The organism is Rhizobium hidalgonense (genome assembly GCF_005862185.2).
Lineage (GTDB): Bacteria > Pseudomonadota > Alphaproteobacteria > Rhizobiales > Rhizobiaceae > Rhizobium > Rhizobium hidalgonense.
The window spans coordinates 1,686,712-1,800,558 of the sequence record NZ_CP054027.1 but is presented as its reverse complement, the minus strand read 5'-3'; the positions used below and the strand labels follow the sequence as shown (position 1 = coordinate 1,800,558).

Annotated in this window: 101 protein-coding genes, 8 pseudogenes, 1 riboswitch and 1 other annotated feature (2 of these 111 cut by a window edge); of the genes and pseudogenes, 46 read left to right on the top strand and 63 right to left on the bottom strand. The window is 61.9% G+C overall.

All coding sequences use genetic code 11. From position 1 onward, the window contains the following. Window positions 1–305: the end of a class I SAM-dependent methyltransferase gene (locus FFM81_RS08510; protein WP_003564361.1), read on the top strand. Its footprint begins 493 nt before the window's first position; the window shows 305 of its 798 coding nt (coding positions 494–798); its start codon lies beyond the left edge, outside the window; it ends in the stop codon at window positions 303–305. Window positions 306–353: 48 nt separating this feature from the next. On the opposite strand, the gene FFM81_RS08505 is transcribed toward FFM81_RS08510, so the two are convergent. From FFM81_RS08505 to FFM81_RS08495, 3 genes are all read right to left on the bottom strand, one after another. Then, complete coding sequence (locus FFM81_RS08505; protein WP_003564362.1) at window positions 354–701, bottom strand: CAP-Gly domain-containing protein; 348 nt, start codon at window positions 699–701, stop codon at window positions 354–356. A 135-nt stretch (window positions 702–836) separates the two neighbouring features. Next, complete coding sequence (locus FFM81_RS08500; protein WP_025416442.1) at window positions 837–2,165, bottom strand: extensin-like domain-containing protein; 1,329 nt, start codon at window positions 2,163–2,165, stop codon at window positions 837–839. Window positions 2,166–2,327: 162 nt separating this feature from the next. Next, window positions 2,328–4,148, bottom strand: coding sequence for a methyl-accepting chemotaxis protein (locus FFM81_RS08495; protein WP_138384150.1), 1,821 nt, complete (start codon window positions 4,146–4,148; stop codon window positions 2,328–2,330). Window positions 4,149–4,419: 271 nt separating this feature from the next. Here FFM81_RS08495 and FFM81_RS08490 point away from each other — a divergent pair, with 271 nt between their 5' ends. Together FFM81_RS08490 and FFM81_RS08485 are read left to right on the top strand one after the other, a co-directional pair. Continuing rightward, entirely contained in the window at window positions 4,420–4,806 is a 387-nt protein-coding gene (locus FFM81_RS08490; protein ID WP_025416444.1) for an acyl-CoA thioesterase, read from the top strand. Between the two features lie 17 nt (window positions 4,807–4,823). Continuing rightward, window positions 4,824–5,411, top strand: coding sequence for a hypothetical protein (locus tag FFM81_RS08485; RefSeq protein WP_128398291.1), 588 nt, complete (start codon window positions 4,824–4,826; stop codon window positions 5,409–5,411). Window positions 5,412–5,697: 286 nt separating this feature from the next. Here FFM81_RS08485 and FFM81_RS08480 read toward each other — a convergent pair whose 3' ends face one another. Together FFM81_RS08480 and FFM81_RS08475 are read right to left on the bottom strand one after the other, a co-directional pair. Continuing rightward, entirely contained in the window at window positions 5,698–6,882 is a 1,185-nt protein-coding gene (locus FFM81_RS08480; protein ID WP_138384149.1) for a DUF1501 domain-containing protein, read from the bottom strand. A 12-nt stretch (window positions 6,883–6,894) separates the two neighbouring features. Further along, window positions 6,895–8,406, bottom strand: coding sequence for a DUF1800 domain-containing protein (locus FFM81_RS08475; protein WP_138384148.1), 1,512 nt, complete (start codon window positions 8,404–8,406; stop codon window positions 6,895–6,897). On the opposite strand from FFM81_RS08475, the gene FFM81_RS08470 reads away from it, so the two are divergent. Continuing rightward, a complete protein-coding gene (locus FFM81_RS08470) occupies window positions 8,405–8,584 on the top strand; it encodes a hypothetical protein (protein ID WP_164895926.1) in 180 nt (59 codons plus the stop codon). The genes FFM81_RS08475 and FFM81_RS08470 overlap by 2 nt on opposite strands. Window positions 8,585–8,621: 37 nt before the next feature. On the opposite strand, the gene FFM81_RS08465 is transcribed toward FFM81_RS08470, so the two are convergent. The 3 genes from FFM81_RS08465 to FFM81_RS08455 form a co-directional block, all read right to left on the bottom strand. Next, entirely contained in the window at window positions 8,622–8,969 is a 348-nt protein-coding gene (locus FFM81_RS08465; protein WP_003564375.1) for a DMT family protein, read from the bottom strand. Between the two features lie 398 nt (window positions 8,970–9,367). Then, window positions 9,368–10,177 carry a class I SAM-dependent methyltransferase gene (locus FFM81_RS08460; protein WP_003564377.1) on the bottom strand — a complete coding sequence of 270 codons (810 nt, stop codon included), beginning with the start codon at window positions 10,175–10,177 and terminating at the stop codon, window positions 9,368–9,370. Window positions 10,178–10,436: 259 nt separating this feature from the next. Then, entirely contained in the window at window positions 10,437–11,318 is an 882-nt protein-coding gene (locus FFM81_RS08455; RefSeq protein WP_003564379.1) for an NmrA/HSCARG family protein, read from the bottom strand. A gap of 100 nt (window positions 11,319–11,418) precedes the next feature. Between FFM81_RS08455 and FFM81_RS08450 the strand changes: the two genes are divergently transcribed. After that, the gene (locus FFM81_RS08450) at window positions 11,419–12,336 is read left to right on the top strand and encodes a LysR family transcriptional regulator (RefSeq protein ID WP_025416449.1); all 918 of its coding nucleotides are present in this window, start codon (window positions 11,419–11,421) and stop codon (window positions 12,334–12,336) included. Between the two features lie 24 nt (window positions 12,337–12,360). Here the strand turns inward: FFM81_RS08450 and FFM81_RS08445 are convergent, their stop codons facing one another. The 5 genes and pseudogenes from FFM81_RS08445 to FFM81_RS08425 form a co-directional block, all read right to left on the bottom strand. After that, window positions 12,361–12,615, bottom strand: coding sequence for a hypothetical protein (locus FFM81_RS08445; RefSeq protein WP_003564382.1), 255 nt, complete (start codon window positions 12,613–12,615; stop codon window positions 12,361–12,363). 82 nt (window positions 12,616–12,697) lie between these two features. Beyond that, a complete protein-coding gene (locus tag FFM81_RS08440; protein ID WP_025416450.1) occupies window positions 12,698–14,164 on the bottom strand; it encodes a SulP family inorganic anion transporter in 1,467 nt (488 codons plus the stop codon). Window positions 14,165–14,234: 70 nt separating this feature from the next. Continuing rightward, window positions 14,235–14,290: a sequence feature (sul1 is cis-regulatory element that is thought to sense ions involved in sulfur or methionine metabolism; They are found in Alphaproteobacteria), on the bottom strand. A gap of 147 nt (window positions 14,291–14,437) precedes the next feature. Then, window positions 14,438–14,812, bottom strand: coding sequence for a response regulator (locus FFM81_RS08435; protein ID WP_003564386.1), 375 nt, complete (start codon window positions 14,810–14,812; stop codon window positions 14,438–14,440). 227 nt (window positions 14,813–15,039) lie between these two features. Further along, window positions 15,040–15,403 (bottom strand): annotated as a pseudogene (locus FFM81_RS08430) (DUF4087 domain-containing protein). Between the two features lie 94 nt (window positions 15,404–15,497). After that, window positions 15,498–16,286 (bottom strand): DUF899 domain-containing protein, encoded by a 789-nt coding sequence (locus FFM81_RS08425; RefSeq protein ID WP_003564390.1) that lies wholly within the window; start codon window positions 16,284–16,286, stop codon window positions 15,498–15,500. Between the two features lie 125 nt (window positions 16,287–16,411). Between FFM81_RS08425 and FFM81_RS08420 the strand changes: the two genes are divergently transcribed. The 3 genes from FFM81_RS08420 (at window position 16,412) to FFM81_RS08410 (ending at window position 18,128) form a co-directional block, all read left to right on the top strand. Beyond that, window positions 16,412–16,615 (top strand): hypothetical protein, encoded by a 204-nt coding sequence (locus tag FFM81_RS08420; protein WP_003564392.1) that lies wholly within the window; start codon window positions 16,412–16,414, stop codon window positions 16,613–16,615. A gap of 165 nt (window positions 16,616–16,780) precedes the next feature. Next, window positions 16,781–17,548 (top strand): adenylate/guanylate cyclase domain-containing protein, encoded by a 768-nt coding sequence (locus tag FFM81_RS08415; RefSeq protein ID WP_138384147.1) that lies wholly within the window; start codon window positions 16,781–16,783, stop codon window positions 17,546–17,548. Window positions 17,549–17,639: 91 nt separating this feature from the next. Further along, window positions 17,640–18,128, top strand: a complete 489-nt coding sequence (locus FFM81_RS08410; RefSeq protein ID WP_138384146.1) for a DUF805 domain-containing protein — start codon at window positions 17,640–17,642, stop codon at window positions 18,126–18,128. A gap of 97 nt (window positions 18,129–18,225) precedes the next feature. Here FFM81_RS08410 and FFM81_RS08405 read toward each other — a convergent pair whose 3' ends face one another. The 4 genes from FFM81_RS08405 to FFM81_RS08390 form a co-directional block, all read right to left on the bottom strand. Beyond that, window positions 18,226–18,603: a hypothetical protein gene (locus FFM81_RS08405; RefSeq protein ID WP_173883766.1), complete on the bottom strand. Its 378-nt coding sequence runs from the start codon at window positions 18,601–18,603 to the stop codon at window positions 18,226–18,228. Between the two features lie 196 nt (window positions 18,604–18,799). After that, the gene (locus tag FFM81_RS08400) at window positions 18,800–19,189 is read right to left on the bottom strand and encodes a hypothetical protein (protein WP_003564399.1); all 390 of its coding nucleotides are present in this window, start codon (window positions 19,187–19,189) and stop codon (window positions 18,800–18,802) included. A 137-nt stretch (window positions 19,190–19,326) separates the two neighbouring features. Further along, a complete protein-coding gene (locus tag FFM81_RS08395) occupies window positions 19,327–19,722 on the bottom strand; it encodes a DUF982 domain-containing protein (protein WP_138384145.1) in 396 nt (131 codons plus the stop codon). Between the two features lie 422 nt (window positions 19,723–20,144). Then, window positions 20,145–20,486: a lipoprotein gene (locus tag FFM81_RS08390; protein WP_025416454.1), complete on the bottom strand. Its 342-nt coding sequence runs from the start codon at window positions 20,484–20,486 to the stop codon at window positions 20,145–20,147. Window positions 20,487–20,688: 202 nt separating this feature from the next. Here FFM81_RS08390 and uvrB point away from each other — a divergent pair, with 202 nt between their 5' ends. Next, complete coding sequence (gene uvrB / locus FFM81_RS08385; RefSeq protein ID WP_138384144.1) at window positions 20,689–23,739, top strand: excinuclease ABC subunit UvrB; 3,051 nt, start codon at window positions 20,689–20,691, stop codon at window positions 23,737–23,739. A gap of 236 nt (window positions 23,740–23,975) precedes the next feature. On the opposite strand, the pseudogene FFM81_RS08380 reads toward uvrB, so the two are convergent. Then, window positions 23,976–24,221, bottom strand: a pseudogene (locus FFM81_RS08380) (SOS response-associated peptidase family protein); the annotation flags it as partial. A 221-nt stretch (window positions 24,222–24,442) separates the two neighbouring features. On the opposite strand from FFM81_RS08380, the gene FFM81_RS08375 reads away from it, so the two are divergent. The 6 genes from FFM81_RS08375 to dusA all read left to right on the top strand — a co-directional run bounded on the left by FFM81_RS08375 (window position 24,443) and on the right by dusA (window position 35,296). Beyond that, window positions 24,443–24,829 (top strand): GNAT family N-acetyltransferase, encoded by a 387-nt coding sequence (locus FFM81_RS08375; RefSeq protein ID WP_003564407.1) that lies wholly within the window; start codon window positions 24,443–24,445, stop codon window positions 24,827–24,829. Between the two features lie 380 nt (window positions 24,830–25,209). Next, window positions 25,210–29,142: a metal-binding protein gene (locus FFM81_RS08370; RefSeq protein ID WP_138384143.1), complete on the top strand. Its 3,933-nt coding sequence runs from the start codon at window positions 25,210–25,212 to the stop codon at window positions 29,140–29,142. Between the two features lie 237 nt (window positions 29,143–29,379). Then, the gene (locus tag FFM81_RS08365; protein WP_138384142.1) at window positions 29,380–32,682 is read left to right on the top strand and encodes a metal-binding protein; all 3,303 of its coding nucleotides are present in this window, start codon (window positions 29,380–29,382) and stop codon (window positions 32,680–32,682) included. Between the two features lie 230 nt (window positions 32,683–32,912). Then, window positions 32,913–33,380 carry a DUF3828 domain-containing protein gene (locus tag FFM81_RS08360; protein WP_138384141.1) on the top strand — a complete coding sequence of 156 codons (468 nt, stop codon included), beginning with the start codon at window positions 32,913–32,915 and terminating at the stop codon, window positions 33,378–33,380. A 517-nt stretch (window positions 33,381–33,897) separates the two neighbouring features. Beyond that, complete coding sequence (locus FFM81_RS08355) at window positions 33,898–34,110, top strand: cold-shock protein (protein ID WP_003540801.1); 213 nt, start codon at window positions 33,898–33,900, stop codon at window positions 34,108–34,110. A gap of 184 nt (window positions 34,111–34,294) precedes the next feature. After that, window positions 34,295–35,296, top strand: coding sequence for a tRNA dihydrouridine(20/20a) synthase DusA (gene dusA, locus FFM81_RS08350; protein WP_138384140.1), 1,002 nt, complete (start codon window positions 34,295–34,297; stop codon window positions 35,294–35,296). Window positions 35,297–35,314: 18 nt separating this feature from the next. Here the strand turns inward: dusA and FFM81_RS08345 are convergent, their stop codons facing one another. After that, window positions 35,315–36,274 (bottom strand): S1C family serine protease, encoded by a 960-nt coding sequence (locus FFM81_RS08345; RefSeq protein WP_138384139.1) that lies wholly within the window; start codon window positions 36,272–36,274, stop codon window positions 35,315–35,317. Between the two features lie 365 nt (window positions 36,275–36,639). Between FFM81_RS08345 and FFM81_RS08340 the strand changes: the two genes are divergently transcribed. The 5 genes and pseudogenes from FFM81_RS08340 (at window position 36,640) to FFM81_RS08320 (ending at window position 39,732) form a co-directional block, all read left to right on the top strand. Next, window positions 36,640–37,476: an alpha/beta fold hydrolase gene (locus FFM81_RS08340; protein WP_138384138.1), complete on the top strand. Its 837-nt coding sequence runs from the start codon at window positions 36,640–36,642 to the stop codon at window positions 37,474–37,476. Window positions 37,477–37,589: 113 nt separating this feature from the next. Beyond that, a complete protein-coding gene (locus tag FFM81_RS08335) occupies window positions 37,590–37,823 on the top strand; it encodes a hypothetical protein (protein WP_003564423.1) in 234 nt (77 codons plus the stop codon). A 198-nt stretch (window positions 37,824–38,021) separates the two neighbouring features. After that, complete coding sequence (locus tag FFM81_RS08330; RefSeq protein ID WP_003564425.1) at window positions 38,022–38,231, top strand: hypothetical protein; 210 nt, start codon at window positions 38,022–38,024, stop codon at window positions 38,229–38,231. Window positions 38,232–38,446: 215 nt separating this feature from the next. After that, window positions 38,447–38,947: a BA14K family protein gene (locus FFM81_RS08325; RefSeq protein ID WP_003564427.1), complete on the top strand. Its 501-nt coding sequence runs from the start codon at window positions 38,447–38,449 to the stop codon at window positions 38,945–38,947. 202 nt (window positions 38,948–39,149) lie between these two features. Beyond that, window positions 39,150–39,732: pseudogene (locus tag FFM81_RS08320) on the top strand (GNAT family N-acetyltransferase). Between the two features lie 2 nt (window positions 39,733–39,734). On the opposite strand, the pseudogene FFM81_RS08315 reads toward FFM81_RS08320, so the two are convergent. Together FFM81_RS08315 and FFM81_RS08310 are read right to left on the bottom strand one after the other, a co-directional pair. Then, window positions 39,735–40,058: pseudogene (locus tag FFM81_RS08315) on the bottom strand (DUF3313 domain-containing protein); the annotation flags it as partial. Between the two features lie 132 nt (window positions 40,059–40,190). Beyond that, complete coding sequence (locus FFM81_RS08310; protein ID WP_138384382.1) at window positions 40,191–40,748, bottom strand: NADPH-dependent FMN reductase; 558 nt, start codon at window positions 40,746–40,748, stop codon at window positions 40,191–40,193. A gap of 205 nt (window positions 40,749–40,953) precedes the next feature. On the opposite strand from FFM81_RS08310, the gene FFM81_RS08305 reads away from it, so the two are divergent. Genes FFM81_RS08305 through FFM81_RS08295 form a run of 3 tightly spaced genes read left to right on the top strand, consistent with a single transcriptional unit; the run spans window position 40,954 to window position 43,559 of the window. Beyond that, window positions 40,954–41,955, top strand: a complete 1,002-nt coding sequence (locus FFM81_RS08305) for an ABC transporter ATP-binding protein (RefSeq protein ID WP_138384137.1) — start codon at window positions 40,954–40,956, stop codon at window positions 41,953–41,955. After that, entirely contained in the window at window positions 41,952–42,752 is an 801-nt protein-coding gene (locus FFM81_RS08300; protein WP_138384136.1) for an ABC transporter permease, read from the top strand. The genes FFM81_RS08305 and FFM81_RS08300 overlap by 4 nt, the downstream gene beginning before the upstream one ends. A 3-nt stretch (window positions 42,753–42,755) precedes the next feature. Next, the gene (locus FFM81_RS08295) at window positions 42,756–43,559 is read left to right on the top strand and encodes an ABC transporter permease (RefSeq protein ID WP_138384135.1); all 804 of its coding nucleotides are present in this window, start codon (window positions 42,756–42,758) and stop codon (window positions 43,557–43,559) included. Window positions 43,560–43,584: 25 nt separating this feature from the next. On the opposite strand, the gene FFM81_RS08290 is transcribed toward FFM81_RS08295, so the two are convergent. Beyond that, the gene (locus FFM81_RS08290; RefSeq protein ID WP_138384134.1) at window positions 43,585–44,106 is read right to left on the bottom strand and encodes a winged helix-turn-helix transcriptional regulator; all 522 of its coding nucleotides are present in this window, start codon (window positions 44,104–44,106) and stop codon (window positions 43,585–43,587) included. A gap of 90 nt (window positions 44,107–44,196) precedes the next feature. Between FFM81_RS08290 and FFM81_RS08285 the strand changes: the two are divergent. The 6 genes and pseudogenes from FFM81_RS08285 to FFM81_RS08260 all read left to right on the top strand — a co-directional run bounded on the left by FFM81_RS08285 (window position 44,197) and on the right by FFM81_RS08260 (window position 48,950). After that, a pseudogene (locus FFM81_RS08285) lies at window positions 44,197–44,786 on the top strand (dihydrofolate reductase family protein). A gap of 229 nt (window positions 44,787–45,015) precedes the next feature. Next, window positions 45,016–45,219, top strand: a complete 204-nt coding sequence (locus FFM81_RS08280) for a hypothetical protein (protein ID WP_138384133.1) — start codon at window positions 45,016–45,018, stop codon at window positions 45,217–45,219. A gap of 113 nt (window positions 45,220–45,332) precedes the next feature. After that, entirely contained in the window at window positions 45,333–46,145 is an 813-nt protein-coding gene (locus tag FFM81_RS08275; RefSeq protein WP_138384132.1) for a hypothetical protein, read from the top strand. Between the two features lie 120 nt (window positions 46,146–46,265). After that, window positions 46,266–46,574 (top strand): hypothetical protein, encoded by a 309-nt coding sequence (locus FFM81_RS08270; RefSeq protein WP_165779349.1) that lies wholly within the window; start codon window positions 46,266–46,268, stop codon window positions 46,572–46,574. A gap of 665 nt (window positions 46,575–47,239) precedes the next feature. Beyond that, complete coding sequence (gene ubiA, locus FFM81_RS08265; protein ID WP_138384131.1) at window positions 47,240–48,154, top strand: 4-hydroxybenzoate octaprenyltransferase; 915 nt, start codon at window positions 47,240–47,242, stop codon at window positions 48,152–48,154. Window positions 48,155–48,176: 22 nt separating this feature from the next. Then, a complete protein-coding gene (locus FFM81_RS08260) occupies window positions 48,177–48,950 on the top strand; it encodes a phosphodiester glycosidase family protein (RefSeq protein ID WP_025416473.1) in 774 nt (257 codons plus the stop codon). A gap of 8 nt (window positions 48,951–48,958) precedes the next feature. Here FFM81_RS08260 and FFM81_RS32655 read toward each other — a convergent pair whose 3' ends face one another. Then, a complete protein-coding gene (locus FFM81_RS32655; RefSeq protein WP_246401182.1) occupies window positions 48,959–49,126 on the bottom strand; it encodes a hypothetical protein in 168 nt (55 codons plus the stop codon). Between the two features lie 101 nt (window positions 49,127–49,227). Beyond that, window positions 49,228–50,286: pseudogene (locus tag FFM81_RS08250) on the bottom strand (ABC transporter ATP-binding protein); the annotation flags it as partial. Window positions 50,287–50,524: 238 nt separating this feature from the next. On the opposite strand from FFM81_RS08250, the gene FFM81_RS08245 reads away from it, so the two are divergent. Further along, window positions 50,525–50,926 (top strand): GFA family protein, encoded by a 402-nt coding sequence (locus FFM81_RS08245; protein WP_003564454.1) that lies wholly within the window; start codon window positions 50,525–50,527, stop codon window positions 50,924–50,926. A 33-nt stretch (window positions 50,927–50,959) separates the two neighbouring features. Here the strand turns inward: FFM81_RS08245 and FFM81_RS08240 are convergent, their stop codons facing one another. Continuing rightward, window positions 50,960–51,433, bottom strand: a complete 474-nt coding sequence (locus tag FFM81_RS08240; protein ID WP_003564456.1) for a VOC family protein — start codon at window positions 51,431–51,433, stop codon at window positions 50,960–50,962. Window positions 51,434–51,694: 261 nt separating this feature from the next. On the opposite strand from FFM81_RS08240, the gene FFM81_RS08235 reads away from it, so the two are divergent. Next, entirely contained in the window at window positions 51,695–52,297 is a 603-nt protein-coding gene (locus FFM81_RS08235; protein WP_003564458.1) for a histidine phosphatase family protein, read from the top strand. A 121-nt stretch (window positions 52,298–52,418) separates the two neighbouring features. On the opposite strand, the gene FFM81_RS08230 is transcribed toward FFM81_RS08235, so the two are convergent. Both FFM81_RS08230 and FFM81_RS08225 read right to left on the bottom strand, forming a co-directional pair. Continuing rightward, complete coding sequence (locus FFM81_RS08230; protein WP_138384130.1) at window positions 52,419–53,423, bottom strand: carbon-nitrogen hydrolase family protein; 1,005 nt, start codon at window positions 53,421–53,423, stop codon at window positions 52,419–52,421. Window positions 53,424–53,644: 221 nt separating this feature from the next. Further along, a complete protein-coding gene (locus tag FFM81_RS08225) occupies window positions 53,645–54,034 on the bottom strand; it encodes a VOC family protein (RefSeq protein WP_003564462.1) in 390 nt (129 codons plus the stop codon). 194 nt (window positions 54,035–54,228) lie between these two features. Here FFM81_RS08225 and FFM81_RS08220 point away from each other — a divergent pair, with 194 nt between their 5' ends. Both FFM81_RS08220 and dapB read left to right on the top strand, forming a co-directional pair. Next, entirely contained in the window at window positions 54,229–54,444 is a 216-nt protein-coding gene (locus FFM81_RS08220) for a hypothetical protein (protein ID WP_003564464.1), read from the top strand. A gap of 125 nt (window positions 54,445–54,569) precedes the next feature. After that, the gene (gene dapB / locus FFM81_RS08215; RefSeq protein ID WP_003564466.1) at window positions 54,570–55,340 is read left to right on the top strand and encodes a 4-hydroxy-tetrahydrodipicolinate reductase; all 771 of its coding nucleotides are present in this window, start codon (window positions 54,570–54,572) and stop codon (window positions 55,338–55,340) included. A 47-nt stretch (window positions 55,341–55,387) separates the two neighbouring features. On the opposite strand, the gene FFM81_RS08210 is transcribed toward dapB, so the two are convergent. Continuing rightward, window positions 55,388–56,314 carry an ornithine cyclodeaminase family protein gene (locus tag FFM81_RS08210; protein WP_138384129.1) on the bottom strand — a complete coding sequence of 309 codons (927 nt, stop codon included), beginning with the start codon at window positions 56,312–56,314 and terminating at the stop codon, window positions 55,388–55,390. Window positions 56,315–56,414: 100 nt separating this feature from the next. Further along, entirely contained in the window at window positions 56,415–56,921 is a 507-nt protein-coding gene (locus FFM81_RS08205) for a GNAT family N-acetyltransferase (RefSeq protein WP_003564469.1), read from the bottom strand. Window positions 56,922–57,811: 890 nt separating this feature from the next. On the opposite strand from FFM81_RS08205, the gene FFM81_RS08200 reads away from it, so the two are divergent. Next, window positions 57,812–59,272 carry a pyridoxal phosphate-dependent decarboxylase family protein gene (locus tag FFM81_RS08200; RefSeq protein ID WP_025416477.1) on the top strand — a complete coding sequence of 487 codons (1,461 nt, stop codon included), beginning with the start codon at window positions 57,812–57,814 and terminating at the stop codon, window positions 59,270–59,272. 123 nt (window positions 59,273–59,395) lie between these two features. Next, window positions 59,396–60,181, top strand: coding sequence for a class I SAM-dependent methyltransferase (locus FFM81_RS08195; protein ID WP_003564475.1), 786 nt, complete (start codon window positions 59,396–59,398; stop codon window positions 60,179–60,181). Window positions 60,182–60,256: 75 nt separating this feature from the next. Here the strand turns inward: FFM81_RS08195 and FFM81_RS08190 are convergent, their stop codons facing one another. Continuing rightward, a complete protein-coding gene (locus FFM81_RS08190; protein WP_003564477.1) occupies window positions 60,257–60,679 on the bottom strand; it encodes a TIGR02594 family protein in 423 nt (140 codons plus the stop codon). A 498-nt stretch (window positions 60,680–61,177) separates the two neighbouring features. Beyond that, entirely contained in the window at window positions 61,178–62,350 is a 1,173-nt protein-coding gene (locus FFM81_RS08185; RefSeq protein ID WP_138384128.1) for an MFS transporter, read from the bottom strand. A gap of 344 nt (window positions 62,351–62,694) precedes the next feature. Between FFM81_RS08185 and FFM81_RS08180 the strand changes: the two genes are divergently transcribed. Further along, entirely contained in the window at window positions 62,695–64,596 is a 1,902-nt protein-coding gene (locus FFM81_RS08180) for a potassium transporter Kup (protein WP_138384127.1), read from the top strand. A gap of 28 nt (window positions 64,597–64,624) precedes the next feature. Here FFM81_RS08180 and FFM81_RS08175 read toward each other — a convergent pair whose 3' ends face one another. Next, a complete protein-coding gene (locus FFM81_RS08175; RefSeq protein ID WP_138384126.1) occupies window positions 64,625–66,205 on the bottom strand; it encodes a Na+/H+ antiporter in 1,581 nt (526 codons plus the stop codon). 206 nt (window positions 66,206–66,411) lie between these two features. Here FFM81_RS08175 and FFM81_RS08170 point away from each other — a divergent pair, with 206 nt between their 5' ends. Both FFM81_RS08170 and FFM81_RS08165 read left to right on the top strand, forming a co-directional pair. Further along, window positions 66,412–67,188: a dioxygenase family protein gene (locus tag FFM81_RS08170; protein WP_138384125.1), complete on the top strand. Its 777-nt coding sequence runs from the start codon at window positions 66,412–66,414 to the stop codon at window positions 67,186–67,188. A 139-nt stretch (window positions 67,189–67,327) separates the two neighbouring features. Then, window positions 67,328–67,609 (top strand): hypothetical protein, encoded by a 282-nt coding sequence (locus tag FFM81_RS08165; RefSeq protein WP_003564489.1) that lies wholly within the window; start codon window positions 67,328–67,330, stop codon window positions 67,607–67,609. Window positions 67,610–67,627: 18 nt separating this feature from the next. Here the strand turns inward: FFM81_RS08165 and FFM81_RS08160 are convergent, their stop codons facing one another. From FFM81_RS08160 to FFM81_RS08090, 15 genes are all read right to left on the bottom strand, one after another. Beyond that, window positions 67,628–69,115, bottom strand: a complete 1,488-nt coding sequence (locus FFM81_RS08160; RefSeq protein ID WP_138384124.1) for a right-handed parallel beta-helix repeat-containing protein — start codon at window positions 69,113–69,115, stop codon at window positions 67,628–67,630. Window positions 69,116–69,510: 395 nt separating this feature from the next. Continuing rightward, on the bottom strand, window positions 69,511–71,007 hold the full coding sequence (locus tag FFM81_RS08155; protein WP_138384123.1) for a right-handed parallel beta-helix repeat-containing protein: 1,497 nt from the start codon (window positions 71,005–71,007) through the stop codon (window positions 69,511–69,513). A gap of 375 nt (window positions 71,008–71,382) precedes the next feature. Continuing rightward, entirely contained in the window at window positions 71,383–72,591 is a 1,209-nt protein-coding gene (locus FFM81_RS08150; RefSeq protein ID WP_138384122.1) for an ABC transporter permease, read from the bottom strand. A 4-nt stretch (window positions 72,592–72,595) separates the two neighbouring features. Next, window positions 72,596–73,735 (bottom strand): ABC transporter permease, encoded by a 1,140-nt coding sequence (locus tag FFM81_RS08145; RefSeq protein ID WP_128398315.1) that lies wholly within the window; start codon window positions 73,733–73,735, stop codon window positions 72,596–72,598. Then, a complete protein-coding gene (locus tag FFM81_RS08140) occupies window positions 73,732–74,430 on the bottom strand; it encodes an ABC transporter ATP-binding protein (RefSeq protein ID WP_138384121.1) in 699 nt (232 codons plus the stop codon). The genes FFM81_RS08145 and FFM81_RS08140 overlap by 4 nt, the downstream gene beginning before the upstream one ends. Window positions 74,431–74,521: 91 nt before the next feature. Further along, window positions 74,522–75,748 carry an efflux RND transporter periplasmic adaptor subunit gene (locus FFM81_RS08135; protein WP_025416487.1) on the bottom strand — a complete coding sequence of 409 codons (1,227 nt, stop codon included), beginning with the start codon at window positions 75,746–75,748 and terminating at the stop codon, window positions 74,522–74,524. Window positions 75,749–75,875: 127 nt separating this feature from the next. Further along, window positions 75,876–76,883 (bottom strand): helix-turn-helix domain-containing protein, encoded by a 1,008-nt coding sequence (locus FFM81_RS08130; protein ID WP_138384381.1) that lies wholly within the window; start codon window positions 76,881–76,883, stop codon window positions 75,876–75,878. A gap of 181 nt (window positions 76,884–77,064) precedes the next feature. Further along, window positions 77,065–77,646: a dienelactone hydrolase family protein gene (locus FFM81_RS08125; RefSeq protein WP_003564503.1), complete on the bottom strand. Its 582-nt coding sequence runs from the start codon at window positions 77,644–77,646 to the stop codon at window positions 77,065–77,067. A 27-nt stretch (window positions 77,647–77,673) separates the two neighbouring features. After that, window positions 77,674–78,039 (bottom strand): cytochrome C oxidase subunit IV family protein, encoded by a 366-nt coding sequence (locus FFM81_RS08120; RefSeq protein WP_138384120.1) that lies wholly within the window; start codon window positions 78,037–78,039, stop codon window positions 77,674–77,676. A 7-nt stretch (window positions 78,040–78,046) separates the two neighbouring features. After that, window positions 78,047–78,766 carry a heme-copper oxidase subunit III family protein gene (locus FFM81_RS08115; protein ID WP_003564507.1) on the bottom strand — a complete coding sequence of 240 codons (720 nt, stop codon included), beginning with the start codon at window positions 78,764–78,766 and terminating at the stop codon, window positions 78,047–78,049. 11 nt (window positions 78,767–78,777) lie between these two features. After that, window positions 78,778–79,491 carry a cytochrome c oxidase subunit 3 gene (locus tag FFM81_RS08110; RefSeq protein ID WP_138384119.1) on the bottom strand — a complete coding sequence of 238 codons (714 nt, stop codon included), beginning with the start codon at window positions 79,489–79,491 and terminating at the stop codon, window positions 78,778–78,780. After that, window positions 79,488–81,257: a cytochrome c oxidase subunit I gene (gene ctaD / locus FFM81_RS08105; RefSeq protein WP_003564511.1), complete on the bottom strand. Its 1,770-nt coding sequence runs from the start codon at window positions 81,255–81,257 to the stop codon at window positions 79,488–79,490. Before ctaD ends, FFM81_RS08110 begins: the two co-directional genes overlap by 4 nt. Before the next feature lie 64 nt (window positions 81,258–81,321). Then, on the bottom strand, window positions 81,322–82,140 hold the full coding sequence (locus tag FFM81_RS08100) for a cytochrome c oxidase subunit II (RefSeq protein ID WP_003564513.1): 819 nt from the start codon (window positions 82,138–82,140) through the stop codon (window positions 81,322–81,324). 145 nt (window positions 82,141–82,285) lie between these two features. Then, the gene (locus FFM81_RS08095) at window positions 82,286–82,675 is read right to left on the bottom strand and encodes a c-type cytochrome (protein WP_003564516.1); all 390 of its coding nucleotides are present in this window, start codon (window positions 82,673–82,675) and stop codon (window positions 82,286–82,288) included. Window positions 82,676–82,854: 179 nt separating this feature from the next. After that, the gene (locus FFM81_RS08090; RefSeq protein ID WP_138384118.1) at window positions 82,855–83,778 is read right to left on the bottom strand and encodes an MYG1 family protein; all 924 of its coding nucleotides are present in this window, start codon (window positions 83,776–83,778) and stop codon (window positions 82,855–82,857) included. Window positions 83,779–84,050: 272 nt separating this feature from the next. Here FFM81_RS08090 and FFM81_RS08085 point away from each other — a divergent pair, with 272 nt between their 5' ends. Beyond that, window positions 84,051–84,542 (top strand): HIT family protein, encoded by a 492-nt coding sequence (locus tag FFM81_RS08085; RefSeq protein WP_025416492.1) that lies wholly within the window; start codon window positions 84,051–84,053, stop codon window positions 84,540–84,542. 38 nt (window positions 84,543–84,580) lie between these two features. Here FFM81_RS08085 and FFM81_RS08080 read toward each other — a convergent pair whose 3' ends face one another. The 6 genes from FFM81_RS08080 to FFM81_RS08055 form a co-directional block, all read right to left on the bottom strand. After that, entirely contained in the window at window positions 84,581–85,144 is a 564-nt protein-coding gene (locus tag FFM81_RS08080) for a hypothetical protein (RefSeq protein WP_025416493.1), read from the bottom strand. A 111-nt stretch (window positions 85,145–85,255) separates the two neighbouring features. Then, a complete protein-coding gene (locus FFM81_RS08075) occupies window positions 85,256–86,020 on the bottom strand; it encodes an ABC transporter ATP-binding protein (RefSeq protein ID WP_025416494.1) in 765 nt (254 codons plus the stop codon). Then, window positions 86,017–87,057, bottom strand: coding sequence for a FecCD family ABC transporter permease (locus FFM81_RS08070; protein ID WP_138384117.1), 1,041 nt, complete (start codon window positions 87,055–87,057; stop codon window positions 86,017–86,019). The genes FFM81_RS08075 and FFM81_RS08070 overlap by 4 nt, the downstream gene beginning before the upstream one ends. Beyond that, window positions 87,054–88,070 carry an ABC transporter substrate-binding protein gene (locus FFM81_RS08065; RefSeq protein ID WP_138384116.1) on the bottom strand — a complete coding sequence of 339 codons (1,017 nt, stop codon included), beginning with the start codon at window positions 88,068–88,070 and terminating at the stop codon, window positions 87,054–87,056. The genes FFM81_RS08070 and FFM81_RS08065 overlap by 4 nt, the downstream gene beginning before the upstream one ends. A 156-nt stretch (window positions 88,071–88,226) precedes the next feature. Next, a riboswitch (cobalamin riboswitch) is annotated at window positions 88,227–88,481 on the bottom strand. 167 nt (window positions 88,482–88,648) lie between these two features. Beyond that, complete coding sequence (blh, locus tag FFM81_RS08060) at window positions 88,649–89,929, bottom strand: bifunctional sulfur transferase/dioxygenase Blh (protein ID WP_138384115.1); 1,281 nt, start codon at window positions 89,927–89,929, stop codon at window positions 88,649–88,651. Between the two features lie 113 nt (window positions 89,930–90,042). Continuing rightward, entirely contained in the window at window positions 90,043–90,636 is a 594-nt protein-coding gene (locus FFM81_RS08055; RefSeq protein ID WP_138384114.1) for a hypothetical protein, read from the bottom strand. Between the two features lie 117 nt (window positions 90,637–90,753). Between FFM81_RS08055 and FFM81_RS32650 the strand changes: the two are divergent. Beyond that, window positions 90,754–90,951, top strand: a pseudogene (locus FFM81_RS32650) (hypothetical protein); the annotation flags it as partial. A gap of 205 nt (window positions 90,952–91,156) precedes the next feature. After that, window positions 91,157–91,570, top strand: a complete 414-nt coding sequence (locus FFM81_RS08050; protein WP_003564533.1) for a hypothetical protein — start codon at window positions 91,157–91,159, stop codon at window positions 91,568–91,570. Between the two features lie 108 nt (window positions 91,571–91,678). Here FFM81_RS08050 and ilvB read toward each other — a convergent pair. Both ilvB and FFM81_RS08040 read right to left on the bottom strand, forming a co-directional pair. Then, a pseudogene (gene ilvB / locus FFM81_RS08045) lies at window positions 91,679–93,389 on the bottom strand (biosynthetic-type acetolactate synthase large subunit). 346 nt (window positions 93,390–93,735) lie between these two features. Next, complete coding sequence (locus tag FFM81_RS08040) at window positions 93,736–94,197, bottom strand: hypothetical protein (RefSeq protein WP_138384380.1); 462 nt, start codon at window positions 94,195–94,197, stop codon at window positions 93,736–93,738. A 248-nt stretch (window positions 94,198–94,445) separates the two neighbouring features. Between FFM81_RS08040 and ftsZ the strand changes: the two genes are divergently transcribed. Further along, window positions 94,446–95,468 (top strand): cell division protein FtsZ, encoded by a 1,023-nt coding sequence (gene ftsZ, locus FFM81_RS08035; RefSeq protein ID WP_003564537.1) that lies wholly within the window; start codon window positions 94,446–94,448, stop codon window positions 95,466–95,468. Between the two features lie 584 nt (window positions 95,469–96,052). On the opposite strand, the gene FFM81_RS32550 is transcribed toward ftsZ, so the two are convergent. Together FFM81_RS32550 and FFM81_RS08030 are read right to left on the bottom strand one after the other, a co-directional pair. After that, window positions 96,053–96,196 (bottom strand): hypothetical protein, encoded by a 144-nt coding sequence (locus FFM81_RS32550; protein WP_210271234.1) that lies wholly within the window; start codon window positions 96,194–96,196, stop codon window positions 96,053–96,055. 71 nt (window positions 96,197–96,267) lie between these two features. Beyond that, complete coding sequence (locus FFM81_RS08030) at window positions 96,268–97,092, bottom strand: helix-turn-helix transcriptional regulator (RefSeq protein ID WP_003564539.1); 825 nt, start codon at window positions 97,090–97,092, stop codon at window positions 96,268–96,270. Window positions 97,093–97,185: 93 nt separating this feature from the next. Here FFM81_RS08030 and FFM81_RS08025 point away from each other — a divergent pair, with 93 nt between their 5' ends. Further along, complete coding sequence (locus tag FFM81_RS08025) at window positions 97,186–98,076, top strand: SDR family oxidoreductase (RefSeq protein WP_138384113.1); 891 nt, start codon at window positions 97,186–97,188, stop codon at window positions 98,074–98,076. Between the two features lie 57 nt (window positions 98,077–98,133). Here the strand turns inward: FFM81_RS08025 and FFM81_RS08020 are convergent, their stop codons facing one another. Both FFM81_RS08020 and FFM81_RS08015 read right to left on the bottom strand, forming a co-directional pair. Further along, entirely contained in the window at window positions 98,134–98,343 is a 210-nt protein-coding gene (locus tag FFM81_RS08020; protein ID WP_003564542.1) for a hypothetical protein, read from the bottom strand. A 1-nt stretch (window position 98,344) separates the two neighbouring features. Further along, window positions 98,345–98,545, bottom strand: coding sequence for a hypothetical protein (locus tag FFM81_RS08015; protein ID WP_025416503.1), 201 nt, complete (start codon window positions 98,543–98,545; stop codon window positions 98,345–98,347). 126 nt (window positions 98,546–98,671) lie between these two features. On the opposite strand from FFM81_RS08015, the gene FFM81_RS08010 reads away from it, so the two are divergent. Next, a complete protein-coding gene (locus FFM81_RS08010) occupies window positions 98,672–98,845 on the top strand; it encodes a hypothetical protein (protein WP_097532814.1) in 174 nt (57 codons plus the stop codon). Window positions 98,846–99,362: 517 nt separating this feature from the next. Here FFM81_RS08010 and FFM81_RS08005 read toward each other — a convergent pair. The 4 genes from FFM81_RS08005 to FFM81_RS07990 form a co-directional block, all read right to left on the bottom strand. Then, window positions 99,363–109,928 carry a VCBS domain-containing protein gene (locus FFM81_RS08005; RefSeq protein ID WP_173883765.1) on the bottom strand — a complete coding sequence of 3,522 codons (10,566 nt, stop codon included), beginning with the start codon at window positions 109,926–109,928 and terminating at the stop codon, window positions 99,363–99,365. 751 nt (window positions 109,929–110,679) lie between these two features. Further along, complete coding sequence (locus FFM81_RS08000; protein WP_025416505.1) at window positions 110,680–111,123, bottom strand: SRPBCC family protein; 444 nt, start codon at window positions 111,121–111,123, stop codon at window positions 110,680–110,682. Between the two features lie 133 nt (window positions 111,124–111,256). After that, a complete protein-coding gene (locus FFM81_RS07995) occupies window positions 111,257–111,670 on the bottom strand; it encodes a GFA family protein (RefSeq protein ID WP_003564550.1) in 414 nt (137 codons plus the stop codon). Between the two features lie 96 nt (window positions 111,671–111,766). Then, window positions 111,767–112,459 carry a type 1 glutamine amidotransferase domain-containing protein gene (locus tag FFM81_RS07990; protein ID WP_003564551.1) on the bottom strand — a complete coding sequence of 231 codons (693 nt, stop codon included), beginning with the start codon at window positions 112,457–112,459 and terminating at the stop codon, window positions 111,767–111,769. A gap of 227 nt (window positions 112,460–112,686) precedes the next feature. Here FFM81_RS07990 and FFM81_RS07985 point away from each other — a divergent pair, with 227 nt between their 5' ends. Together FFM81_RS07985 and FFM81_RS07980 are read left to right on the top strand one after the other, a co-directional pair. Next, window positions 112,687–113,688: a LacI family DNA-binding transcriptional regulator gene (locus tag FFM81_RS07985; RefSeq protein ID WP_138385777.1), complete on the top strand. Its 1,002-nt coding sequence runs from the start codon at window positions 112,687–112,689 to the stop codon at window positions 113,686–113,688. A gap of 107 nt (window positions 113,689–113,795) precedes the next feature. Continuing rightward, window positions 113,796–113,847, top strand: partial view of a sterol desaturase family protein gene (locus tag FFM81_RS07980; protein WP_138385776.1) — the beginning only. The gene runs 983 nt beyond the window's last position; 52 of the gene's 1,035 nt are visible here — the first part of the coding sequence; its start codon is at window positions 113,796–113,798; its stop codon lies beyond the right edge, outside the window.

The window sequence follows — 113,847 nt, the reverse complement described above, 5'->3', positions numbered from 1 at the left end:
TGACGACCGTCTTCGGCAGCGCAGCGACCGATCCGGCCGGCGACGCCTTTGGATATGACGCCGCCGAGCAAGTGATGCGGTCGCAATTCGGAAACGTCGCCATGTCGCAGTATCCGGCAAGCATGCGGATCACCGAGCCGGAGGATGTCTTCCTGGCCCTCACCTCTTATCCGCCCGGCGAAGGCGCCGGCGAGCCTCAGCTCGCCCGCTTCCGCCAAGCGATCGCCGATGCCTTCAGGCAAGGCAGCGGCGCGCTCGATGTCAGCAAGGAGACCGGTCTGTTCCTTAGCAGGAAGGCAGGCTGATCGGATCACCGGCTTTTGGAATCGCGACCGGACGAGGCAGAGCGGCGCTCAGACCTTCTCTTTCTTCTTGACCTTTTGCTTCGGTTCGACGGGCGCATCGGGCGTCGGGGCAAGCAGTTTGCGCAGCGATGCAATCTTGTCCTTCACCAGCGGCCGGAAGCGCGTCGCGCGATAGGGCATGTCGGCCGCACCGTAACCTTCCGGTCCGTCGTCATTGCCGCGGTGGATTTCCGCGAGCTTCACCCCGATGAAGGTGCCGTCGACATAATGGGTATATTCGCCCACCCAGCGGATCGTATAGATCTCGCCTTTGCGAATGAGCTGGTCGATGCTGACATGTTTGAAGGTATCGTTGATGCAGACGACCTTCTGGCCGACATGAAAATCATAGCTCATGGATCCAACTCTCGAACGGCAATCCGCCCCGGCGATCTATAGCGCGCTGGGCGGCCAGGATGAACCATTTTCTGCCAGCAGGCCCGTTTACAGCGACAACAGCCGCCCCGCGCCGCACGGTTCAGTGAAAACGCATCAGTCGCAATAGACCTTGCCGCTCTTGCGGGAGCGAAGATCGAAATGGAAATGGTTCCAGTGCTCCGGGTTGCTGCCGGGGCCGAGGACCGTATTGAAATAGCGGCAGCTGTCGGTGCGCACCGCCTTCAGCAGCCGGCCCTCGCGCAGCGAGAACAGGCCCTTCTTGCGCACGTCGATCTCGTGGCCGTTCTTCAGCACGAACTTGCCGACGTCGATGGCGTTGCCATGGGCGTGTTCCGACATCGGATTATATCTCTGCCGGCTGTTGTTCATGCGCCGGCAGGAATAACCACCGAGCGGCTGGATCGTCCTGATGCCGCTCCAGTAGCGGTAGCGGGCAGACGGCGCCAGCTCGTTCTTCACCCATTTGGCGAAGGCGAGCGTCACCTGGCAGTTCAGCGTCACGGCGGGGCTGACGCCGATATTGCCGGAAAGCCCCTTCAGCGACACTGGATAGGGCACCTGGCAGGCCGGCCCGTTCGAGATCGGCGGCTTGTCGTCGAAGAGTACGCCCATGCGCTTCAGCTCGCGCCGGCAGGCGAGCTCGGAGGCCGGCATGACGCTCGGGTCGAGCGGCACCGCCGGTTCGCTCATCATCGGGTTGTTCGGCTTGAGCATCGCGACCTCTTCGCTTTCGTCCTCTTCGGGAACGCGGGAGGGCGCCACGACAGGGCTGCCGTCATTCCAGGCGGGCGCCCGGCTCATCTGCGTCTGCGCTGCCGGTTGCGGCATCGAAGCCTGCCTGGCCTGGCGCATGGGCTGATTGATCTGAGCCGGATTGTCGGTGCCGATGCCGTCGACAACAGGCTCGCTGGCATTGCCCTCGGCGATCTGCTGCTGTTGCTCCTGTGCCAGCCCGACAACTGGCTCGGCCCCGAGTTCGTCATCCATGTTGACGCCACCGGAAGGGATCGTAAGGTTTTGCGTACCACCCCAATTGCCGTTCGGCTGGCCTGCGGCCAGCGCCTCGTCGCTGTCGATCATCGGCAGTCGGCGGCCTTGGGTTGCCGGGGCACGCAACGTCTGCGGCGCCTGTGCCGTGTGACCGGCGCCGGCAAGATTCGGCGTATCGAGGTAATCGACGGACCCCTGGCTATTGCCGACGGGTGCGCTGGAAACGGGATAGGAGGCCTGGCTTTCCACCGGCGCCATGCGCACCGCAGGCGCCATACGCGCCGCTCCCCGTGCCGGCGAGATCGAACTGACCCTGGTGCCGCTGTCGACATTGGCCGGCGGCACCAGCCCATCACTGATCGAACAGGTCGTCAGCGCCGCCGAGAGCAATAGGGGCAAAAGGGATCGCCGAGGAAAGGAAACAAACGCCATACTCTTATCGCTTCCGCAGGCCGACTGGGCAGTGACAGAAAAAACTCACTCCAATTTTAATTAAAAACGGTGAATGAAAACTTACCGGCACAATCTGAACGCGACGCAGATGAAAAAGGCCGCTTTCGCGTCGCTTTCGCGGCCTTTGATCTGTCGTTTAACTCACGCTGCCCGTGTGTACCGGGCTCCAGGCGATTGCCCTGCCCCGCGCAGCCGGAAATTCGAAAGCAGCGTCTTCAGCTGGGTGCTTTCGTCGGCAAGCGTGCGGCTCGCCGCCGTGGTCTCCTCGACCATCGCGGCATTCTGCTGCGTCATCTGGTCCATGTGATTGACGGAACCGTTGATCTCGTTCAGCCCGGTCGATTGTTCGCGTGCCGCCGTCGCGATCGACGCGACGTGGTCGTTGACCTGGTTGACCAGCGCCTCGATCTCCAGCAGCGCCTCGCCGGTCGAGCGCACCAGCGCCACCCCGCCTTCGACCTCCGTCGCCGACCGGCTGATCAGTTCCTTGATCTCCTTGGCCGCATTGGCCGAGCGCTGGGCGAGTTCGCGCACTTCCTGGGCGACGACAGCAAAACCGCGGCCCGCCTCGCCTGCCCGCGCCGCCTCGACGCCGGCATTCAGCGCCAGAAGGTTCGTCTGGAAGGCGATCTCGTCGATCACCGAAATGATCTGGTTGATACGGCTCGACGATTCCTCGATGCGGCCCATCGCCGTCACCGCATTGCGAACGATATCGCCGGAGCGGCCGGCGCTCGCCTTGGTTTCGGCCACCATCTCGCGCGCCTCGTTCGCCCGCTCGGATGCGGTCTTCACAGTCGCGGTGATCTCGTCGAGGGCTGCTGCCGTCTCTTCGAGGGCGGCCGCCTGCTGTTCCGTCCGCTTCGACAGATTGCCCGTCGCTTCGCTGATGTCGGAAGCACTTTCGTTGACGACATGGCTCGATTCGGCGATCGCATGGATGACGCCGTTCAGCGCATCGACGGCGGCGTTGAAATCGCCCCTCAGCTTGGCGTAATCCTCGCCGATATCGCCGATCGCAACTGTCAGGTCGCCGCCTGCGAGCTTCTCCAGGCCGACGCCGAGCGCCTGCATCGCAAGCGTCTGCCGCTCGGAGGCCGAACGCAGGCTCGCCTCGTTACCGCGGCGCTCGTCCTCGATCTGCCGCTGCCTCTCGTCTTCCCGTCCGCGCAGCGCGCTGCGCTCATCGACGGAATCGCGCAGCACCAGCAGCGCCTTGGCCATCTGGCCGATCTCGTCGCGACAATCGCTGCCGGCGATCTCCACCGATGCCTCTTCGGCGGCAATCGCGTTCATGGCCGTCTTCAGCCGGGCGATTGGCACTGTTACGCTGCGCACGATGGCATAAGCGATGGCAATGGTGGCAGCCGCGCCGAGCAGGCAGAGCACCGCCGCCCAGAACGCGTTCTGGCGATAGAGTGCTGCAAGGTCATCGGCATAGACGCCGGTGCCGACGATCCAGCCCCAGGGCTCGAAACCGGCGACATAGGAATATTTCAGCACCGGTTCGTCGGCGCCCGGCTTCGGCCAGTAATAATCGACGAAGCCCTTGCCGTCCTTCTTCACCTTGTTGACGAATTCGACGAACAGGAACTTGCCTGTGGGATCCTTCATCTGCGAGATGTCGGTGCCATTCAACGCCGGCTTGATCGGGTGCATCACCATGTTGGGACGCATGTCGTTGATCCAGAAATAGCCGTCGGCGCCGTAGCGCATCGCGCCGATCACGTCCTTGGCGGCCGCCTGGGCCTGTTCGCGGGTCATCGTGCCCGCCTGCTCCATCTTGTAATATTTGTCGAAGATGCCGAGCGCCGTCGCCTCCATCTTCTCCAGCCCCGCCTTCCGCTCTGCCTGCAGCTCGGAATAGGAATAGTTCAGAAAGAACACCATCGTCGCCGCAAGCACTGCAAGGGTGAAGCCGACGAGGCAGTAAAGGCGGGTGGAAATCTTGACGTTGTGCATGAGGTTCCCAGCGATTCTAACATTTGCAATTCGTCACATACTGGAACAGCTGAATTACCGGACGGTAAAGTTGGATTAGTGGATTCTCACATAACGTAGGGTGAGGCCACAGTTGTAAAAATCAACCGGCTGAAATCCAACGGAATTTAAATCGTAGCGACCTGCCATACTTGTTCCTAACCGGTCCTCTCACCGAAAAGGATTGGTGCGGACACCTGAGTTCGCCTAACCTTGGCTGCAGAATCGTATCTGAATATCGAGGGAAATTTCCATGACCGATGCCGCCAAGCCGAGAGGCGAACTGACGCTGCGCACACTCGCCATGCCCGGTGATGCCAACCCGGCCGGCGATATTTTCGGCGGCTGGGTCATGGCGCAGATGGACCTTGCTTCCGGCATCCGCGCCGCAGAGCGCGCCAAGGGCCGCGTCGTTACCGCCGCCGTCAAGGAAATGGCTTTCGAGCTACCGGTCAAGATCGGCGACACGCTGTCGGTCTATACCGATGTCGACCGCGTCGGCCGCACGTCGATCACCCTGATCGTCGAAGCCTGGGCGCATCGTTCCCGCTACGCCAAGATGGAAAAAGTCACCGCCGCCACCTTCATCATGGTGGCGCTCGACGAAGAGGGCAAGCCTAAGCAAGTCCCCGAAGAGTGACAGGCCGGGCCGGAAACATGGAAACGGTCAGCTCGCCGGAGGTCTTCCTTCACATCAAGGTGGTGATGGGCATGGTCATCAGCCTTTCACTCGCGAGAGTGCTCACCGGCCTGGCCGGCATCGTCCAGCATCCGGCCAAGGCCAAGGTCTATCCCATCCATCTCGGCTGGGCGCTGTCGATGTTCCTCTTCATCATCCATATCTGGTGGTGGGAATATCGCCTGCAGGCGGTGCCGGCGATCGGCTTCGGCATCTATCTCTTCCTCATCTGCTTCTGCAGTCTGTTCTTCCTGCTGTGCGCCCTGCTTTTCCCGGCGAGCCTCGACGAATATGGCGGCTACGAGGAATATTTCATTTCCCGGCGCAAATGGTTCTTCGGCATCCTCGGCCTCACCTACGCCGTCGATATTCTCGATACGGCAATCAAGGGCCATGAGCGCATCCTCTCGCTCGGCTGGGAATATCCCGCCCGCAACATCATCTACATCCTGCTCTGCGCGCTGGCCGCCTGGACCCCCAACCGCCGCTTCCACACCATCTTCGTGGTCGTCAACCTCGTCTATCAGATGAGCTTTATCTTTAGGCTGTATGATGTGTTGGGGTGAGGAGCGGTTCGGTGCAGCCGAAGCAATCGATCCAGTGAATCGATTACAGCGACGAACGCCCTGAGCTTGAAGCGAAGGGCCGGGCAGCGGCTTGCTCCCCTTCTCCCCAGCGAGGCGAGATGCCCGGTTAAGGCAGATGAGGGGGGGGGGAGCGGCAAAGCCGCAAATGCGCTGAGGGCAAGCGAGGGGCAATGAAAGTCGTGCCGTTTGGCCCCCTCATTCGGCCCTGTGGGCCACCTTGTCCCTGCTGGGGAGAAGAACCGGCAAGCCGCTCAACCACCGCAACTCACCCCTTCAAAAACTGCGACCCCTTATCAAACTCCAATCCCGGAAAAATCTTCCCCGTCAAATCATCCACGCCGACATCGAACTGCCGATAGAGCATCGCCGCTGCAATCTCGCGCACATCCGCCGTCGGCATCAGGTCACGGTCGTCGAGCAGCTGGCCGTCGCCTATGCCGGGCCACTTGCCGAGGATGCGGCCGCCATTGATGGCGCCTCCAGCTAGCACCGCGCAGCCGCCGGTGCCGTGGTCGGTGCCGGCGGAGCCGTTCTGGCGGACGGTGCGGCCGAATTCGGTCATCGCAAGCACCACCGTCTTTGCCCAGATTTCGGGGCCGAGCGTCGTCTTCAGCGTGTTGATCGCTTGCGCGAGATCCTGTGTCGGCCGCTTGAACTGGCCGGCCTGGCCGATATGCGTGTCCCAGCCTGATATCGAGAAGCTGGCGATGCGGTAGTCGCCCTTCAGCATGTTGGCCGCGAGCGCCGCCACATCAGCAACCTTTTCACCGCGCTGGCCGTCCGCCTCGATCATCATCGAGGCGGCGTCGGCCCGCGTCGCCTCGGCAAGGGCTGCGGCAAACGGCGGATCGCCGGCATAGAGCCGCGCCAGGAACTGCATCTCGTCCCGCGCCGGCGCCAGATTGGAATCCGATGCCCAGACGTCGACATTGTTGGGACCGGAAAGGATCAGCTCCGTCGAGGTGTTGACGTCGATCGCCTTGCGCGCGTCCGAGCGCGGAATGACGGCGAGCGCCCGGTTCAGCCAGCCGGTCTTTTCCTCGGCGACATGGTCGCCGCCCGACTCCAGCATGTCCTGCCCGTCGAAATGGCTGCGCTGATCGCGATAGGGCGTCGACACCGCATGCACGAAGGCAAGCTCCCGGCTCTTCCAGAGCGGCATCAGTTCGGCGGCGGCGGGATTGAGGCCGAAGTGCCCGTCGAGATCGAGAAGCCCGGTATCGGGCGTCAGCGCCAAGGTCGGCCGGAGCGCCGCGAAACCGGCATCGCCGTAAGGCTGCACCAGATCCAGCCCGTCCATTGCGCCGCGCAGCACGATGGTGACGAAGCGGTTGTCGCCTGGCATCGCCGCGAAGGTGACCGGCGTGAAGACGGGAGCGGCGGCGAGACAGCAGGCTGATGTCAGAAAGCCGCGGCGGGAAAGGGAGATCCGGTTCATCGACAGCGTCATGGCGAAGGCCTCCTATCGGCGGTTGAATTCTGGCGATGCCAGCACCAATGTCAGTCCGCTGATCTTGTTCGGCGCCTGCGACACCACGCGGATCGTCTCGTCGCGCGCAGCATCTGCAAGCGTCGATTTCAGGAATTCACGCGGATCTTCGTCGCGGCCGAACTGGGTGGCGGCCCGCCGCGCCCAGGCCAATCGCTCGGCGAGCTGGCTGCCGGTGATCCAGGCGGAAAACCCTTCCTCGAAACCCGCAGGACTCGGCGGCAGCCAGGTCGGCTGTCCCATGCGCTTCAGTGCCCCCTGCCCCAGCGCCCGCGCCGTCCGGAAGGCCTTGAGCCGCTTGTCCCTCGCCTCGCCGGCGGGATCCGTTGTGACAGGCGATCCAGCCATGCCAGGCGTATTCGCCGCCATGTCGCCCTCTTCAGTGCCTTGCTGGTTGGCAGCCAGGAAACTGCCGACGACGCCGTTGACCGGCCCCGCATTCAGAGCCCTCAGGCCGGCGACGACGTAATCGAAGGGCTGGCGCGCCTTAGCACCCTCGTCGCGCCAGGCGGCGGGATGGTCGAACATGGCGGTGTAGACTGCTGTGAGATCACCATCCGTCTTCTTCCATGCCGCGGCCATGTCCGAGACCATGCCCTCGTCCGGCTGGTCGGAGATAAAATGCACCGCGAGCTTACGGCTGATATGCGCCGCCGTCTTCGGATGGACCGAAAGATCGTCGAGCATATCGAGATAGTCGTCGCCCGAGCGCTTGCGCCCGCCATAACTGACACCGAGCACCTGGTGTGTGCCGGGCTCGGAAATATTCGGCCGGAAGGCGATGTCCATCTCCTTGCGGTCGATGGTCAAGCCCGTCAGCACCATGGCCGCCGCCGTCACATCCGCCTGGGTATAGCCGCTGCCGGCCCCGAGCGTATGCAGTTCCAGGAGTTCGCGGCCGAGATTTTCGTTCAGCCCCTTGTTGCGTTTGATGCCGCCGGCCGAATCCGGCCCGAGCGAATCCGCCTGATCGAGATAGATCAGCATGGCGGGATGGGCCGTGGCGCTGCGCAGGAGATCGCCGAACCTGCCTGCCATGAATGGCCGGATCGCCTCGGATTCATAAAGTGGCACGATGAGCCGCATCGGCAGGCTCTTGTTGGCGCTGGTGGAGAAATGATCGGTCCAGAAGGTCGCCAGCCGTTCGTAAAAGCCATAGGGCGACAGTACCGCCTGCATCAGCCGCAGGTTCGCATCGTGCTGGAACTGTTGCTGCGCCTGGCGCTGCACCCCCTTGCGCATCTCGCGTCGGGTCGGATCGTCGGTCACCGTCTTGGCGTCCTCCCGGATCTGCTTCAGCTGCTCCTGCAGGCTGAGGATCGCCCGGTGGCGCATGTCGGGACCGCCGAGCGGAAAGTCGGGCGTTGCCGCCATCCCTTTGCTGAGCTGGCCGATCAGCTCATCCTTGCTTTGCGGCGGCGCCTCGCCTGGCCGAAAACCATACCCGAACCGGATCGCCGCCATCGTCGGGAAAGAGAGGCTCATGGCCGGTCAACTCCTGATCACTGCTGAAGCAATTCCAGCAAAAGTGTGCCGTGGTTTTGCGCCCGGAATTGCGCAAAAACAAAACCTTGGAAAGCATTTCCGTGACACGGAAATGCTGGAAGTGACAGGCTGCCAGCCGATTGCGACGCCAATCTGTAGAAAATGCGGCGTTATCTAGACATGGACGATTTGTAATTTACTGAAAAAACTACAATTTACGCCCGAAAGATGAAGGATGCTCCGATTGCGATCAGCGCAAAGCCGATCGCATGGTTCCAGGTAAGGTTCTCGCCGAGCCAGAAGATCGAGAAGCCAGCAAAGACGATCAGCGTGATCACCTCCTGCATCGTCTTCAGCTGCGCCGTCGTATAGACCGCCGAGCCGATGCGGTTGGCCGGCACTGCCAGGCAATATTCGAAGAAGGCGATGCCCCAGCTGACCACGATAGCAAGGAAGATCGCGCTGCCCTTGTGCTTGAGATGGCCATACCAGGCAAAGGTCATGAAGATGTTGGAGGCAAACAGCATGACGACGGGCCAGATGGCTGCGGGAGAAAACGGCATGGAAAAACTCGGGAGCTATGGAGGGAATAGGTGATCCGGCGAGATACCGGCAGGCCCTACCTAGCACGCCGTCGTTCGGCGGCAAGCCCCCAAGGCTCGGACCGATCGTCTCACGTCACGATGCGGATCGTCGGCAGGGCGCAGCGGCTCTCCTTCAAGTCTGTTGTGGCCGACCCGCCTAGCCGCATAGAGCCCGATGTCGGCGCCGCCGATCTGTTCACGCAGCGAACGGTCGCCCAACGGCCGCTTTGCAGAGTGCGGCCTCCTCCGACATCCCCTCATCCTGAGGCGCGCAGACCGCAGGCCGGAGGCTCGAAGCACACGCCGCAACAATGCTTCTTGCGCCTATCAGCCACCGGTGGCCGACCTCGCCCTTATACGGGAGAACCAATCACGCCCTATCCGCCCGCAGGCACCCTACCGCGGCAAGCCCAGGCCACCGATGCGAACGATCGCGGCCCATCCGGCTCGCCGGCTTCGTATGCGGCTCGGAGGGCGGCATCGACGGCCTTTCGCTTCGCCGGATCCAGCCCCGCGACATACTTGCCGAGCGGCCCCTCGCCGGCGGCGATCGGTTGCCAATAATCATCAAAGGAAGCGTATTCCATCCGGATCAGCAGCGACGTCTCCTCGACGTCGGCCAGGCCCTGGGCGATGAAGCTCTGCTTCAATTCCCCCGGACGCATCATCGGCTGGAAACAATATCTGCGACGCAGCGGCAGCGCCTGCTCGTCGAGCATGACAACCGTGTCCCACATCATCCGCATGCCGGACATGCCGCCATAATGATCCCAGACGGCAGCGGCGACCACGCCGCCAGGGCGGACCACACGGCGCATCTCGGACACTGCCTTGGCCGCCTCCGGAACGAAATGCAGCACGAGCAGCGACATTGCCCTGTCGAAGCGGCCGTCCTCGAAGGGCAGCGCACAGGCATCGGCCTGGCGGATGGATATGCGCGGATCGGTATTGCGGCGGGTCGCCGCCTCGACGAAGACCGGCGAATAATCGATGGCGGCGATCTCGCGCAGGCCGGCCGTTTCGGCGAGCGTGAACGTCAGGCTGCCGGTGCCGCAGCCGACATCGAGCACGCGGTCCCCATCCGCGAGGCCGGCGAAATCGATCAGCATCGGCGCCAGCCTCTTGCTCCACCGCCCCATCAGCCGTTCATAACCATCCGCATTTTCGACATTGAAACTCGACGGCATTGACGTCTCCCCCTTCAAGGACGATGGCCTGCGTCGATCATATGGCTCAGCGGCGAGCGGCCGCAAGTATCGGGTCGACCACGGAAGCTCGAGAGTGTCGCCGGCGGCAGGAGCATAGCCGAGCGAGGCGGCTATTGCGACGAGTTCGGAAACCGGCCGCCAGCCCTCCTGCCCGTCGCCTCTCTCAGAATTCCCGGACAGCGTCCCCGACGTCACTGACTGACGACATCGGGGACACAACGATGTGGCGGAGAACGTGTTACCCCGCCGCCTTGTCGAGCACACTCCAATCAAACCCCTCGGCCCAGTCGGCGTAGCGGTGCCAGCCGACATCGGGGAAATCCCGGCGCAGGGCGGCGATATCCGCGTCGTAGCCGGTGCGGTCGAACCATTCGAACATCAGCGCCATATCCTCGCTCTGCTGGCGTATCGCGGCGATTGGCAGTTCGTGGTAGGCGATCGGGCGGCCGAGGACGTCTGACAGGATCTTCACTTGCTCCTCGCCGGACAATTCGTCGCCGGCAATATCGAAACGCCTGCCGAACACCTTTTCGCGCCGCTCGGTGAGTGCCGCGACGAAACCGCCGATATCGGCGATGGCGATGTGCTGCAGCAGGCGAGCCGGCGGCAGCGCAGCCGCATAGACGCCCTGGCGCAGCCCGTCGATTGCCCATGGCGCCACGGTATTCTCCATGAAGGCGACCGGCGCGCTGATCGTGTAGGGAATGCCGAGCCCGGCAATATGTTTCTCGACCAGATACTTGCTTTCGAAATGCGGAATGCCGGTCTTCTTGTCGGCATCGGCGACGGAGGAATAGATCAGGTGGCCGAGGCCGGCCGCCTTCGCCGCATCTGCGGCGTTCATGCCCTGGCGGGCTTCCGCATCCGTCCCGGCCTCGTAGCTGTTGCCCATCAGGAACATCGTGTCGACGCCCGTCGCAGCCTTCGTCACCGATGCCGCGTCGTCGAGATCGCCGGCGACCACCTCGACCCCTGCGGCGGCCAGCCGCTTTGCGCCGCCGCTCTCCGGCTGGCGTGATATTGCCCTGACGCGATGTCCCCGCGAAATCAATGCGCGCACCACAGCACCGCCCTGCTGGCCGGTCGCACCCGTTACCAGAACGCTTCTCGTATTGCTCATGTCGCTACTCCTTGTCGTTGGCGATATGGCAGAGGTTAGGCCTGTCGAATTGGACCATAATAGCCTATTATTGAGAAACATCGTGCCACTGGTGAATACAATGTTCGACCTCAATGATATCGTCGTCTTCGCCCGAGTCGTCGAGGCCGGCAGCTTCACCGCCGCCGCCCGTCTGCTCGCTATACCGAAGACGACCGTCAGCCGCCGCATCGCCATGCTCGAGCGCGAGATGGGCGTACGCCTGCTGCAGCGCACCACCCGCAGCCTCAAGCTGACGGATGCGGGACGCCTCTATTACGAGGAGAGCAGCCAGGCGCTACGCACGCTGGAACAGGCCAACCTCCGCCTGGCCGAAACGCGGGCCGAACCTGCCGGCACGATCCGCATCTCCGCGCCGGTGGGATTCGGCGGCCATTTCCTTGCCGCGGCGATTTTCGATTTCCTGGCGACCTACCCGAAAGCCAAGGTCGAACTGCGCCTGACCGACGACCGGCTGAACCTCATCGAAAACGGCATCGACCTCGCCTTCCGCACCGGCATTCTGGAAGATTCCACCCTGATTGCCCGCAAGCTCGGCTCGACCTACAGGGCGCTCTGCGCCAGCCCGGATTATCTCGCACGCTGCGGCGCGCCCGATCAGCCGGCGGATCTTGTCCGCCACGATTGCGTCATCGCCGGCCAATCCACCCAGGCGCAATGGCTGCTCGAAGGGCCGCACGGCCAGGAAACAGTCGCGGTATCGGGCCGTTTCGCCGCTAATGAAATGCAGGCGGTCATGGCCGCCGCCATCGCCGGCCACGGCATCGCCCAGCTGCCGCACGTACATGCCGAGACCTGCATCAAGGATGGCCGGCTGCGCCGCGTTCTTCCCGACTATACCACGCCGGCCGGCGGCCTGCATGTCGTCTATCCCAGCAGCCAGCACCTATCGCCGCTGGTCAAGGCGTTCATCCAGGTGGCGGCCGAGCGCCTGAATGCGGTAAACGAGAGCAGCGATCTCGCCGTCGTCTTGCGGTAGTCCTGGTGAGGCCGCGGGGCTCGTTCACCGCCAAAGGAAGTCTGGTCCCGTGCTCTGCGACGTGAGCTTCAGCGTTCCGTCAGCCTGGACGACATAGCTCTCGAAAACGCGGTCGCCGAACTGGCCGAGAAAGGTGTGCTTGACCACCGTTCCCGTGCGATAGGGCGAATGAACGACCTTGCCGCCATAGGTGAGGCTGCCTGGAAGAGGCTGCGGACCGCTGCCGACGCTGGCGCAGGCAGTGAGCGCGAAAAGAATGGCAATGAGCGTGTGCTTCATCTGGAATATCTTTCCTGGGAAAGCATCCCCGGCATGATGCCACAATCAATCCGGACGCCAAGAGAGAAGTGGCGTCTGCCCGTCACACTTCCTTCAGCACCACCGTGCTGTCGAGGCTTCCGATCAATGTCGCGCTCGCCAGGTTGAGGCCGGCGACCTCGGCGGAAATGCCGTGCGCCCGGAAGCGCTGCACCACCTTGTCGAGTGCCGCAACAGCGGTGATGTCCCAGAAATGCGCCTCGGACACATCGATCAGCACGGATTTGCCGATCGCATCCTGGACGTCGAAAGCATCGATGAAGACATCGGCGGAGGCAAAGAACACCTGACCGGACACGCGGTAGGCGATCCGCCCGCCAGCCTGATCGGAGGCCACGTCCACCCGCAGCAGACGGGCGACCTTGAAGGTGAAGAACACGCCACTGAGCAGCACGCCGACCGTCACCCCGAGCGCCAGGTTGGCGGTAAAAACCGTGACGACAACGGTCGCAACCATGACCGCGCTCGACATCCTGGGATGAACCACCACGGCTCGAAGCGACGACCAGTCGAACGTGTCGATCGACACCATGACCATGATTGCCACCAGCGCGGCAACCGGAACCTCGGAGACCCAGGGCTTCAGAAGGACCATCAGAATCAGCAGAAAGGCGCCGGCAAACAGCGTGGAGAGCCGGCCGCGCCCGCCATATTTCACATTGCTCACCGTCTGGCCAATCATGCCGCAGCCGGCGATGCCGCCGAAGAGGCTGGCGGCCGCATTGGCGAGGCCGAGACCAGTGCATTCGCGGTTCTTCGAACTCGGCGTATCCGTGAGATCGTCGACGACGCTCGCCGTCATCATCGATTCCAGCAGCCCGACCATGGCGATGGCAAGCGCCGGTCCGGCGATGATCCGGAGGGTTTCCAGCGTCAGCGGCACCGCCGGCCAGGCGAAGACGGGCAACGAATCCGGCAGCTTGCCGAGGTCGGCGACAGTCAGCACCGGCAACCCGAGCGACATTGAGGCGACAGTCAGAATCAGAATGCAGATCAGCGGCGACGGGATCGCCGTCGTGATCCGCGGCGTCACATAGATAATCAGCAGCCCAGCGATCAAAACGGCATATTCCAGCGGCGCGGCACCGATGACATGCGGCATCTGCGCGGCAAAGATCAAAATAGCCAGCGCGTTGACGAAGCCGGTGCGCACCGATTTCGATACGAAGCGCATCAGCACGCCGAGCCGCAGCAGGCCGAACGCGATCTGCAGCAACCCCGCCAGCAGCCCGGCTGCAAACAGATAGGCCAGTCCATGGGAATGCACCAGCGGCGCCGCGACCAGTGCCACCGATCCGGCGGCGGCCGAAATCATCGCCGGTCGTCCGCCGGTAAACGCAATGACGATGCTAATGATGAAGGAGGCGAACAGGCCGACCTCGGGGTCGACCCCAGCCACGAAGGAAAAGGCGATGACCTCGGGGATCAGGGCGAAGGTCGCCACCGCTCCGGCAAGCACTTCGCGCATGGGATTGGCGGACCAATCGCGACGGATGGAGGAAAGCAGCATGGGATGGAGTCTCGCAAAGCATGGCCCGACACGCTCTGCCGAGCGGTCGCGTGATGGCATGCAGGTTTTGCGTTGTCTGGCGGATCGGCGGCCAGAAGAGCCACCCGGGGTCTCACCGGGTCCGTGGTGAATGCCTGTGGTATAGACGAGATATTTACCGCAGTGCAACATTCAAATGCACAGGATGAAAAGCGGAAGCCGCCCAATTGTTGCCGACCGAAGCACTCTGGCTCTTCCAGCCCCACCTTCTCGGCGACGTCAAACTCCCTTTCGTCAGACCGCCGCCTTGCCGCCGAAATCTTTGCGTCTGGCCTCTGCCTGCGAAAGCGCGCTGACAATTCTTTCGTCGGTGAAAGGCTTGGAGATCACATCGAGCGCCCCGTCGATGCCGTGGCCGACATTTTCCGGACTGCCGGTGACGAAGATGACGTCCACGCCGTGGCGGTCGATCAGCCGGCGCGCCAGCTGGGCGCCGCTCGCCCCATCCGAGAGATTAAGATCGACGAGCGCCACATCGCTTCTATGAGCGTGGGCGAGAGCCTGCTCCACCGTCGAAACCGGCCCGATGGTCTGGTGTCCGGCCTCTTGCGCAATGCGTTCGAGCTCCAGAGCGATGATATTCTCATCTTCAACGATCATGACCCTCATGATTGAGCCTCCCCTATCGGACCGCGGGCACAGCTACGGCAACGGGTATAACGCTGCCTGCCCCGGAATGTTTCCACTTTGCATTGAAATTTCTTTTCAGAAGCCGAACGTAGTCGCTCGGTGTTGCCGTGATCGGGGATTAGGCCGCCGGACCGAACACGCCGAAGGCGCAGAAGTTCCCACTGCCGCGGCCTCGCTAACGAACGCTCTTCTGTTCGGTGTGTACGTCACTCGCCTCTGTGCAGGAACCAGCCGATGGCGGCATCGCTCCGGCATCGGGAAAGCGGCAATTGCCGCACGGAATGAATGCGGCTGATCCCTCCCTCGCCGTCCATCTCCACGTCCATGCAAGCGCAGGCATAGCCGTGCGTGGCATGGGTGTAGACGTATTCGCCGGTCGTAAGGTCGGGGATCTTGTCCATTCCTTCGGCTTTGTAGCCGCTGCCATTCTCCATGATGATCCAGCCGCCGCCGGCATCATTGATGCGACCAGTTCGCCGTCGAGGGATTGTCCAGCCAGCCGCAGCGCCTTTCGGCATGCGCCGCCGCAGGTGCGAGAAGCATCATCACCACAAGCGCATGCAATCTCATCGCCGCCGCCCCCTCCGCATCGCCGGCCACTATGCATGGTCAGTGGCCGGCAAGGCAACCGAGGTCATTCAGATCTTCATCGTCGCGCCACCTCTCACGATTTCCCCTTGGCGCTTTCCTCTCGGAACGCCGCCTCGCCGGCGTCGGAGACCTCGACCCATTTCTTGTCGGGTTCGGCATCAGCAGCGTAACTGTCGTGCCAGTTCCACCACTTGTAGGTCGGTGTCTGCGGATAGCCCTCGGGCGAATCCTCCCAGACTTCCTGGCGTCCGAGCGGCGTGATGTCGAGATAGTTCCAAGTGCCGCCCATCTGCTCGTCGCCGCGGTTGTTGACGAAATAGGTGCGGAAGATGCGCTCGCCGTCGCGGTAGAACACGTTGGTGCCGTGCCACTCGTCGACGCCGAAATCCTTGTCGAAGCTGTCGGTGATCGTCACCCACGGTATCGTCGTCCAGCCCATCCGCGCCTTCAGCCGCGCGATATCGGCCTGCGGCCCGCGCGAGGCAAAGACCAGCGTCGTGTCGCGGGCGTTGAGATGAGCGACATGGGCGACCTGATCGGCCACCATCGAGCAGCCGCGGCAGGCATGCTCCGGCCAGCCGAAGACGCCGGGCTCGTAGAAGGCGCGGTAGAGGATTAGTTGGTGGCGCCCCTCGAACAGGTCGAGCAGGCTGACCCTGCCCTGCGGCCCTTCGAATGCATAATCCTTCTCCACGGCCATCCACGGCATGCGCCGGCGCTCGGCGGCAAGCGCGTCGCGGGCATGGCTCTGGGCCTTTTCCTTAACGAGCATCTGCTTCCAGGCAGCGTCCCAGGCTGTCTGCGACACGACCGCGGGTCTGTGCATGGCCTTCTGTCCGCCGTTCTGAGCTGTTGTGGTCATTTTGAAATCTCCTGGTTACGGCGAATACCGGCGCTTCGGGGATGCAAAGCACGCGTCCGTCCGCTGCTTGTCACTGTTGCGGGAGATAGTCTGGCAGCGGATCTCGGCCAGTGGGAGTAACAAGTGTGGCGCTATTCGAGCCCTGGGCGAAGTTCTCGTTCCGCCCGTTTCCAAGACCGCCGTCGGTCGACCTGGAGATCATCAATGACGAAGGACTCTGCAAAAGCCTTGTCGCCCTCGTCGGCTGCCTCGGCGCGGCCTATGTCGCCGACGGGTTGTTGGGCGTCGAAGCGCTGGGATGGACGGTCGGTAGCGCTATCCCGCGGTGACCTGCTTCCCCTTGTTCAAGACATTGATCGATCGCCCGCAACAGAATGATTTTAAGCTGGTGGGCCAAAAATCATGCTGTTCTAAATTAAACTGTTAGAGCATGATGTCATAAGGAAACCGCTCACACCTTTCGGCACCATGCTCTGGACGAGGAATTGTTCGATATGACGACAGCCTCCTCCGGTGAGCCGGCCAGGCACGGCAGCGCCAGGATCTGCCGCGGCTGCTGGGACCAGATGCATATGCCGATTCCGATCGGCGGCCCGTTCGCCTTGCCCTTCCGCGCCTTGGGCATCACCCGCAGCAAGATGAACCCGGATATCTGCACGATCTGCGAGCGCTCCTTCCAGTACGTCAAGAAGCAGCGCCAGATCACCGTCGACGCCACTATCCTGTTTGCCGATATCAGGGGATTCACGGACCTGTCGGAGCGCATCGAGGCGGTACAGCTGAGCGCGATCGTCAGCCTGTTCCAGGATCGCTGCGCCCAGGCGATCTGGGCGCATGACGGCATCGTCAACAAGCAGATGGGCGACGGCCTGATGGCGATCTTCAATTTCCCGATCGTCAGCAAGGATCACGCCGCCGCCGCGATCCTAGCCGCCCAGGAGATCCAGCGCAACTGCGCCGCGGCGCTGAACGAGCTGACGCTCGAGGCCCTGCCCGGTCGCACCCTCGGCGTCGGCGTCGGCATCCATTCCGGCGAGGTTCGGATCGGCGAATTCTCCAGCTTCCGCAGCGATTTCACCGCAATCGGCGGCGTCGTCAACCAGGCCGCCAGGCTGGAATCCCACGCGGCGGCGGGCGAGATCCTGGTCTCGGCGGATACGGCAGCGAAGGCTCCCGACCTGGCGGCGGGCGCCGAAACCCGCATGCTGGCCCTGAAGGGCATCGAGCAACCGGTGCAGGCACGTGTGCTGGTCAAGCACTGAGCGACGGCGATTGCGGCCTGCTCGAAGCATCATCCCGCCGCCAACATGACAGCCGCAATTTCTCAAGCTGTGATTGCGAGTACATCGGATCATGGGCAGTTTTTCTCTGTTTCACTGGTTGATCGTCTTGATCCCGATCGGCGTGGCATTGTTCTTCGTCTTACGAAAGCCGCTGGTTGGGCCGAACCGCTTCGGCGGCCGGCCGCAGGCCATGGGTTTCGGCCAGGCGATAGGAAGGTTTTTCAAGAATTATGTGAACTTCAGCGGCAGAGCGAGCCGATCGGAATTCTGGTATTCGGTACTCTTCGTCTTTCTCGTCGCCGTCGCTTTGTATATCGTGGATCGGAGCGAAACCTTGAGCCGGATCTGGTCGTTGGCCACGTTTCTTCCGTGGATCGCCGTGGCCGCCCGACGCCTTCACGACATCAACCGAAGCGGATGGTGGCAGCTTCTTGGACTAATACCTCTCATTGGATCGGTGATCGTGCTCGTATGGTACTGCAGGGCATCGATGGTGGATGATTCCAGGGAAGCCGTCTTTCTTGAGCAAAGTGTGAGGATGGTGGTCCTCGCGGGTTGAGCGGGTCCATCGTCATGACGCGGACTGCGGGGTGCGCAGTCCGCTTCTGACGGCATCCGGAAGGGACCGGCGAGGTTGGCAAGAGCTCGCCTCTGTCTCAGTACTTCATGTTCCGCAATTCAGGAAAATCATAGGAACGCAGCCGCTTGTCGTGGCAGCGATAGTCGTCCTTTTTCAAGTACAATATCATGTTGTGTTGCAAGCCAAGGCCGATATAGGACCAGTCTGGGTAAGCACGTTCCGTCGTACGCGTGCAATAAGCATAGATCTGCTTTTCCGGATTCAGTAGAACCACGCTGGAAATCTCTGCCTTCACGAAGTTCCCCGCTTTAATGGTTCCCCGCAGAGCATCGACGTATTCGCGTCGAACCGCATTGGAGGGCGGACGCTGGGAGTCTGCAACGGATTTCGGCGCCGGAGTTTGGCAACCGGCCAGTGCCAGCGCGGCAGCGCAAGCAAGGAATTTGATCTTCATTCAGTTGAATCTCCCGTATCGAGGTCGATCGATCGGCCGTTTCCAAAAGGCCATGGCTGCAAAAAGGAACGCACAGCCCGTACGTCGAGGCTCCGTCCTGCGGGCCGCGCATCTCCGCATGAGAAAGGTTGGAGGAAGCCGCGCCGCCGCTCAGCAAAATCTCGAACGGCGACCCGACCGGAGCCTTCGCGCTGCCTCAGGTCTTCATGCCGTTCATCTCAGGAAACGGGTAGTAGCGCAGCCGCTTGTCGTGGCAGCGATCGTCGTTCACCGTCGCGCCCAGTATTTTTCCATCCGTGAAGGAGACGCCGAGATAGGCCCAGTCGCCCCAGCCACGCTTAGGCACTATCCGCACGCAATAAGCATAGATCTTCTTCTCGGGCTCAAGCAGCACCACGCTCGAAATCCGAGCCCAAACGACTTCCCCCGCTTCGTGTCTGTAAACTCTCTTGAATACAACATTGATGAAGTTCTGCCGGACGTCGCTCGAGGGCGGACGCTGGGAATCTGCAACGGATTGCGACACGGGGGCGTTGCAGCCGGCCAGCATCAGCAGGGCAGCGCAGGCAAGAAGTTTTATTCTCATTCAGGTGAATCTCCAAAGAATCGGAGCGTGATAAACGCTGCGCATTCCTACAAACACAGCGGGAATAATATTACATGAACATAGTTGACGCGGCGCCGCTGGCCGCGCGACGGCCGAACACCTCTGCGTCACTGCCTTTATACCGGAGAGTTTGAAACCGGACTTTCGGCCCCGGTCTGATCATCATCGCTGATCGCCACGCCGGCTTCCAGCGCCGCAAGGACGAACGCCTGCCGCACCGTCTCGGCCGGCATGCGCCCGGCAAGCCAGGCACGGCAGAAATCCATCGCCCGCTGCTGATGGACGCCGCCATTCATCGGCCAGTCGGAGACGAGCGCAGAAAGCGCGTCCTGCGGCGACCGGAGAACCAGCCGTTCGCCGGTATCAAGGTTGATCGAGATCGCTTTCTTCCAGAAGGCGGAATGGTCACTAATGGCAGGAGCACCTGAGCTGGAGTGAAAGAAGCGAAATGCGGGGTACCAATTTCGGTTCCAGCACAGATTCGTGACACATCTTTGCCAGGCACAGGGCATGCAGGAAACAATGCCGCAGCATGTCCTTCGAGGCCTTGCCCCATGGGTTGCGCGCCTCTGGATGAGGTGCGTTGGGGATGCCGCGTGCGCCGTAAGAGACGTTGGAGGAGACCACCTCGCTTCCGGCTCCTGCTGCACACCGCCTCGCGCCGGAGACTCGGAGAGCCTCATCCTGAGACGCCCCCGCAGGGGCCTGGAGGGACGAGGCGGCTCTCTATTGGGAGGCAGCGATGCCTCGATTATCGCATCCGGGCACCGGTCCGATACCCATCTTGCAAATTCATTCCACGTAGACAATCTGCTCGCGAAGCAAGCATGTGGTGCGCGGAGTCGCGACATATGCACTGCGAACGCTGCCATGCGTCTCGCCCTCAGCTCCACACCATCAAATGTCGCACCAGTGCAGCCAGCAAGACCTGCCATTAACCTGGCAGCTTGCAGCCCTTGCTCATACCTGCAGACTGCATAGCGGAAACCTTGCCTTTTGAAACGGCAACGTCGCCTTCCTTATCCCCGCCGGCGACGCTGCCGATCGGGACGCCCACGAGGAACACGCCGAAAGCATCGCCGTTTGCCGCGCTGATTTGTTGCTTGGACAAGCCATCGAGTTTGACCTGTTCCTTCTTGAGTTCGACGGCGAGCGCCTGGCAACTCAGGTTGGTGTAGGCTGCCATCGGAATGTCGGCCTGTACAATGGCGTCAGGACGTTTGGCGCAGCCGGCCAGGGCTGCGGTTGCGGCGAATGCGATAATGATCTTGTTCATGAATGGTCCCCAATTCCCGCAATAGCTGTAACATCGGCTCGCGCAATGGGGGAGGAGCCAAGGCCTTCAACCACAGGCTTTTATTGTTTGGTCCTCAGCTGCGTCCGCGCGAGAACTATTCCATCTTTCGAACAAACAGTTCGTTTCCCTTTTGTACTCTTTGCCTCTTCCCTTTCGCGGTGACTCTCTCCATATTCGCGCCATGGCCAAATCTCCGAAGAAATCCCCCGCCTCGAATGGTTTCGAGGAAGCCCCTCAATCGTCCTTCGAGGGCGCTCCCCTGTCGGGCTCCGTTGCCGATTGGGTGAAGCAGCTGGAGGCCGATGCCGAGGCGGCTGGCGTCGAGTCGCAGCGTGAAATCGCGTCCAAGGCCGGCAAGCACCGCAAGAAGGTTGAAAACGAGGCGCGCAAGCACTCCGAAGCCGTCAGCGTCAACAACAAGGCGACGGCGAGCAAGACCGCGCGCGGCGTTTCCATCGGCGGCTCGACCGATCCGAAGACTCGTGCCGCCGCCGGCCTCAACCCGGTGGCGGGTCTCGACATCTCGCTCGAGGATGCCGACAAGATCTCGCCCGGCGGCGTCACCGCCACGGTCGAAGCGCTGTCGGCGCTGATCGAAAGCGGCAATCCGCTGCACAAGAACGGCAAGATCTGGACGCCGCACCGCCCTGCCCGCCCCGATAAATCCGAAGGCGGTATCCGTATCCTGATGAAATCGGATTACGAGCCGGCCGGCGACCAGCCGACGGCGATCCGCGATCTCGTCGAGGGGCTGGAGAATGGCGACCGCAGCCAGGTGCTGCTCGGCGTCACCGGCTCCGGCAAGACCTTCACCATGGCCAAGGTGATCGAAGCGACCCAGCGCCCGGCCGTCATCCTGGCGCCGAACAAGACGCTGGCCGCCCAGCTCTATTCCGAATTCAAGAATTTCTTCCCCGACAATGCGGTGGAATATTTCGTTTCCTACTATGATTATTACCAGCCGGAAGCCTATGTGCCGCGCTCCGACACCTATATCGAGAAGGAAAGCTCGATCAACGAGCAGATCGACCGCATGCGCCACTCGGCGACGCGCTCACTGCTCGAACGCGACGACTGCATCATCGTCGCCTCGGTCTCCTGCATCTACGGTATCGGCTCGGTCGAGACCTATACGGCGATGACCTTCCAGATGTCGGTCGGCGACCGGCTCGACCAGCGCCAACTGCTGGCCGATCTCGTCGCCCAGCAATACAAGCGCCGCGACATGGATTTCACCCGTGGTAGCTTCCGGGTGCGCGGCGACACGATCGAGCTCTTCCCCGCCCACTTGGAAGATGCCGCCTGGCGCATCTCGATGTTTGGCGACGAGATCGACGCCATCACCGAGTTCGATCCGCTCACCGGCCAGAAGGTCGGCGACCTGAAATCGGTGAAGATCTACGCCAATTCGCACTACGTCACGCCGCGCCCGACGCTGAACGGCGCCATCAAATCGATCAAGGAAGAGCTGAGACTCCGCCTCGCCGAACTGGAAAAAGCCGGCCGCCTGCTGGAGGCCCAGCGCCTGGAGCAGCGCACCCGCTACGATATCGAAATGCTCGAAGCCACCGGCTCCTGCCAGGGCATCGAGAACTATTCACGTTATCTCACCGGCCGCGACCCCGGCGATCCGCCGCCGACGCTGTTCGAATACATCCCCGACAACGCGCTTGTCTTCATCGACGAAAGCCATGTCACCGTGCCGCAGATCGGCGGCATGTACCGGGGCGACTTCAGACGCAAGGCGACGCTGGCCGAATACGGCTTCCGCCTGCCCTCCTGCATGGACAACCGACCGCTGCGCTTCGAGGAATGGGACGCCATGCGCCCCGACACCATCGCCGTCTCGGCCACCCCCGGCGGCTGGGAGATGGAACAATCCGGCGGCGTCTTCGCCGAACAGGTGATCCGCCCGACCGGCCTGATCGACCCGCCGGTCGAGGTCCGCTCGGCCCGCACCCAGGTCGACGACGTGCTCGGCGAGATCCGCGAGACCGCCGCCAAGGGCTACCGTACCCTCTGCACCGTGCTGACCAAGCGCATGGCCGAGGACCTGACGGAATATCTGCATGAACAGGGCGTGCGCGTCCGCTACATGCACTCGGATATCGACACGCTGGAGCGTATCGAGATCCTCCGCGATCTCCGCCTCGGCGCCTTCGACGTGCTCGTCGGCATCAACCTGCTGCGCGAAGGCCTCGACATTCCCGAATGCGGCTTCGTCGCCATCCTCGACGCCGACAAGGAAGGCTTCCTGCGCTCCGAGACCTCGCTGATCCAGACGATCGGCCGCGCCGCGCGCAACGTCGACGGCAAGGTCATCCTCTATGCCGACAACATCACCGGCTCCATGCAGCGCGCCATGGACGAAACCGCCCGCCGCCGCGAAAAGCAGATGATCTATAACCAGGAGCACGGCATCACCCCGGAATCGGTCAAGGCCAGGATCTCCGACATCCTCGATAGCGTCTACGAACGCGACCACGTCCGCGCCGATATCTCGGGCATCTCGGGCAAGGGCTTCGCCGATGGCGGCAACCTCGTCGGCAACAACCTGCAGACCCATCTCAACGCGCTCGAAAAGAGCATGCGCGACGCCGCGGCCGACCTGGACTTCGAAAAAGCCGCCCGCCTCCGCGACGAAATCAAACGCCTCAAGGCCGTGGAACTCGCCGCAATGGACGACCCGATGGCCCGCGAGGAAGCCAAGGCGATGGAAGGTTCAGGCAGAAAGAAGACTGGCGCCCCGACCGCAACCGACTCCCTCCCCCCTGTGGGGGTCCGAAGGACGGGTCGAGACGAGGGGCTCGATCCCGGTCAGGTTGGGGAGGGGAAAGCCACAGTCACCACCCCCTCCTACTTTTCAAGACCCACCCTAGACGACATGGGCCCCGGCACCGACACTACCACACCGCTCTTCCGCAAACCGGACCTCGACGAAATGGGCCGCCACGTCGCCACGCCCGCAGACAAGAGCCTCTTCCGCCGCAACACCCTCGACGAAATGACCGTCGGCCGCACGGAAAAACCGGTGACCGGCCACGTGCCGGAAAAACCGGATGCCGCCAAGAGCACGAAGCGGTACTCGCCGCTGCTGGAGGGCCAGCCGGAGCGGGATGATGGCATCCGGCCGGTCGTGCGCGGGAAGGTAGGAGCCGGGAGCTATGAGGAGCCGGGCGAGCAGAAGCGCAAGGGTCGTACGAAGGGGAAGACCGGGCGACCGGGGCGGTGAGGCAAGCGGCGACACCTTCCCTGTTCGCCGGTTCCCCGCGCAGCCTGACGCGGAGATAGGTGCATAGAAAATCTGCCGTATCCCGCGCAATCGGTTCGATGACATGGAGGTTTCGGCGCTTGCCGACTGCATAGCCGCCGAAATCTGGATACGACGCTGAGGCTGTTTGCGAAGCTCATTATTGAGGAACGACCTTAGGAGCGTTCCGATATCCGTCTTGCATGCGTTTCCTCTCCTCATGAGGATGTCTCCGCCGCATGGTTCATGAATGGCTCCGCCCGAGCCGGTGAATCCCGGCCGATCTTCCACATCGTCATCAATTCGGGTGGGAAAGGTTTCAGGAGTTCGTTCGGGTCCGGTTCGGCTGACAGCTATCTCTCGTAATCCGCGCGATGCAGGACGACCGGCATTCGGTCATGAATCACAGCCATCCTCTCATTCGGCTCGCAGGTGACGACGGCGAAGTTGCGGATGAATGCCCCTTCGTGGGGCTTGGTTTGGAAATGAAAACGTCGGCAAGGGTCATTCACGGTGCAGACGTGCGTTGGCTGGGCTCCTGTGACGAGGAAAGGGGGAGAAGTGGCGGTCTCACGCCCAGGTTGAGCGATAGCCCGCGCCAGCAATCGATCCCGTTGCAAAGCAAGCGGCATTGGCAGAAAAACACGTCCGGCAAGCGACGCGACAAACGAAATGGAAACCACCCATGCCCGAACTCCGCATCGACCCCTTCCCCTTACCCACCGAACTCAACGCCCTCTGGTCAGCAGCGTGGAACACGCCCGAGGCACCGGATTTCTCCTGCATCCTGTCCCGCAGCCTCACTCATATCGGCGCCTATCACGACGACAGACTCGTCGGCTTCGTCAACGTCGCCTGGGATGGCGGCATTCATGCCTTTATCCTCGACACGTCGGTTCATCCCGCCATGCGCCGCCAGGGAATTGCGACGCGGTTGGTCAGGGAAGCGACGAGAGTTGCGCGAGAGCGCGGCGCTGAGTGGCTGCATGTCGATTTCGAGCCGCACCTGACCGGCTTCTACCGCGCCTGCGGATTTACCCCGACCGCGGCTGGTCTCATCAAGCTCGCTTGACAGCCTCTCACCGGAAGCCGTCCTCATACGGCAGGCCCACGCCCGTCATCAGGCGGGTAGCAACGCCGATGGTCAGGCGCCGCCGCGCAACGCCAATTACAGTTTTCACGCCTATACCGCGAGCTTATGGCGACACAAGGCGGATATAAATTAAAAGACTAAAATACGACTTTTGGTTTGCAAATTCAAAGTTATTGCCGAGTATTTCAGCCTTACTTTTTCGTTAAAAAACCAAGAAAAAATCACAATTTTTCATTGAAAACTTCACTAATGGTTGGCATAGATCCCCGACAGGTTGTCGTCCGTTGAACCAATAAACGGTTCTTTCGGATATTTCTCATTTTTCAGAGTAAAACGCATCTTTTGGGGAAGATTAAAATATGGCCTTGAATATTCTGGATACAAACGGCGCTACAATTACCAACACCGGAACTGAATTCGAAGCCTACGACGTTATCCGCTACTCTGAAGCCAATCCTACCGCAACTGTGTCTCTCACCGTCTCTGATTCCTCCGCCGCAGATCTGGCCGACGAACTGCGCTCGGTATCCGCCAACGTGACCGGCTCGAGCGACGACAACACGATCACGACAGGCGCCGGCAACGACACTATCTCAGGCGGCGACGGCGCGGACACACTGAACGGCGGCGCTGGCGACGACACGATCTACGGTAATGCCGGCAACGACAAATTGATCGGCGGTGACGGCAACGATAGCATCACCGACGGTGGTTTTGGCTTTTTGACCGGACCTGATGGCAGCCTCCAGCCAGAAGTCGTCGACATTGACGGCGGCGACGGCGACGATTTGATAACCATTGAGAGATTCGCTCCGCTGATATCGGGAACGATCGATGGCGGCGCCGGGATCGATATGTTGCGTGCCTCAGCGCTCCGGGGATTGACGATCAAGAACGTCGAAGTGCTTGAATTGGCAGATTTTCAGGTTAGCGGTTCGAGTGCACAGTTCGAAAGCTTTGATAAGATCGCCGGATCGACCGATCCAGTCTTCAGTTTTGCCCCCTCACTGGTAGTGACGGATAGCGGCCACCTCGATCTTTCCGACGAACTGGGAGATCTCGGGACCCTTGTCCGCGGTTTCTCCGGTATTGACGTCAAAACCGGCGACGGCGACGATGAGTTTGCGGGCAGCAACGTCAACGACATTTTCGACGGCAGCGGCGGTAGCGACCTCATCAATGGCAACGACGGCGATGATAAACTGACCGGCGGCGCCGGCAACGACACCATTAATGGCGGCGCTGGCATCGACACGGCTGCATTCACCGGCAATTTCGTTGATTACTCCTTCGCGGTCGACGATGGCAGCCGCGTCGTGACGAGCGTGCTTGATGGTACGGATAGACTGACAGACGTCGAATTCGCGCGCTTTGCCGATGGCGTCTACAACTTCGCGACGGAAACCTTCACGGTCAACAGCCCCGAGCCGGGCACCCCGCTGAATATCCTGGACACCAACGGCGCCACGATTACCAAGACCGGCGCGGAGTTCGAAGCCTACGATGTCATCCGCGACTCCGAGATCAATCCTCTCGTTGCAGTTCACCTAGTCATCTCGGATTCCGGGACAGTAGACCTTTCGGACGAACTGGGCTCGGGCTCCGCAGATGTCACGGGCTCAGGCGGGGACAATGCGATCACGACAGGCACAGGCAACGACACCGTCGCAGGCGGCGACGGTGCAGACACGCTGAACGGCGGCGGCGGAAACGATTGGATCAATGGCGGAGCTGGCAATGACACGCTGAATGGCGGTGACGGCAATGACCACATCTCCGGCGACCTCGGAAACGATGTCATCAGGGGCGGCGCCGGCAACGATACGATCGACGATGGTGAGATTTTCGGCCTGAACCCTGAGGTCGTTGACATCGACGCGGGCGACGGCGACGATTCGATAAGCGTAGGAACTGTGGCTCCGTGGAATTCCGGAACGATTGATGGCGGCGATGGGATCGATACACTGCAAGCTGCTTCCCTTCGGGGCCTGACGATCAAAAACATCGAAGTCCTTGAGACGGAAGGATGGTCTGTCGCCGGATCGAGCGCACAGTTCGAAAGCTTCGACAAAATCGTCTGGTCGACCGATCCGTTTGGCGATTTTCGCGCCGCGGTGACACTGACGGACAGCGTCCACCTCGATCTCGCCAACGAGTTGGGAGATCTAGGAGCGTTCATCAACGGCGATGTCTTCGGCATTGACGTCAAGACCGGCGGCGGTGACGATGAGTTTACCGGCACCGACGGCAACGACATTTTTGACGGCAGCAGCGGCAACGACATCCTCAACGGTAATGCCGGCAACGACAACTTGATCGGCGGCGCTGGCAACGACACCATCAATGGCGGCGCGGGCATCGACACGGCGCTGTTCGCAGGCAATTTCGCCGATTATTCCTTTGCGTTGAATAATGGCGATTACATCCTGACAAGTGTTGCGGAGGGGACGGATACGCTGACAGGCGTCGAATTCGCCCGCTTTGCCAATGGCTCCTACGATTTCGCCACGGAAACCTTCACAAGCAGCGATACTCCACCGAATGGGCCTTTGAATATCCTCGATACATATGGCTTCATAACGACCATGACCGGCGCTGAGTTCGAAGCCTACGATATCATCCGCAACTCACCGACCGAACCTCTCTCCCCGGTCATTCTGTTCCTTTCAGATTCAGGGACGGTAGACCTTTCCGACGAACTGGGCTCAGCCTTTGCAGATGTGACCGACTTCGGCGGCGGTGATTCGACCATCACCACCGGCGCTGGCAGCGATAAAATCGCGGGCGGTTACGGCGCAGACACGCTGAGCGGCGGCGCCGGAAACGATTGGATCCACGGTGGAGATGGCAACGACACTCTGAATGGCGGTGATGGCAGTGATTTGCTCACGGGCGGAGATGGCGATGACAGTCTGAATGGCGGCGACGGCGATGACCAGCTCTCGGGCAACACCGGGAATGACGTCATCAGAGGCGGCGCGGGCAACGATTTTATCTCAGATGGTGAACTGTTCGACGTTACACCTGAGGTCTACGACATCGATGGGGGCGACGGCGACGATGCCATAACCATTCAAAGATATGATTCACTGGCTTCCGGAACAATCGATGGCGGTGCCGGGATTGATACCTTGCAAGCCTCCACGCTGGCAGGCCTGACGATCAAGAACATCGAAACCCTTCAAACGACTGGCCTGGTTGAGGGTTCGAGCGCGCAGTTCGAAAGCTTTGATAAGATCATCTGGTTGACCGATCCGTTCGACAGTTCTCGCCCTTCATTGGCAGTGACGGACAGCGCCCACCTCGATCTTTCCGATGAGTTGGGAGATCTTGGGTCGTTCATCACAGGCTATGCCTCCGGCATCGACGTCAAGACCGGCGGCGGCGCCGACGAGTTTGTCGGCACCGACGGCAACGACATTTTCGACGGCAGTGGCGGCAACGACCTTTTCAATGGCCGTAGCGGCGACGACAAATTGATCGGCGGCGCCGGCATCGACACCGCGATCTTTTCAGGCAATTTCGCGAATTATTCCCTTGCTTTGAACAATGGCGATCACATCCTGACCAGCGCCGAGGAAGGAACCGATACGCTGACAGGCATCGAATTCGCGCGTTTTGCCGATGGCGTCTACGATTTCGCCACGGAAACATTCAAACTCGACAATACCGCACCCACGGATATCAAGCTCTCGAAAACCGCCCTCTCGGAGGACACGCCGATCTGGACGACGGTCGGACTGCTCAGCGCAAAGGACGCCGATGGCGACGCCCTCACCTACACGCTGCTCGATGGCGCCGGCGACCACTTCCGTCTGAAGGGCAACCGCATCGTCACCTCGAAGGCGCTGGACTACGAGACCGACAAGTCGCACACGATCAAGGTCGCCGTCTCCGATGGCAAGGTCACGGTCGAAAAGGACATTACCATCAACGTGCTCGACGTCAACGAAGCCCCGGTCAACAAGGCGCCGATCAATCTCGCCTTCTCGCGCAGTTCTATCTCCGAGAATGTCGCGATCGGCACCTCGGTCGGCCTGCTTACGGCACGCGATCCGGAAGGCGGCATTGTGAAATGGCGGCTGACGGACGATGCGGACGGCATCTTCAAGCTCGTTGGCAACAAGATCCAGACCAAGGCTGCGATCGACTTTGAGAGCACCCATAGCCTGACCTTCACCGCCGAAGCCTATGACGCAGATGGAAACGCCACTAGCCACGATTTCACCGTGGCCGTGAAGGACGTCTTCGAGCCGTCGTCGTCCAGCCTGCTGCATGACGCGTTGATCTAAACTCGACACGGCCATTGCAGGGGACGCACACCTGGGTCCCCTCGAACGCGGAATGCATCCGAATGGCTCAATGAAATCAGCAGCGCCGGCAATTGCGTCGGCGCGCCCACTTAAACCAGCGCCATGCTCACGGTGCTGCGAGCTTCCAACCCGCGGCTGCCGAACCTCCGAATGAGCCCACCGTCCCGTCATCCGTTCTTGCAAAATTACAACGCATCTTTTAGGGAAAGTTAAAATATGGCCTTGAATATTCTGGATACGAACGGCGCCACAGTTACCAAGACCGGCGCTGAGTTCGAAGCCTACGACGTCATCCGCCACTCCGAAACCACTCCCCTCGCCGCCGTCACCCTCGCCGTCTCAGGTTCCGGCGTGGCAGACCTGGCCGACGAGCTAGGCTCGGTATCGGCGAACGTGACGGGCTCGAGCGGCGACAACACGATCACCACAGGCGCAGGCAACGACATCATATTGGGTGGCGACGGCGCAGACACGCTGAGCGGCAGCGCCGGAAACGACACCATCTATGGCGGCTTTGGCAATGACACACTGAATGGCGGCGACGGCAATGACAGGCTCTTCGGCGACGCCGGCAATGACGTCATCAAGGGTGGCATTGGTGACGATTGGATCGGAGATGAAAGTTCTACGACCGCCGTCTTCGATATCGATGCGGGTGAAGGCAAGGACACCGTTGTGTTATCACAGACATCTGGCAGTACGGCCTCCGGAAAAGTCGACGGCGGTCCTGGTGTCGACACGTTGCAAGCCACGAATTTGGTCGGCCTGACACTCAAAAGCCTGGAGATCCTGGACACGCAGGGTTTAGAGGTGACCGGATCGTCCGCCCAGTTCGAAAGCTTCGAGAAGATTATTCCCGGCACTGTCGGGCCCTCCCCAACCACCACCTTGCGGTTGACTGACGGCGTCCATGTCGACCTCTCGCAGGAGCTGGGGCCTGGCCAGATCTACATTTCTCCTGACAAGGATACCACCAGTATCGACGTCACCACCGGCGGCACCAGGGACCACCTCACCGGGTTCAGCGGGAATGACATCCTGGATGGAGGCGCCGGCGACGACGTCATCGACGGCAATGCAGGAAATGACCGGTTGACCGGCGGAGCTGGCAACGACACCATCGATGGCGGCTACGGAAACGACGTCATCAGGGGCGGCGCCGGCAACGACAAGATTATGGATGGCCAATTTTTCAGTGGCATTGGCTCCGAAGCCTTCGACATTGATGCCGGCGATGGCAATGACACCGTGATCCTGCAGAACTATGACAGCATCGCCGATTCCGGAACGGTCGATGGCGGTGCCGGCACTGACAAACTGCAGGCCGGTCTTCTGACGGGCCTGACGATCAAGAACTTCGAAATCCTTGATACGGGAACATGGGCGATTGGCTCGGCGGCGCAGTTCGAAAGCTTCGACAAGATCACAAACACGGACAATCCGGCCAATATCATCCTCATGCAAGTGACGGACGGCGCCCATCTCGATCTTTCCGACGAGTTGGGAAGCCGTAAGGTCCAAATCGTCGGCAGCGGCTCCAGCATGGACGTGACGACGGGTAGCGGCGACGACCTCTTGGGCGGTACCGCTGGCAATGACACTTTAGATGGCGGAGACGGGAATGACGGGCTCTCCGGCCGTCTCGGCAATGACGTCATCAGGGGCGGTGCGGGTAACGACTCGATCAGCGATGGCGATAGTTTTGCTAACGTCGCTGAGGTCTTCAATATCGATGCTGGCACTGGCGACGACGGCGTGACCCTGGTTAAGGGCCTCTTCGGTCATCAGATGTCCGGAACAGTCGACGGCGGCTCCGGCATCGACACGCTAAAAGCCAATGATATGACGAGCCTGACGATCAAGAACTTTGAAATCCTCAGCGCGTCGGCGATCGAGACTAAAGGATCGTCCGCTCAGTTCGAAAGCTTCGACAAGATCATCAGCTCGACCGGTTCGACCGAACAGTTTCCCATCTCCCTGAGAGTGACGGACGGCGGCCATCTCGATCTTTCCGACGAACTGGCAAACAACTCGGTCACCATCGGCGGCACCGACGCCGGTATCGACGTCAAGACCGGCGGCGGCAACGACCAGCTATACGGTGCCGCTGGCAATGACATTTTAGACGGCGGCACCGGCAACGACACGATCTATGGCAATGGCGGCAATGACACGCTGACCGGCGGCACGGGCAACGACGCGATCTTCGACGGCGACAATGTTTCCACCACCCCCGAGACCTTCGATATCGACGCCGGCGAAGGCAATGATGCCATCGCCTTGCGGACACACTCTTCCGCGATTTCCGGAGTGATCGACGGCGGCGCTGGCACAGACACGTTGCGGGTCATCGAGCCGACCTTGGACCCCGGACAAGAATTCATCGGGCTTGCCGGCCTGACGATCAAGAATGTCGAAATCCTCGAAACGGCAGGAGCCGAGGTTCTCGCTTCGGCCGCCCAGTTCGAAAGCTTCGACAAGATCGTCAAATACGACAAGCCGGGCTACGAAAGCGATGTCCTCGCACTGACATTGACGGACAGCGCCCATGCCGATCTCTCCGACGAGCTGGCAAACCGCCACGTCGACATCTTCGGCACCGCCTTCGGCATCGACGTCAAGACTGGCGGCGGCGACGACTATTTCTTCGGAACCGGCGGCAATGACAGGTTCGAAGGCGGCGCCGGCAACGACGTGCTTTTGGGCGGTGCGGGCATCGATACGGCGGTCTTCTCAGGCAATTTCGCCAACTACTCCTTCGCATTGAACAATGGCAGCCACATCCTGACGAGCGCCCTGGAGGGCAAGGATACGCTGACTGATGTTGAATTCGCCCGTTTTGCCGACGGCGTCTACGATTTCGCCAAGGAAAAATTCACGCCCGATGGCAACAATAGCGCGCCCACCAATATCCAGTTGTCGAAAACCTCCCTGCTGGAAAACACCCCGATCTGGACAACGCTCGGCCTGCTCAGCGCCAAGGACGCCGACGGCGACGTCCTTACCTATACGCTGGTCGACGGGGCCGACGATCACTTCCGGCTGAATGGCAATCGCATCGTCACCTCGAAGGCTTTGGACTACGAGACGGCCAAGTCGCACACGATCAAGGTCGCTGTCTCCGACGGCAAGGTCACGGTCGAAAAGGACATCACGATCAACGTCCTCGACGTCAACGAGGCCCCTGTCAACAAGGCGCCGATCAACCTCGCCTTCTCACGCAGCTCGATCTCCGAGAACGTCGCGATCGGCACCTCGGTCGGCCTTCTCTCGGCCGTCGACCCGGAAGGCGGGGCGGTGAAGTGGCGGCTGACGGATGATGCAGACGGCGCCTTCAAGCTGGTCGGCAACAAGATCCAGACGAAAGCTGGAATCGACTACGAAAGCACCCACAGCCTGACCTTTACCGCCGAAGCCTATGACACGGCCGGCAACACCACCAGCCACGACTTCACAGTCCTCGTGAAGGACGTCTTCGAGCCGTCGATTTCGGCACTGTCGCATGAAGCGCTGATCTAACGCGCGATGCGATCGCCGGTGGACGTAGAGATGCGTCACCGGCGATCTCCGCAAAAAGGTGGGAATTCCCGTCTGGCCAGTCCCACCAGCCGACCTTTGCTGGTGATCGCCTGCAGACACCAGCCGGAGAGAGCGAGACCGGCCGCTCCCCGGCAACTCTTTTCCAAAATGCAGCTCCACCTCGATGGCCGTTTCGGATATGATTCTCTGCTCATCGGAGGAGAGCCCGCATGCGCCTGCTAACATTCATCCTCGCCTTCGCCGTGTCGGCGCTCGCAGCCTTGCCGGCATCGGCCGAGAGCTACAAGACGCCGAAGGCGCTGCTCAAGGCGCTCTACAGTTACAACACCGACAACAGCGACGCCGAGGCGCCCTCGCCTTATTCGATCTTCTTCTCCGACCATCTGAACGAGCTCCTCCAGGCCGATCTCGACAACACCCCGGAGGGTGATGTCGGCGCCGTCGACTTCGATCCGGTCATATCAGGCCAGGATGGCACGGCGAGCGACGTCAGAATCGGTCAGCCGACCTTGCTTGACGACAAGGCCGAGGTGGAGGTGGAGTTCGAAAACGGTGAAGAGGTGACGCTCTTCTATACTCTCGTCAAGGAACATGGCGGCTGGAAGGTCGACGACATAGCCAACCAGAAGGGGGATAATCCGTGGAGCCTGAGCGCGTTGCTGGGGGATGGGCAGTAGCCGGGTAGCATTGGGGGCTCGCGCTAGCGGCAGAATTAATGCCGCGGGGCAAAAAGAGAGCCCTGATGGTGAGAAGGCCCAAGGGCCGTCTCGAACCACGAGGGCGGCGCGCAATCTCAATGCCCGACCACCGAATCCGCCCCTCATTCCGTTTCGGCACAGAATCCTGCTATGGCACAGCCGTGCAAGGAACCGCTAACTTTTCCTCAAGTATCTGAATCTTCGGCATTTCCCGGTATCGATGCCGGCATGCCAAAATAATCCCGCTTGCTTTTTGCCCGAAAAGCTGGCACCAATTCACCTACTCGGGCATTTGCATGCCGGTGACTGGACTGATGTGGTAATCCCTTCCGTTTGGAAGGCGGCGCGGGACTACCCGCCTACGTAGACGTTCTTTCCCCGTACGTGACTTCTCCGACTGACCCTTCGTCCCAATCGATCGGGGCGAAAGCTAAAGCCGTCCGCTTCCTCTCGGGGGCGCGGATACTACACAGACTAAGGGAAAAGGACGCTCCCAATGGCCACCAAGGGCACCGTAAAATTCTTCAACCAGGACAAGGGTTTTGGTTTCATCACGCCGGATGGCGGCGCAAAGGACGTTTTCGTTCATATCTCTGCGCTGCAGGCTTCTGGCATTCAGTCGCTGCGCGAAGGCCAGCAGGTTACCTTCGACACCGAGCCGGACCGCATGGGCAAGGGCCCAAAGGCCGTCAACATCTCGGCTTCGTAAGTCAGATTTCCGCTTCGGCGGCATGGACGGCGCTCCGCAAGGGGCGCCGTTTCTGTTTGCGGCGGGAGCTTTATTTGTAGATGACACCGCCAGATGTTATATGCGCGCTTGATGAATGATCCCGCACCGTGCGGCGGTGGGCACCGCATCGCGTCGCCCGGGAACAACGAATAATGGAACGTCGATGACGCAGAAGAGCCCGATTTTTGCGGTCGCACCGATGATCGAATGGACGGATCGGCATTGCCGCTATTTCCATCGCCAGATCAGCCGACAGGCGCTGCTCTATACCGAGATGGTGGTGGCCGACGCAATCATCCACGGCCCGCGCGACCGGCTGCTCGGCCACGACGCCGCCGAGCATCCGCTCGCGCTGCAGCTCGGAGGGTCGGACCCGGCAAAGCTCGCCGAGGCGGTGAAGATTGCCGAAGCCTACGGCTATGACGAAATCAACCTCAATGTCGGCTGCCCCTCCGACCGCGTGCAGTCGGGAACCTTCGGCGCCTGCCTGATGCTGACGCCGAAGACAGTGGCCGAATGCGTCGCAGCAATGAAGGCTGTCACCAGCGTCCCGGTCACGGTGAAATGCCGCATCGGCGTCGACGAGCAGGAGCCGGAACAGGCACTTCCGGAGCTAATCACCGACGTTCTCGATGCTGGCGCCGACGCGATCTGGATCCATGCGCGCAAGGCTTGGCTCAAGGGCCTGAGCCCGAAGGAAAACCGCGAGATCCCGCCGCTCGACTACGAGATCGTCTATCGAATGAAACAGCGCTGGCCCGATGTTTTCGTCGGCATCAACGGCGGCATCCGCACGCTCGACGAAGCCGCAGCCCATCTCAAACATGTCGACGGCGTCATGCTGGGCCGCGCCGCCTACCAGAATGCCGCGATCCTCTCCGAGGTCGACCAACGCTTCTTCGGCGCGCCGGCGGCCGAACCGGACTGGGAAGCGCTGCGTGACCGGATGATGGCCTATGCCGAACGCCACATCGCGGCGGGCGGCCGGCTGCAGCACGTCGCTCGCCACATGGTCGGCCTCTTCACCGGCCTGCCTGGCGCCAGGCGCTATCGTCAGATCCTCTCGACCGACGCGGCAAAGACCGGCGCCGGGCCGGAGGTGCTGGCAGCGGCCTTTGCGGCTGTGGATTTTTCGGGGACGGAGCAGGAGGCGGTCAGCGCCTGACGGAGCGTGATGCCTTTGTCATGATGTCCGCGCCATCGGCATCAGGCTCTTCTTCTCGATCCGGCCCGCCACCGAGAACACCAGGATCTCCGTCTCCCTGCCGATCTTGTTACCATCCATCAACCGGATGATATCATCGACGCCGCCGACCGGGCTGCCGTCGATGGCGAGGATATAATCGCCCTCCTGCAACCCTCCCTTTGCCGCCGGCCCTTCCGGCTCGACCCGGCGGACGCGAACGGAGGTCGTCTGCACCGTGCCCGCCGCCAGCGCCACCCGGCGCGGCAGCACGATGGTATCGCCAGCGATACCGATAAAGGCACGCCTCACCTGCCCGTAGCGGAGGATCTCCGAAACCACGAAATTGGCCGTATTCGACGCCACGGCGAAGGCGATGCTCTGCGCGCCCTGGATGACGGCGGTATTGACGCCGATGACCTCCCCGCCTGACGACACCAGCGGCCCGCCTGAATTGCCGGGATTGAGTGCCGCGTCGGTCTGGATGACATCCTCCATCAGCCGGCCGCTGGCTGCCCGCATGGACCGGCCGAGCGCCGAGACGATGCCGGCGGTGACAGTCCATTCGAAACCGAGCGGGTTTCCGATCGCGATGGCGATATGGCCTCTGCGCAGGCGCTGGGAATCTCCGAGCCTCGCCCAAGCGCCGGTGCTTGCATTGGCGCGAATGAGGGCAATATCGGTATCGACATCCCGGCCGAGCACACGGCCCTCGGTGACGAAGCCATCGGGCGTGGTGATGCGAACAATCTTGGCGTCGTCGACGACGTGGCTGTTAGTGATGATCAAGCCGTCAGGCGAGATGGCGAAGCCCGACCCGTGCCCCTGCCGGCCACCCACCCTCTCGATCCGGCTGACTGCCGGCCCGACGATGTCGACTGCTGCTGCAATCGATTGCGAATAGGCATCGATCAGCGCCCCGTCATTCTGAGGCACTATCTCCTTGTCCATATAACCCATGATCTGGTCCTCAGGCGGCAAACGGCCGTCCCGCCGTCAGCGAAGCGGCCGCGTTGCGACGGTTCGCCATGGTAATGATGTGTAGTGGGTTAGATGGTTGGGCGATGAACCGCGTTCAAGGGCGCGCCAGCGGCGCCGTCTGCCGCAGCGTCCTGCAACACATCGACCAGGAATGTCCGGCTGCGGTCTGGCCTCCTTATAAAAGTCTGTTATGTCAATTGAACATAAAGATTAGCTTGATGACGACATCTGCATATTCCAACCTGTCCGCGCGCAGCGGTACCTATTGCCTTGCCAATTTTGCCGGTAACCGCACAAACTTCTGACCGCATTCGCGCAACCCAACCCCATCGAGGAGCCCAGACATGAGCACAGTCACCACCAAGGACGGCGTCGAGATCTTCTACAAGGACTGGGGGCCGAAGACCGCCCAGCCGATCATGTTCCACCACGGCTGGCCGCTATGCTCCGACGACTGGGACGCTCAGATGCTGTTCTTCCTCGAAAAAGGCTACCGGGTCGTCGCTCATGACCGTCGCGGCCATGGCCGCTCCACCCAGGTGGGCGACGGTCACGATATGGATCATTACGCCGCCGATGCCGCAGCCGTCGTCGAGCATCTCGATCTCAGGAACACCGTCCATATCGGCCACTCCACCGGCGGCGGCGAAGCGACCCACTATGTCGCCCGCCATGGCCAGCCGCAGGGTCGCGTCGCCAAGCTCGTCATCATCGGCGCCGTGCCGCCCATCATGGTGAAAACGGAGGCTAATCCTGGCGGTCTGCCGATCGAAGTCTTCGACGGCCTGCGCGCGCAACTCGCCGCCAACCGCGCGCAGTTCTATTACGATCTGCCGGCCGGCCCGTTCTACAGCTTCAACCGGCCGGGCGCGAAGGTGATGCAGCCGGTCATCAACAATTGGTGGCGCCAGGGCATGATCGGCGGCGCCAAGGCGCATTACGACGGCATCAAGGCCTTTTCGGAAACTGACTTTACCGAGGACCTGAAGATCATCACCGTGCCGACCTTCGTCATGCACGGCGACGACGACCAGATCGTGCCGATCGCCGATTCAGCATTGCTCTCGTCCAAGCTGCTGCAGAACGCCACGCTGAAGGTCTATGAGAAATTCCCGCACGGCATGTGCACCACCCATGCCGAGATCATCAATCCCGACATCCTCGCCTTCATCAAGGGCTGATCTCGATCAATCCGCCGGGCGCCGATCAGCGCCCGGCGGCCAGTCACCGGCACGGCGAAATCATCGTCCGCCGGCTTCAACAACTGGCGCTCTCGGGCTAGGCCGATCGATTGATGGCCGGTTACGCATTTTCTCATGAAACCGTTTTCGCAGATTTGCGTTTAGCGGCCATGACAAGAGAACGTGAACCCTCATCAAAGGCTTACCGGCAGGATCGTTTCGAAAACACCGAGCGAGCCGCCAAGGAAACCATCGAGGCGGAGCAGCGCGCTCGCCGGGAGAAAACCAAACGGCTGAAAGAACTGCGCCTGTCGCAGCAAAGCGGCAAGGACCCCGCAACCAGCTAGATCTCCACGCACGCTCCCTGTAGGCCGATGCACCCACCGGTGTCTTCCTCGTGCCGAGCCGGCCGCGTCTGCATCCTTTCGGGGCGTGCCCCTGAATTGTTTTAATTTCGGACGTTCGTCCATCTTGCAGAGCAAAGATCGCGAAATTATCTCTTTTTCATCAGTGGCGATTCACGGCATCGGAAAGGGCAGATTGCGATGTCAGACAAGCTGTTCAGTACGCGTGACGAACCGCTCGCATCCGAAGACCTCGATGTGTGCAGGCGTGTCCACGAATCCCTCTGCAGCGACCTCCATATCGACAGATCGGGCGCGGAAGCCGACCGCCTTGGCGCTCTGATTATCGAGCTTTACCGCCAAGGTGTGCATGAGGAGAGCCAGCTTCGATTGCTGGCCGGCGGAAAGTGAGCCTGATAAAGCGTCATCCGCCTACTCTCGAGTTCAACAGTCGCTCCAGTCACCCAGCAGGGGCCGCCCACTAGGTCGCCCCCTGTGGCCAAGCTCCATGTGACTCCGATGCGTTAGTAGACACGCACATATATCGATCCTCCCATCCCAAAATGAACCGATTGCCTTTCCCTGCGTTATCCCTCCGATACATCCGTTTACCCAAGGGGAGTGAAATGAAAAGATTCGCAATCATTGCTCTGTCGATAGCGACGGCCTTCTCGGGAACGCCGGCGTCGGCAGGTCCGGCTTTCGCACCAAGTCCGGTGCAATCGGCGGCACAGCCGGCGCCCGGAGGCAGTGATGCCCGGATCATCACGGTCGGCTGCAATAACTTCACCAATTGCCCGGGCCAGTTCGGCAGGAATGATGACGACTGGTATCGCAAACGCCACCATTATCGTGATCGCAGCTACTACCGGGACCGCGACTACGGCCGCTATGACCGCTACGGCCGCTACGACCGCCGGTATCACCACCACAACAATAGCGGCGCCATCATCGGCGGGCTGGCGGCAGGCGCCCTCCTCGGCGGCATCATCGCCTCGCAGCCGCGGGCCTATCGTTCCACCGGCTACAGTTCGCACGAGGATTATTGCTATAGCCGCTACCGGTCCTACCGCGCCTACGACAATACCTATCAGCCGAGCTACGGCCCGCGCCGCCAGTGCCGTTGAACCGGTGAGCCTGTCAGCATAAGCCTCGCATCGAGATGCGGGGCTTTTTGATGCCGGGCGGGCGACGCCGGCGCCACTGGCAAGTCCATGCCTCGAAACAACTTGTTTTGCTTCCCCCGGGTCCGCAATCGTGCTTGTCTTCCGGCTCCAGCCGCGCGAATCCTGCTAAACTGCCGCGCCGCCTATATTGCGTGGGTGATCAATGACGTCTGCAGATGCCGCTAAGCCCCGCGGCCAAGTCGTCCTGCTCGCGCCGGATCTGCAAAACCTTTCGGACTTCGAAGCGGCGCTCGCCGCCGGCTGGTCTCCCGATCCGCGCCGCGCCGGCGACACAGCCTATGTGAGCGGCAAACTCCAGCGCCTGCGCCAGAACAGATCGAAGTATCTCGGCGAACTTATTGCCCACGGCAAGCCACACACCGGGTCCGGACCGCCGCCGCTGACCACCCGTTTGTTCTGGATCTGGGACGGTGAATTCTGCGGCAGCATCAGCCTGCGTTTTCACGCGGGTACAGAGGAGTTGCCGCCCGAGATCTCTGGCCATGTGGGCTACTCGGTCGTGCCATGGAAACAGCGCAATGGCCACGCGACGACAGCCCTGAAACTGCTGCTGGCCGTCGCGAAGAAGGAAGGTCTCGATCGCATCGTCATCCTCTGCGACGAGGACAACCATGCCTCGCGGCGCGTGATCGAGCGCAATGGCGGCGAATTGTTTATGCGCGGCCCCGGACAGGCCCGATCAGATCAAACTGTATTTCCAGCTGCGGCCTTGCGCCACCGGCTGACTTGAAACGCGCAATGCATTTCCAGAAGACGGAGCAAAAACCTTGCCCGCCTTGCCCGTCCGTCCCATCGGGAAACCGGTACCGACGGTGACGAAAGTGGAAACACCAGCCATCGTCTTATTGGCCGGCAGGACGGAGCGGATCGTCGGTCGGTCGGCTGGCCCTAAAAGACCAACTGATATTTGTCGCTGAGCGAAACGCAGCGCCCGGTCCAGCGCATTTGCCACCATCACTCGGTCGGCGTTCGATTTCACACGCGCAGCCGAAAAGCGAAGGGTCGTCGGCACGTTGCCCATCGTCTTTGCCGGGGAAAGGCGCGCCCCATCGTTCTGGAGATCGAGATGATCCGACCTATCCTTCGTCTCCTCACGAGACACCTCCTCTCCGTCTTCATCGTCGCAGCGCTTGCATCCCGCTCGCAATACCGCTTCACGGAAAAGTAGCGTTCGAGCGCAGCCTTATGATCGAGGTCCGATGACGGTCTGACCGGCTGCGTCGCAATAGGCCGAGAAGGCCTGAAGATAGGCCTGCACCCTAAAACGGTTCTCCGCCGTCTCGACGGCCCGAAATACCTCGGCCGGTTCCAGCTTCATCAGGGGAAGCCGCAGGAAGATATCGGCTGCGAACCGATCGGTGATGATCGCAAGGATAGTGCGCAGGCCCGCTAGCATGTCATCGCCCCGATGCGAAGCGTGCAGCAGCGCAACGGGCTTGTGAACGATCTCATCGCCAGACACGAGCCAGTCGATCGCATTCTTGAGGCCGCCGGGGATGGATCGCACATATTCCGGGCTGGCAATGATCACCCCGTCGCTTTGAGTGATCAGGTCGATGAAATCCCGCACCACCGCTGGCAGCGCTTCCCCCTCGAGATCAGGCGAGAACACCGGCAAACCTCCCACGCCGTCGAAGATCGCGATTTCGATCTCACTGGGTGCGACTGCGCTGACAGCCCGTAGCATTGCCGTATTGGTCGAGTTGCGCCGAGCGCTGCCGGATATTGCGAGAATCTTCATGAGCCCAACAGCGATCGATTGGTCGGGGCTGTCAACGCAAAAAGCTGCGGCGCCGCACGTCTCTTTCGGATAGGCAAGCGACGCTGGAGCACAGCGCATTGTGCGATTGAGTGATCGGCAAAAGCGACTTTTGCTTGCACTGGCCGAGCCCAGCGTTAGCTTGGGGTCCCAATCCTGACAGCTGCCGAATCGGCGGGAAATACAGATGACGGCTTTGATCGAGGCACGGGGCGTCAGCAAACGCTTCCGGCAGCACAAGAGATTTCCGGGCCTGCTCGGCGCCCTGAAAACATTGGTGACCAACGAATACACCGAAGTTCTGGCCGTTTCCGACATCGATTTCGACGTCGCGGCCGGTGAAGCGGTCGGTTATCTCGGCCCCAACGGCGCCGGCAAATCCACGATGATCAAGATGATGACCGGCATCCTGGTGCCGAGCGCCGGCACGCTCTCAGTGCTCGGCCGCACGCCGCACCTTAAGCGGATGGACAATGCGCGCGAGATCGGCGTTGTATTCGGCCACCGCAGCCAGCTCTGGTGGGACCTGCCGCTGGTCGACAGTTTCACCTTGCACCAGCGCATCTACGACATCCCCCTTGCCCGCTATGCCGATAATCTCCGGCGCTTCAGCGAACTGCTCGACCTCACGCCCTTTCTCGATCGCGCGGTGCGCCAGCTCAGCCTCGGCCAGCGCATGCGCGCCGAGATCGTCATGTCGCTGCTGCACGATCCGAAGATCCTGTTTCTCGACGAACCCACGATCGGGCTCGACGTGGTCGCCAAGGATGCCGTGCGGCGCTTCCTTGCCGAAATCAACCGCGAACGAGGTGTGACCATCATCCTCACCACCCACGACCTGCAGGACATCGAGACTATCTGCCCGCGACTGATCATGGTCGATCACTCGAGGCTGATCTTCGACGGCGAATTGCGGAGCCTGCGCGCCGCATTGGGCTCGGCCCGGCGGCTGACGCTGGAATTTGCCAGCGACCCCGGACCGCTGTCGCTCAGCACCGCTTCGCTCGTCAGTGACGAAGGCCTGCGCAAGAATTATCTGATCGAACGCGAAGACGTTTCGCTGGTCAGGATCCTGTCGGAGGTGGGAAGCGACCGCGATCTCAAGGATGTGGCGCTGCACGAGCCTGACATCGAGGAGGTCATCCGCACCTTCTATCAGGGCCGCAACGTGCGAGCGCGGGCGTCATGAGCGCTTACCTCGCCTTTGCCCGCAGTTCCTTCCAAGTGCAGCTCGCCTACCGCAACGAGGTCTGGGCCAACATTTTCGGCAAACTGGTGCAAGTCGTCGCACGGGTCGCCATCTGGCAGGCCGCCTATGCCGGCGTCGGCGCACCGGTTGTCGACGGCGTCTCGCTGCAGCAGATGGTGACCTATGCCATGCTTGGCGGTGCGGTGATGGGCGCCACCCGGCCTGAAAGGATCATCGGCGAGATCGGCCGGTCACTCAAGACGGGCGATATCGCTGTCTGGCTGCTGAAGCCGCTATCCTATCCGCTTTACATCTTCGCCAATGAATGCGGTAGTTTCGGCTATCGCCTGATAACGCAGGTCATCCCAACGATAGCCTTCACCGCGTTGTTTTACGGCATGCTGCCGCCGGCAAGTCTGTTCCATGCCCTGATGTTCATCGCATTCTGGGCACTTTCCTTTACGCTGCTGTCCCTGATGTCGATGCTCTTCGGCCTCATCGCCTTCTGGCTGATGACGAGCTTCTCGCTGGACTGGATCCTCGGCGCCCTGCTGCAATTATTCTCGGGCCTGCTGGTCCCCTTCTGGTTTTTTCCCGAGCCGCTGGCAGCGATCGCCCGCCATCTGCCCTTCGCCTGGATCGTCTATTATCCCAATTCCGTCTATCTCGGCAGGCTTTCGGCTACCGACACCTGGCTTCATCTCGGCCTCGGTCTCGGCTGGGCCGGATTGGTCCTCTTGGGTGTCCTTTGGCTATGGCGCTCCGCCTCCACCCGCATTACCGTGCAGGGAGGCTGAACCGTGCTCCTTCATCACTTCCGCGTCATTCCGCTGCTGGTACGCATGTATGTACGCTCGCAGATGGAATATCGCGGCGCCTTCTGGCTCGATCGTCTTGCGCAGATCCTCTCCTATGGCAGCGTCTTCGCCACCATTGGCATCCTGCTTGCGCGATTCAACACGCTCGGCGGCTGGAGCTGGCCGGAGCTCGCGCTGCTCTACAGCTTCCAGCTGCTCGCCTATTCCCTCGGCGCGGCGATGAGCTTCGTGCAGCTGCGCGACCTGGAAGAACTGGTGCGGCTCGGGACCTTTGATACGCTGTTGGTCAAGCCATTCAGCCCCTGGGTCTATCTGATCTTTTCCGGCCTCAACATCAGCTATACCGGCCACGTCATCCTCGCGGTGGCGCTGATGGGCTGGGCCATCCTATCCGTCGACTTCGCCTGGTCGGTCTGGTCCGTGTCATTCCTCCTTGCCACGCTCATCAGCGCGGCGTTGCTGACCGCCGCGCTGATCACGATGATCGGCGCCACGGCGCTGATCTGGGTTCGCTCCAATCACTTGTTCTCGATCTTCTTCGGTTTCTGGGAGCTGATGCGCTACCCGCTCAACATTTTCCCCGGCAGCATCCAGATCACCCTAATCACCGCCGTTCCGCTGGCGCTGACCAGCTCAGTCCCGGTTGCCGCGCTGCTCGGCAAACCCGTCCCCATCCTTGGGGACTGGGCCGGCCCAGTGGCTCTGGCGGCCGGTCCGGTCTGGGTGCTGATCGCGATAGCGCACTGGCGCTACGCCACCAGCAAATACCAGGGCGCCGGCGGTTGATCGAGCTGACTAACCTCTCTCGATATCAGGAAGCCGGCGACGGCGATTTTGCACGGACCTCCAGGAACGCCGCCGTCAGCTTCGCCAGCACAGGCGAGGTGCACGTGCCGTTGGCGCCGCCGATCGGATCGATGATGTGGATCTGCCTGAGATCCTCCATGAACTCCTCCCAAAGCGGCGCCCCACCCTCTTCGAGAAGCTCGGCACGGATGCTCAGCTCCTCGCTGACCGGCAGGTGCCGGCGCCCCCAGGCGCCGACCATCGCGAAGATCGGTACGAGCTGGATCGCAGGCTCCATCAGGCTGTAGATCGCTTTCTGGCTGTGGCTCGGATCATCCCGCTTGTTGATAAAGCCGAGCGATAGCAGCCGCTTCAGCCTGGCCGCCAGAATGTTGGAGGCGATCCCTTCCTCGGAATGCGTCAGAAGATCGCGGAAATGGCGGCGGTTGCCAAACATGATGTCCCGGATGATGATGAGGCTCCACCTGTCGCCCAGCACCTCCATCGTCAGGTTGATCGGGCAGCCCGATCGCAATTCGATATCCACGTTATCATCTCCTGAAAAAACTGATTGCATTATAGGATCAGTCATGCAACATTGCAACCAGTTTCATAACGCAATCAGATGGAGGAGAGCATGACCAAAGTTAGCGTCGCTGGGTTTCCCTTTCCGTGGACGGTTTCGGCGCCGGTCCGGAGCAAAGCATGCAGGATCCGCTCGGCAAGCGGGGACCGGAGATGTTTCAATGGTTTTTTCACACCCGCACTTTCCGCGCGATGCAGGGAAAGGACGACGGATCGCAGGGCATCGACGAAGATTATGCCGCCCGCGGCATGGCCAATTTCGGCGCCTTCATTCTCGGGCGCAACATGTTCGGCCCCATCCGCGGCGATTGGCCGGATGAGGCCTGGAAGGGCTGGTGGGGGCCGAATCCGCCCTATCACGCGCCAACCTTTATCCTGACGCATTATCCGCGTGAACCGATCGTCATGGAGGGCGGCACAACCTTTCACTTCATCACCGGCGGCATCGAGGATGCACTTGAAAAGGCGAGGGCTGCGGCCGGCGGCAAGGACGTGAAGATCGGCGGCGGGGTCGCCATCGCGCCGGTCGTGCTCGGCAAGGGAGAAGCGATGTTCACAGGCATCGACCTGCCCGCCCTCGGCTTCCGCGTCGCCGAGCATGCCACCACCGAACACGCCACCCATATCGTGCTGGCAAAATAACGGGCAGTCGATCAGGATCGACATCCCTTCCGTCAGAGCACGCCGCAGGCTTTCTGCGGCGGCAATGGCGATGATGGCTGGGAAGCCCGGCGCTGGGCCGCCACCGAACCGCAATAAAAAATAGCTGTTGCAGGGGAATGAGCGTAGAGTGAGCGCCATCGGCCCATCGGCATCGGCACGACCGCTTGTGAGACCATAGTGCTCTTGCCGCTTCACGGAGGGCACGACAATGCTTTTATCGCTCACCTCACTCAACGATGATGACATAACGATCGTCACCGATGCCGTCCGGCAATGGTGCTGCGAGCGGAAGCTCGACATCGACAGCATCCAAGGGCGCCACGCCATCACCATTGCCGTCGATCTCATCCAGATGAATACCGACCGCGACAGGCTTGTTGCCGAGCTGTCGAAGCAGTTGGACCACCAGTAGTACCGGCCTCAGCCGCGCGCTGCTTCGAGACGGGCCGGCGGCGGCTTGCAGCCACCTTGCGGATCATCATCCCCTCGCCTATGGCATGGCAACGTCCCGCAAGGCCTCTCCCCGTGTTCCGTTTTGCTCTCCACTTCCTGATCGTTCTCGTTCTGACGCTGCTCACGCAGATCGGCGGCGTCGCCTATCTCATCGCCCTCGCCGCATCCCGCGCCTTGGGCATCCGCCGCTTTCTAGCGAGGTTCGCGATCTTCCTGCTTTTTTATGCCGGTGCGTCGTTTGCCGCGGGCCTCGCAGCCCCGATGTTCGGGCGGGTTCCCCTCTCCTGCATATCGGGCGCCACAGACAAGCTCGTGGTCCGCTCTCCGGTCTATTGCCTGCTGAACCGCAATTACGTCACGCCTGGCCTGCGCGATCTGGCAAAGGCGCTTGCCGCCCATATGGACGCGGAATTTCCCGGCACCGTCACCGTCGCGCTGGATGCGAATTTCCCTTTTGTGAACGGCTTTCCGCTGCTTCCGCATCTATCGCATACTGACGGGAAAAAGCTCGACTTCGCCTATTATTACAAGAATGCCGACGGCGCCTTCCTGAATGGCGCCACCCGTTCCCCGATCGGTTATTTCGCCTTCGAAGAGCCGGCACCGGGTGACGAACTGCCATGCGAAGGGCGCAACGACTGGCTGACCACACGTTGGGATTTCGACGCGCTGCAGCCATTGTTTCCGGACTATAGAATCGAGGAGCAGCGCACATCGGCCGCCGTCGACTGGCTGACCCGCGAGGGCGTGGCACGCTTCGGCCTGCAGAAGATCTTCATCGAGCCGCATCTGAAGAACGCGCTTGGCATTACCGACAGCCATGTCCGCTTCCAAGGCTGCCGCGCCGCCCGCCACGACGACCATATCCATATCCAGGTCGAGTAGCCCCGGCCCATCAAATCGCACGGTCATGTGGGCAGACAGAGTCGCGTTGCCCTACGAGGATATATTTGCGACGTCCTAAAAGATTTACACCCTTCGAAAGAACGTCGAATGGAAGCAGGCATGATCTGGCTTACGCTTTTGCCCTTTGCAGCAGTCTTCATCGCCACTCTGATTATGGGGCAAGGCAGCAGGTTATGGATATCAATTGCGATCACCAGCTCAGCATTGGTCGTCGGAGCGCTGTGCCTATACGAAATTGGTGTAAAAGCCTCTTGTGAAATTGACGAGAGCGAATGTCTGGGTGCGACTGCCACTGCTTGGCTTATCGCCTTCGTGTGGGGTGCTCCAACCCTTGGATTTATTCTCAAGCTTGCAACCCAAATTCGTTCTCGTGGCAGAGACGACGACGGGCGTTCACCGTCTGCTTGAATGGCTGCGTTGCAGATCGAGTATCACCACCCAATTAAGCGATCGGGCTGCCAACCAATTTCAAACGATTTTAAAAATCCGTGCCAAAAACTAATCGATTTTAATTTTATGATTAAAATTTTCTTGTTGCAGCGCAGTAGAATTTAACCATTATTTCTTCAGACGCTCAGTCTGTCCGTTGGAGGAACTCGCATGACGATGACATTTCCGCTAACCGAGAAGCGTGACGCAGAGGCATTGCTGAAACACTTGACGTTGTACAAACTCAGCTGCCCAGGAAACTGCGTCGTGTCGCTTAAGACTTACGTCGCCTACGTCTCGTCCTCGCACACGACGGCACTCGGCACCGCCCGTACAGCCTGGTAGGGGATCGAATGTCTCGGGCTTTTTGCCGAATGTTTGTGCCTTTCGCTCATGTTCAAGGCGCCCACCGCTAAACACCCCTCACCGTCGTCTGCCTCGATAGGCATCTTCTCTACGCGGGGGGAGAAGATGAGAAGCTGCGTCACGGAACGTGGACGTGGCCTCGGCGGTTTCCGAGAAATCATCGAATGCCGGTCGCGGCAAACGGCCGTTGCCGTGCTTGCAAAAATTCCTATGCTGAGCGCCGTCGATGGCGATGAAAACCGAGTCATCGCGGTGCGATAGGAATTTTAGATCACATCATGACCAGTCTCAGCCGCCCTGATCTCAGCGACATCCACTATGGCGGCTGGGTGGATCGTCGATTGCCGGCCGCATGGCGGCCATACACGCGGCTGGCGCGGCTGGATCGCCCGGTCGGAATTTGGCTCACGCTCTTCCCGTGCTGGGCTGCCCTCATCCAGGCTTCGCACGGTCTGCCGGATCTCGGGCAGCTGACGATCTTCTCTCTCGGCGCCTTGCTGATGAGAAGCGCCGGTTCCACCGTCAACGACATCGCCGATCGGAGGTATGACGGCCATGTGGAACGGACTCGCTTCCGGCCACTTGCAAGCGGAGAACTGCGCACGCTGCAAGCCTTCGTCTTTCTGGCCGTGGAACTCTTGGCTGCGGCTTCCCTTCTACCCTTCCTGACACCCAATACACGCCTGGTGGCGATATCGGTTCTGCCACTCGTCTTCCTTTATCCGCTCTGCAAACGCTTCACCCATTGGCCACAGGCCGTCCTGGGCGCGGCGTTCAATTGGGGGATGCTGATGGCCTGGGCCGAGATTGCCGGCCATATCCCGGCCGGCGCCGTCCTGATGTGGGTCGGGGCGATCGCCTGGCAGATCGGTTATGACACGATCTATGCCTATGTCGATGTCAGGGATGACACCCGCCTCGGCCTGAAATCTACGGCGATCCTGTTTGGATCGCGCGGCAAGATGTGGATCGGCTTATTCTACGCCCTGGCCGTTGGGGCGTGGTCGCTCGGCGGCTGGCTATTGGAGATGTCGCCGCCTTATGCGGTCGGAATGCTGGTGATTGCAGCCCACCTTGCCTGGCAAACCCGGCGGATCGAGCTCGCCCGCGCGGACCTGAATTACCGCCTGTTCCGCGCCAATATCCTGACCGGCATGCTGCTCGCCGGCACGGCTCTGTCGGGCACATGGTGAGCAGATCGAGGACGTAACACCGATGCCCTATCTGAAACATGGCGTACTCGCCGCGGCAATGATGCTGGCAGCAACGATCATATCATTGCATCAAGCCCATGCCGAACAATGCGACCAGGAGACGTTCGAAGAGACGAAATACGTCGTCTGTACGCTGCAAACGGGGACCGACCTACGCCTGTTCTGGAAGGGCGCCGATGGCCAGCCGTACCGGACTTTTTCAAGCCTTGCCGAAGCCGTTCGCGCCGAGGGGAAGACGCTGGCGCTGGCCGTCAACGCCGGCATGTACCGTGCCGATTTTTCACCGATGGGGCTGTATGTCGAAAACAGCAGGGAATTGAAACCCGCCAATACCGCAAAGGCCGAAAGCTCCGCCGGCCAGGTGCCGAATTTCTATAAGAAGCCGAACGGCGTGTTCTTTCTGGGTGAAACCGGCGCGGGCATACTTCCGACCGATGAATTTCAAAAACGTGCGCCCAAGGTGCGGTTCGCCACACAGTCCGGCCCGATGCTTGTCATCGCCGGCAAGCTGAACCCGATCTTCATCCCCGGCTCGACGGACCGAACCCGCCGAAGTGGTGTCGGGGTCTGCGGGGCCGGCACGGTTCGCTTGGCGATCAGCGAAGACGGAGTGAATTTCCACGATTTCGCGCGGCTCTTCCGCGATGATCTGAAATGCCCCGACGCCTTGTTTCTCGATGGCGGACACGGTGTAGGGCTCTACCATCCGGCGATGGGCCGCAACGACCGCTCCTGGCACGGCGGCTATGGCCCGATGCTCGGGCTTGTTGAATAGCCACGCCTTCATGAGGAAGCCAAGCAGCCGGCCTTCACATTCGGTCGTACGTCGATATCGACCATGACGCCATAGTGATCGCTCGGCCAGATTGCATCCACCGGATTCACCTTCAGAATACGACGGATCGTGACATCGGGGTCGCGGATACCCGAGTTGCCCGACGGATTGATCATAACCACCCTGCCCCAATTGCCTTGGAAGCAATAGGCAGGTACGTCGCTGCTCTCGTCAAGGGGCGCTGGCCTTGCTCGATCTGCCGCGGCAAGATGGGCGATCACCCCCCAGGCAGGTCCGGCACGGGGTCGTCAATGTCTTCGGGAATGAAACCGCCGGTCTGGCGTTTCCACAGACGGGCAAACAGCCCGTCGCGTTCGACCAGTTCGTCCGGCCTGCCCTCCTCCACGATCCGCCCGTGATCGAGCACGACGATCCGGTCCATCCTGGCGATGGTCGAAAGGCGATGCGCGATGGCGATCACCGTCTTTCCCTCCATGACGAGGTTCAGCCTTTCCTGGATGGCGGCTTCGGATTCGCTGTCGAGGGCTGAGGTCGCCTCGTCGAGCACGAGGATCGGCGCGTCCTTCAGCAGAACACGGGCGATCGCCACACGCTGCCGCTGGCCTCCCGAAAGTTTGATGCCACGGTCGCCGACGAAGGCTTCATAGCCCTTGCGGCCCTCGCCGTCCGAAAGGTCGGCAATGAAGGCATCGGCGCTTGCCATCTTCGCCACCGCCTCGATCTCCTCCATCGTTGCCTCCGGCCGGCCGTAACGGATATTGTCCCCGACCGAACGATGCAGCAGCGCGACATCCTGTGCGATGACGCCGATGGCGCGGCGAAGGCTCGCCTGCGTCACCGCGCGGATGTCCTGCCCGTTGATCAGGATCGAGCCGTCGCCGATGTCGTAGAAGCGTAGGAGCAGGCTTACCAGCGTTGTCTTGCCTGCTCCGGAGAGGCCGACAAGGCCCACCTTTTCGCCGGGCCTAATCGCCAACGACAGGTCATCGATAACAGGCTTGCCGGACTTGTAGGCGAATCGGACGTTCACAAAACGGACCTCCCCACGGCTGACCGCCAGTTCGGCCGCATCCGGCCGGTCGATGATGGTGGGCGGCGTTGTCATCACCGGCATGGCATCCTTGATCGTGCCGAGCGCGCGGAAGATCTGCTGTCCCATCTGCAGGAAGGTGAAGGAGCCTGCCGAGAGGCGTTGGAGGATGTAAACCATCGCGGTGAAATCACCCACGGTCATGAAGCGGTCGAACAGCCCCCAAAAACCCATTCCGAGCATGACGAGCCAGAGCACCATGTTGAGGCTGATGACGACGAGACGTTTCGAAGGGACGATAGATCGCATCTGAAATCGACATGGGCCACTCGGATTAGATCGGGAGAAGGCGTGGACTCAGCTACGCAAGGTCGCAGAAAACCATCTCCACGCTGCAATCTCAATTAGAAATTTCAAAAATCTACCAAACGAAAGAGGCGGGCCTGGATCGCTCAATTGCGGTCATCGCGCCATTGAGGCACGATGCCTCAAGGAAACAGCGAGCAGAATCGGACCGACCCTTATGCTGACGGGCTCATGTCATTGCGGCAAGGCGAACTGGACGCTGGAAGGCGATCCCGGTTCGATCACCGCCTGCAACTGTACGCTCTGCCGGCGCTACGGCACGCTATGGGCCTATGATTACGAAGGAGAGCGTATCGCTGTCAGCGGAGAAACCGCTTCCTATACCCGCTCCGGCCGAGAGACGTCGTCCCTCGAAATTTTGTTCTGCCCGTCCTGCGCCTGCGTCCTGAGTTGGCGCGGCCTGCGGCTTCAAAAGGACGGCCGCCGGCGCATGGCCGTCAACCTGCGGCTTGCGCCGCCGGATCTCGTCGCCGATCTGCCCATCGATCATTTCGACGGGCTGGACACGTTCGAAGATCTTCCATCCAAAGGGCGCTGCGTGCGCGACCTCTGGTTCTGACAGCCGGGCATTTATTGGCTTCACGCGGGCATCTCAGCCGCGCCGGGCCGCCTCGATCGCTGCGATATCGATCTTCCTCATCGTCATCATCGCGTCGAAAGCACGCTTTGCCTGACCACCGCCTGCCGCCAGCGCTTCGGAAAGGACACGCGGCGTGATCTGCCAGGACACACCCCATTTATCCTTGCACCAGCCGCACTCACTTTCCTGGCCGCCATTGCCGACGATGGCGTTCCAGTAGCGGTCGGTTTCCTCCTGATCGTCGGTTGCGATCTGAAACGAGAAGGCTTCGTTGTGTTTGAACGTGGGGCCGCCGTTCAGGCCGATGCAGGCAACACCCGCAACGGTGAATTCAACAACCAGCACGTCTCCCTGCTTGCCATCCGGATAATCTCCCGGTGCCCGAATGACGGCGCCGACGGCGCTGTCGGGAAACGTCGCGGCATAAAAGCGGGCAGCCGCCTCGGCGTCTTTGTCGTACCATACGCAGATCGTGTTCTTGGCCATTGCGCGGATCCTCTCGCTTTCGTTTGAATTTCCCCCGTGAAATAAGAAGCAAACCGCGTTTCTCCAGCCCACCGAAACAATTTCCCGGCAGCGATCGCTGCACTGCCGAGTAACCAAACGCGCCGGTCGGAGAAGATGGGGGCTCGTGTAAATCGCGCCAATTGCGGTCATCATCGATCTGTAGGATGACTGAGGCTGCTGCAACCGCCCCTCTCGGTTCAGCGGACCGCTCATTGTTGCATTGGCCGGACTGGAACACTGATGATTTACCTGCTTCGCCACGGCGAGACCATTTGGAACAGCTTGGGCCGTTTCCAGGGCCAGAAAGATTCATCGCTGACGGAACGCGGTATCGAACAGGCTGAACAGGCCGCGAAGCTTCTGAAAAAGGAAGTTGCGGGTAGCGAGGATTCATTCCAGCTCCACGTTAGCCCGCTAGGCCGTACTCTGGAGACTGCGGCTCGCGTGAAACGGATATTGCCACTGGTGGCCCGCCTGGAACCACGGCTGATGGAGGTGACCGTCGGCTCTTGGGACGGCATGACCCAGTTCGAGATCGACAACGAGTTTCCAGGAATGCTGGACGGATCCGACGCTTTTGATTGGTATTTCAAATCGCCCGACGGGGAAAGCTTCGATGCTGCCTGTGCCCGGGCGCAGGACTGGATCTCAGGCATAGCTGGACCGACAGTCGCGATTTCGCACGGGCTGTTTGGCAGATTGGTCCGCGGCGTATATTCCGGCCTTTCAAAACGAGAAATGTTGGAACTGCCCGTTCCCCAAGACGGGTTCTATCGCCTTTGCGATCGAGAACTCACTTTGGTAAGCGCTTCGGTCGAACCAATATCCAGCGTCATTGCATGATAAGGGCTCATGTCTAGGTGACCGCCGCGACCCACCAAAGTTCATTGCCGTTTTATAGCGCCGCATCACCGGCGACGCGCTTTGTTTTTATGCATGTCGGTATCCCGGACACCGGACGACACTAGAACATGTTCCGACCTTCACTGCGCGGGTCACCGTCAACACGATGCGGCTCGTAGAGCCCGCTCCGCGCCTTACGCCGCCAGGGACGGGAAAGATCCCCGGAATTGTCATCGATATCGGCGAGCGATATCGCGGCCGTTCCATCCGTAGGGCATTGCGCCGCCCATCGACCGCCAGGAGCGACGATCCCGGAAGACACGGGATCAGCTAAACCCGGATGTGCGAGTAGGGAAAAGCTGACCCAGTAGCGATTGCTCGCCGCATGCCCCTGCGCCTCTGCAGCGAAGCCCAAATCGTTGACGGGTAAACCACCGGTCGACGAAAACAGCACACAATGGACATCGAGCCGCTCATACTCGCTGAAAATCTCCGGATAGTGACACTCCATGCCGAGCGCGCAGCCGAAACGAATGCCGTCGACCTCGAAGGTCACCGGGATCGATCCCGGCGTGTACATGAAGGAGATCTTGGTGTTAGACAGTAGGCGTTCGTCGTAGCGCGTCACCAGTTCACCGCGGTCGGAGATGACGTAGAGGCTGTTGTGCGGCCGGTGCGGCGCCGTCAGCGGATGCACCGAGCCGATGACCGCCCAGAGCCCGAGCTCGCGTGCCAGCCTGCGCGTCGCATCCAGCTCCTCACGCAGCACCGCCCATTCGAACCGGCGCCAATCGCATGGTCCGATCTCTCTCGGCCCCATCTTCGACATGATGCGCTTGTTGGGCGATGATGTCGTCCCTTCGGGAAAGTGCACGAGCCGCGCACCCGCCTCTCGCGCCTGCTTCATCAACAGGCGCATCTCCTCGCCGCTCCGGCGAAGTTTGTCGATATCCCGGGGATCGTCTGCATAGGTGGTCTGCGCCACGGCGAGACGCAAGCGTCTTGCCTCGGGCAATGCGTCATTCGTCAGCTTGGGAAGAACAAGCATACGGGCGGCAGTGTAGGATTCACCCGTCTTGGCGGCGCGCGCACGCACCCGCCGCTTGAAATTTCCATTCTCAGTCATATCAGGGCCTCTCACGTTCCGGACATCGTTCCCCAGCAACAGGCCCGAAACATCAGGACCAGGATTACGACCCGAGACGAAAGTCCCTTTGCCTCCGATTGAAGACCTTGCTGGGGAAGGTCTAGGGAGGTTCGGCGTTAGGTCACGCCGAATGGAGGATGTCGAGATGGCCGCGATTCGTCAATTCGGGGAATGGAGGCGACTGGTGGGCGCCGAGGGCCCTACTCGGGCCTGCTATCTTGACCCACTCGCCACGGCGGGTCGACGCGGTTCGATCCGGCGAAATAAAGGATGATGCGGTTGCCGCCGGGATCGAATAATTCGGCTTCGCGCCAGAGCCAACTCTTGTCCTCGGGGCCGCTCACGAAACGAAGACCGGCCTCGCTGAGACGGCCGACCGTCTCGTCCAGGCTCTCGCATTCGAAATAGACTGTGGTTCCACCACCGCCACTTTCGCCCTGATGCAGGGAGAAGGTACTGTCCCCGTCCGGGCAGACGAAGCGCGCATACCGAGGACGGGCGTCGACGATGGGCTTGAGACCGAGGGCGCAGTAAAAATTCCAGCCCGCATCGAGGTCAGGCATGGTAACGGTCACCTGGTTCAAGCGCATGATCTATCCTCCCTGATGAGTTCGCCGAAAACTGCCGGCAATTCTGGGACCACGAGATCCATAAAAACAGAGAGCTGAGACCGTCGCATGAACCAAATTCTAAGCGACACGCTTTTTGTGTCCTTGCCACAAATCTCGTGTCAGACTGCTGCAAGCTGCGCATCGCCTGCGCGCCAGTCGAAAGGGCCGAAGCCATGCACAAGTTCACCGTCACCCTCACTCGCGAGATCGAGGCCGATACCGCCGAGGAGGCCGCATTGCTCGTGTACCAGGAACTGTCAAGGGAACCGGTCCCTGACAGCTATTCGGTCACCGACGAGAGGAAGGTAACCAGTGAGATAAAGCTGGACCGAAATAAGGCTGATGAATTCGCCAGCATCGATCACACCGCCGATCCCGGCAACTGGTAACCTCAGGTGGGCATTCCGGCTTTTCGATGAGAGCCGAATGCGCTAGTTGCAAATTCCCTTCCCCGGCGCGAGTGCCGAATTTAAACAGCCCCTCCATCGGAAATATCCCGAGCCAAGGAAAAGCCGTGACCTCACCAATCAAAATAGCGGTCGCCGGCGCGAACGGCCGCATCGGCCGCACTATCGTGCCGCTGCTGGCGGCCGATCCGGCTTTTGCCTTCGTCGGCGGCATCGGCCGTGAGGGCTCCGCGGGCGCCGGGCTGATCGACCGTTCGGCGGCAATCGCCGCCGCCGACGTGATCCTGGATTTCACCACGGGACGTGCCGCCGCTGAACTTACCGGCCTCTGCGCATCAGCAGGCGGGCCAGCCCTGGTGATCGGGGCCACGGGCTTCGAACGGGACGAACTCGAACGGATTGCGGAAGCCGCCCGGACGATTCCGATCCTGCGCTCCGGCAATTTCTCCATCGGCTTGAACATGCTGCTCGGCCTTGTCGCCCAGGCCGCGCGCGCCCTTCCCGCTGAAGGTTGGGATATCGAAATCCTCGAGGCCCATCACAACAGGAAGATCGACGCGCCGTCCGGCACGGCGCTGATGCTCGGTGAGGCAGCCGCCGAGGGCCGCGGCGTCTCCCTCGCCTCCGTCGAGCGGCGCGGGCGCGACGGCATCACCGGGGAGCGGCCGCCCGGCGAGATCGGATTCGCGGTCTTGCGCGCCGGCGGGCTTGTCGGAGAACACAGCGTGCTCTTTGCAGGTGCCGAAGAAGTCGTGACGCTCTCTCATTCGGCTCTCGATCGCAGCATGTTTGCCCGCGGTGCACTGGCCGCCGCCCGCTGGATTGTGGGGCGCGCACCCGGCGAATATGGCATGCGGGATGTCCTGGGTCTGGCGTGAGAAGGGGAACAGGGAGAGTGGACAGAGGCTTGAAGCGCGTTCTTGAATCAAATTCTAAGCGCATCGAAGATCGCAGAAGCGACGACCACTTCCGTTCCGGCGAGACCTACGGAGCAGAATAGCGTGATTTCCTCAGCCGATCCCCGGCCGGCCGCTTTCCCGGCAATGATGTTGGCAAGATCGGCCATGCGGCGCTCGCTGCCGGAACCGGCGAGGAAAAAGGGCGATGCGTAGGCCCAGGTCTGTTCGGGCGAATCCGTCGCGATCACGGCGGCGGCATCCGCGACATCAAGACCGAGTTCATATCCCTGAAGCGTTTTCGGACCCACCGTGTTGACGTGCACACCGGGCTTCAAATCACGCGCATGGATAACGGGTGCTCGGCTCGTCGTTGCGCAGATGACGATATCGGCATCATCAACGGCCTCAGCGACGCTTTCGACAGGTTCCACCTCCAGCCCCAGGGCGTGCTGCATCTCGCTGGCGAAGGCGGCTCGATTTTTCTCGTCGCGGCTATAGACGCGGGCGCGGGTCAGTTTTCGGACGGCGGCGGCTGCGGCAAGCTGGCTTCGCGCTTGCGCTCCGCTGCCGATGAACCCGACGATCCTGGCGTTGGGCGTGCTGAGATGGCGAACGGCGAGACCGCCGATGGCACCGGTCCTGAGGTTGCCGAGGCGCTCCCCGAGAACGATGCCCTTGAGCCTGGCGTCGTCGGCCGACCACACCGCGACGATCTGCGAATGCTCCACCCCGTCGAATGTTTCGTAGACACGGAAACCCGCGAGCGGTTTGTCGCCAAGCATGCCGCCGACGGTGAAAACGAGATCGCCTCGATCGGGAAAGGACACGTGATGCCGGGGCGGAGAGACCAGCCGATTGCCGGCTCTCGCGATAAAGGCGGTCTCGAGCGCATCGATGGCAACCCGCATCAATGCGTTTCCGCCCAGATCCTCGTCCCTCAATATTTTTGTCACGGGCAAATCTCCACCAGCTTAGGCGGGCATCCTCCGACCCCAACTGCGCTTGAGGTCAATAGGGCAGGGAAAGCGATTGCGCTGAAATTCCGAGTGAGGCCTAGTCGACCAGACGGCGGGCCATGATCACGTCGTCGATCTCCCTGCCCTCTTCCAGAACCCCGGCAGGAATCCTGCCGACTTCGGAGAAGCCCTGTCGCTGATAAAACCGGATTGCCGCCGCGTTCTCCGCGCTGACGAAGAGCTCCAGCTGGCGGATGCCGAGATCGCGAGCGTGGTCGGAAACCGCCTGCAGCAGCCTCCGGGCAAGACCCGTTCCACGCAGGTCGGCGCGCACATAGACCATGACGATCGTGGCGCGATGGGCCATCTTGCTCGACCGTTGCCGAAACAGCCCCATGATCCCGACGGGGGCGCTGTCCTGGAACGCAATGAAAACCGGCTCGTTCAGGCGATCGACCCACTCCTCGGGAGAAAGAGCCTCCCAGTCTTCGTAGCGGCTCGCAAACGAGGACGGCTCGGCGCGCAGCGCTTCCAGACGAATAAGCCGGAAAGCCTCCACTTCGTCTGCCTGGATAAGCCTGATCGTCACACCGCCTGCATCCATCGGAACCTCCTGCGATATCGCAGCCATCGTCATTGCAGAGGGCTCGGGCCGATGCAAGCGCGGAAGATTTGGCAGGAATCACTCGAGGATAGGTGTGGCCCCGATAGCAGGTAGCGAGGGCGCCGGGATTTCGGCTTGGCTATGCTGCGCCAGCGCCCTGGGAAGCTTCACTGAGGCGCCCAGCGACAAGCTCGAAGGGTGAGGCCGATGGCCCGCCTGCAGTCATTGCGCTGGGGTTCCCACCCGGCCGCCCTTGCGGACGCCCGACGGATCCCCGGGCGTCGGCTGGTTCGTTGGCCGGAGGTCCCATTGATCGGACGGCCGGACGGCCGGTCGCTCGGTCGCCGGTTCGGGCGTCGACCGTACGACCAGATTGTCCGGCTGTTTGGTTGACCCTGTCGCCGCTTCATCAGTTGACCACTCGGTCGCTTGATCGCTCGGCTTGTCCATCTTGAAGGGTGCAATCTGATTGATAATGACGAGCAGAACTATCCCGACCATCATGCAGACCAGCGTATAGAGAGCGAAATACTTCAGTGCATAACCCTCGCTGATTGGCAGAGCGGCCTTGACAGCGGCGCGAAATGATATTTTCGCATTATTGAAGGATACTTGCAGAAAAGGCAATAGATTTTAAGCATATGTTAAGCATTCCAGAAATTTCCAGCTTATGACAAGGTAGTTATTGGAAGGATCAAGGAAACAACTCCCGCACTGCTCGATTTATCTTAAGAATCCCGGTAAAGGCGAGACGCCCGCGCGGCTGCTTGTAATAGGCTGGCGTCATTGGCGAGGGTTCGCCAAGACAATGCCGGTGATATAGGCTAGATTGCATGGTGCCGGCAGCCTGGTTTCGAGGGTACGCCTTCGGGGTCGGCAGGGGGATCTGCATGTCGGCCATTGCATCTCTGTTTCAGGAAGCCGCCCGGCTTGCGGCCGGGTTTCGGCAGGCGACACCCGCCCGCCACATGCCCAGCCACGATTACGCCACCTCGCTTGCCGCCTTCGGCGAGCCGCTGCCAATGGCCGGATCACAGATGCTGGATGTCATCAGGCGGCTCGCAGATGGCGCCGAACCCGGGCTGCATGCAACCACCGGCCCACGCTTCTTTGGCTGGGTCATCGGCGGCTCCCATCCTGTCGGCGTCGCGGCCGATTTCCTCACCAGCGCCTGGGGCCAGAATGCCGGAAACCATGTCGCCGCTCCGGCTGCGGCCGCCGTCGAGACCGTCGCTGCGAGATGGCTTCTCGATCTCCTGAAGCTGCCAGCCGAAAGCTCGGTCGGCTTCGTGACCGGCGCGACGGTCGCGAATTTCACCTGCCTTGCCGCCGCCCGCGGCGAGGTGCTGCGCCAAGTCGGCTGGGATGCCGATGCCAAGGGGCTGTTCGGCGCGCCCGAAATCACCGTGCTGATCGGTGACGACGCCCACACGACGGTGTTCTCTGCGCTGCAATTCCTCGGCCTCGGCCATGATCGCGTGCTGCGCGTCCGCACCGATCCGGTGGGACGGATAGACCCGGCCGCGCTGGCGGGCACGCTCGATACGGTCTCGGGTCCCGTCATCGCCATTCTCCAGGCGGGTCAGATCAATACCGGCGCTTTCGACGACTTCGCCGCGATCATCCCGCTGCTTAAAACGAAAGGCGCCTGGGTGCATATCGACGGCGCCTTCGGCCTTTGGGCGCAGGCGTCGGTGAAGACCAGCCATCTCAGCCGCGGCATCGAAGCCGCCGACAGCTGGGCGACCGACGGCCACAAATGGCTACAGACACCCTATGATTGCGGCTATGCGATCGTCCGCAGCGAACTCGCCCATCGCCGCGCCATGACGATCGCCGCAAGCTATCTGCCGCTCGCCGGCGTAGGCGAACGCGATCCCTCCCATTATGTGCCGGAGCTATCAAGAAGGGCGCGCGGCTTTGCCACCTGGGCGATGCTGAAACATCTCGGCCGCGAAGGCATGGCCGCCCTCATCGACCAGTGCTGCGCCTCGGCACGACTGGCGGCTGATCTGCTCGCCCGCGAGCCCGGCATCGCCATTCTGAACGAGGTCACGCTGAACCAACTCGTCATCCGCTTCGGAGCCGGCCGTCCGGACGAAGAAGGCGATGCGCTGACCCGAAAGACGATCGAAAAGATCCAGGCGGACGGCCTGATCTTCGCCGGCGGCGCCAAATGGCGCGGCCGCGACGTGTTGCGCCTCTCCGTCACCAATTTCCAGACGACATCGGATCAGGCGGAACTGGCCGCCCACAGCATCATTGCGGCTTACCGGAGCGTTAGCAGCGTGGACAGCGCGCCAACTGACAGGGTCCCGGCTGACAGGGTCCCCAGTGGACACGGCCAATGAAATGCCAACACTTATATGGGCGGGCTGGCTGTATTGCCGGCATCGATTCGCGCCCGTCATCCCATTGCCACAGGCAGCGATTATAGCTCCGCGTCCGTTCCGATCGCGCAAGGAGGATGAGCCATGAACGCCAATGATGTCGCCGCTCATTGGGAGAGCAATGCCGAGAACTGGACGATCTATAGCCGCGCGGGCTACGACAAATATCGCGACGCGCTGAATACGCCGGCCTTTCTCGATATGCTGCCACCGGTCGCCGGACTTGCCGGGCTCGACCTCGGCTGCGGCGAAGGCTCGAATACCCGCGCCGTCGCCCGTCTCGGCGCCCGTATGACCGGCCTCGACATCGCGCCGACCTTCATTCGCCATGCCCGCGAGACCGAGACACAGGCGCCGCTCGGCATCGGCTACGTGCTTGGCGATGGCCAGAGCATCGACTTCCCGGCAGCGACTTTCGATTTCGTAACCGCTTTCATGTCGATGATGGACATGGCCGATCAGCGCCAGGTCCTGAACGGCATCCACCGCATTCTGAAACCCGGCGGCTTCCTGCAGTTTTCGATCCTCCACCCCTGTTTCGTGCCGCCGACGCGCCGCAATATCCGCAATGAAGCGGGCGAACCGATCGCGGTGGAGATCGCCGATTATTTCGACGAGAGCGACGGCCGGATCGAGCGCTGGATCTTTTCCTCTATCCCCGAGGCGGAGCGGGCAAAGCTGCCCCCCTTTTCCATCCCGCGCTTCCACCGGACGCTGTCGACCTGGGTTTCGATGATCGTCGAAGCGAGGCTGACGATCGAGGCCTTCGGCGAGCCGATGGCGTCGTCGGAGGTGGCGCAGGCCGAGCCTGTCGTCGCCGACACCCGCATCGCACCGATCTTCCTGCATATCAGGGCGCGCAAGCTTTAAATTCGCGTCATCGAGGTTTGGAAGGACGTTCCTCAGCGCGCTGACGAACTCGGCTTCACCTCAGACGAACCGGCATCATCGTCGCACTGCGACGACCGAACTGGCGCGGTACCTGGACAGCTGCACCCGGTTGGATTGATTGCCGCCGAACAGGTAGACGTACTGACGGCGCTGATCGATGTGATCGAAAAGGCTCACATGAAAGCGCTTGCCGTTGCGGATCACCACGACATCCCCTCGCCTGGCGGCGCGGAAGAACACCGGCTTGCCGAACTTCCTCCAGGACGCTGCCATGTTCGGATTGGGCGGCGGCTCCCGCGACGATCGCTTGGCGATAAAGGCCAGGAACGCTCCGCACCACGACACCCTGCGGGGATTGACGCTGAGGAAGGAGATGGAGCGCTCGTGCATGCTTTTGTACTTCGATGCCGTGCCCAGCATGTCCGCCTCACAGGGCACGGCAAGCGCCGTGAGGACGATGACGAGAATAACCTTCATAGTTACCCACCATTGTTTTGTATAAACGCTCAAATTCCGAAATGTGGCGAAGAATAAAACAGGCGCGGCAACGTAGATGCCAATTATGGCGTGATTTAGAAACAACTAATACTGGCATTTTGCTGGTGAAAATTGGCCCAAAACAAGGCGCCGGGCCACCACAGACGAGCCTTCTTGCAGCCGGGCACGACCAATGCAAATCCTGCAAATACCGGGTTTACAAGCCAGAAGTGTTGGAGTTTCACTCATTGGAACCGGTTTCACACCGACCGCAGTCGCAAGTGATTGAGCAACAAGATCATTCGCCAAAGAGTTGACAGCACTGCGCGGCCTAGGCCATCACCTATACGAGCTATATTTCCGATAGCCCCTAGTAATACTTAGCCATGAGGGGAAATACATAGCGCTCGCCGCCCTTCATTGGTGAAAACCGGAGGTCCTGCCCCCTGCCGATCGCGGACATGGACGTTCCGAACACCGGATAGCCGGCGCCGTGAGTTAACCGTGGGGTTGCACCGTGGGCTGGCCCATGACCGAGGCAGGATTCGCGGCAAGCGCCCTGGTGACCAGAAGTGCCGCGGCAAGAACAGGGACCACCGCCCAATACGAAAAGCGGATGCCGACATGTTCGGCGACGAAGCCGAGCAGCGGCGGTCCGGCGAAAAACACGAGAAACGTCGTCTGCCCGAGTGCTGCAACGCTGACCGGCGCGGGTCGATCCGTGCGTCGGGCCGCGGCCGAGATGGCAAGCGGATAGACCGATGAGCAGCCGAGCCCCGTCAGGCCAAAACCTGCGAGCGCGACGACAGGATGCGTGGCCGTCGCCACCATCGCGACACCGATGGCCGTGATCCCAAGAAGAGTTAATGCGACCGGGCGTGGATTGAAGCGGTCGATGACAGGGTCCATGCCGAGCCGCCCGATGGCGATCAGCAAGGAGAAGATGGTCACGCCGAGCCCGCCGACGAATGGTTCGACGGCAAATACGTCCCGCATATAGATCGCCGACCAATCGACGCTTGCGCCTTCGGCAAGAAGAGGACCTGCGCCGACGAGGCAAAGGGGCAGCAGCCCGATGGTGGGAAAGGCGAAAAGCGGCGCATGTCCGGGGTGTGCGTCGCGCCGTTTGGGCGCATTCTCGATCCCGGAGAAAACGATCGACCCCGCAATCAAGACAATGATGAGGATGATGAAGGTATGCAGTTCGATGGAGACGGCCACCTGCCGCATGCCGGCGGCAACCAGGGCGGTGAGGCAGAAGCCGAGGCTCCACATGCCGTGAGCCCGGCTCATGATGCGGTATCCGAGCAACGCCTCATGGCGATCGGTTTCGATATTGGCGTTGATCTCGAATGCCCCGGTGAAAATGCCAGCAATGAAGAACAACGGCACGGCCAGCGGAGCTGAAGGCATCCACGGGATCAGCGCCAAAAACAGCGAAGCGCCGAAGACAGTGACAAAGGCGGTCGTGCGCGCACCGAGCCGCTCGATGAATCTCACCGCGAACGTCAGCCCGCAGAGAACACCTAACGACAAGACAGCGAGCAAAAGGCCTAGTTCTCCTTCAGCAAGGCCGAACTTGCGCTGCAGGTCGGGCAGCCGCGAAAGGAACGCGCCGAGGGAAACGGCCACGGCAAATTGAATGAAGAAAATGCGATGATGCGGCTTCATCTCGGGACTTGCTCCGATTGCGGCGGGGTTGAAGCCCAGATATCCGAGCGGCAAAGCCGGACATTCCGACGAAATGGCGACTGGCCCAAATCCGCGGCTCCCGCTTGTCTCACACCGTTGCTGACAGTTTCTGTCAGCATGCCGGTGCCGCCCGTCGTTTGACTCGGGTTGGCGGTTCGCCGGAGGTGGTCGCCGGCCTGACCGCTTGTGACGTCACGAGTGGATGGTGCCCGCCTCTGCCGCCTCTCCCTCTCACAAAAAATTCGCACCCACATCAATTTACTTGCCGTTCTGCAATGCGGCATATGTTTGTGTTCATGGCCAAGTGGCATGAGCGGGGAATCATGACGTCGACACATGCAGACAACAGGGGTGAAGGTGCCAGCCGAAAGGGCTTTGTCGGACTGGTCGTCGGCGCGGTCGGCGTCGTCTACGGCGATATCGGCACCAGCCCGCTCTATGCATTTCGCGAGGCGCTGAGGCCCTTTGCCGCTGATGGCGTGCACGAGGCCGAAGTCGTGGGTCTCATTTCGCTGATGGTCTGGACGCTGACCATCATTGTGACCTTCAAATATGTGCTTTTTCTTCTCAGGGCGGACAATGACGGCGAAGGCGGCGCGCTCTCGCTTCTCGCCCTCCTGATGAAAAAAATGGGGCGAAATGTGCCGGTGCTCTTCTTCGCCGGTCTGATCGGAGCGGCTCTCTTCATCGGCGATGCGATGATCACGCCCGCTCTGTCGGTCATGTCGGCGCTCGAAGGCCTGAAGCTCGTCACACCGGCCTTTGCAGAATACGTTCCGCTGGCGTCGGCCGCGATCATGATCATTCTCTTTGCCGTCCAGTCGCGGGGAACTGCTGCCGTTTCGACGTTTTTCGGCCCGATCACGGTGTTGTGGTTCCTGGCCATGGCGGCGGGCGGTCTGATCCATATCGGTGATGACTGGAGGATTCTGGAGGCCCTCAATCCAGCCAATGCATTCCTGTTCCTCACCCATGCCGGCAGCGTCGGCCTCATCGTGCTCGGCGCCGTCTTTCTGACTGTCACCGGCTGCGAAGCGCTCTATGCCGATCTCGGACATTTCGGCCGCCGCCCGATCCAGATGGCATGGTTCGTGCTCGTCTTTCCGGCATTGCTGCTGAACTACCTCGGCCAAGGCGCGCTGGTGCTCGCCCATCCCGAAACGGCCGACAACCCGTTCTTTCTGATGTATCCCGATTGGGCCTTGCTGCCTATGGTTCTCCTGGCGACGATGGCGACGATCATCGCCAGCCAGGCGGTGATCACGGGCGCATTTTCGCTGTCCCGCTCGGCGGTTCACCTCGGCTTCCTGCCGCGGCTCAGAATCAAATTCACCTCGGAGACCAACACCGGCCAGATCTACGTGCCGGCCGTCAATCTTCTCCTGCTGACCGGCGTCCTGATGCTGATCTTTTCGTTCGGCGACTCCGAGTCGCTGGCGACGGCCTACGGCATTTCGGTAACCGGAACCATGGTCATCTCGACCATGCTGGTCTTCCAGTTCCTTAGGGTCGTCTGGGGTTACTCCTTGGTGCTCGCCGCCGTCTGGCTGCTGCCGCTCTTCACCATCGAAGTCATGTTCCTGGCGGCCAATCTGCTGAAGATCTACGACGGCGGCTGGGTTCCGGTCGCCCTTGCGCTGGCGATCATGATGCTGATGTGGACATGGACCCGAGGCCAGGCCTATCTGAAGAGGGTGCGGGCCAACAACGAGATCCCGCTCGATTCCTTCATCAGGTCGATCGAGCGCAAGTCGGAGCATTCGCCGGTCACCGTTCCGGGAACGGCAGTCTTCCTGACCAGCGTCCCGGATCGGACGCCGAATGTTCTGCTCCACAATCTCAAGCACAACCACGTGCTTCACGAACAGAACGTCATCCTGACCGTCTGGACCGAAGACGAACCATATGTCCCCGATAGCCGCCGTATCAAGATCAGCCAGCTCTCGCCGCGCTTCGTGCGCCTTGATATCAGCTTCGGTTTCATGGACGATCCTGACGTCACAAAGGCGCTGGCTCTGTGCAGAGAAGGAGGCTTCAAGTTCGAAATCATGAAGACCTCCTTCTACCTCGGCCGTCGGAACCTTGTGAGGACGCCGAACACCGGCCTGCCCGGCTGGCAGGAGCGCATATTCATGGGACTGGAAGGCTTGGCGATCGATCCCTCCGATTACTTCAACCTGCCGTCAAACCGCGTCGTCGAACTCGGCGAACAGATTGCCATCTAGAAGTGGACGCCGGGGAAGAGTTGGCGGGTCAGGCCTTGGCCGAGATCGCGCTCAACTCCTCCAGATCGAGATCCCGTTCCAGTTCGTCCAACGTCTCGTCATCGATGTCGCCGGCCCGGTGGAGACGAATGAGTTCTCGGCGTCCTGTCGCAACCGCTTCGAGAACGACGTCGAAATGAGCATGGAGCATCGGCACGTAATGCTCGGTTCTCTCGGCATAGTCGACAATCGCTGTCGCCCTGCGCTGATAACGCTCCAGCAGTTGCGGGTGGATGAGCTTTCCCTCCCCGTCATAGGCCAGGTTTTGCACCGCCCCGAGCTGCACCTGCGCCATGGCGGCTTCGGCCTGGCTCATGGTCAGGCGCGCTCTTTCCGTCTCCGGCGCCAGCCGCGCCCAGGCAATCACCCGCCCCAACGTCGTGCCCTGCACGAGCACGGTTCCGAGAATGACGGCAAAGGACGTGGCGAGGATGAAGTCACGGCCGGGGAATCCCTCGGGCAGGCTCAGCGCCAAGGCGAGCGTGACCACGCCGCGCACGCCCGCCCAGCTCAGAACGGTCGCACCGCCTGCCCCGAGCGGCCGGGTCCGCGTGAACCCCAGCGCTGCACATGACTTGATGACGAGATCCGAGGCGAAGACCCAGGCAAAACGCGCGACGACGAGTGTCACGAGGACTGCGAGCATCGGCAGCCCCATTGTCGCGATCATGGTGGTAAAACCGCCGCCGCGTTCGACGACGTCGCGGAGTGACAGCCCGATCAATGTAAAAACCGCAGCTTCCATCAGGAAGATCATCACCGTCCAGAACGATGTGCCGCGCATGCGTGTGGCCGCTGAAAATACCGTGTGCTGGTGCCAGGAAGCGATCAGGCCGGTGGTCACGGTGGCGATTACCCCGGAAACATGCAGCAGTTCGCCAAACAGATAGGAAATCCAGCCGAGCAGCACGGTGGCCGCGATGATCAGATAGTCGTCGCCGAGATGCCGGATGAGTTTGACCCATGTCGCTCCGACCACGATGCCGACGATGGCGCCGCCCAGCGCCAGCACGAAGAAGTTGCCAACCGCTTCCCCCGCGCTGAAGGCGCCCGTTGCAGCGGCGGCAACGGCAAAACGGAAAAGAACCAGACCGCTCGCATCATTGAGCAGGCTCTCGCCTTCTAGCAGAATCTGCAGCCGCCGTGGCAGCCTGACGCGCTCCAGCACGGCGCGCGCTGAAACCGCGTCCGGCGGCGCAACGATCGCGCCCAGTGCCGCGCAGGCGGCCCAGGGGAGTGACGGAAAGATAAGATGGGCGACAAAGGCCACGATGGCGCAGGTGAATACGACCGCGCCGACGGCGAGTGAGGCGATGCCGATCATATGGCGCCGCAGCCGCGCCAGCGCGATGGACCAGGCGCCATCCATCAATAGCGGCGGCAGGAAGATGACCAGCACCAGCTCGGGGTCGACTGCGATTGCCGGCAGCCCCGGCACGAACGCCAGCAAAGCGCCACCGGTCAGCAGTGCGACCGACGGCGGCAGTCCGAGCCTGTGGGCGGCATAGTGCAGCGCGATGATCGCGAGAAACATCGCGATGACAAGCTCGAATAAAGGGGTTGGTTCCATGTTCCCTGCCCTGGCTCAGCAACGAATGTGAATATGTGCTGGCAAGAATTACAGCGACCTTGCGCATCTGAAAAGACGCGCCGCGCTTTAGAATTCTCCCCGGGATCAAGACCTCGGCTCGCGCCGCCATCGATCATTACCTGGATTTAATTGGAGTTTCCTGCGCATCCTCCTTACATCAGGCGTCCTGAGGCAAAGGAAGGTCCATGAAAAGGCGGACGCTGGTGCTCGCAGGTGCGACCATTGTCGCTTCCACCGTGGCTGCGGCAGCGATCTGGCCACGGCGGCATATCACCGTTGCCGCCAGAACTTTCGACTGGAAGGGAACAGATTTCCTCAGCGGCGGCACAAAGTCGGTCGCATTGGAAAAGCTGCCTGCGCCGCTCTTCCGCAGCCGTCCGAATTGCCTCGTGACATCAGCCCAGGCGCTTGGCCCCTGCCATGTCAACAATATTCCGGCCCGTCAGGACGTCTCGGAAGGAAAGGCCGGACTGCCCCTGCGGCTGGCCGTCCGCATCGTCCATGCCGCCGATTGCCGGCCGGTCGACAATGCCGACATCGAAATCTGGCATACCGATCATCGTGGCTTCTATTCCGGCCGCGAGGCGGCCGACACGTGTACGCTCGGCGACGCCGAGGCAATCAGCGGATTGGCTTTTCGCGGGCGCCAGTTGACGGATGCGGAGGGGCAGGCAAGCTTCCTGACAGCCTATCCCGGATGGTACAAGGGCCGCACGCCGCATGTTCACTGCCGCATCCTCATCGAGGGCAAGGAACTTCTGGTCAGCCAAATCTATTTCGACGATGTGCTGAGCGACATCATTTATGGCGAGCATCCGGACTATCTTGGACGCCCTCCCCGCGATACCCGCAATGAAGCGGACGGCCTTTTTCCGGAGGATGCCACCGATCACATGTTCGATTTCGAGAAGCTCGACGGCGGCGTGCTTTCCGCCACCATCACCATCGGCCTCTCTTCGTAAGCCGATCGCGCAGCCGGCCTTGCCGGACTTCCTCCACCATCGAAATTACAAGGGCGACTTTGCATCCGGCATGAAACCAGATGCAGCATTCCTGCGTACTAACTCTCGACAGCGGCTACAGGCAGCGAGGATTGATGGCATGGTCAGGAAAGAAGGCGTCGCACACATCCCCCGGCCAGTCGCCGAACAGGGACTGGCCAGGCTGATGATGAGGCTGCCCGCGACGCGGGCAACGATCAGAGCGGCCGCGGCGCGCCAGCCCCATCTTTACGAACTGTGCGGCGCCTATGGCGAGGCTTGCGCTGTCCTTGATCGCATGCGCAAGGATAGGTCGGCCGACCCGGCGATCGTCACCGAATATGAGATCATTTGCGCGGAAATCGAAATCGACGTCACCAGGATCCTGCTCGGCGGCCGATGAGTTTGCTTCCGATCCCTGTCAGATCAGCACGCCATCCACATCGATCGAAATGCTCAGCGTATCCGTATCGAAATGATGCGCAGCCCCATCCGAAATCTTGTAGTGGAAAGTCTCGCTCACCTCTCCACTAAGCCCGGCGAGCTTCGTCGCATCGACCGTGTAGCTATAGTCGCCGTGATCGTCGACATGGATGATGCCGTATTGCCCGGTGAGCGTCAGACCGTTCTTGCCGACCACCTCGCCCTCGAAGCGGCGAAGCAGCAGGATCCCATTGGCCGAACTGTCGTTTTCGAGGAGATTGCCATGATGGGCGCCATCCGTGTCGGCTGAGATTGTCAAGCTGTCATGGGCCGCGACAATGATCGGGGCAGCGTCCGTATGCGTTGCATCACCGGCAACGTGACTATCAAGGCTCACCAACAGGGCGTCGGCCTCCTCAATCGTCGTATTGTTGCTGACGGGAAAGGTGTTCGCGGCGATGATGGCCGGCGATATGCTGTATGGCGTGACATCGCTGGCGATGACATTGTCGTGGAAAGCCCCGGATGCAGGCCTGTCGACCTTCAGCGCCGCCTGCGACAGGTCGTCGAAAACGTTGTTGTGGATATCGATATCTTCGCGAACGTAACTGGTAGTGCCGGCTGAGCTGACCACAACGCCCCACACGCCGTCATGGATGTAGTTACCTGATATATCGTAGTCCCTGGTATCGCCCTGATCGCCGAGACCGATGGCGTAGGACCAGCTATAGCCGCCATAGCCCGAGATATCGTTGTCGTGGATGGCAATGTTCGTGCCTGCTTGCGCGCTGATACCGAAGCCGCCGCCGCTGATAGTGTTATCTTCGATAACAGCATCCATGGCCCGCACGATCGTCAGCACGCCCTTGGGTGTCACCGCACCTGTCTGGTCGAGACTATTGCCGCTGATCAGGATGTTGCTACTGTCGTTGATTTGGACGGCATCCGCCGTGGTGCCATGGGCATTGGTGACGGTATTGTTGAGGAGCGTGACCCCATTGAACTTTTCGATCCAAATGCCGTCGCCGTTCACATCGTTGATGGTGCTGTTTTCGATGGTGATGTTCGAGCCGGTCCGGAAGGTGACGGAACCGGTCTTGGACAATCCGGTGTGATCGATCTCGACGTTGTTGATCGTCCAGTTTGAAACATAGCCGCCATAGATGGCCGCACCTGACGTGTCCGAAATCTTGATATTCTCGATGACGATGTTCGAGGCGTAGAGGCTGTGAATGCCGTCGCCGGGGCTATGGATGACGGGGGCGTCGCCAACCCCATAGCTGCCGATCGTGATCGGGGCGCTGGCAGTGCCCGAATATTTGAGGTCTAGCTGGTCGTTGAACACGCTTCCGGCGGCAAGCAGCACGCTGTCGCCGGGCTGCAGCTTCAAATTTTCTACCGCCCAAAACGTCGCAAAAGGCGAAGCCTCGCTCGTTCCGGCGTTGCTGTTGGATCCTGTCGCTGAATTCACATAGTAAACTGTCATATCGCCATTTTTCTGATGATTTCGCAGCTGTTGGGGGTTGGCTGCGATGGATCTTTTGGAGGCGGCGAGTACAGGCCATATCGAAAGGCCCTAATATGACCAAGGCGGCGGCTGACAGGCCCGCGGGCCCGCCCTCGTCCGGGAAGGCGCCGAGGTTGGTACACCTCAATGATCGCAACTTACGCGAAGATAAGCAATGAAATATCCACCGAAAGGTGAATGAACAGTGCTGACTGTGCCGTTCCGCAACGCGGGTCGATGCGACCGGGGCGCATGAAGATGCCGCCCGTTCGGAACGTCTCTTTTCGAGACACAGTCAAGTTGGACGAGCGCTTTCAGCACTCGTCCAACGGAGAGCATTGGGAGGCGCGCTCTGCGTCGCTTCCGGCTTCCCCTTAGCTCAGCACGCCATCCGGATGGATGAAGACGGTCAGCGTGTTCGCGTCGCCATTATGCGAGGTGCCATCGTCGGTCCCGTAACTGAAGGACTCGCTCACGTAGCCGTTATGATCGCCATGGTCGGGAAGCTTCGTGTCATCGAGTGTATAGGCATAGTTGCCTTGCTGATCCACGTGGATGACGCCGTATTCGCCGGTCACCGTCAGGCCGTGCTTGCCGACGGTTTCGTCCCCGAAGCGGCGAAGCACCAGCGTATCATTGTCCGAGCTGTCGTTTTCGAGGAGATTGCCATGACGGGCAGCATCCGCATCGGTCAGGATCTTCAGGTTGTCATGGACGGCGACAACCGCTGAATCCACGGCCGGCTCCGTCGTTGCGGCAGCCTTGGTCTCGGTGCTTGCAAGCGCCGTCTCGACATTTGCGACCGTGTGGTTGTTGCTGACGGAAAAGGTGTGCGCGTCGATGATGGCGGGCGATATGCTGGTGGCCTTGACGCCGGTCTCGATGGTATTGTTGGTGAAGGAGCCGGATGCCGGCCTGTCGACCTTCAGCGCCGCCTGGGTGAGGTCGTCGAAGACGTTGTCGTGGACCTTGATATTCGTCAGGCTATAGTTGCTGCCGGTGGCTCCGCTGACGGCCACGCCCCAGGCGCCGTCGTGAATATGGTTGCCGGATATGTCGTAATCTCGCGCACTGCCCTGATCGCCGAGGCCGACGGCGAAGGACCAGCTGTAACCGTGATATCCCGATATGTCGTTGTCGCGGATGGCGACGGTTTTGCCCGCAAGCGCGCTGATGCCGAAGCCGCCGCCGGTCAGCACATTGTCCTCGACCACGGCGTCGGTCGCCCGCACCAGCACGATCACGCCCTTCGGGCTGTCGGCATGGGTCTGGTCGAGATGATTGCCCTTGATCAGAACATTGCTGCTGTCGTTGACCTGCATGGCATCGGCGGTCGAGCCATTCGCGCTGGTGACGGTATTGTTGAGAAGTTTGACGCCAGCGACCTTTTCGATCCAGAAGCCGTCGCCTTTGACATCGGATATCTTGCTGTCTTCGATCGTGACGTTCTTGCTGTTCCTGAAGGTGAAGGCACCGGCGTCTTGCGACATTCCGGACTTGGCGATCTCGACATTGCGGACCGTCCAGTTGGTGACATCACCGCCATAGATAGCCGCACCGCCGGTGTTCGATATTTTGAGGTTCTCGATGACGATGTTCGAGGCATAAAGACTATGAATGCCGTCGCCGCCGCTGTGGATCACGGGTGCGGCCCCCGTCCCGTAGCTGCCGATCTTGATCGGCGCGGTCTCGGTGCCGGAATGTTTGATATCGAACTGCTCGTTGAACACGCTTCCCTTGGCAAGAAGCACGCTGTCGCCAGGTTTCAGCCCCAAGGATTCCACTTTGGACAAAGTCGCAAAAGCCGATTTCTGGTCCGTCCCGCCGTTGCGGTCGGAGCCAGTCGCTGAGTTCACATAGTAGATTGTCATATCACCAATGTTGCCCTGTTCGTCGGATCGCTATGTCGCCACTGGAATCGGCCGGGGATCGGCCGACCGGATGCGGCGGGGGCAAACCTCCATGGCAAGAAGGCGATAAGATGGTGTCAATGCGGCAACGGGCCGGTTTGCGGGTCGCGCTCCACAGGCGAGGGCGCCGCTGCGGGAAAGCTGCAACTTGGCCCGAGAAAGCCGCGACTTGGAGGCGAATAAATCGAGGAATCTCGGAGCAACGTACCTCACCTTCAAGCTGTACGGCAGGTGATTCTGCTCTTCGCTTGAGCTCACCAAAGCCAAGCAATGAAAGATGTGCCGTGTGGCCCCTCACATCCTCCAAGCACGTTTACCCCTCTCCAAGGCGCTACTTCACCCCCTCTCCCGCAACGCCGTCGTCGGCGGCAGCCGCGCAGCCGCCAGCGCCGGCAACGCCCCGCCGATCACCCCGACCGCCAGCCCAAGCAGTCCTGCCGTCAAAATCACATCGGGCGTAACGACAAGCTGGAAGGCCATCTTCGTGTTGTTGGCGCCCATCGTGCTCGCCTGCCAGCCGTTAAAGGCAAACCATGAGGCGATGACGCCGACTGCGGCACCCGCCGCGGAAAGCAGCACCGCCTCGACCCAGGTGGCGGCGAAGGCCGGCAGGCGGGAAAAGCCGAGCAGGCGCAGCGTGGCGATCTCGGTCGCGCGGTCGGAGACCGAGCTCATCATCGTGTTCAAGGCGCCGGCCGTCGCACCCACGGCCATCAGCAGCGCGATCGGCCAGCCGAACAGGCGGATCAAGCTCTCGGTGCGCTCGGCCTGCGCGGCATAGAGATCGCCCTCGGGGATGGCTGTAAGCGGCGTGCCCGATATATCGGACAGCCGCTCGCGCAGTGCCGCCAGTGCCGTTGCAGGGTCGCCGCCGGCCAGCCGCACGCGCAGGCTCTGCACCTGCCCTTGGCGGTCGAAGGCCGATTGCACCGCGTCCAGATCGGCCCAGATCTCGGATTCGAAGGCGCTGCCAGCGGCGGTGAAATGACCGGCGACGGTCCAGTCGACCGCGCCGAACCGCACCCTCTGGCCGACGGCAAAGCCAGGGAAAGCGTCTGCGATGCGGGCGCCGACGACGATTTCGCGCGCGCCCGATAGAAATAGCCGCCCCTGCGAAAGCCGGGCGCGGGCGCGCAGATCGAGCCCTGCCGGGTCCATGCCCCTGAGCGACAGCGTCTGCTCCGCACCGTCGCTTCCCCTGACATCGATCGGCACGATAGTCTCGCGAGAAAGCGCCGATCCGCCGGTACCATCGGGCGCAATTCCGGTATCGCCGCTCATGGCGGTCAGGCTGCGGATCGCATCGGCAGGTACGTCCGAGCCGGTTTCCTGGTTGGTACCGCCACCTAGGATGACGGCGAGATCAGGCGAGCCAGCCCCGGCAAGGGTGGCCTCGAAGCCGCGCGCCATCGCCAGAAAGCCCGACAGCACCGCCACCACGAGGGCGACCGACAGCACCATCGACAGCGAGATCGCAAGCCGTCGGGGCAGGCTTCCGACATTGACTCCGAGCATGAGAAAGGTCTGCTTGAGCGTTGATAACATTGGATTATCTCGTTCTGAAGGCGTTGACGATGGGCAGGCGCATGGCGTTTGCGGCCGGCAGCAACCCGGTCAGTAGGCCGAGCCCCGCAATGATCGCGGCGGATTTCAGCAGCACCTCACCGCCGAAGACGAGGCCGAATTCCGGCCCGATCGAGAGCGTCGCGAGCTTTGCCAGAATGAGCCCACCCACGCCGCCGACGGCGAAGATGAACAGCGTTTCGCCGAGAATGAGCGCCGCGATCCGCCCGCGGGAAAAGCCGAGCACCTTCATCACGCCGATCTCGAAGCGGCGCTCCCGGATGGCGAAGAGCATGATGTTGACCGATATCATCAGGATCGTCACGAAGGCGGCGCCGACGACGAGGCTGACGATCAGCCCGACATCGGCGAACTGCCGGAGAAAGGCTTCGAGGAACTGCTTTTCCGATTGCGTCCTGGTTTCAGCCGCCGAATTGGCAAACAGCGCGTCGATGCGCGCGGCCAGCACGCCCGAGGCGACGCCGTCGCGCGGGCGCACCACGAAGGCGTCGACCGTATCCCTGTCGCGCGCACGGGCTGCATTGACCATGTCGTAGCGGGCAAGCATGAAATAAGTGTCGGTACCGGCATCGGCCCCCGCGAAGATACCCGCGACGGTGAAGCTCCAGTTCCGGCTGCCGTCGGCCTTGATGAGCTGGCTGGTTACGCCGATGCGCTGGCCGACCGACCAACCCTGCGCCTCAGCCAATGCCCTGCCGACAAGCACCCGGTCACCGCCCTCTTCCAGCGCCGCGATCAGTTCAGGCGTCAGCCCGAGTTCGGCGCCATTGGCGGCGGCAATCGCCCGCGGATCGACCGCGCTGACGGCCACCAGATTCTTCTCGACCTCGACGAAGCCGCGCATGCGTGCGGTATAGGCGACGGCTGCGACGTCGCCCTCCGCCGCGATCCGGTTGAGATAGGCAATCGGCAGTGGCAGCCCCCGGCCCGCTTTGTTGAACACGCCGAGCAGGTCGTCGCTGGCGCCGGCCGCCCCCTGGCTGCCGCTGACGAAACTCGCCGTCAGCCCGTAGATCAGGAAGGCGATGCCGACCGAAAACATCAGCAGAACGGCCCGCAGCCGCTTGCGCCAGGCGTTGCGCCGCATCAGCTGAAAAAAGGTCATCGGCCTTCCCCCTCGACGAATTCGCCCTTGTTGAGATGCAGCGTGCGCCGGGCAAAGGCGGCAGCCTCGGGATCGTGCGTGACCATGATGATCGTCTTGCGAAGCTCACGATTGAGGAAGCCCAGCATGTCCAGGATATCATTGGCCGATTTCCGGTCGAGATCGCCGGTCGGCTCGTCGCAGAGAATGAGACCGGGATCGGCGACGATGGCCCGGGCAATGCCGACGCGCTGTTGCTGCCCGCCCGACATGCTGGAGGGAAACTGCCGCTGCCGCCCCGCGAGCCCGACCAGATCCATCACCGTATCGACGCGCGCCCGCCGCTCCTTGCGCCCGAGCGGCTTCAAGAGCAGCGGCAGCTCGATATTCTCCGCGGCATTCAGCATCGGCAGCAGATTGTAGAACTGAAAGACGATGCCCATGCTGTGCGCCCGCCAGGCGGTTCTCGCCCCCTCGCCCATTTGCTCGAGATGACTGCGCCCGATGCGGATCTCGCCGGCGTCCGCGCTGTCGATGCCACCGAGCATATTCAGCAGCGTCGATTTCCCTGAACCCGACGGCCCCATCACCGCGACGAAATCGCCGCGCGGAATGGCAAGGTCGAGCCCTGACAAGATCGGTATTGTCTCCGCCCCGATCCGGAACGCCTTCCTGACGCCCGCAAGCGCGATATAGGGATCTTGAGTATCTGTCATTTTCGGCTCCTTGGTGGTTTATTCATCGGAACAGCGGCGCGAAGACCAGCCCGTCATCCTGAGTTGCGATCCACAGGATCGCCTCGAGGGATCAACCCGCATCGCCCAACCTGCGGGCCGGAGTCTCGAAGGATGAGGGCGGGTGAGTAGCACCAGCGCTTCCCTCACCCACCACGAGGCGAATGCGCGCCGCCATGGCAGGCCGCATGCCCGAAGGCGGCTGAGATAGCGACAGTCGAAGCGTCACCGTCCCCTTTTCCCGCGAAATCACCGGCGCGATCTTCGACACCTCGACCGCAAAAGGCTGGCCAGGAAAGCCGTCAAGCACCGCCTCGCCCGACAGGCCCGGCCGCATCAGCGCGATATTGGCTTCCGCCACATCCGCATCGATGACCATCTTCGCCGTATCGGTAATCACAAGCAGGCTTTCATTCTCCCGCACGCTGTCCTCGCGCGACAGCACCGTGTCGCCGACATGCGCGGTCAACCGCGTGATGGTGCCGGAGATCGGCGCGCGCACGGTCAACGCCTCCACCTGCTCGCGCGCTTTGTCGATCTCGAGCTCCGCCTTTTCGACATCCTGCCTTGCCTGCAGCGCGGCATTCTCGGCCCTGTCGGCAGCCGTTTTCGCCTCCTCTAGCGCCTGCATCGACATGGCGTCGCGCCCGGCAAGCCGCTCGGTGCGCACAAGCGATAACCGCGCCTGCGCGAGCTCGATGTTCTTTGCATCAAGCGCCAACGCCGCCGCCTGGCCTGATATCTCCGCGCCCCGAAGCGCGAAGCGTGCGCCGGCATCTTCGAGCCGCACCAGCACCTGCCCCGCGACGACAAGATCACCGGCCTCAACCTCGACCGCGACGATCCGGCCCTCATATTTGGAAAAGGCGGTGGCGGTGTCGGGGGCGATGACATAACCGGAGCCGGTGATCTCGCGAGGGAGCGCAGCCGTGCTCTTCGCTCCATCCTTAGTCGGCGTACGTCCCCCCTCAGCAGCGGCATCGTCTCGGGCTCGCGCCTCCGCTCCATTGGCGGATATCGTAAAGTCGCTGCCCGAAAACATCGCAAGCGCGGTCTCGATGCGCTCCAGCATCTCAGGTCCATAGAGAGAAACCGCCGCCAGCGATGCCGTTGCTACAAGGACGAGCATTACGCCAGGGATCATGCGCCGCCGGGCAAGAGGCGCCGGCGACTCTGTTTTGAAAGCCGCGGGCTCGATCGAAAGCGATCTTAGCTTGGCGGCAAGGTTTCGGTCATGTTCTGATGTCGTATTCATGCCGGCAAACATCGCCGACCGGGCAGAAATCGCGACCTCGAACACGATCCAGGCAGTCCTCGATCGCGATTATGTACCCGGTATCAGCCATACAGTGCGGAACCGGTTGTCTTTACGGAACGGCGAACGCGGATTGGCGAGGACCACCGCCTCGAACGACGATGGCGGGTGGCTAAGCCCTCCTCTGCCGCCATGCAATCGGCGTCATCTCAGTCACCCGGCGGAATTCCCGGTTGAAGTTGGACTTCGTCTGGAAGCCGACCTCGAACATCACCTCGGTCACCGGTTTCTCAGTGCCGGCAAGCAGCCGGCATGCCTCGCCGATCCTGTAATCATTGACATATTGCGAGACGTTCTTGTCCATCACCCGGTTGATCGCAGCCGAGATCTGACGGGCGGGGATGCCGGCCTTGCGGGCCAGCCGGTCGAGATTGAGATTGGCGTCGCGATAGAGTTTGCGGCCCTCCATCAGCGCATCGACCGCGGCGATGGTCTGCTTGTCCTCGCTCGTCTCCGGCCGCGGCGCCACGTCCACCATCTCGGCCGGCGCCCGGCTCCGGCTGGCGGCGGCCGCTGCGATACCGAGGATGACGAGGACGGCGAGATTTCCGATACTGATCAGCGTCAGCGCGCGCTCGCTATGTGCCGAGGTGAGGTCGAGAAAGACGAAGGTATCGACAGCGGCCGAAAGACACAGGGCGGCTGCTGTAAAGATGATCGCCCGATAGGCCGGCACCGCCCCTTCGAAGGGCGCCAGCCGCAGCGCATCGGCGCCCGGGCGCATCAGAAGCAGGATGGCCATGGCATAACCGATGAAGATCAGCACCAGCGCGATGTCGATCGCATCCCGCCAGAACGCCATCAGCAGCAGGATGACGGCGGCGGGCACGGCATGAAGGGCCATCCGCGCCGGCAGTGGCCGCCGGCTCGTCCTCACCAATCGGGAAACCCCGGCATAGGCAAGCGGCGGCACCGTCGCCGCGATCACGGGCGCGACCAACCCGATGGCCTGTAGTCCATATCCCCAGCGAAGGCCGGAGAGCACGGATTGCAGCGCGGCGAGCAGGATGAGTGCCAGAAACGGCCGGTTGGGCTCATCCTCATCGTCGCGTTTGAGGACGACGACGAAAAGGATGAGCAGCAATAGGGCGACGACAAAGGGAAGCGGTATGAAGATCATGGGGCCCATGAGATCGGAAATGGCGAAGAGAAGGCCATCATTGCCGAGATCCTCACCCGGCGCGACCTTCATCATGTTTTAGGACGCGTCTTAAGATCGGATTTTTGAGCTGGCGCCCCCGGGCTTCCAGCCGAACTGACGGTGCAAGAGCGGCAATTGCCGTGGCGATCGCCCTCTTCGATCAAACGCGTTTCAGAAACGCAAGCACTCGGCTGGTGAGGAGCGCGGTCGCATCCGCGTCATATGACGGCAGCGAGCTGTCGGCGAAGTAGTGCTGATCGCCGGGATATAGGAAAAGTTCCGCATCCTCGACCGCCTCGACGATCTCGCGGGCGGCATCGATATCGCCCTCGCCGACGAAAATCGGATCACTGTCCATACCGTGGATCTGGACCGGCACGCCATCCGGCCAGGGTCCGAAGGCCCACTCGCCACGGATCGGCAGACAGGAGTAAAAAAGCAGAGCGCCACGGGCCCCTGGCCGTGTCTGTGCCAGCTTTTGCGCTGGCAGCACACCGAACGAAAAGCCGGCATAGACGAGCGCCGCAGGCAGTTCGTCGGCGAGGCGAACGCCGCGCTCCCTGATATCGTCGAATCCGATCCCGCCGATATAGGCCAGACCCTCGTCAATGCTCTGAAACGTCAGCCCGTCGAAGAGATCGGGCGTGTGCACGATATGGCCATTTGCTCGCAAGGCGTCGGCGAAGGCGCGCACGCCCGGGGTCAGCCCTTGAGCGTGATGGAACAACAAGACTTCAGCCATACCAAACCTTCTCCCGATGATCGGTATCTAAGGCGTAGCACCGAAGAAGGCCAGCCGGGTGAAGATCGTATAGTCCGCTTCCGATACCATCAGCGCAACGAAAACCAGCACCAGCAGCGGCGGCAGCAGGATGGCGTAGACCAGCGCCAGCCGCTCCCAGGCCATGTGCATGAAGACGGCGACAATCAGACCGGCCTTCAGCATCATGAACAGCAGGATCAACGTCCACCTCAGATAGCTCTGGACGCCGAGATAATCGACCATGTAGGACGCCGCGCTGAGCACGAAGAGCAGCCCCCAGACGAGGAGATAGAGCCGGATCGGATGCTGCTGTCCGGTGTGTGTCTGTGCATGCACCGCTTGGTTTTGAGCATGCGCCGTTGTCTCGCTCATGACGACCTCACCACAGATAAAAGAACGCGAAGATGAAGACCCAGACCAGGTCGACGAAGTGCCAGTAGAGGCCCATGATCTCGACGGCCTCGTAGCGGCCTTTCCGGCTGGTGAAGAAGCCGCGCCGCTCCACGTCGAAATCGCCCCGCCAGACCTTGCGGGCGACGATGAGCAGGAAGATGACGCCGATCGTCACATGGGTGCCGTGGAAGCCGGTGATCATGAAGAAGGTCGATCCGAACTGGGCAGCCCCCCATGGGTTCTCCCAGGGGCGCACGCCTTCGGTGATCAGCTTCGTCCATTCGAAAGCCTGCATGCCGACGAAACAGGCTCCCAGAAGCGCCGTCAGCAGCATCAGTATCGCAGTCACGCGGCGGTCGCGGCGATAGCCGAAATTGACCGCCATCGCCATGGTGCCGCTGCTGGAGATCAGCACGAAGGTCATGATTGCGATCAGGATCAGCGGCACATCCTGGCCGCCGATATGCAGCGCGAAGACCTCGCTCGGATTGGGCCAGGCGACGGGCGTCGACATGCGGGCGGTCATATAGGCGATCAGAAAACAGCCGAAGACAAAGGTATCGCTGAGCAGAAAGATCCACATCATCGCCTTGCCCCAGGAGGCGGTCTTGAAGGCGCGCTGATCCGAGCTGAAATCGGCGGCGACACCGCGAAGGCCCGCTGGCCTGAGATTTGCCTCGCCGTGGGTCTGGACAGAATCTACCATCTTCAAATCCCCTAGCTTATCAACGTCCGGCAGAGATCGACGAAATCGTTCGCCCAGCCGGCAAAGAGCGCGAAGAGCAAAAGCCAGACGGCCAGCATGAAATGCGAATAGATGGCCGAAAGATCGACGCTGAGGCGCAGCCTTTCCGGCGCAACCTCGGCCGAGAATGCCCTGACCGTCGTATGCGCGAGCACCGCGAGCCCGCCGAGGATGTGCAGCCCGTGGAGGCCGGTGAGCATGTAGAAAAAGCTGTTGGCTGGATTGTCGGCCAGTACGTAGCCGGCCGCCGTCAGTTCCCGCCATGCCTGGATCTGCCCGGCGAGAAAGAAGACGGCTAGCGCAAGTCCTGTCGCAAGCGCCGGCCGGAGGCTTTCCATGCGGCCGTGCTGTGCTTGATGTTTGGCCCATTGCAGCGCGGCGCTGCTCAAGGCCAGTGCCGCGGTGTTCACCCAAAGCAGCCGCGGAACCGGCATCCCCCACCAGTCCGCCGATGCCGCACGCATGAAATAGGCGCTGACAGCAAGGCTGAAGACGGCGCCGACGATGCCGAGAAACACGAAGAGTCCGATCTTCACCGCCGGCACAGGCGCCCGCTCAGTGCCATGATGATCCGGCAACTGAACCGAGCCGGTTTCCAGCCAGGGCTTCGAGGTCAGCCGCTGCCCGGCCAGCCACCAGATCATGATGGCGGCGATGGCGGCGAGGAAGATCAGCACGACGCTCATGCCGGGACCTCTCGCGTCACGCCGTCGCTTGCCGGCACATTCTGCGGAATGAAATCCTCGGCCGCGCCCGGCACGCTGTAATCATAGGCCCAGCGGTAGACGACGGGCAAATCCTTGCCCCAGTTGCCATGCGCTGGCGGGGTCTGCGGCGTCTGCCATTCAAGCGTCGTCGCCCGCCATGGATTGCCGCCTGCCTCCTTGCCCCGGAAAAGGCTCCAGACCAGATTGAACAGAAAGACCATCTGCCCGGCCCCGACCACAAGCGCCATGACGGTGATGAAGATATTCAGTGTGTGGGCCGAAGGCGGGACGAAGGCCGTCTCTCCCATCTCGAAGTAGCGGCGCGGCACGCCGAGCAGCCCGAGATAATGCATCGGAAAGAAGATCGCATAGGTGCCGAGGAAGGTGACCCAGAAGTGGATCTGGCCGAGCATGTCGTTCAGCATGCGGCCCGTCACCTTCGGATACCAGTGATAGATCGCCCCGAAGATGACGAGGATCGGCGCCACCCCCATGACCATGTGGAAATGCGCGACGACGAACATCGTATCCGACAACGGTACGTCGACGACGACATTGCCGAGGAAGAGACCTGTCAGGCCGCCGTTGACGAAGGTGACGATGAAGGCGAGCGCAAAGAGCATCGGCAGCGTCAGGTGGATGTCGCCGCGCCACAGCGTCAGTACCCAGTTGTAGACCTTGATCGCCGTCGGGATAGCGATGATCAGCGTCGTGGTGGCGAAGAAGAAGCCGAAGGCCGGGTGCATGCCGCTGACATACATGTGGTGCGCCCAGACGACGAAGCTCAAGCCCCCGATGATGACGATCGCCCAAACCATCATGCGGTAGCCGAAGATGTTCTTGCGCGCATGCGTGCTGATCAGGTCCGAGACGATGCCGAAGGCCGGCAGTGCGACGATATAGACCTCAGGATGGCCGAAGAACCAGAACAGGTGCTGGAAGAGGATCGGGCTGCCGCCGCCATGCTGCAACTGCGTGCCCATCTCGACGATCGCTGGCATGAAAAAGCTGGTGCCGAGCACACGGTCGAACAGCATCATGACGCAGGCGACGAAGAGGGCCGGAAAGGCCAAGAGCGCCATCACGGTCGCGGTGAAGATGCCCCAGACAGTGAGCGGCATCCGCATCAGCGTCATCCCCCGCGCCCGACCCTGCAGCACTGTTACCACGTAGTTCAGCCCGCCCATGGTGAAGCCAATGATGAAGACGATCAGCGAAATTAGCATCAAGAGGATGCCCCAATCCTTACCACCCGGCGTGCCTGATAGCACCGACTGCGGCGGATAGAGCGTCCACCCCGCTCCCGTCGGCCCACCAGGAGCGAAGAAGCCGGCGGCGAGGATCAGCACCGCAAGCAGGTAGATCCAGTAGCTCAGCATGTTGGCATAGGGGAAGACCATGTCGCGGGCGCCGACCATCAGCGGAATGAGGTAATTGCCGAAGCCGCCGAGGAAGAGCGCGGTCAAGAGATAAATCACCATGATCATGCCGTGCATGGTGATGAACTGGTAGTAGTGATCGGCATCGATGAAGGAGAGAGCACCGGGAAAGGCGAGCTGAATGCGCATCAGCCAGGAGAGCACCAGCGCCACCAGGCCGATCGAGATCGCGGTCAACGAATATTGCACGGCAATGATCTTCGCATCCTGGCTGAACACATATTTGGTCCACCAGCTATGCGGATGATAAAGTTCGACATCCTCGACTTCGGCGGAGGGGATGCCGTCGGATGGAATCTCGACCATGATCTCTCTTCCCTTCCCGCCGGTTTCTTGAACCGGCAAACGGCTTTCCGGCCGCTGCATCGCGTCAGTTTGCCGGCGGCGGCTCTCCCGATGACGCCGTCAACTGGGTGAATGTCTGCTGCTGCCCGAGCCAGGTCTGGTAGTCGGCATCCTCATCGACCACGACAGTGCCGCGCATTTGCGGGTGGCCGACGCCACAGAGTTCGGCGCAGAGGATCTCGAAAGTCCCCGTCCGGGTCGGCGTGAACCAGAAATAGGTAATCATGCCGGGGATCATGTCCATCTTGGCGCGGAATTCCGGCACGTAGAAATCGTGGAGCACATCGACGGAGCGCAGCAATATATGCACCGGCTTGCCGATCGGCAGATGCAGCTCGCCGCCCTCGATGATGATGTCGTCTAGGCCGCTTGCGTCGTTCTTATCGAGACCGAGTGGATTTTCGGCGGTGACGTCGCGCGTCTCCGCACGGCCGAGCTTTCCGTCCGCCCCCGGCAGGCGGAAGCTCCACAGCCATTGCTGGCTGACGACCTCGACCGATGCGGCATCGGCAGGCACCGTGATGAACTGGTTCCACACGATGAGGCCGGGCGCCAGCATCGCCGCGACGCCGACCGCCGTTCCCCCTGCCAGCAGCAGCTCCAGCCGGCGGTTCTCGGGCTCATAATGCGCTTGGTTGCCCGGTCTGTGCCGGAAGCGGAAGACGCAGTAGGCCATGAACGAAACCACCGCCACGAAGACGATGCCGGTGATCCAGAAGGTGATGACAAGGGTGCTGTCGATATAGGTCCAGTTGGACGCGATCGGCGTCCACCACCACGGGCTCAGCACATGGAACAGCACGGAGCCGACGACAATCAGGACGAGGATCAGCACGACAGCCATGTCCGCTCCTCCTCGAGCAGGTTGACCCGTGAAACCGCATTCCGCAAAAAGTCCGTGTTTATTATCGCACAGATAGAAAATATCGGCAATTACGGCAATTTAAGCATGCCTACCGGCCGCGGCCCGTCATTTGGGCTATTGCCCGTCATTGCGAATATTGCTTGAGATAGGCGATGAGATCGGTGATCTCCTTGTCGTCCTTCACGCCGACAAAGGCCATCTTCGTGCCCTTCACCTTCGCTTTCGGATTGTGCAGATAATCGCGCAGCACCGTCTCGTCCCAGACGAGACCGCCTTCGCCGGCGGCCTTCATCGCGGCTGAATAGGCGAAATCGGGATGCGTCCCGGCCTTCCTGCCGAACAGCTTGTTCAGCGACGGACCGACCTTGTTGGTATCGGACTCGACGACATGACAGGTTGCGCATTTCTTGAAAACAGTGGCGCCCGCCGTCGCATCACCCTCCTGCGCCCCGGCATAACCGGGGAAAAGGGCACTCGCGGTTGCACCAATCAGCAGAACAACACGGTAATCCATGGCAAACCTCATCCTCCTCAAGGTCGCCAGCCACTCACACCGTCCACTATCTCTCGCGTGTGAGTGGTGGTTGTTATGGCCCGAAGCTTAGTCCTTCGCGGATGCAAGTCAATCGCTTCGACAGTTGGGGTCGGCTGAACGCATCTGAGATCCGGTGAACCCGACGCTGGTAATGGCCGCTACATTCCGATCGAAAGCGCCTCCCGCACCGCCAGTTCGGCCATGGCAAGCGCCGCCTCGCGGGTCCTGGCGGCCGCGATGAAGCGGCCGTTGTGGCAGAAGCTCGCGCCCTCTATGCCGCAAACCGCTTCCAGCTCTCCATTGGTAAGACCGGCCCAGGCTGCCGGCAGATCGGCCCGGAGCTCGAACCCTTCCTCGGCGCGGCGGATACCGGTCACACACCAATCTTTTTCACGCGGGTGGACGACGAACAGCAGGTGATCGGCGCCCGCCTTGACGATGGCCGGACGGAAGGGCATGCCCCTCGGCAATTCCAGAACACGCCCCTGCCCCGCAGCCTGGATTGCCTGATGCACGATCGTCTCGGCTCGTAGTTTTGCAGCACTTTGGCCGATCCTGGCCTCGACGAAACTGCGAGCAATGGCAAGCGCCGCATGGAAAGCGCGATCGTCGGCCTCGGGCTCCGCTTCATCGAAAACCGGTTTCAGCGTCTCCAGCAGCACCGGCAGCGTCAGTCCCGCCAGTGGCCCCGAGGGACTGAGCGCGCCGTTGTCGGTCAGGTCGATCGGCAGCACGAAGCCGGCGTCGAAGGAAGCATGCACCGTCTCGACATCTGCCTCTGGAAGACCGGAGGCAGCGAGATAATCCCTGCCGAAATGCTTCCAGATCAGGCCGAACGAGCTGTAGGGCTGGCCATCTTCGCGCAGCGGCGCGCCGCGCTGATGGTGATCGAATATCCGGGCAGCAGGGTCATAGGTTCCGCCGACATCGTAGATGATGCGGTCTTGACCCGGCGTGATCCAATCCAGCGCCCGGCTGCGGACGATCCGCGCCTGCGGGAAAAGCCCGGTCAGGATGACGCTTGACAGCAATTCGTCGGCATGGAAGCCACCGGAATGAGTGACGAGGAAATCGGGGATCATGAGAGCTTACGCCTTGTCGTTCGCGGAGGTCCGCTTGCGGGTCGGCACCAGATAGCCGTTGCCGGCTGCTATCTCAACCCGTCCGTCACGCATTTCGCTCAGCGCCTGTCGATCGTCGCTTGTTTGTCGTCGCCGAACTTTGCGAGTGACAGACGCCGGTGGCTGCACGTCTCGTCACGCTCTGGATCGACGTTGCCGCCCTCGCAAAACTGCCTATCCTGCGACCATCAGAAGTGGCTAGCGAAATTTGCAAAATCGGAAAGAGGCAGCGCTTGGAAATTCCTCCGCACTTTCATGTTGTCGAGACGGCTGGATGGCTTGTGAACCACCGTATGAACTCCGCTCTCCCCGGCTATCTCATGATCGGTTCCAAGACCGACACGACCGACCTGTCGGATTTGTCCGTAAACGCCTTGGCCGAATTCGGCCCCTTGCTCGCAAGGGCTCAGAGCGCATTGAAGCAGGAATTGAACGCTCAGCGCGTCTATATCGGCCGATACGGGCACACGCCCGGTTATCCGATCCATTTCCATGTGATCCCGATCTATGACTGGGTGGAGGAATTATTCTGGAAGGACGCCCGCTATCGCCTGCTGGCGAATTTCGCAGAGGGACCGGGGGAAACCGCAACGGATGGCGCGGAACTGACGCTGTTTGTCTGGCGTGAGTTCTGCGAACGCGCAATACCGCCGCCCATCACCGGGCCATCGGTCTCAGAGGCCATCCAGTTGTTGCGGGACACAATGGTGTTTCCGGCGCTTTAGGTTTTTGCGCTCAGACGCGACATGCACGAAGAACGTGGCTAAGACAGCGCCGGTTCCGGCTGTCCTGCGACGAGCGCACGAGCGGCTGCTGCGCCGGCATGCAGGCAGATGAGCCCGATCGCGGCCAGAGAATTGATCAGCAGGACATCAGCCACGACCGGCGCCGAAAACGCGCCCTCGCCTGACGGAAGCACCGCCGTTGCGGCAAAGAGCACGCCTTCATAGGCAACGAAGCCGGCGATGAAGGCGCCGGCCATGGTGACGGTAAGGCCGGCAGCGAGACGAAGTACCCCAAGCGCTGCGGCCAGCGATGCCAATGCCGCAACACCGATCGCAAGGCCCCAGGCATAACTGTCCCAGGTCTGGGGATAGCCGAGCACGAGATATCCTACCATCTGGTTGGCGAACCAGGCCAGCAGTACCGCGGTCACCGCCATCCGCCGGGGAAGAATGACGGCCGACACCGCCGCCAGGGCTACGAAGGGTGTGACGCAGGCAAAAAGCAGGCTGAGCGCAACGCTCGCACCTGAAATGAGGACGACCCAGGCAACAGCGAAGCCGGGGACGACAGGGCGCAGGGGAAACTGATTTCGTTCGAGCATCTCGAAACTCCGTTCGGCCGGGCGCACGCGCCCTGCGAAATCATACGCCAGTCCAGAAAAAAGGCCAGTGAGGTCACAGCGCCCCTTTAGGTCGAAATCCCCGGGCGTTCCTCAATCGATGACGTACTGGATATGATGGCGGCCATGCACGGCCGATTTCTGGACATGGGCGCGAACGCCGAAGACCCGGCCGATCATATCCTCCGTCAGCACATCCTCCGGCGCGCCGGAGGCGACGACCTCGCCCTTCTCGAGCACCGCCAGGCTGTCGCAAAACATCGCCGCCAGATTGAGATCATGCAGCGCGACGACAGAGGTGATGCCGAGTTTCGAGATCAGCGAGAGAATGTCGAGCTGATGCTGGATGTCGAGATGGTTGGTCGGCTCGTCGAGCAGCAATTCGCTCGGCGCCTGCGCCAGGGATCGCGCAATATGGACGCGCTGGCGTTCGCCGCCCGACAGCGTCTGCCAGAGCTGGCCCGCCCTCTCTCGCATGCCTACCCGCAACAGGGCCTCTTCGACGGCGGCATCATCCGCGGCGCCCCAGGACGACAGCAGCCCGCGATGCGGCGTGCGGCCAAGCCGCACGACATCTCGTACTGTCAGTTGCGTATCGGTCGCCGACTGCTGCTCGACGAAGGCGACACGGCGCGCAAGGTCTGCGCGCGACAGCGAGGAAATGTCGTCTTCCCCAAGCCTGATGACGCCGCTGCGAGCTTTGCGCAGGCGGCAGATCAATCTGAGCAGGCTCGATTTTCCGGAGCCGTTCGGCCCGAGCAGGCCGAGCACCTTGCCCTTTTCCACGGCCAGGCTGACGCCGTTGACGATGACAGTGTCGCCGGCGGCAAAACTCACCTTGTCGATCCGGATGCTCATGCGCTTCTCCGCACGCGATAGAGAATGACGGCGAAGGCCGGTGCGCCGAACAGCGCGGTGACGACGCCGATCGGCAGGATCTGCTGCGGTATGATGATGCGCGAAACGATATCGGCGCCGACCACGAAGATCGCGCCGCCGAGCGCCGTTGCCGGCAGCAGTCGCCCATGCGACGGCCCGACGAGGAAGCGGGCGGCATGAGGAATGACGAGGCCGACAAAACCGATCGATCCGACCATGCTGACGACGCTTGCCGTCATCGCCGCGGTCGTGCCGAAGAGCACGATCTGGACGCGGCGCACGGAAATGCCGAGCGAGGCTGCCGCATCGGTGCCGAAGGCGAAGGCATCGAGCGCCCGCACATGAGCCATGCAGATGATGAAGCCAATCAGCGCGATCGGCACCGAGAGATAGACATCGGGCCAGCGCACCCCGCTGAGCGAACCGAGAAGCCAGAACAGGATGCCGCGCGCCTGCTCGGCATTCGCCGATGTTGTCACCACGTAGGAGGTCAGCGCATTGAAGAGCTGCGACCCGGCGACGCCGCAAAGAATGATGCGCTCACCGGTTCCCCCGACCCCCGTCGCCAGGAAGCCGACCAGCAGGAAAGCGATGACCGCGCCGATAAAGGCGCCGCTCGAGAGACCAAGAACGCCATAACCGAAGCCGAGGATCGTCACGCAGACGGCGCCGGTCGAGGCGCCGGCGGAGATGCCGAGCACATAGGGTTCGGCCAGCGGATTGCGCAGCAGCGCCTGGAGGATCGCCCCGCAAAGCGACAGCGACGCGCCGGCGCTTGCGGCAACCAGCGCCCGGCTCAGACGATAATCCCAGACGATGCCCTGGTGGATGCGGCTGAGTTCGAAATCCGTTCCGAACAGCCGGTTCAAGACGGCCTCTGCCGTCGTCGCAAGCGGGATGGCGATCTCGCCGATGGAAACGGCAAGGCTGACCATCAGCCCGAGAAGCAGAAACGCTGCAATGGTGAGCGCTACCGGCGCCCACCATCCCTGTTTCCTGGCGGAGATCGCGCTCACTGCGAAAGGCCGAAAGACTTGATGCCGTTCGCCAATGTCTCGATGCCGTCGATCGTCCGGATCGTCGGGTTCATCGACTGCGCGTCCATCATCACGAAGTGCTTGTTCCTGACGGCATCCAATTCCCTTGTGACCGGGTCGTTCTCGAGGAAGTCGACCTTGACCTTGGGATCGTCGGCCGCGTAGCGGCGGCGATCCATCGTCGCGATGACGATGACTTGAGGGTTTGCCTGGGCGATGGTTTCCCAGCCGACCAGCGGCCATTCCTCTTCCGTCGTCACGACGTTCCTCGCACCGATCGTCTTCAGGATATAGGCCGGTGCGCTGTTCTTGCCGGCAATAAAGGCGTCGCCGTTGACGTCCTTGCTGGAGAACCAGAAGACCACCGGCAGGTTCTTGCCCGATGCGCCTGAAATCGACGCCACGGCATCGGCCTCGCGCTTCTGCAGCTGCGCGATCAATGCATCGCCGCGCTCCTTGACGTCGAAGATCTCAGAGAGTTCGGCAATTTCCTGGTAGATCAGGTCCATCGTGAACAGCTCCTTGCGCACGCCGTCACCGCCGTCGGTGTTGACCTTGGCGACGCAATCGGCCGGCGCGAGATAGGTATTGATCCCGAGGTCGGCGAACTGCTCGCGTTTGCCGACCGAGCCCTGCGCGCCGACATGCCATTCGAACTCGGCCGCCACCAGATCAGGCTCCTGCCCGACGACGGATTCGAAGCTCGGATCGTTGTCGGCAAGCCGCTTGATCTTGCTGTTGGCCTCGGCATATTGCGGCAGGACGGGACCGACCCAGACGGCCGTACCCGTGATCTTGTCGGCAAGGCCGAGCGAAAAGAGGACTTCGGTCATGCCCTGGCCGATCGAGACGATCTTTGCCGGTGCCTTCTGGAAGGTCACCGGCTGGCCGCAATTGGTGATGGTCAGCGGATATTGGGTTGCGGCAAGGCTTGGTGCCGCAAGGCCTGCGAGCCCGAAGGCAAATGTCATGGTGGCGAGAATTTGGCGCATGGAAAACCTCGATGAAGGGAAAAGAGGGGCAGAAATCACGCTTACGCGTAGATTACGCCGCAGGAGGCCCAATCGAGACGGATGCATGCCGATATGAGGCAAAGGTTCAGAAGGTCAATCATGTCTGTTCCTTGTCCGGGCATCCCCGCCCGGTTGATTGGATCGTGATTGACGGCAGGTCTCCTGGCTTGCGGATATACGCCGTTTCAACCGCCTTCCCGCACGCTATGCGCAGTGGCTGGGCCAAGGCCCCTGGGGATGGACGCTGAAGCGCTCGCCCCGGGATGATGGACAATCCGCTTACAGTTGCGGGGGCAGCCACGGTCTCGGTCCCTACTGGGTCGTCCTCACCGTGTTCCCTATTAATCCCCTTGGAGTCATCTTCAGGGAACCGTCGCCCCCAGTTACGTCGCCTGCCCGGGCGGCGTCAATGACTATTGCGGGGGAGTTGAGAAATGGAGAGGGAACGTGGGAGCGCTGTCTGTCGTGGCTCGCGGCATCCGCCAACGTCCCTCATGCTGCGATGCGCAGCCTGCGAGTGCGATGCCTCGAAGCACGCGCCGCAACGCTGCGCCTTGCTACAACGCATCCAGCGGGATCTTCAGATAGCGCCGGCCATTATCCTCCGGCTCGGGCAGCCGTCCGCCGCGGATGTTGACCTGTAGCGCGTGTAGCATCAGCTTCGGTTTCGGCAGCGTTCGGTCGCGTGCCTGGCGCAGCGCCACGAAGCCGGCCTCGTCGATGCCTGATATATGCGGATTGGCGCGCTTCTGGGCGGCCACCGTGCTTTCCCAGCGCGGGTGACGGCCCCCGGGCTGATAGTCGTGGCCGGAAAACAGCCTGATGTCCTCGGGCAGCGACAGGATCGCCTGGATCGAGTGCCAGAGGGCGCTGGCGCTGCCGCCGGGGAAATCCGTGCGCGCCGTGCCGGAATCCGGCGTGAACACGGTGTCATGAACGAAGGCGGCGTCACCGATCACATAGGTCACCGAGGCAAGCGTGTGGCCGGGCGAGAACATCACGCGGGCTTCAAGCCCGCCGATCTCGAAAGTGTCGCCATCGCCAAACAGCCGATCCCATTGCGAGCCGTCGGCTTCGAACTTCGGCCAGTTGTAGATCTCCTTCCAGAGCCGCTGGACGTCGGTGACATGGGCGCCGATCGCCGTCGGCGCGCCGGTCTTTCCTTTGAGGTAATGCGCGGCGGAGAAATGATCGGCATGTGGATGCGTGTCGAGGATCCACTCGACCGCCAGCCCCTCGCTTTCGATATGCGCGAGGATGGCATCGGCATTGGCCGTTCCCGTCGCACCCGACATCTCGTCGAAATCAAGCACCGGGTCGATGACGGCGCAGCGTTTCGTCGCCGGGTCTGAAACGACGTATTGCACACTGCTGGTGCGGGGTTCGAAGAAGGCCTTCACATCAGCCGCCTGCCCCGTCCGTTTTTCCAGCCAGCGGCGCGCGCCGGCAAGATCGAAGCCCAGATTTTGACCGAACGCCTCGACATCCCCGGGCTTCATCCGCCCGTCCAGCACTTCGCCGAGCGCATAGAGCGTCAGCGCCCGCGTGCCGCTCTTGCAATGGGCAACGATCGGTCCCTTCGCTTGCGTCATCGCGGCCTGGAAGGCGTGAATATCGGCCTCGGTGATCTCGGTCCCCTTCACCGGCACGAAGCTGTAGGCGAGCCCGGCGGCGGCTGCGGAAGCCTTCTCCGCTGCATTGCCGGGTTGCCCCGGCTCCTCCCCATCCGGCCGGTCATTGATGACGGCGGCAAAGCCGTCTGCCGCGAAAGCGGCAAAACCGGCGGCATCGGGCTGCCCCGCCACCGATATCTGTTCATTGACCTTCACGGATGTCATCGAAGCCCCCGCGCTGCCTGCATCATACAGTATCGCATGTATATCGATACAATCTCATAAGTATATTGTTGAGCGCAAGGATGCGCGCTCTACCATGCTGCAAGCCTCACGTCCTATAGTGCCGGCGCGGAGAAATATTTGCGCGGCACCTTCTCTGTAAAGCGATGCATCTCCTGTTCGACAGCGAGCGCCCTGTCCTTCACGATGCCAATCTCTTTTTCCACCATGCCCGCTATCAGCCAGCTGTAGGCGACAGCCATCATGGTCGGGAGAAGGCAAATCCCGGTGACGCCGAGAAAATAGCGAATGCGAATGGCCTCTCCCGCAAAGGCAGAGCACAGTACCAGAAGAACGAAAGCGATGGCGCCGACAACAAGCGCCGCGTAGCTGACAGCCTTATCGTAAGAATACATGTTTTCGCTGTACGGTGCCTGCGAACGACGCTGGTTCCAGATATGAAGGTTCAATTTCTGAGCCTCCACATCCGCCGTCATCCAAGCGCTTGTCTCCTCGCTGCCCGGCAAGATCTTTTCCGGTTTCGGTACCGATCGGTAAAGCGCCAGAGCCCGCGCAATGGTCTCGTCGGTCTGCCTCATGGCGCGATCGTATTGCTTCAAAGCCGGCGTGCGTATCTCGCGAAACGAAAAATACGCCAGATTCAACGCAACGCTGATTTGAAGAACAGACTGCATGTCACCCAGCCGCATCCGCCACTCCGCCCTGATCATGCAATCCCAAATGCACAATCTCACAGGTCCATTGTTTCGTGCAAGCATTGCGGCGGGAGGCTTTCGCAGACATTTCTGCCCAGCCCCAGCTTTTCACAGTCAATCGCGGCGATCACCGACGACGCAGGCTACGCCACCGAAGCCGCCTTCAACCGCGCCTTCTCCCGCGCCTTCGCTACCCCGCCGGCCGCCTGGCGGGTGATCGCTCGGGAATGGCGTGTGAGGCGCCTGGCATCGAGTCGACAGCATTCACTCGGTCGGCAAAGGTTTCCCGCTGCGATGGGTTGCGGCTGAGCCGCGCCACGCAGAGTCTGGCCGTTGGCACGCCGCAGAACATTCCGGTGACACAAGCCGCGTCCTCTCTCCGCCCTCATCCTGAGGTGTCCCGCAGGGGCCTCGAAGGACGAGGGTGGCCATCGACTGCCGGATCCGGTTTCGCACCCTGATTGACTCCTCAGAAAAATCCAATATTCATTCAAGCAAAAGTTGAGGATTTATAGTGAAAAGCATTTTTTCATACTTGATACTGGCAATCGCAGCAATTTCACTTTCGAGCTGCACCACAACCTCCGACAGCTTCAGGCAAAAGTCCAAATCGATAACAGCGCTCAGTGGTGAAAAGACGAAGATAGGCCAGACCTGGCATATCAATGACGATTGCAGCCACGCCGATTATCCGGCCACGCATATCGTGGAACAGCCCAAGCATGGCCGTCTCCAGATTGTCCACGAACCGGTATTTCCCGGCGCAACCGGAAAGCTGGCGAAATGCCGGACGGTTAAGGTTGGAGGCGTGGTTGGATATTATACACCGGAGCCAGGCTACATCGGCAGTGACAGGTTCGTTCTGAGATCGCCCTACGGGTACGGGAAGATCCAGGAGACCGTGATGAACGTAAGCGTCATCAAATAGCCGGCCCGAGCGCTGAAAACCTCTCCCTAAAGCCGGAGGCCTGATGGCTCGATGTCAGTCGCAGAATCCACAGCTGCGACTGACATTTCAAACCGTGTTCCAAAGTCGCTAGACGCGACTCTCTCCGCCAACATCGGCTGACGCGGCAAACAGCGCGTCGCCAACCTCGCCGGGCAGCAACATATTATGATACGCCCTGCCCGCCCCAGTCGTCGGCAGGCGCGGCGAATTCGGCGACGCGGCAGTCGAACAGAACAGGCCTGTTCACCTCGATCATCTCCGTAATCGCATCGTCGAGTTCGGCCGGCCTCTCGCAGCGAATGCCCTGTCCGCCATAGGCTTCCGCAAGTTTTACGAAATCCGGGTTTCCGTGCTGCCGTTGCGTTAACTGATCGCCGCCGTTGAGAATGAAGATCTTGATCGGCGCCTTGTGCTGCACGGCGGCCGACATTTCCTTCATCGTCGTCTGCACCGAGGCATCGCCCGCTATGTCGATGACGAGGCTGTCGGGATTGGCGATCTGCACGCCGAGGGCGGCGGGCAGCCCGTATCCCATCGTCCCCAGGCCACCTGATGTCATCCAGCGGTTCGGCTGCTCGAAGCGATAATATTGCGCCGCCCATATCTGATGCCGGCCGACCTCCGTCGTGATGTAGGTTTCCCGATCCTTGGTCAGTTCATAAAGCCGCTCGATGGCATATTGCGGCATGATGACGTCCTCGCGCATCGCGTAGGAAAACGATCGCCGTGCCAGCCAGCCCGCGATCGCGTTCCGCCATTCGGTCAGTCTCGCCCGGTCCGGTGCCCGCGGCAGCGCCCGCCACACACGAACGAGGTCGGCAAGCACCTTGGCGGCATCGCCGCGGATGGCGATATCGGCGCGTACGGTCTTGTTGAGCGAGGAAGCATCGATATCGATATGAATCCTCCGGGCACTCGGTGACAAACCATCGACGCTGGAGGTGAGCCCACCGTCGAAACGCGCCCCGATGCAGAGTATGAGGTCGCAGTCTTGCATCGCCATGTTGGCCTCATAGGAGCCATGAAGCCCGGTCATCTTCAGCCAGTTCGGGCTGGAAGCGGGATAAGCGCCGAGCCCCATCAGCGTCGACGTGACGGGAAAGCCGCAGAGATCGACCAGCTCGCGCAGCAGTCTTACCGCTTCAGGGCCGGAATTGATGACGCCGCCGCCCACGCAGATGACCGGCCGGCACGCCGTTGCCATAAGAGCGATCGCAGCCTCGATCTCCCCGATCTCGCCGCGACGGTCCGGCTGGTGGCTCGTTCTCGGGGCGACGACCTCCGGCGGCTTGTAGCTGCCGCTCGCAAACAGCACGTCCTTGGGCATGTCGACCAGAACGGGGCCGGGCCGGCCGGATCTGGCGATGCGAAAGGCCTCGTGGATGGTGGCTGCAAGGTCATTGACGTCGCCGACCAGCCGATTGTGTTTCGTGCAGGCTCGGGTGATGCCGACGGTATCGCATTCCTGAAACGCATCGGAGCCGATCAGCGCCGTCGGCACCTGGCCGGACAGGCAGACCAGCGGCACGGAATCCATCAAGGCATCCTGCAGCGGCGTGATCGCGTTGGTGACGCCGGGACCCGATGTAACCAGCATGACGCCGACCTTGCCCGTCGAGCGTGCATAACCCTCGGCGGCATGGCCGGCGCCCTGCTCATGGCGAACCAGAATGTGCCTGATGTCTTCCTGCTGGAAAAGCTCGTCATAAATCGGCAGCACGGCAGCGCCGGGATAGCCGAAAATGTGCTGGACGCCGTTGTCTCTCAGCGCCTGGAGAACGATTTCCGCGCCGGTCATCTGCGCGCGCGGGATGTCGATGGAATGACGGGATCTCATGGTTCCGTTCCTTGATCAGTGTAATGATGTGTGGAAGTCCGACGAGGCGCCCGCCCGGATTCAGGGCATAAAAAAAGGCCCCGTCAGGAGCCTGCTTACCGCGCATGGGAGCTTTCGCCGGATGGTTACACCACCCTGCCCATGCGCCCGATCACCACTGCCAGAACCATTGCCATTTTCATGGGCAGCATAGCTAGAGGTAAATCGGCGCACCGTCAATGCTTCCGGAGGGGACGAAGCCGCCCGCGCGAGAATGCGGGCGGTCGCACCGTCGTATTTCATTCTGGTTATGCCAGAATGCTCAAGCTTAGTCCTGGCCTTGCAGGCGGTCCATCACCTGGAGCAGCAGGTCGGCGCAGGCTTTCATCGGTTCGTCTTCGGCGCATTTCAGATCAATCCTGGTGTCCCCGTCCTCGATCCGGAAATGGGCGGCCTTCGACGGCGGCGGCAGCAACGGCCGATGACCGCGGAAACCACGGAAGCCCCTGTCGCCACGGAAACCCCTGTCGTCGTGGAAGCCCATATCGCCCCTCGATCCATGCCACCGGTAATCGGGGCGATCTCTTGGCCGCGCATCCGGCTCGCTTGTCATCGGCTCGTCATCACCGGAAGCAGACGGATTCGGTGGTGGAGGCGTCGGCGGCGGTGGCGAGCCCGTATCGGCCGCTGCGGGCGGTGTCCCCGTGGCTGGCGGAGCAGGCGGTTGTTGCGCGAAGGCTGTGCCGGCCAATGCCGCAAGAGCAAGGCCTGAAAGGAGAAGTTTTTGCATGGGGATCGTTCCTTTGCCGGAAAAAGAAGCCTGTCTGTAAACACCGCAGCGCGGCTTTGGTTCATGCCTTGTGGGCCAGTGAGCGAAATCAGCAAAGGCCATGGCCGCGATCGATGAAGACGACGTACACAGGAGTGTCGCCCCGAGACGTCTTTCGCCTCGCCTCCGCCTTGTTGGGCGGCTATCCTAGGCGTCGATTCGCTAGGCACGACGAGGGCGTGGCGTGAAAGAACATCAAGGAGAGTGCGATGACGGACGCCAAGAGCGGCATTTCGGGACTGCGGCCGCATATTACTGTAATCGGCGTCGGCGGTGGTGGGGGCAATGCGATCAACAATATGATCGCGGAAAAGCTGGCGGGCGTTGAATTCATCGCCGCAAATACGGACGCCCAGGTCCTCGCCACATCAAAGGCGACGCGGCGCATTCAACTCGGTGCAAACGTGACGGAGGGTCTCGGCGCCGGTTCGCTCCCCGAGATCGGCCATGCGGCTGCCGAGGAGTCGATCGATGAGATCATGGATCATCTGGCGGGATCGCATATGTGTTTCGTCACCGCCGGCATGGGCGGCGGGACGGGCACCGGTGCTGCCCCAGTCATCGCCCGCGCCGCGCGTGCGGCCGGCATCCTGACCGTCGGCGTCGTCACCAAGCCCTTCACCTTCGAGGGCAATCGCCGCATGCGGACGGCGGAAGTCGGCATCGAGGCGCTTCGCCAGGCAGCCGACACGGTCATCGTCATTCCCAATCAAAACCTCTTCCGCATTGCCGACGCGAAAACCACTTTCGCCGATGCGTTCATGACCGCCGACCGTGTGCTCTATGCCGGCGTCGGCTGCATTACCGATCTCATCGTCAAGGAAGGCCTGATCAACCTCGATTTTGCCGACGTGAAGTCGGTCATGCAAGGTATGGGCCGCGCCATGATGGGCACGGGCGAAGCCTCCGGCGAGAGCCGCGCGATGAAGGCGGCGGAAGCCGCAATTGCCAACCCCCTTCTCGACGATATCTCGATGAAGGGCGCCAGGGGAGTGCTGATCTCGATCTCGGGCGGTTCGGATATGACGCTGTTCGAAGTCGACGAAGCGGCCAGCCGCATTCGCGACGAGGTACAGGACGATGCCGACATCGTCGTCGGCGCCATCTTCGACCGCAGCCTTGACGGCAAGTTCCGAGTCTCGGTGGTGGCAACGGGACTGGAAGGCGGCGGCGTGCCCGCATCCGCTCCTCACGCCCCCGCCGCGCAGATCCAGACACGTACGCTGCAATAGCATCGCCGCCCACGTTAGCAGCCTGCTCACGGCGGAGCTGCCCCATAAAAGTTGCCCCGCCATATGGAAAACGGGCGGGGCAATATCGGGGTTCGGCCAGAATACTTGCCGGATCGGACGTGCGCGACGCTGCGGCAATTCCCGTCCTGCCCGTGGGTGGTAACGGGCCGGCGCGCCACAGCCCATCCGCCTCATGCATCCGCCGTCGCTTTTCCTTATTGTCGATGCTTTCTGATTGGGGATCCGCCGATCACCGGCGCAACGGGTCTACCGCCTGTTTGTCGCGTTGCCGATCGCGCGCTCCGTAAATTCACGTAAAGTATAAACCGCACCAGAAATTCCGCCAACCCCGTAATAAACACTACCCCATATCAACAAGCTCAAAATAAAAGCCGCGATAAGAACTCGGATAGCCACGGAACACTTCTTTCCAACACGCCTTAATTTATTCAATATTAGAAATATATACTTACATAAGTTGACAAGGTCAAATACAATTATTCAACCCGCAATCCTTCGGCAGGGCGATGTTAGGACGAGCATCGCGCGCCTGTGGCAGCACGTGATCAATGCCCACCCACCTCTTAGTCGCTAACGGTAAAGCCCCATGAAGAGGGATCGATCAATTCCGCCGGCGGGATCATCTCCTTGAGATCGACCGGACGGCGCTTGATCTCGATCGCGGTATAATTGTCACCCCGGCTCAAATATTGTGAGCGTTGATGCACACCATCACTGCAGATTTGTCCGGATTGCGGCGGTGGATTGGCCCATCATGGGGATAATCAAATTCCCTCACTCACCCCAGCAACCCATTGATCTTCTGCGTATCCTCAGCCGTCGCGGGGTTGTACACCACCATGCTGAGGTCCGGCCGGCCGTCCACCTGAAAGGCCGAATACTCAAAGGAGAGGAGCCCGAGGACCGGGTGTTTGATGTGTTTGGCGCCCTCGCCGTGGGTGCGCACGTCGTTGTCGCGCCACATCGCCAGGAATTCCGGGCTCTTGCGGCAGAGTTCCTCGACCAGCGGCTCAACCTCGGCAGCGGCACCCGCACGCGCCGCGTCGACCCGGAAGGCGGCGACGACGAAGCGGGCGACACTTTCCCAGTCGTACTGGGCGGCGCGCACGCGCGGATCGAGGAAGATGAAGCGCAGCACGTTGCGCTCTTGCGGAGGCAGCGCGCCGTAATCGGTCAGCAGCACGGTCGCCGCCCGGTTCCAGGCGACTACATCCCAGATCGCGGTGCGGATCAGCGCCGGGCTCGGATCCAGCGCATCGAGCACGCCTTGTAGGCGCGGCGTCACGCCCTCTTCTTTGCGGTAGCGCACCTCGGGCGGCCGGCCGAGGCCGATGAGGAAGAGATGCTCGCGCTCGACATCTGTCAGCATCAGGGCGCGCGAAATCCGGTCGAGCACATCGGCCGACGGCGCCCCGCCGCGTCCCTGCTCCAGCCAGGTGTACCAAGTCGGGCTGATATTTGCGCGGCTCGCCACCTCCTCGCGGCGCAAGCCAGGCGTGCGCCGTCTCTCTGCCGCAAAACCGAAGGCGGCGGGATCGAGCTTGGCGCGGCGGTCCTTGAGATAGCTGCCGAGAAGATTGTCGGTGGCGACGAATTCGCCCATCCTATTAGCCTTTATACCATGATAATGTCACCACTTTACCATGATACCCTAAGCCTCGATATGTGTCATCCTGTCGAAACCGGAGATTTGCATATGCGTGTATTTGTAACCGGAGCCACCGGCTGGGTCGGCTCGGCTGTCGTCAGCGAGCTGATCGCGGCCGGCCATCAGGTGTTAGGCCTTACCCGATCGGAAAAGGGCGCTGAAGAGCTCAGGGCCGCCGGCGCCGAGGTCCACCGTGGCACGCTTGAGGATAGGGAAAGCCTGAAGCGCGGTGCCGCCGAGGCCGACGGCGTCATCCATACCGGCTTCAACCATGACTTCTCAAAATTCGCTGAGAATTGCGCCCTTGACCGGCGCGCGATCGAGGCGCTCGGCGAAGCCCTGAATGGCTCCGGCCGGCCGCTGCTGGTGACGGCAGGCCTTGGCCATGCGCCGGGTCGCGTCGGCACCGAGAACGACCCGCCCATGCCGACCACCGAGACCTATCCGCGGGCCTCCGAAATCACCGCGGTATTGCTCGCCGCACGCGGCGTGCGCGCGTCCACCGTGCGGCTGCCGCCTTCGGTGCATGGCCGCGGCGATCACGGCTTCGTGCCGATCCTGATCGACACCGCCCGGCGAAAGGGTGTCTCGGCCTGCATAGGCGAAGGACTGAACCGCTGGCCTGCCGTGCACAGGTTGGATGCTGCTAGGGTCTATCGCCTGGCGCTGGAGCATGGCGTCGAAGCCGGCCCCTTCCTTGCAGTTGCCGAAGAGGGCGTGCCGTTCAGGCAGATTGCCGAGGTGATCGGCCGGCGACTGAATGTGCCTGTCGTTTCACTTTCACCGGAAGAGGCGGCCGAGCATTTCGGTTGGTTTGCGATGTTTGCCGGCTTCGACGTCCCGACCTCGAGCGCTCACACCCGCGCGCTGATCGGTTGGCAGCCGGAGCAGCCTGGCCTCCTCGCCGATATCGATCACCCGGCCTATTTCGGCGACTGAGGGATGTAAAACAAAGACTAGCCGCGTTGCATGAATCGAATTCTGTATGCGATGTGGTTAGCGCATCCGGCCTTCGTTCATATCGGCGGGATCGTAATTGATGTCCCAATCCTTGCCCGACTTCTTCTTGCCGGGCGGGTTCTTGTGCACCGTCGCATCTTCCGAGCCGGTGATGACAGTTGGCTTGGCGCTGGCAACACCCGTGCTTTTCCGGTCGGCCCGAGATTTTGCGAACTGGCCGGCCGCGTCTTTTTCGGGATTGGCCATCTCATTCACCCTTCTGCTTCAGCGCGTCGCCGAGGTCCTTGGTCTCGGGATCGCGGTTGTTTTCGCCATGCGCGTCGCGATCGCGGTCCGGATCGTCTTTGGCTTTCAGATAGCCGCGCGGGGTGTTTTCCTTCGGGCCTTCCCATCGGGGAGACTGATCTGTGGTGCCGGGAGCGCCATCCTTGGGGGTTGTCATGCCCATCGTCGTTTCTCCTTGGTTGAGTAGGAAAAACCGGGAAGCGCGCCAAGTGTTCCCGCACAAAATTTGGAACAGTGTCGTCCCCCACTGGTTCTCTCGAGGTCGCAACCTCAAACAGGGAGCCGAAAGATGAGCAAGACCAACGTCCGTGAACTCCAGAAACGCGCCGAACAGCAGGTTAAGAACACCAGCGCCGGCGGCCACCTTGGCGGTACCTATTTCGGCCAACAGCCGGACGGCAAAACCACCTCGGACAGCAGAAACGACAGCGCCAAGGCGCGGCCGAACGACGGGAGCAATTGAGGGCGCATGCTGCTGGTTCCTGACATTCTAAAGACCACCGAGGAGCCATGCTAGGAGAGCCTTCCACCCACGGATTCCTGTGCCCGCCACAGGAATCCGGGCACGGCGCGTTCGCGCGGTAAACAGCCAAATGCACGCTTGAAGAGACTTCCGCGCCCAAAGACTTGGGCGCGCTCGATCCTGTGACCAGCGCAGGGATGAGGGGATTGGAGGAGGAGGAGACGTTCTCCCACCCTCCCACCTCTATTGGGAAGCGGCAGCCTCAACCCGCATCGTGCTCAGCCGCCACGCCGGTCAGTCGACGGCCTGCCCTTCGGGTCGGTGCCGCTGATCCTGGTAACGCCGATCGCGGAGGCCAAATCGACGGGCGTGACCCCGACGAGTAATGGGGAAGCACGGCGGCGCGCGAGGCGTTCGCGAAACGGGATCAGGCTCCCGCCGTAGCCAGACGATTGCGGCGCCTTTTTAGCTCATCGTCTGCGAGCGCGGTCAATGCTGCTCGTGATCACAGACCGCGTCAGCCAAACAAGAAGTCGCCGGAGTTGAAATTTGCAAGCCCGCCGAGGGTCGTGATGTTGTCGAATTCAGCAACCAGCACCGCGCCGCCGGCTGAACTTGGGTTCGGATCGTAGTAGACCGCCGCATGGCCGAGATCCGTATTGTGGAACACGAACAATGCCCCTGTGGTTATGTTGCTGTAACCGTTGATGGTGCTCTGGACGGTTGCGTTCGTGACGCTCACGTCCGTTTTGACGCCAACCTCCGTTCCGGCAACATTGATCGTGCCGTTGTTTCCCACCTTCACGTTGTCCACACTTGCATTGTTGTTGCCGACGGCGAACTCCAACGTGCCGCCTCCAACGTCTAACTGGAACCTGTCCACCGTTGTACTATTCGTCCCAGCATTGAAGTCGGTCATATGGTTCGTTGTGGTGGCAAACCTTTGTAAAAAGAAGGTGTCATTTCCCACGCCCCCGGTAAGGGTGTTGTTACCAGCACCACCGTTGAGAGTGTCATTGCCGTCTTGGCCGAAAAGAGTGTCGTCACCTCCCAGCCCGAACATCATATCGTTACCGCCACCGCCGTAGAGCACATCGTCGCCCGTTCCACCGTTCGGACTATCCACTGAGTTGCCATTGCCACCGGTGACAATCGTGAATGTCTCGGTCTTTTCGAAGGCCGGCCCTATGGGATCACCGGTCTGCGTCGCCGTTACCGTCACCGAAAATGTACCGTTCGTCGATAGTGCATCCGAACTCAGCGTATTGCCGGTTATCGAAAACAAGCCCGGGTTCGACTGCGAAGCAATGCTGAAGCTGAATCCACCTGTGTCGGCATCAGTCGCCGTCAGCAGACCACTGAATTCAAAACTATTGAAGTTGACGCTATCCGCCGGAACGACAGGCGTCAGCTTAATGTCGATCGGTGCCTGCCGAGCTGGTCCATCATCTGCCCCGGTGATGGCGACGACGATATTGTGGCTGGCCGTGCCGTCGAGCGAGCTGACGCTCAGCGTGTCGGTGACGGCGTCGCCCTGGTTGAGCGCCTGCGTCGCTGCCCGGCTGTTGTCGAGCGTATAGCTCCAGCTGCCGGTGGCGGCATTGAAGGTGAAGCTGCCATAGATGCCGTTGAGCGAGGCCGGGGCGGCAAACGCCGCCTCGCCGTCATCGACGTCGCTGACCGTCAGCTTGCCGGAGGCATTCGGATCGCCGCTGCCGGCCGCACCCGCCTCGACCGTCGCCCGGTCGTCGGTCACCGTCGCATCGACGACGATCGAAGCCGCATCGTTGGCGCCGGTGATGGCGACGACGATATTGTGGCTGGCCGTGCCGTCGAGCGAGCTGACGCTCAGCGTGTCGGTGACGGCGTCGCCCTGGTTGAGCGCCTGCGTCGCTGCCCGGCTGTTGTCGAGCGTATAGCTCCAGCTGCCGGTGGCGGCATTGAAGGTGAAGCTGCCATAGATGCCGTTGAGCGAGGCCGGGGCGGCAAACGCCGCCTCGCCGTCATCGACATCGCTGACCGTCAGCTTGCCGGAGGCATTCGGATCGCCGCTGCCGGCCGCACCCGCCTCGACCGTCGCCCGGTCGTCGGTCACCGTCGCATCGACGACGATCGAAGCCGCATCGTTGGCGCCGGTGATGGCGACGACGATATTGTGGCTGGCCGTGCCGTCGAGCGAGCTGACGCTCAGCGTGTCGGTGACGGCGTCGCCCTGGTTGAGCGCCTGCGTCGCTGCCCGGCTGTTGTCGAGCGTATAGCTCCAGCTGCCGGTGGCGGCATTGAAGGTGAAGCTGCCATAGATGCCGTTGAGCGAGGCCGGGGCGGCAAACGCCGCCTCGCCGTCATCGACATCGCTGACCGTCAGCTTGCCGGAGGCATTCGGATCGCCGCTGCCGGCCGCACCCGCCTCGACCGTCGCCCGGTCGTCGGTCACCGTCGCATCGACGACGATCGAAGCCGCATCGTTGGCGCCGGTGATGGCGACGACGATAGTGTGGCTGGCCGTGCCGTCGAGCGAGCTGACGCTCAGCGTGTCGGTGACGGCGTCGCCCTGGTTGAGCGCCTGCGTCGCTGCCCGGCTGTTGTCGAGCGTATAGCTCCAGCTGCCGGTGGCGGCATTGAAGGTGAAGCTGCCATAGATGCCGTTGAGCGAGGCCGGGGCGGCAAACGCCGCCTCGCCGTCATCGACATCGCTGACCGTCAGCTTGCCGGAGGCATTCGGATCGCCGCTGCCGGCCGCACCCGCCTCGACCGTCGCCCGGTCGTCGGTCACCGTCGCATCGACGACGATCGAAGCCGCATCGTTGGCGCCGGTGATGGCGACGACGATAGTGTGGCTGGCCGTGCCGTCGAGCGAGCTGACGCTCAGCGTGTCGGTGACGGCGTCGCCCTGGTTGAGCGCCTGCGTCGCTGCCCGGCTGTTGTCGAGCGTATAGCTCCAGCTGCCGGTGGCGGCATTGAAGGTGAAGCTGCCATAGATGCCGTTGAGCGAGGCCGGGGCGGCAAACGCCGCCTCGCCGTCATCGACATCGCTGACCGTCAGCTTGCCGGAGGCATTCGGATCGCCGCTGCCGGCCGCACCCGCCTCGACCGTCGCCCGGTCGTCGGTCACCGTCGCATCGACGACGATCGAAGCCGCATCGTTGGCGCCGGTGATGGCGACGACGATAGTGTGGCTGGCCGTGCCGTCGAGCGAGCTGACGCTCAGCGTGTCGGTGACGGCGTCGCCCTGGTTGAGCGCCTGCGTCGCTGCCCGGCTGTTGTCGAGCGTATAGCTCCAGCTGCCGGTGGCGGCATTGAAGGTGAAGCTGCCATAGATGCCGTTGAGCGAGGCCGGGGCGGCAAACGCCGCCTCGCCGTCATCGACGTCGCTGACCGTCAGCTTGCCGGAGGCATTCGGATCGCCGCTGCCGGCCGCACCCGCCTCGACCGTCGCCCGGTCGTCGGTCACCGTCGCATCGACGACGATCGAAGCCGCATCGTTGGCGCCGGTGATGGCGACGACGATAGTGTGGCTGGCCGTGCCGTCGAGCGAGCTGACGCTCAGCGTGTCGGTGACGGCGTCGCCCTGGTTGAGCGCCTGCGTCGCTGCCCGGCTGTTGTCGAGCGTATAGCTCCAGCTGCCGGTGGCGGCATTGAAGGTGAAGCTGCCATAGATGCCGTTGAGCGAGGCCGGGGCGGCAAACGCCGCCTCGCCGTCATCGACGTCGCTGACCGTCAGCTTGCCGGAGGCATTCGGATCGCCGCTGCCGGCCGCACCCGCCTCGACCGTCGCCCGGTCGTCGGTCACCGTCGCATCGACGACGATCGAAGCCGCATCGTTGGCGCCGGTGATGGCGACGACGATATTGTGGCTGGCCGTGCCGTCGAGCGAGCTGACGCTCAGCGTGTCGGTGACGGCGTCGCCCTGGTTGAGCGCCTGCGTCGCTGCCCGGCTGTTGTCGAGCGTATAGCTCCAGCTGCCGGTGGCGGCATTGAAGGTGAAGCTGCCATAGATGCCGTTGAGCGAGGCCGGGGCGGCAAACGCCGCCTCGCCGTCATCGACGTCGCTGACCGTCAGCTTGCCGGAGGCATTCGGATCGCCGCTGCCGGCCGCACCCGCCTCGACCGTCGCCCGGTCGTCGGTCACCGTCGCATCGACGACGATCGAAGCCGCATCGTTGGCGCCGGTGATGGCGACGACGATATTGTGGCTGGCCGTGCCGTCGAGCGAGCTGACGCTCAGCGTGTCGGTGACGGCGTCGCCCTGGTTGAGCGCCTGCGTCGCTGCCCGGCTGTTGTCGAGCGTATAGCTCCAGCTGCCGGTGGCGGCATTGAAGGTGAAGCTGCCATAGATGCCGTTGAGCGAGGCCGGGGCGGCAAACGCCGCCTCGCCGTCATCGACGTCGCTGACCGTCAGCTTGCCGGAGGCATTCGGATCGCCGCTGCCGGCCGCACCCGCCTCGACCGTCGCCCGGTCGTCGGTCACCGTCGCATCGACGACGATCGAAGCCGCATCGTTGGCGCCGGTGATGGCGACGACGATATTGTGGCTGGCCGTGCCGTCGAGCGAGCTGACGCTCAGCGTGTCGGTGACGGCGTCGCCCTGGTTGAGCGCCTGCGTCGCTGCCCGGCTGTTGTCGAGCGTATAGCTCCAGCTGCCGGTGGCGGCATTGAAGGTGAAGCTGCCATAGATGCCGTTGAGCGAGGCCGGGGCGGCAAACGCCGCCTCGCCGTCATCGACATCGCTGACCGTCAGCTTGCCGGAGGCATTCGGATCGCCGCTGCCGGCCGCACCCGCCTCGACCGTCGCCCGGTCGTCGGTCACCGTCGCATCGACGACGATCGAAGCCGCATCGTTGGCGCCGGTGATGGCGACGACGATATTGTGGCTGGCCGTGCCGTCGAGCGAGCTGACGCTCAGCGTGTCGGTGACGGCGTCGCCCTGGTTGAGCGCCTGCGTCGCTGCCCGGCTGTTGTCGAGCGTATAGCTCCAGCTGCCGGTGGCGGCATTGAAGGTGAAGCTGCCATAGATGCCGTTGAGCGAGGCCGGGGCGGCAAACGCCGCCTCGCCGTCATCGACGTCGCTGACCGTCAGCTTGCCGGAGGCATTCGGATCGCCGCTGCCGGCCGCACCCGCCTCGACCGTCGCCCGGTCGTCGGTCACCGTCGCATCGACGACGATCGAAGCCGCATCGTTGGCGCCGGTGATGGCGACGACGATATTGTGGCTGGCCGTGCCGTCGAGCGAGCTGACGCTCAGCGTGTCGGTGACGGCGTCGCCCTGGTTGAGCGCCTGCGTCGCTGCCCGGCTGTTGTCGAGCGTATAGCTCCAGCTGCCGGTGGCGGCATTGAAGGTGAAGCTGCCATAGATGCCGTTGAGCGAGGCCGGGGCGGCAAACGCCGCCTCGCCGTCATCGACGTCGCTGACCGTCAGCTTGCCGGAGGCATTCGGATCGCCGCTGCCGGCCGCACCCGCCTCGACCGTCGCCCGGTCGTCGGTCACCGTCGCATCGACGACGATCGAAGCCGCATCGTTGGCGCCGGTGATGGCGACGACGATATTGTGGCTGGCCGTGCCGTCGAGCGAGCTGACGCTCAGCGTGTCGGTGACGGCGTCGCCCTGGTTGAGCGCCTGCGTCGCTGCCCGGCTGTTGTCGAGCGTATAGCTCCAGCTGCCGGTGGCGGCATTGAAGGTGAAGCTGCCATAGATGCCGTTGAGCGAGGCCGGGGCGGCAAACGCCGCCTCGCCGTCATCGACATCGCTGACCGTCAGCTTGCCGGAGGCATTCGGATCGCCGCTGCCGGCCGCACCCGCCTCGACCGTCGCCCGGTCGTCGGTCACCGTCGCATCGACGACGATCGAAGCCGCATCGTTGGCGCCGGTGATGGCGACGACGATATTGTGGCTGGCCGTGCCGTCGAGCGAGCTGACGCTCAGCGTGTCGGTGACGGCGTCGCCCTGGTTGAGCGCCTGCGTCGCTGCCCGGCTGTTGTCGAGCGTATAGCTCCAGCTGCCGGTGGCGGCATTGAAGGTGAAGCTGCCATAGATGCCGTTGAGCGAGGCCGGGGCGGCAAACGCCGCCTCGCCGTCATCGACATCGCTGACCGTCAGCTTGCCGGAGGCATTCGGATCGCCGCTGCCGGCCGCACCCGCCTCGACCGTCGCCCGGTCGTCGGTCACCGTCGCATCGACGACGATCGAAGCCGCATCGTTGGCGCCGGTGATGGCGACGACGATATTGTGGCTGGCCGTGCCGTCGAGCGAGCTGACGCTCAGCGTGTCGGTGACGGCGTCGCCCTGGTTGAGCGCCTGCGTCGCTGCCCGGCTGTTGTCGAGCGTATAGCTCCAGCTGCCGGTGGCGGCATTGAAGGTGAAGCTGCCATAGATGCCGTTGAGCGAGGCCGGGGCGGCAAACGCCGCCTCGCCGTCATCGACGTCGCTGACCGTCAGCTTGCCGGAGGCATTCGGATCGCCGCTGCCGGCCGCACCCGCCTCGACCGTCGCCCGGTCGTCGGTCACCGTCGCATCGACGACGATCGAAGCCGCATCGTTGGCGCCGGTGATGGCGACGACGATATTGTGGCTGGCCGTGCCGTCGAGCGAGCTGACGCTCAGCGTGTCGGTGACGGCGTCGCCCTGGTTGAGCGCCTGCGTCGCTGCCCGGCTGTTGTCGAGCGTATAGCTCCAGCTGCCGGTGGCGGCATTGAAGGTGAAGCTGCCATAGATGCCGTTGAGCGAGGCCGGGGCGGCAAACGCCGCCTCGCCGTCATCGACATCGCTGACCGTCAGCTTGCCGGAGGCATTCGGATCGCCGCTGCCGGCCGCACCCGCCTCGACCGTCGCCCGGTCGTCGGTCACCGTCGCATCGACGACGATCGAAGCCGCATCGTTGGCGCCGGTGATGGCGACGACGATATTGTGGCTGGCCGTGCCGTCGAGCGAGCTGACGCTCAGCGTGTCGGTGACGGCGTCGCCCTGGTTGAGCGCCTGCGTCGCTGCCCGGCTGTTGTCGAGCGTATAGCTCCAGCTGCCGGTGGCGGCATTGAAGGTGAAGCTGCCATAGATGCCGTTGAGCGAGGCCGGGGCGGCAAACGCCGCCTCGCCGTCATCGACATCGCTGACCGTCAGCTTGCCGGAGGCATTCGGATCGCCGCTGCCGGCCGCACCCGCCTCGACCGTCGCCCGGTCGTCGGTCACCGTCGCATCGACGACGATCGAAGCCGCATCGTTGGCGCCGGTGATGGCGACGACGATATTGTGGCTGGCCGTGCCGTCGAGCGAGCTGACGCTCAGCGTGTCGGTGACGGCGTCGCCCTGGTTGAGCGCCTGCGTCGCTGCCCGGCTGTTGTCGAGCGTATAGCTCCAGCTGCCGGTGGCGGCATTGAAGGTGAAGCTGCCATAGATGCCGTTGAGCGAGGCCGGGGCGGCAAACGCCGCCTCGCCGTCATCGACGTCGCTGACCGTCAGCTTGCCGGAGGCATTCGGATCGCCGCTGCCGGCCGCACCCGCCTCGACCGTCGCCCGGTCGTCGGTCACCGTCGCATCGACGACGATCGAAGCCGCATCGTTGGCGCCGGTGATGGCGACGACGATATTGTGGCTGGCCGTGCCGTCGAGCGAGCTGACGCTCAGCGTGTCGGTGACGGCGTCGCCCTGGTTGAGCGCCTGCGTCGCTGCCCGGCTGTTGTCGAGCGTATAGCTCCAGCTGCCGGTGGCGGCATTGAAGGTGAAGCTGCCATAGATGCCGTTGAGCGAGGCCGGGGCGGCAAACGCCGCCTCGCCGTCATCGACATCGCTGACCGTCAGCTTGCCGGAGGCATTCGGATCGCCGCTGCCGGCCGCACCCGCCTCGACCGTCGCCCGGTCGTCGGTCACCGTCGCATCGACGACGATCGAAGCCGCATCGTTGGCGCCGGTGATGGCGACGACGATAGTGTGGCTGGCCGTGCCGTCGAGCGAGCTGACGCTCAGCGTGTCGGTGACGGCGTCGCCCTGGTTGAGCGCCTGCGTCGCTGCCCGGCTGTTGTCGAGCGTATAGCTCCAGCTGCCGGTGGCGGCATTGAAGGTGAAGCTGCCATAGATGCCGTTGAGCGAGGCCGGGGCGGCAAACGCCGCCTCGCCGTCATCGACGTCGCTGACCGTCAGCTTGCCGGAGGCATTCGGATCGCCGCTGCCGGCCGCACCCGCCTCGACCGTCGCCCGGTCGTCGGTCACCGTCGCATCGACGACGATCGAAGCCGCATCGTTGGCGCCGGTGATGGCGACGACGATAGTGTGGCTGGCCGTGCCGTCGAGCGAGCTGACGCTCAGCGTGTCGGTGACGGCGTCGCCCTGGTTGAGCGCCTGCGTCGCTGCCCGGCTGTTGTCGAGCGTATAGCTCCAGCTGCCGGTGGCGGCATTGAAGGTGAAGCTGCCATAGATGCCGTTGAGCGAGGCCGGGGCGGCAAACGCCGCCTCGCCGTCATCGACGTCGCTGACCGTCAGCTTGCCGGAGGCATTCGGATCGCCGCTGCCGGCCGCACCCGCCTCGACCGTCGCCCGGTCGTCGGTCACCGTCGCATCGACGACGATCGAAGCCGCATCGTTGGCGCCGGTGATGGCGACGACGATATTGTGGCTGGCCGTGCCGTCGAGCGAGCTGACGCTCAGCGTGTCGGTGACGGCGTCGCCCTGGTTGAGCGCCTGCGTCGCTGCCCGGCTGTTGTCGAGCGTATAGCTCCAGCTGCCGGTGGCGGCATTGAAGGTGAAGCTGCCATAGATGCCGTTGAGCGAGGCCGGGGCGGCAAACGCCGCCTCGCCGTCATCGACATCGCTGACCGTCAGCTTGCCGGAGGCATTCGGATCGCCGCTGCCGGCCGCACCCGCCTCGACCGTCGCCCGGTCGTCGGTCACCGTCGCATCGACGACGATCGAAGCCGCATCGTTGGCGCCGGTGATGGCGACGACGATATTGTGGCTGGCCGTGCCGTCGAGCGAGCTGACGCTCAGCGTGTCGGTGACGGCGTCGCCCTGGTTGAGCGCCTGCGTCGCTGCCCGGCTGTTGTCGAGCGTATAGCTCCAGCTGCCGGTGGCGGCATTGAAGGTGAAGCTGCCATAGATGCCGTTGAGCGAGGCCGGGGCGGCAAACGCCGCCTCGCCGTCATCGACATCGCTGACCGTCAGCTTGCCGGAGGCATTCGGATCGCCGCTGCCGGCCGCACCCGCCTCGACCGTCGCCCGGTCGTCGGTCACCGTCGCATCGACGACGATCGAAGCCGCATCGTTGGCGCCGGTGATGGCGACGACGATATTGTGGCTGGCCGTGCCGTCGAGCGAGCTGACGCTCAGCGTGTCGGTGACGGCGTCGCCCTGGTTGAGCGCCTGCGTCGCTGCCCGGCTGTTGTCGAGCGTATAGCTCCAGCTGCCGGTGGCGGCATTGAAGGTGAAGCTGCCATAGATGCCGTTGAGCGAGGCCGGGGCGGCAAACGCCGCCTCGCCGTCATCGACGTCGCTGACCGTCAGCTTGCCGGAGGCATTCGGATCGCCGCTGCCGGCCGCACCCGCCTCGACCGTCGCCCGGTCGTCGGTCACCGTCGCATCGACGACGATCGAAGCCGCATCGTTGGCGCCGGTGATGGCGACGACGATATTGTGGCTGGCCGTGCCGTCGAGCGAGCTGACGCTCAGCGTGTCGGTGACGGCGTCGCCCTGGTTGAGCGCCTGCGTCGCTGCCCGGCTGTTGTCGAGCGTATAGCTCCAGCTGCCGGTGGCGGCATTGAAGGTGAAGCTGCCATAGATGCCGTTGAGCGAGGCCGGGGCGGCAAACGCCGCCTCGCCGTCATCGACGTCGCTGACCGTCAGCTTGCCGGAGGCATTCGGATCGCCGCTGCCGGCCGCACCCGCCTCGACCGTCGCCCGGTCGTCGGTCACCGTCGCATCGACGACGATCGAAGCCGCATCGTTGGCGCCGGTGATGGCGACGACGATATTGTGGCTGGCCGTGCCGTCGAGCGAGCTGACGCTCAGCGTGTCGGTGACGGCGTCGCCCTGGTTGAGCGCCTGCGTCGCTGCCCGGCTGTTGTCGAGCGTATAGCTCCAGCTGCCGGTGGCGGCATTGAAGGTGAAGCTGCCATAGATGCCGTTGAGCGAGGCCGGGGCGGCAAACGCCGCCTCGCCGTCATCGACATCGCTGACCGTCAGCTTGCCGGAGGCATTCGGATCGCCGCTGCCGGCCGCACCCGCCTCGACCGTCGCCCGGTCGTCGGTCACCGTCGCATCGACGACGATCGAAGCCGCATCGTTGGCGCCGGTGATGGCGACGACGATAGTGTGGCTGGCCGTGCCGTCGAGCGAGCTGACGCTCAGCGTGTCGGTGACGGCGTCGCCCTGGTTGAGCGCCTGCGTCGCTGCCCGGCTGTTGTCGAGCGTATAGCTCCAGCTGCCGGTGGCGGCATTGAAGGTGAAGCTGCCATAGATGCCGTTGAGCGAGGCCGGGGCGGCAAACGCCGCCTCGCCGTCATCGACGTCGCTGACCGTCAGCTTGCCGGAGGCATTCGGATCGCCGCTGCCGGCCGCACCCGCCTCGACCGTCGCCCGGTCGTCGGTCACCGTCGCATCGACGACGATCGAAGCCGCATCGTTGGCGCCGGTGAGCGAGATCGAGACATTTGCCTCGCTCAGCGTGCCATTGCCAAGTCGTATCGCGTAGACAAAACTATCTTTGAGGAGTTCACCGGCATTCAGCGTGTTGATATCCGCGCCAGAGCCCGCGATACCGCTTCCATCGCTCAGACGGTATTCGATCTTTCCATTGTTGATCCTGACCCAATTGCCGAGCAGGCTCTTCTCCCAGGCAGATGCCCCATTCGCTCCGACGTCTTTCGCAAGAAGCTCATAGTCGGCGGTAATGGGATTGCCATCTCCGTCGTCGACGGAGAAGAGCGATTTGGCGTTCCCGCCAAGATCATTCGACATCACGTCAAGGGTTATGGTTTTGGTGGCCGCATTGTAGAGCTGGAGACTGAGCAGCTGGTCTTCCGTCCAGATGTAAGAGTCATTATTCGCCTGCGGCGTATTGCTGAAAGAAGTCGTGCTGCCACCGCCGGTGCTCTGCGTACCCATAAAAATACCCCCATAACTCAAAACAAGTAACCAGGTATCGACTCAAGATCAATCAGACCGACAGGACATGATATAACGCGCCGCCGCGCCGGTATTGCCGACAACAACGCCAAATTTTCTTAAATCACAACCGGAATACTCCACACTCCTAATAAAGTGTTAACATATATACTTTGAAATGGAAGACGATTTTCTTGAAATAGTAAATTTCTCTCCGAATTTGCTACGAGAGAGGCTCTTGTCAGCGCAGCGCTAGCCACCGGCGGCGATCCAGACCGGATCGCCGGCCTCCCCTTCGGTACCGTGCCGCTGATTGGCGCGGCGGTAATCGCGGAGGCCGACGCCGCAGGTGCAACGACGGCGCGCCGATCACTTCATCGGGATGTCAGAAACTGGTTGTTCCGGAACGGCTTTCTACAACGAAGCCAAACTAGGGGCTGCAAATGTCCGGCGAAGCCGAAAATGATGGCGCAACCGCCACCGTTCCAGTTCAGAACGCCTCGGTAATTGCCCCGGCGTATTCCCTCTGGCTATCTTCGCTGCTTGTCGCACGCGAGACGGTCGATCAGAGCGCGGACTAGCTTAACAACCGATCGATCGCCGTCGGGCCGCCCGCAGCCACCCTGGGGAACGCTCAGCTCTCCGCCCCCATTCCGAGGATATTAGCGGAATGACGGGCGGAAGCAGAGGGCCGAGCGATGAGCGGACCCAGCAACCGACTGCGCGGGTCTGTGCTTCAACCTGGTGCAGCTTATTCGTTGATATTCGGTTCGACCACCCGAGCGAGGTTTTTCAGCGACTCCTGCCAGCCGAGATAGCAAGCCTCGGGCGGGATGACATCGGGCACGCCTGCCTGGGTGATCTCCACCTCGGTGCCGACCGAGACCTTCTTCAGCGTCACGGTGACCTCCATTTCGCCGGGCAGGTTGGGGTCGTCGAACTTGTCGGTGTAGCGGACGCGTTCGCCGGGGACGAGTTCGAGAAATTCGCCGCCGAAGGCATGGCTGTTGCCGGTCGTAAAATTGCGGAACGACATTTTGAAGGTGCCGCCGACGGCCGGCTCCAGATGATGCACGGTGCAGAGGAAACCGTTCGGCGGCAGCCATTTGGCAAGCGCGTCCGCCTCGATGAATGCGCGGTAGACCTTCTCCGGGCTGGTCGCGAAAACGCGGTGCAGGCGTATGGTGTTCGGCATGTTCGTGATCCTTTTGAATGGATGGAATGGACGAACCTAGGACGGGTGTGGTTTGCCCGATCCGACACCGGATCGAACTTTTCTTCAAGAAAAATTGCCGGCGCGGCTAAGTCGGTGTGTCCCGGCGAGCGGCTCAGCCGGGCATGCCGTCGAATTGCGGGAGATCGAGCGGGCGTGCCCATTTCAGCCGGCGCCTAGTGAACATTTCGACCGCCGGCTCGATCAGTTCGGGCCGGTCAAGGCTGCCGAGCGTCACGAAGACAAGGCCGGGAAAGCTTTCCAGGTTGCTGCTGAACAATCTGGCGCCGCAATCCGGGCAGAAGTTGCGGTCCAGCCCTTTGCCGGAAGCGGCGATGTAATGAAACGCTCTCGGGCGGCCGGCGACCAAGGCAAAATCATCCTGCGGTACGGCGAAAAATGTCGCCGCCTCGCCACCCGACGCCTTTTTGCAATCCAGGCAATGGCAGTTGGCGATAAAGTTCGGGTCGATGTTGAATGCAAATTTTACCGCGCCACAGGCGCACTGTCCCGTATATTTGCTAGTCATATCAGGTGTCCCACATCCCGAGTCCGAACGTCTTGTGATTCCGCCTCCTCTGGGCCGCGGTGGTCCCCAGGGGCCGAAACGCCGAATTCTTAGCGGCTAGGCCGCGCCCTGCCTTTGCAAGGCAATGAGCAGCGTTTTAGCTGCCTGGCTTGAGGAGGCCGGGTTCTGGCCGGTGATGAGCAGGCCATCCTGGACGACATGCACGCCCCAATCCGCGGTCTTCGAAAACTTTGCGCCCTGTTCTTTCAGCACGTCCTCGAGCAGATAGGGAACAACTTCGACGAGGTGCATGGCCTCTTCTTCGGAATCGGTGAAACCCGTCACCGCCCGGCCCGCCGCGATGGGCTTGCGGTCGGGTGCCTTCACATTGGTGAGAATTCCAGGCGCGTGGCAGACGAGCGCCACGGGTTTTCCCGCCGAAAGCATATCCTCGATGAGCGCCAGCGCATAACGGTCGTTCGTCAGGTCCCAGAGCGGTCCATGGCCGCCGGGAAAGAACACGCTGTCATAGTCGGCTTGGTTGATGTCGGACAGCTTCAAAGTGTTGGCGAGCGCCGCCGTTGCGGCTGCATCTTGTTCGAACCGCCGCGTCTGTTCCGTCTGGAAGGCCGGCTCGTTGCTCTTCGGATCGAGCGGCGGCTGGCCGCCCTTTGGCGAGGCGAGTGTGATGCCGACCCCGGCGTCACGGAAAACGAAGTACGGGGCCGCCAACTCCTCGAGCCAGAATCCCGTTTTCCTGCCGGTGTTTCCCAATTGATCATGCGATGTCAGAATCATGAGTATTTTCATTGCTCAGCTCCTTCAGCCGGTCGGCGGACAAAACCATCCGCATCCGGATTTACGGTGAAATACTGCCTGCAATCTCATGCTAAACGCGGGAAAACATAGATCGACCGCCCCCGCGACACAAGCTCTCCGTTTGCGGGAATTGGCGTGCGTAAGCCTCTGTGAGATTTGAGGCTAAGGTGTATGAAGAAGAAACGACGTCGCATAAGTCCATTCGAGGGACCTGGAAAGTGAGCAAGCCGAATTACCGGGACATCGCCCGCCATGCCGGCGTGGGAACAGCAACGGTCGAGCGGGTGCTGAACGGGCGTGGGGGTGTTCGCCCGGAATTGGTCGAGAAGGTCATATCCGCCGCACGTCGCCTGGATTACCCGCGCAAGCTTCCCGAAACCCACCGCGGCCTGCTGCGGATAGAAGTGCTGATGGTTCGTCCGGAGACGAGCTTCTACCGTCGGCTTTCGCATGCTTTCGAGAGAATTGCCGCCACCCTCGATCCCTTGGTCGTCGTGCATCGCAGCTTCACCGACGAGATGAACGCCGAGGGGATCGCACGACGCATACTGTCGACCGACCTTTCCCGGGCCGGGCTGATCCTTGCGGTGCCGAGCAGCCCGGCGATCAGTGCCGCGATGGAGAAGGTCAATGCGCAAGGTCTGCCGGTCGTCCACGTCGTCACCCGCGCTTCCGAGCGCGTCGGCGAATTCGTCGGCATCGACAATGTCGCCGCCGGCCGGACGGCCGCGCTCTACATCAGCCGCATGGCTCCACGGACCGGGCCTGTCGTTGCGATCTGCCATCCGATCTATCAGGTGCATCGCGATCGGATCCGCGGCTTTTCAGCCTATTTTCGGGACTATCCCAGCGCCTCCAGTTTCGAATGGCTGGGATTTGGCGGTGATGAGGAGCGCCTCAGCGCCGATCTCCTGCGGTCGGCGCTGGAGGTCTATCCCGACCTCGCCGGGCTCTACAATGCCGGCGGCGCCAACGCCGCGCTGATCGAGGTGCTGCGCCGGCATCCGCGCGGCCGCGAGGTATTTTTTGTCGGGCACGAACTGACCGATTACACGCGGACGGCACTGCAGGACGGCGTCATGGATGTGGTGCTGGACCAGGCGCCGGAGGCCCAGGCGCGCCGGGCGCTGGATCTCGTTCTGAACAGAATCGGCTTGACCGATATCAAACCGGACCAGGCACCGATCCGTTTCATTACCATCACCAAGGAAGCGCTTTGATCTAATCAGATCAAGGAAGCCTTCGGCATTCTCCGGCACCCCTGCTAGTTTCGCGTCACCAGAGAGATGCAGGCGGGCGCGGAAACGGGCGGCCGGAGGAGATGCCAATGGATGACCTGAAATTCGGCAAGCGCAACAAGCGCGGCGACTGGGCGCCGG

Excerpts from the sequence above, each read along its gene's own strand:
- FFM81_RS08505 (WP_003564362.1), bottom strand. The coding sequence starts at position 701 with ATGAGCTATGATTTTCATGTCGGCCAGAAGGTCGTCTGCATCAACGAT.
- FFM81_RS08500 (WP_025416442.1), bottom strand. The coding sequence starts at position 2,165 with ATGGCGTTTGTTTCCTTTCCTCGGCGATCCCTTTTGCCCCTATTGCTC.
- FFM81_RS08495 (WP_138384150.1), bottom strand. The coding sequence starts at position 4,148 with ATGCACAACGTCAAGATTTCCACCCGCCTTTACTGCCTCGTCGGCTTC.
- FFM81_RS08490 (WP_025416444.1), top strand. The coding sequence starts at position 4,420 with ATGACCGATGCCGCCAAGCCGAGAGGCGAACTGACGCTGCGCACACTC.
- FFM81_RS08485 (WP_128398291.1), top strand. The coding sequence starts at position 4,824 with ATGGAAACGGTCAGCTCGCCGGAGGTCTTCCTTCACATCAAGGTGGTG.
- FFM81_RS08480 (WP_138384149.1), bottom strand. The coding sequence starts at position 6,882 with ATGACGCTGTCGATGAACCGGATCTCCCTTTCCCGCCGCGGCTTTCTG.
- FFM81_RS08470 (WP_164895926.1), top strand. The coding sequence starts at position 8,405 with ATGGCCGGTCAACTCCTGATCACTGCTGAAGCAATTCCAGCAAAAGTG.
- FFM81_RS08475 (WP_138384148.1), bottom strand. The coding sequence starts at position 8,406 with ATGAGCCTCTCTTTCCCGACGATGGCGGCGATCCGGTTCGGGTATGGT.
- FFM81_RS08465 (WP_003564375.1), bottom strand. The coding sequence starts at position 8,969 with ATGCCGTTTTCTCCCGCAGCCATCTGGCCCGTCGTCATGCTGTTTGCC.
- FFM81_RS08460 (WP_003564377.1), bottom strand. The coding sequence starts at position 10,177 with ATGCCGTCGAGTTTCAATGTCGAAAATGCGGATGGTTATGAACGGCTG.
- FFM81_RS08455 (WP_003564379.1), bottom strand. The coding sequence starts at position 11,318 with ATGAGCAATACGAGAAGCGTTCTGGTAACGGGTGCGACCGGCCAGCAG.
- FFM81_RS08450 (WP_025416449.1), top strand. The coding sequence starts at position 11,419 with ATGTTCGACCTCAATGATATCGTCGTCTTCGCCCGAGTCGTCGAGGCC.
- FFM81_RS08445 (WP_003564382.1), bottom strand. The coding sequence starts at position 12,615 with ATGAAGCACACGCTCATTGCCATTCTTTTCGCGCTCACTGCCTGCGCC.
- FFM81_RS08440 (WP_025416450.1), bottom strand. The coding sequence starts at position 14,164 with ATGCTGCTTTCCTCCATCCGTCGCGATTGGTCCGCCAATCCCATGCGC.
- FFM81_RS08435 (WP_003564386.1), bottom strand. The coding sequence starts at position 14,812 with ATGAGGGTCATGATCGTTGAAGATGAGAATATCATCGCTCTGGAGCTC.
- FFM81_RS08425 (WP_003564390.1), bottom strand. The coding sequence starts at position 16,286 with ATGACCACAACAGCTCAGAACGGCGGACAGAAGGCCATGCACAGACCC.
- FFM81_RS08415 (WP_138384147.1), top strand. The coding sequence starts at position 16,781 with ATGACGACAGCCTCCTCCGGTGAGCCGGCCAGGCACGGCAGCGCCAGG.
- FFM81_RS08410 (WP_138384146.1), top strand. The coding sequence starts at position 17,640 with ATGGGCAGTTTTTCTCTGTTTCACTGGTTGATCGTCTTGATCCCGATC.
- FFM81_RS08405 (WP_173883766.1), bottom strand. The coding sequence starts at position 18,603 with ATGAAGATCAAATTCCTTGCTTGCGCTGCCGCGCTGGCACTGGCCGGT.
- FFM81_RS08400 (WP_003564399.1), bottom strand. The coding sequence starts at position 19,189 with ATGAGAATAAAACTTCTTGCCTGCGCTGCCCTGCTGATGCTGGCCGGC.
- FFM81_RS08395 (WP_138384145.1), bottom strand. The coding sequence starts at position 19,722 with ATGCCCTGTGCCTGGCAAAGATGTGTCACGAATCTGTGCTGGAACCGA.
- FFM81_RS08390 (WP_025416454.1), bottom strand. The coding sequence starts at position 20,486 with ATGAACAAGATCATTATCGCATTCGCCGCAACCGCAGCCCTGGCCGGC.
- uvrB (WP_138384144.1), top strand. The coding sequence starts at position 20,689 with ATGGCCAAATCTCCGAAGAAATCCCCCGCCTCGAATGGTTTCGAGGAA.
- FFM81_RS08375 (WP_003564407.1), top strand. The coding sequence starts at position 24,443 with ATGCCCGAACTCCGCATCGACCCCTTCCCCTTACCCACCGAACTCAAC.
- FFM81_RS08370 (WP_138384143.1), top strand. The coding sequence starts at position 25,210 with ATGGCCTTGAATATTCTGGATACAAACGGCGCTACAATTACCAACACC.
- FFM81_RS08365 (WP_138384142.1), top strand. The coding sequence starts at position 29,380 with ATGGCCTTGAATATTCTGGATACGAACGGCGCCACAGTTACCAAGACC.
- FFM81_RS08360 (WP_138384141.1), top strand. The coding sequence starts at position 32,913 with ATGCGCCTGCTAACATTCATCCTCGCCTTCGCCGTGTCGGCGCTCGCA.
- FFM81_RS08355 (WP_003540801.1), top strand. The coding sequence starts at position 33,898 with ATGGCCACCAAGGGCACCGTAAAATTCTTCAACCAGGACAAGGGTTTT.
- dusA (WP_138384140.1), top strand. The coding sequence starts at position 34,295 with ATGACGCAGAAGAGCCCGATTTTTGCGGTCGCACCGATGATCGAATGG.
- FFM81_RS08345 (WP_138384139.1), bottom strand. The coding sequence starts at position 36,274 with ATGGGTTATATGGACAAGGAGATAGTGCCTCAGAATGACGGGGCGCTG.
- FFM81_RS08340 (WP_138384138.1), top strand. The coding sequence starts at position 36,640 with ATGAGCACAGTCACCACCAAGGACGGCGTCGAGATCTTCTACAAGGAC.
- FFM81_RS08335 (WP_003564423.1), top strand. The coding sequence starts at position 37,590 with ATGGCCGGTTACGCATTTTCTCATGAAACCGTTTTCGCAGATTTGCGT.
- FFM81_RS08330 (WP_003564425.1), top strand. The coding sequence starts at position 38,022 with ATGTCAGACAAGCTGTTCAGTACGCGTGACGAACCGCTCGCATCCGAA.
- FFM81_RS08325 (WP_003564427.1), top strand. The coding sequence starts at position 38,447 with ATGAAAAGATTCGCAATCATTGCTCTGTCGATAGCGACGGCCTTCTCG.
- FFM81_RS08310 (WP_138384382.1), bottom strand. The coding sequence starts at position 40,748 with ATGAAGATTCTCGCAATATCCGGCAGCGCTCGGCGCAACTCGACCAAT.
- FFM81_RS08305 (WP_138384137.1), top strand. The coding sequence starts at position 40,954 with ATGACGGCTTTGATCGAGGCACGGGGCGTCAGCAAACGCTTCCGGCAG.
- FFM81_RS08300 (WP_138384136.1), top strand. The coding sequence starts at position 41,952 with ATGAGCGCTTACCTCGCCTTTGCCCGCAGTTCCTTCCAAGTGCAGCTC.
- FFM81_RS08280 (WP_138384133.1), top strand. The coding sequence starts at position 45,016 with ATGCTTTTATCGCTCACCTCACTCAACGATGATGACATAACGATCGTC.
- FFM81_RS08270 (WP_165779349.1), top strand. The coding sequence starts at position 46,266 with ATGATCTGGCTTACGCTTTTGCCCTTTGCAGCAGTCTTCATCGCCACT.
- ubiA (WP_138384131.1), top strand. The coding sequence starts at position 47,240 with ATGACCAGTCTCAGCCGCCCTGATCTCAGCGACATCCACTATGGCGGC.
- FFM81_RS08260 (WP_025416473.1), top strand. The coding sequence starts at position 48,177 with ATGCCCTATCTGAAACATGGCGTACTCGCCGCGGCAATGATGCTGGCA.
- FFM81_RS32655 (WP_246401182.1), bottom strand. The coding sequence starts at position 49,126 with ATGATCAATCCGTCGGGCAACTCGGGTATCCGCGACCCCGATGTCACG.
- FFM81_RS08245 (WP_003564454.1), top strand. The coding sequence starts at position 50,525 with ATGCTGACGGGCTCATGTCATTGCGGCAAGGCGAACTGGACGCTGGAA.
- FFM81_RS08240 (WP_003564456.1), bottom strand. The coding sequence starts at position 51,433 with ATGGCCAAGAACACGATCTGCGTATGGTACGACAAAGACGCCGAGGCG.
- FFM81_RS08235 (WP_003564458.1), top strand. The coding sequence starts at position 51,695 with ATGATTTACCTGCTTCGCCACGGCGAGACCATTTGGAACAGCTTGGGC.
- FFM81_RS08230 (WP_138384130.1), bottom strand. The coding sequence starts at position 53,423 with ATGACTGAGAATGGAAATTTCAAGCGGCGGGTGCGTGCGCGCGCCGCC.
- FFM81_RS08225 (WP_003564462.1), bottom strand. The coding sequence starts at position 54,034 with ATGCGCTTGAACCAGGTGACCGTTACCATGCCTGACCTCGATGCGGGC.
- FFM81_RS08220 (WP_003564464.1), top strand. The coding sequence starts at position 54,229 with ATGCACAAGTTCACCGTCACCCTCACTCGCGAGATCGAGGCCGATACC.
- FFM81_RS08205 (WP_003564469.1), bottom strand. The coding sequence starts at position 56,921 with ATGGATGCAGGCGGTGTGACGATCAGGCTTATCCAGGCAGACGAAGTG.
- FFM81_RS08200 (WP_025416477.1), top strand. The coding sequence starts at position 57,812 with ATGTCGGCCATTGCATCTCTGTTTCAGGAAGCCGCCCGGCTTGCGGCC.
- FFM81_RS08195 (WP_003564475.1), top strand. The coding sequence starts at position 59,396 with ATGAACGCCAATGATGTCGCCGCTCATTGGGAGAGCAATGCCGAGAAC.
- FFM81_RS08190 (WP_003564477.1), bottom strand. The coding sequence starts at position 60,679 with ATGAAGGTTATTCTCGTCATCGTCCTCACGGCGCTTGCCGTGCCCTGT.
- FFM81_RS08185 (WP_138384128.1), bottom strand. The coding sequence starts at position 62,350 with ATGAAGCCGCATCATCGCATTTTCTTCATTCAATTTGCCGTGGCCGTT.
- FFM81_RS08180 (WP_138384127.1), top strand. The coding sequence starts at position 62,695 with ATGACGTCGACACATGCAGACAACAGGGGTGAAGGTGCCAGCCGAAAG.
- FFM81_RS08175 (WP_138384126.1), bottom strand. The coding sequence starts at position 66,205 with ATGGAACCAACCCCTTTATTCGAGCTTGTCATCGCGATGTTTCTCGCG.
- FFM81_RS08170 (WP_138384125.1), top strand. The coding sequence starts at position 66,412 with ATGAAAAGGCGGACGCTGGTGCTCGCAGGTGCGACCATTGTCGCTTCC.
- FFM81_RS08165 (WP_003564489.1), top strand. The coding sequence starts at position 67,328 with ATGGTCAGGAAAGAAGGCGTCGCACACATCCCCCGGCCAGTCGCCGAA.
- FFM81_RS08160 (WP_138384124.1), bottom strand. The coding sequence starts at position 69,115 with ATGACAGTTTACTATGTGAATTCAGCGACAGGATCCAACAGCAACGCC.
- FFM81_RS08155 (WP_138384123.1), bottom strand. The coding sequence starts at position 71,007 with ATGACAATCTACTATGTGAACTCAGCGACTGGCTCCGACCGCAACGGC.
- FFM81_RS08150 (WP_138384122.1), bottom strand. The coding sequence starts at position 72,591 with ATGTTATCAACGCTCAAGCAGACCTTTCTCATGCTCGGAGTCAATGTC.
- FFM81_RS08145 (WP_128398315.1), bottom strand. The coding sequence starts at position 73,735 with ATGACCTTTTTTCAGCTGATGCGGCGCAACGCCTGGCGCAAGCGGCTG.
- FFM81_RS08140 (WP_138384121.1), bottom strand. The coding sequence starts at position 74,430 with ATGACAGATACTCAAGATCCCTATATCGCGCTTGCGGGCGTCAGGAAG.
- FFM81_RS08130 (WP_138384381.1), bottom strand. The coding sequence starts at position 76,883 with ATGATCTTCATACCGCTTCCCTTTGTCGTCGCCCTATTGCTGCTCATC.
- FFM81_RS08125 (WP_003564503.1), bottom strand. The coding sequence starts at position 77,646 with ATGGCTGAAGTCTTGTTGTTCCATCACGCTCAAGGGCTGACCCCGGGC.
- FFM81_RS08120 (WP_138384120.1), bottom strand. The coding sequence starts at position 78,039 with ATGAGCGAGACAACGGCGCATGCTCAAAACCAAGCGGTGCATGCACAG.
- FFM81_RS08115 (WP_003564507.1), bottom strand. The coding sequence starts at position 78,766 with ATGGTAGATTCTGTCCAGACCCACGGCGAGGCAAATCTCAGGCCAGCG.
- FFM81_RS08110 (WP_138384119.1), bottom strand. The coding sequence starts at position 79,491 with ATGAGCGTCGTGCTGATCTTCCTCGCCGCCATCGCCGCCATCATGATC.
- ctaD (WP_003564511.1), bottom strand. The coding sequence starts at position 81,257 with ATGGTCGAGATTCCATCCGACGGCATCCCCTCCGCCGAAGTCGAGGAT.
- FFM81_RS08100 (WP_003564513.1), bottom strand. The coding sequence starts at position 82,140 with ATGGCTGTCGTGCTGATCCTCGTCCTGATTGTCGTCGGCTCCGTGCTG.
- FFM81_RS08095 (WP_003564516.1), bottom strand. The coding sequence starts at position 82,675 with ATGGATTACCGTGTTGTTCTGCTGATTGGTGCAACCGCGAGTGCCCTT.
- FFM81_RS08090 (WP_138384118.1), bottom strand. The coding sequence starts at position 83,778 with ATGATCCCCGATTTCCTCGTCACTCATTCCGGTGGCTTCCATGCCGAC.
- FFM81_RS08080 (WP_025416493.1), bottom strand. The coding sequence starts at position 85,144 with ATGCTCGAACGAAATCAGTTTCCCCTGCGCCCTGTCGTCCCCGGCTTC.
- FFM81_RS08075 (WP_025416494.1), bottom strand. The coding sequence starts at position 86,020 with ATGAGCATCCGGATCGACAAGGTGAGTTTTGCCGCCGGCGACACTGTC.
- FFM81_RS08065 (WP_138384116.1), bottom strand. The coding sequence starts at position 88,070 with ATGCGCCAAATTCTCGCCACCATGACATTTGCCTTCGGGCTCGCAGGC.
- blh (WP_138384115.1), bottom strand. The coding sequence starts at position 89,929 with ATGACATCCGTGAAGGTCAATGAACAGATATCGGTGGCGGGGCAGCCC.
- FFM81_RS08055 (WP_138384114.1), bottom strand. The coding sequence starts at position 90,636 with ATGCGGCTGGGTGACATGCAGTCTGTTCTTCAAATCAGCGTTGCGTTG.
- FFM81_RS08040 (WP_138384380.1), bottom strand. The coding sequence starts at position 94,197 with ATGCAAAAACTTCTCCTTTCAGGCCTTGCTCTTGCGGCATTGGCCGGC.
- ftsZ (WP_003564537.1), top strand. The coding sequence starts at position 94,446 with ATGACGGACGCCAAGAGCGGCATTTCGGGACTGCGGCCGCATATTACT.
- FFM81_RS08030 (WP_003564539.1), bottom strand. The coding sequence starts at position 97,092 with ATGGGCGAATTCGTCGCCACCGACAATCTTCTCGGCAGCTATCTCAAG.
- FFM81_RS08025 (WP_138384113.1), top strand. The coding sequence starts at position 97,186 with ATGCGTGTATTTGTAACCGGAGCCACCGGCTGGGTCGGCTCGGCTGTC.
- FFM81_RS08020 (WP_003564542.1), bottom strand. The coding sequence starts at position 98,343 with ATGGCCAATCCCGAAAAAGACGCGGCCGGCCAGTTCGCAAAATCTCGG.
- FFM81_RS08015 (WP_025416503.1), bottom strand. The coding sequence starts at position 98,545 with ATGGGCATGACAACCCCCAAGGATGGCGCTCCCGGCACCACAGATCAG.
- FFM81_RS08010 (WP_097532814.1), top strand. The coding sequence starts at position 98,672 with ATGAGCAAGACCAACGTCCGTGAACTCCAGAAACGCGCCGAACAGCAG.
- FFM81_RS08005 (WP_173883765.1), bottom strand. The coding sequence starts at position 109,928 with ATGGGTACGCAGAGCACCGGCGGTGGCAGCACGACTTCTTTCAGCAAT.
- FFM81_RS08000 (WP_025416505.1), bottom strand. The coding sequence starts at position 111,123 with ATGCCGAACACCATACGCCTGCACCGCGTTTTCGCGACCAGCCCGGAG.
- FFM81_RS07995 (WP_003564550.1), bottom strand. The coding sequence starts at position 111,670 with ATGACTAGCAAATATACGGGACAGTGCGCCTGTGGCGCGGTAAAATTT.
- FFM81_RS07990 (WP_003564551.1), bottom strand. The coding sequence starts at position 112,459 with ATGAAAATACTCATGATTCTGACATCGCATGATCAATTGGGAAACACC.